A 115,343-nucleotide genomic window follows, 5' to 3' on the forward strand; every position below is an offset into this window, starting at 1 on the left:
AATGATAATGTCTCCGTATTGAAAAAGGACTGGGATATAACAGATAAAGCGTTACTTAAAGATGATAAAGAAGTTGGGGCGTTTTTAACAAAAGTACAGCCATTATATACTCATTTAGCAAAATATGCTTCTAGCGTACAAGCTAGTGAAAAAGGTAATGCAAAAGATATAAGTGCAATCGAAAAAGAGTGGAAAGCGATTGAAAAAGAAGGGAAAAGTATGAAGCAGGAAGAAGCAAAGAAATTGTATATGTACACGTCAGTAGCTGTGCAAACAGTGAAGGATGGAAAAGGTGATAAGGAATCTTTAGCGAAATTAAATCAAGTTATCATTGATGGTATACTTTCATACGAAAAAATTGTTTCACAAAAGGTGAAATAATAGGATAATGAAATGACGAAGGAAGAAGTGTAGATGCTTCTTTCTTTTCTTTTGAATTTAGAGTAAAGTGCTTTCTCTATGACAGGAATATAATCGTGTTTTAGTAAGGAAGTATTATTTTGTTTAGAGAAAATAATATTTCTTTTATTTGTGGACAAACTATTCCTTTGATACGATTGATATAAATGATTCTGCTTCATGTGAGAAAGGAAGGAGAAAATATGAAAAAAATTATTTTAGCTTCAGGATCACCTCGCAGGAAGGAATTACTTGAGTTAGCGGGTGTGCCATTTGAAATTATTGTAAGTGAAGTAGAAGAAACGATTGGTGCGTATTCATCGCCTTCTGATATTGTTATGTCCCTTGCCCTGCAAAAAGCATCTGCGGTAGCAGAAAATAACAGTGATCATATTGTATTAGGTGCAGACACAATTGTTACATATGAGTCGCGTATTCTTGGAAAGCCATCTAATGAGGCTGAGGCGAAAGAAATGTTGCAATTATTATCAGGGAAAACACATGAAGTGTATACTGGTGTTGCAATTATAGCAAAGGACAAAACAGTCACTTTTTACGAGCGTACAGAAGTTACGTTTTGGGAATTAACAGAAGAGGAAATTGACGCATACATTGCATCAAAAGAGCCTTTGGATAAAGCAGGAAGTTATGGGATTCAAGGTAAAGGATCTATTTTTGTTCAACATATTCAAGGGGACTACTATAGTGTAGTTGGGTTACCAATTTCACGTCTTGTTCGGGAATTAAAACAATTTAATATTGATGTAACCCATGCGTAAAACTGCATGGGATTTTCTTTGAGAGAACAAATAAAGGGGTGGAGAAATGAACGGTATTCGTGATGTTGTCAAAGAAGAACAGCCACGGGAGCGTTTATTGTTAGAGGGAGCTGGAAGTTTATCCAATCGGGAGCTTCTTGCAGTGTTACTCAGAACAGGTTCTAAAGAAGAAACAGTTTTGAAGTTATCAGATAAAATTTTACATCACTTTGATGGTTTACGTATGTTGAAAGATGCAACGTTAGAAGAGCTTGTCAGTATACATGGTGTCGGGGTTGCGAAGGCAACGCAGCTTATAGCTGCTTTTGAACTCGGTAGAAGAATGGTGCGTTTAGAATATCAAAATAGATACAGCATTCGAAGCCCGGAAGATTGCGCCAGATATATGATGGAAGAAATGCGCTTCCTGCAGCAGGAGCATTTTGTATGTCTATATTTGAACACAAAGAATCAAGTTATACATAGGCAAACGATTTTCATTGGAAGTTTAAACTCGTCAATTGTACATCCAAGGGAAGTTTTTAAAGAAGCGTTTCGCCGTGCAGCAGCCTCTATCATATGTCTTCATAACCATCCCTCAGGAGACCCCGCGCCGAGCCGAGAAGATATTGAAGTAACAAAACGCTTAGTAGAATGCGGCCGGATTATCGGAATTGAAGTGCTCGATCATATTATAATAGGTGACCATAAATTCGTGAGTTTAAAGGAAAAAGGTCATATTTAAGACTATGCTTTTTACTTATTTTGTTTTATAATGTGATTTATGAGTTTTTTGTAGAAAATTATCTACAAAAAGGATAAAGATATAAAAAACGTACTGTTTTTATAATATAAAGTAAGAAAAAATGAGTCCGTGAAAACAAGAAAGGAAGATAAATAATATGTTTGGATTTGGTGGCTTTACTCGCGATCTTGGAATAGACTTAGGAACTGCGAACACGCTTGTATATGTAAAAGGAAAAGGTGTAGTTTTACGTGAACCTTCAGTAGTAGCGTTACAAACTGATACGAAACAAATCGTTGCTGTAGGTAGCGATGCAAAACAAATGATTGGTCGTACACCAGGAAACGTTGTGGCACTTCGCCCAATGAAAGACGGTGTAATTGCTGATTACGAAACGACAGCAACAATGATGAAATATTACATTCAACAAGCTCAAAAATCAAATGGATTCTTCTCACGTAAGCCTTATGTAATGGTATGTGTGCCATCTGGTATTACAGCTGTAGAAAGACGTGCAGTAATCGATGCGACTCGTCAAGCTGGTGCTCGTGATGCTTATCCTATCGAAGAACCATTTGCAGCAGCAATTGGTGCAAACTTACCTGTTTGGGAACCAACTGGTAGTATGGTTGTTGATATCGGTGGCGGTACAACAGAAGTTGCAATCATTTCTTTAGGCGGTATTGTAACAAGTCAATCAGTTCGTGTTGCTGGTGATGACATGGATGATTCAATCATTCAGTACATTAAGAAAAGCTACAACTTAATGATCGGTGAAAGAACAGCTGAAGCATTAAAATTAGAAATCGGTTCTGCAGGCGAGCCAGAAGGTATTGAGCCTATGGAAATTCGCGGTCGTGATTTAGTAAGTGGTTTACCAAAAACAGTACTAATTCAACCAGAAGAAATTGCAGATGCATTAAAAGATACAGTAGATGCAATTGTAGAATCTGTTAAAAATACGTTGGAGAAAACTCCACCTGAATTAGCGGCAGATATTATGGACCGTGGTATCGTATTAACAGGTGGCGGAGCATTACTACGTAATTTAGATAAAGTAATTAGTGAAGAAACAAATATGCCAGTTCTTGTTGCAGAAGATCCATTAGATTGCGTAGCAATTGGAACGGGTAAAGCATTAGACAATATCGATCTTTTCAAAACTGCTGCTCGATAATATTGCAAAATAAAAATCAATGAAATTAAGAGGGTGTGAACGTGCCACAGTTTTTCTTAAACAAAAGATTAATTGTTTTGTTAGTTAGTATTATTCTTCTCGTGGCATTGATTGGAATCTCATTGAAAGAACGGAACAGTTTAACATGGCCAGAGCAGTTTGTTAAAGACACTGTCGGTGTTGTAGAACGTGTATTCCAAAAGCCAGCGAAATACGTAGCTGGATTCTTCGAAAATGTAGAGGATGTAAAGCGCACGTATGAAGAGAATAAAGAATTAAAAGCAAAATTAGACAATTATGCAGGTCTATCAGGAAAAGTAAAACAATTAGAAGATGATAACAAGAAGTTACAAGAGTTAACGGGTAAAGATAAGTTAAATAGCGGTTATACTGAAATTCCAGCTACTGTCGTTTCTCGTAATCCAGATAAATGGTACGATTTAGTTGGAATTGACAAAGGGGCACAGCAAGGAATTAAAAAAGATATGGCTGTATTAACTCCACAAGGTTTAGTTGGACGAGTGAAAAGTGTATCTCAGTTCACATCATCAGTAGAGCTACTAAGCTCTATGAGCCGAACAAATCGTGTTTCTGCTATCGTACAAGGAAATGAGAAAATCTTTGGATTGATTGAAGGCTACGATAAAGAAAAGCACTTACTTCTTTTCACAAAGATTGGTTCTGATGCTGAGGTAGCTAAAGATCAACTAGTTGTAACATCTGGACTTGGTGATATTTTCCCGAAAGGTCTTGTAATTGGAACAATTGTTGATGTTCAGCCGGATCCATACGGTTTAACAAAAACAGCTTATGTAAAACCTGCCGCTGATTTAAATGACGTAGAGCATATTATGGTTGCGAAGCGTGAAACGCCTTCAGCGCCATTAGAATAGGAGGGGGAGAAGAGATGATGAAGATTTTAAAAAGAGCAGCTCTTCCTCTTTTGCTCCTTTTTGTTTTTTTATTTGAAAATATGTTTGCTACTATTGTTCCAACAGAGGTTTTTTGGAAAGACAGTATAGCAGCACCTCATTTCTTTATCATTGTGTTATGTTTTGTTACTGTGTACTATAGTCCGGTCCAAGGGATTTATTACGGACTATTATTTGGTTTCTTATTTGATACCGTATACACAGAACTTGTCGGTATATATATTTTTGCGTATCCGATTTTAGCTTATTTAGTTTATAGTGTGATGAAGGTACTACAATTAAATTTATTTATTGTTGTCTCTATCGTACTAGCTAGCATTGCAGCATTAGAGTATTATGTGTATGGATTTTTAACTTTGTTAGGACGTACTCATATGTCGGCGTATGTCTTTTTCACAGATCGTCTCCTGTCTACTTTATTGCTAAATGCAATTTTCTTATTGATAGTTTGTTTCCCACTGAGACGATATTTAGTGCGTCTTTCAAAAGCGATGGAAGAAAAAGAAAAAAGGATTTTCTAATTTTATGTCGAATTGAATCGGTGGGGTGAACTTTAGTGGAAGAAAAAAAGCAACAAAATGTAACAATAAAAGGGACAAAAGACGGGATAACGCTTCATTTAGATGATTGTTGTTCATTCTCTGAATTACTGAAGGAATTGGATGAGAAACTTTCTACACATTATTATGATGGTGATGGACGCTCTTTAATTGAAGTGCATGTGAAAGTGGGAAATCGTTATTTAACAGAAGTCCAACAAGAAGAGATTCGTACGTTAATTCGTAATAAAAAGAATCTCGTTGTGGATTCGATTGAAAGTGATGTTATAACGAAAGAGGAAGCAATAGCTTGGAAAGAAGAAACAGAAATTGTCCCTATTTCCAAAATTGTTCGCTCTGGACAAGTTTTACATGTAAAAGGAAATTTATTGTTAATTGGTGATGTTAATCCAGGCGGAACGGTTATCGCTGGGGGGAATATTTTTGTCGTAGGATCATTAAGAGGAATTGCACATGCTGGGTATTATGGGGATTCAGATGCTGTAATCGCTGCATCTGTTATGAACCCGATGCAACTTCGAATTAGTGATGTGGCAATGCGGGCTCCGGAAGAGAAAGAAGACGGAGCGGAGGCGGCAGAATGTGCGTATATTAATGAGAACAATCACATTGTTGTCGATCGACTGCAACTTCTCACTCATCTTAGACCTAATTTAACAAAGTTAGAAAGGGGAATTGTATAGCTGTGGGAGAGGCAATAGTAATTACATCTGGAAAAGGCGGTGTAGGTAAAACTACAACGTCTGCGAACATTGGTACAGCCTTAGCGTTATCTGGAAAGAAAGTGTGCTTAATTGACACAGATATCGGTCTTCGAAACTTAGACGTAGTAATGGGGCTGGAAAATCGTATTGTATTTGATCTTGTTGATGTCGTTGAAGGGCGTTGCCGTTTACCTCAGGCTCTTATTAAAGATAAACGTTTTGACGATCTTTATTTATTACCTGCAGCACAAACGAGTGATAAATCAGCGGTAACACCTGAACAAATGGATGAATTAATACAAGTATTACGTCAAGATTATGATTACATATTAATTGATTGTCCTGCGGGGATTGAGCAGGGATTTAAAAACGCGGTAGCTGGTGCGGATAAAGCAATCGTTGTTACGACGCCAGAAGTATCCTCAATGCGCGATGCGGATCGTATTATCGGGCTTTTAGAAAAAGAGGATATTGAACCACCGAAACTTGTTATTAATCGTGTGCGTAGTCATATGCTTCATGAACAGGATATGTTAGATGTTGATGAAATCGTACGTACATTGTCAATTGAGCTTCTTGGTGTTGTCGAAGATGATGATGAAGTTATTCGTGCTACAAATACAGGTGAGCCTGTAGCGTTGCAACCGAGCGGAAAAGCAGCGTTAGCTTATCGTAATATTGCAAGACGTTTGTTGGGTGAGAATGTCCCATTACAAGCATTTGAACAAGAAAAGGTATCGGTATTTACAAAGGTGAAAAACTTCTTTGGAATCCGTTAAAAGCACTTCGCATATTTGCGGAGTGCTTTCTTTTTTCTTCACACGAATATCTTCCATACCTAGCTCATACATATGTACAAACTGTATACAACTGTTTCTATGTACATTAGCTTAACGAAAGAAAGGAGACAGTATGAAGAATAGACGTGTAGAAGAAATTAAAAAACGGATTGCGAAGAGGAAGGCAGAGCAAGAAAGGATGGAGGAAGAGCAGTATTTTGCTGGAGGGAATTTTGATAGTGAAACAGTATTTATTGAAGATGGAGAAAAGGAAATTCATCCTTTATTTCGAAAAGAAGTGTTTTTCTTCAAAGTATTGTTATCAGCAATATTAGTTCTTTCTGTCGCTATTTTATATAAGAATGCACCAGCTTCTTTCGACGGTGCTAAAGCTGTTACAGAAAAAGTGATGAAAGAAGAGTTTCAGTTTGCTACTGTAGCGAAATGGTACGAAAAACAGTTTGGAAAACCGCTTGTGTTCTATTCGCCTAATGAGAAAAAAGAAGGAACGATTCAGCAAAAAGATTATGCCATTCCTGCTTCCGGAAAGGTGATGCAAGGGTTTCAAAAAAATGGCCAAGGTGTATTTGTCCAAACAGCTACAAATGCAACTGTTGAGTCAGTGAATGAAGGGCTAGTTGTTTTTGCAGGCAAGAAAGAGGAACTTGGTAATACAGTTCAAATTCAGCATGCAGATGGTACGGAGTCATGGTATGCAAATTTAAATGATATGTCAGTGAAGTTATATGATTACGTTTCAAAGAAACAAAAAATTGGAACAGTGAATAATGATGCGAATAATAAAAATGGTAAGTTTTATTTCGCAATAAAAAAGGACGAAAAATTTATTGATCCGATTCAGGTGATTTCATTTGATTAAATATAGAGATGTTTTAACAAAGATTTCAGTGCATCCGTTGTTTTGGGTTATTATTGTCATTGGTATTTTCACGGCACGTTTTAAAGAGTTACTACTGTTATTTTGTATCGTTCTCATCCATGAACTTGGGCATGCTTTTGCAGCGGCACACTATAATTGGCGTATTAAGAAGATTCAACTTTTGCCGTTTGGTGGTGTAGCTGAGCTTGAGGAACATGGGAATAAATCATTGAAAGAGGAACTAGTTGTCGTAATTGCAGGACCTATTCAACATATTTGGATGATGGCGGTAGGCTATATGTTGTTTGAAGCTGGTTGGCTTCATGCGGAATTATATTATTTCTTTATGTGGAATAATATAATTATTTTAGCATTTAATTTACTACCTATTTGGCCTCTTGATGGTGGAAAAGTATTGTTTAACGTACTATCATATCGTTTTCCTTATTTACAAGCACATGAAAAGATGATGAAATTATCATGTGTTTTTTTTAGTGTCATACTAGGATGGCAGTTACTTTGGAATAGTAACAATATTATGATGTGGGTACTACTCATATTTTTAGCAGTGTCGTTATATCAAGAATGGAAGCAAAGACGGTATGCCTTTATGCGTTTTTTATTAGAACGTTATTATGGGAACAAAAGAGGAATTGAAAAGATTGCACCGATTGAGGTGCAATCAGAAGATCATTTATATAAGATATTCACAAAATTTCGTAGAGGCTATAAGCATTCTATTATCGTCCGCGGAAAATATAAAGAACATTACACATTGGATGAAAATGAATTGCTTTATGCGTATTTTACTGAAAAACGAACAACTTCATCTGTTGAAGAATTAATCGGTTAGTGTTGACGTTAGCACTAACCTTTTATTATTGTAAAAGCAAAGAAGATTATAAAGTGAGGAAAGTATTTTGAAAACGTTATATATGAACTACGCTGGATCGGAAAAACGGGTTGCAATTGAAGAGAAGAAGAAAATTGTTGAGTTTTTATGGAAACGAAATGAAGAACAAGAGATTGTTGGGCATATTTATGTTGGACGTATCGTAAGAACGATTGCTGGAATGAATGCAGCTTTTGTAAATATAGGTTTAGAAAAACATGCGTATCTTTCGTACGATGATGTACCATCTTCTTATCATATACATGAAGGACAAGCGGTGCTCGTACAAGTTGTAAAAGAGGCAATTGATACGAAAGGGCCAAAATTGACAGCAAATATAGAATTTACCGGAAAATATGTCGTTTATATGCCATATGATGAAATGCGTGCGGTTTCTCGGAAAATAAAAAACAATAAAAGAAGGCAACAATTACTCCAAATTGAAGTAGGAGGGACAGGAGGTTATATTTTCCGCTCAGCTTCTGAAAAAGGAGAAATTGAAGAAATACAAGCTGAAATGCAAAGGTTACAGCAGTTATATGAAGAGTTAAAAAGAAAAGAGGGCCAAGGAAAGGCACCGTTACTAGTCCATCGACCAGCAACCTTTTTAGATCGTGTATTTCAAGAGAATCCAATTGAAACGATTGAAAAAGTAGTTGTAGATACAAGAAGTATAGTAAAAGAATTAGAAGAAAAAGTCGGTAAAGAAAAAGTCTCTTTTTATAATGAAAAATCTTCAATGTTTAACCATTTTGGCATAGAGCGTGAGATTGAGAAAGCACTTCAAAAAATTGTTTGGCTCCCAAATGGTGCTTATTTAATTGTGGAACAAATGGAGACGATGACTGTAATTGATGTGAATACGGGTAAGTTTACTGGAAAACAGAATTTACAAGATACAGTCCTTCGTACAAATGAAGTAGCAGCTGAAGAGATAGCGCGTCAATTAAGACTCCGTGATATTGGTGGTATGATATTAATTGACTTTATTAATATGAAAAGAAGAGAAGATAAAGAAAAGATAAGAGAATGTCTCATCGCTGCTATGCAAAATGATCGCACATATACAAGAGTGCTCGGGTTCACAGAGTTAGGGATTTTAGAGATGACACGTAAACGTAAAAAACATTCTTTACGCGACGTATTACTTGAAGAGTGTGCACCGTGCAAAGCGACGGGTTATGTCATGTCATATGAAACGATTGCGTATGAGCTAGAGAGAGAGCTAATTACATACGGCAATATAGAAGATGAGGCAGTATTAATCTCTGCATCTAAAGAATTACAAAAACAATTTTTGCAAAAAGAATTACAAAAAAATATTCCATTTGAAATTTATTTCAAAGATGATATGATCGAAAAGTACGCTATTATCCGTTTTGGAAGTAAAAAAGAAATTATAGAACGAAAAAAATAGTTATTAGAACTTTCATTGACAATAGTCTATGATTCATGATAACATCTTTATGTTATAGTTTATAGCACCTAAACGGCTATATGCTACAACCGCACAAGACAGGTTCCTTAAAGGCATTTATGTCTACCTCGTTTTTGGCGAGTCTTAGTAATTAAGAGGAGGTGCAAGTATGTACGCAATTATCGAAACAGGTGGAAAACAAATCAAAGTTGAAGCTGGTCAAGAAATCTACATTGAAAAATTAGATGTTGAAGCTGGTGAAACTGTTACTTTTGACAAAGTTCTTTTCGTTGGTGGCGAAAACGTGAAAGTTGGTAGCCCAGTTGTAGAAGGTGCAACAGTTACTGCGAAAGTTGAAAAACACGGTCGCGCTAAGAAAATCATCGTTTTCAAATACAAAGCGAAAAAGAACAATCGTAAGAAACAAGGTCATCGTCAACCTTACACTAAGCTAGTTGTTGAAGCTATCAACGCTTAATTCTGGTTAACATGATTAAAATTACGATAAGTCGCACGAAATTAGGAAGTATCCAATCATTTAAAATGACTGGACATGCCGATTATGCGCCACATGGACAAGATCTTGTCTGTGCTGGAACTACAGCGGTTGTGTTTGGTTCCATAAATGCTGTGGAAGAACTTTGTAATGTGCAGGCAACTATTGAACTCGGAAGTGATGGTGGATTCTTAACGTATGAATTGCCTAATGATTTAGACGTTCATACAGCAGAAAAAGCACAGATACTTTTAGAAGGATTGGTTGTTTCGCTTAAGACGATCGAACTTGATTACGGAAAGTATATCCGTTTAATAGAAAAAGTGCAGGAGGTGTAACGTATGTTAAGATTAGATCTTCAGTTTTTCGCATCTAAGAAAGGTGTAGGTAGTACAAAGAACGGTCGTGACTCTCAGTCAAAACGTCTTGGTGCTAAACGCGCAGATGGTCAAACGGTTACAGGTGGTTCAATTCTTTACCGTCAACGCGGTACAAAAATTTATCCAGGTGTTAACGTTGGTCGTGGTGGCGATGACACTTTATACGCGAAAGTTGACGGCGTAGTACGCTTCGAGCGTCTTGGCCGTGACCGCAAACAAGTGAGCGTATATCCTGTTGCTCAAGAAGCATAAGAACTCACGGAAAACTCTAACCTGAGTGCAGGTTAGAGTTTTTCTATATTAAGGAGTATCTAAATGAATAAAAAATGGACAATTATAGATGCATTGCGCCATTCAAGACATGATTGGCTCAATCGTATGCAGATGGTGAAAGGAAACCTTTCCCTTGGAAAAGTGGAAGAAATTCATAGTCTCATCGATCGTTTTGTCCAAGAAGCGAGACAAGAATCCAATCTGATGGGGCTATCAATGCCTTTATTTTCAGAGTGGATTTTAACATATAATTGGAAACAGCAGCCGTGCTTATTGGAGTACGAAGTATTAGGGAATTTACATAACTTATCTCACTTAGATGAGACTGTATGTACATGGACGAATCAATTTTTCTCAATGCTTCAGCATAGTTTAGACGTATATGTTGAAAATTATGTTTGTATCACAATTGAATGTGACGCGGAGAATGCTCGTTTCTTTTTTGATTTTCGTGGTAAGCTAACGAGTGTAGAAGAACTACAGAATTGGCTTGCGAACCAAAACAATAAATGGTATTCCATTTCTTATACAGTAAGAGACGAAGAAGTCTCAGTTATATTACAACCAATTGAAAAAAGTGTGGTGAAATAATGTTTGTAGATCAGGTCAAGATATATGTAAAAGGCGGCGACGGTGGTAACGGAATGGTTGCGTATCGTCGTGAGAAGTATGTACCAAAAGGTGGCCCAGCAGGTGGCGACGGTGGTAAAGGTGCAGATGTTGTTTTTGTTGTTGAGGAAGGCTTACGTACATTAATGGACTTCCGCTACCAACGTCATTTCAAAGCTGATCGTGGTCAGCACGGAATGAGTAAAGGGCAGCACGGGCGTAAATCTGAAGATTTACTTGTAAAGGTTCCACCAGGAACAGTAGTAAAAGATGAAAAAACTGGTCAAATTCTTGCCGATTTAGTAACGCATGGGCAAACGGCTGTAATTGCAAAAGGTGGCCGCGGTGGTCGTGGTAACTCACGTTTCGCAACAGCTACGAATCCAGCGCCAGAAATCGCTGAGAACGGGGAGCCAGGTCAAGAGCGTGATGTTATTCTAGAACTGAAAGTACTAGCAGACGTTGGACTTGTTGGATTCCCAAGTGTAGGTAAATCTACATTATTATCTGTCGTATCATCAGCACGTCCGAAAATTGCAGAGTATCACTTCACAACAATCGTTCCAAACCTTGGTGTTGTTGAGACTGGTGATAACCGCAGCTTCGTTATGGCTGACCTTCCTGGACTAATTGAAGGCGCACATGCTGGCGTCGGACTTGGACACCAATTCTTACGTCATATTGAGCGTACACGTGTAATCGTGCATGTAATTGATATGTCTGGTTTAGAAGGCCGTGATCCATATGAAGATTACGTAACGATTAATAATGAATTAAAAGAATACAATCTTCGCTTAACGGAGCGTCCACAAGTTGTTGTTGCAAACAAAATGGATATGCCAGATGCAGAAGAAAACTTACAAGCATTTAAAGAGAAAGTGGGAGACGAAGTAAAAATCTTCCCAATCTCAGCTGTAACAAGACAAGGTGTTCGTGACTTACTGTTTGAAGTAGCGAACTTAATAGAAACAACACCAGAATTCCCAATACATGAAGTTGCGGATGAGTCTGATACAAGTGTAATGTACAAATTTGATACTGAAGGTGTTAAATTTGAAATTACACGTGAAAGTGATGGCACGTTTGTTATCTCTGGTTACGATATCGAGAAAACATTCAAGATGACAGACTTCTCACGTGATGAATCTGTACGTCGTTTCGCTCGCCAAATGCGTGGAATGGGTATTGATGAAGCGCTTCGTGCACGTGGTGCAAAAGACGGAGATATTGTAAAAATTCTTGAATATGAATTTGAATTTATCGACTAAGACTGCCGAAATATGGCAGTCTTTTTTTATCCCACTTTAATGGGCAGTAAGACCCCTACCTCAAAAATTCAGCGAAAGCAAAGAAGTTAGGTGGGGGATGAAGAAAAAACCCCCCACTGATTAAAGTTTCACTTTATATCGTAAAAGTCTGATTTATACAGGAAAAAATCCCCACTAATTAAATTTTCAATTTATAATAGAAAAAGAAGTAGTTTTATAAGAACTTTTTATGGGGAGAAAGTGAACATGTATAAAATATTAATTGTAGAAGATGATGAGAAAATCGCGGGGATATTAGAGGAACATTTAGAAAGGTATGGCTATCAGTCATTTAGAGCGAGTGATTTACGGCATATAAAAGATGAATTTGTAAAAGTAAATCCACATCTCGTGTTACTTGATATTAATTTACCGTATTTTGATGGGTTCTATTGGTGTCGTCAAATCCGCAGTGTATCGAATGCACCCATTATTTTTGTTTCTGCAAGGACGGGGGAAATGGATCAAGTAATGGCAATTGAAAATGGCGGAGATGATTACATTACGAAGCCATTCCATTTAGACATTGTAATGGCTAAGGTGAAAAGTGCACTTCGTCGTGGGTATGGTGAGTATGCTTCTGCGGCAGAAAGCGATTGTTTAGGTGTAAATGGACTGTTGTTATTCCCATCTCAGCACGTTGTTGAGTGGCAAGGACAACAAACAGAACTGACAAAAAATGAATTTTACTTATTAGAGTGTTTAATGAAACAAGCAAATCAATATGTAACGCGCGAAGAATTGTTAGAAGCCCTCTGGGATGAGGTAGCTTTTGTTGATGATAATACATTAACCGTAAATGTAAAACGTGTAAGGAAGAAACTAGAGGAGCTCGGCATTAAAAATGCAATTGTAACGAAACGTGGATATGGTTATGCGCTTCTTACAGAGTGGGGAGAAGCGCATGAAGGTTAAAGATTACCTTATGGACCGCTTTTCTTTAATGCTTTCTTACATTGTTAGCCTCTGTTTATTTGGGCTCGTTTTGCAGTTGCAAAGTCTTTTAGAAAAGCGATCTATTGATTGGAATACATGGTTATACGGACTTTTATTAGGGATAGTTGTGTTTACTGTATACCTTATTTACGATTACCGAAAACGGAGTGTATTTTTCAAGAGGATCGAAAAATATGTTACTAGCGGAAATACATTACATGATTCCTTACTTATTGATACTTCTTATACGGCAGAGCAAGAGATGGTTGTTGAATCGTTTACGCTATTAAGACAGCAATATATGAATGAAGTTCATAAACAACATGCAAAAGAACAACAGCAAATGATATTTATGAACCAATGGATTCATCAAATGAAAACACCGGTATCTGTTATTGAGTTGCTATTACAGAAGTTTGGTAAAGAGCATCGTGAAGCAAGAGCAACAGTTGAAAGTATTCGTGAAGAAAATAATCGCATACTAAATGGTTTAGATTTAGCGTTACATATGGCAAGGTTAGAGCAGTTTGCGAAAGATTATAAAGTAGAAGTAGTAAATGTGATAGATATTATTAGAGGTATTATTAATGAAAATAGAAAGTCCTTCATTCAATCGTCTGTATTTCCGAAAGTGATGTTTGAGGAAGATACTTGTATGGTTGCCTCTGATAGAAAATGGCTCAGTATTGCTATAGGGCAAATTGTTGTAAATGCAATTAAGTATACAAAAATTTCGGAAGCAGAAAAAAAGGAAATTCAATTTCAAATTGAAGAGAAAGATCAAAAGGTGTTATTACATATTAAGGACAATGGAATCGGTATTCCAGAGCAAGATGTAAAGCGTATATTTGATCCATTCTTTACAGGGGTAAATGGCCGTAAAACGAGAGAAGCGACTGGAATGGGTTTATATATTACGAAGGAAATTTGTGATAATTTACATCACGGTATGTATGTGCAATCGGCTGAAGGGGAAGGGACAACATTCACGTTCCAATTTGCAAAAGATGAAGAATATCATACATTAATGAGAAAAATGACAAAACTGTAAGATAACAAAACGTTTTGTAAGGGAAATCACTCGTTTCTTTTTCTTATTTTTCTTATAGTAAATGTAAGAAGAAAACACATAGGGGGATTAGAAATGAGTGTTCTTGAAGTAAAAGGATTAACGAAGGTGTACCAATCAAAAGGTTCAGTAGCAACGACTGCTTTAAATGATATAAATTTTAAAATAGAAGAAGGCGAATTTGTAGGGATTATGGGTCCTTCAGGGAGCGGGAAAACAACGCTTTTAAATTTATTAGCAACAATTGATAAGCAAACTTCAGGTCATGTGCTTGTAAATGGGGAAGAAATTAATCAAATGCGTGCTGCAAAATTAGCGGAGTTTCGCCGTACACATTTAGGATTCATTTTCCAAGATTTTAACTTACTTGATACGTTATCGATTAAAGAAAATATCATTTTACCACTTGTAATGGCGAAGAAATCTGTAAATGAAATCGATGCAAAAGTGCTTGAGATTGCAAAGTTTTTAAATATCGAGGGCATTTTAAATAAAAAGGTATATGAAGTATCAGGTGGCCAACAACAACGTGCAGCAGCTGCGAGAGCGATCATTCATGAACCGACGTTAATTTTAGCAGATGAGCCAACTGGAAACTTAGATTCTAAGTCGGCAAAATCATTAATGAGCGCGTTGCAAGATTTGCATGAACAAAAGAAAGTAACAATTGCAATGGTAACGCATGATCCAGTAGCGGCGAGTTATTGCGAACGTATTCTTTTCATACGTGATGGAGAGATTTTCTCAGAAATACATAAAGGAAGAACGAAACAAGCCTTTTTCCAAGAAATTCTGGACGTACTTGCGATGCTAGGAGGAGAATATCATGAACTTTCGCCAGCTCGCGCTTAATAATGTAAAAGGAAATTGGCGTAACTATAAAGCGTTTCTTATAAGTAGTTGTTTATCGATAGTCGTATTTTTCATGTATGCTTCCTTCATTTATCATCCAGATGTTGTAGGCGGTAATATTAGTATGAGGGAGATGATTTCAAAAGGGTTAGAATCGATGAATTATATTGTAGTCATCTTCTCAGCACTCTTTATTTTATATGCAAATTCAACATTTTTACGAGCAAGGAAAAAAGAGTTTGGTCTATTAACATTAATAGGCGGAACAAAATCTCAGCTTGGCCGAATGATTATATCAGAACAGCTTATGTTAGGTAGTATTGCAATTGTAGTAGGTATTGGACTTGGTATGCTTTGTTCCAAATTATTCTTCCAAGCATTAAGCGTAATATTGAAAATAGATAAAACACTTCCACTCGTATGGAATAGTAAAGCGGTTTTGATTACAGCAGGTGTATACTTTATTTTATTTTTAATCTTATCATTGTTTAGCGTTTGGACAGTAGGACGCTTGCAAATTATTGATTTATTAAGAGAAGCAAGAAAGCAAAAAGTAGAGCCTTTTGCATTTACATGGTTATGCATAGTTGGTATAGGATGTATTATTGTTGCATATGTACTTAGCTTCCAAGTAACATTTATGAATTTTATCATTCTGTTTTTACCGATTGTAGGGCTGACGATAGGCGGAACTTATTTGCTGTTTACACAAGGTAGTACAGTCGTATTAAAGGCGTTACAAAAACGAAAAAAATCTTTTTATACATATCCAAATATGTTCGTACTTAGCAATCTTATTTATAAAATGAAAGATAATGCTCGTTTTCTATTTGTAATTTCTATCATTACGGCGGTTGTATCTTCAGCAGTCGGTACACTGTATGTATTCTTTGAAGATATGAGCTATAAGGCAGTAACTAGTACCCCGCATGCTATTTCGTATGAGGAAAAGGGAATACATACGCATAATGTCATCAAAGAAGGAAAAGCAAAAGAATTAATAAAAAAACACGGATTTGAAGAAGCGCGAGAAGTAACGTACGTAAAACTTCCTGGAACTCAAAAAATCACGATGTTTAACAGTGAACATGAGATGCCAATGGCGATTGTTTCAGAAAAAGAATATAACGCTGAAGTACGTAAACAAAAAAGAGAGCAAGTTAGAGAAGTTCATAATGCACCTGGTAGTGCAACGATGGTCATAACGGATATGGCGAACGATATGATGAAGGTAGATCTTGCGAAACCGTATGAATTTAAAATGAACGGACAAACGCAGTCTGTTCAATTAAATCAGCCAACTTCATTTTCTGTTTTTAATGATAGTGAATATCTCATTGTAAATGATCAAGATTTTGAGGAATACGCAAAGCTCGTACCAGATGAAGAAAAGACGAAATATTACGGTTATTATATAGAAGACTGGAAAAGTACAGAAGATCTTGTGTTAGATTTGAAAAAGGAAATTGCACCAGATAAGCAAGAGGAATTGCATAACTCAGTGCTCGCTTATAAAAATATAAGGGAATCAGGGGCAATTACAATGTTTATTGGTTTCTTCGTAGCTGTACTATTCTTCTTCTTTGCTTGTAGTATGACATACTTTAAATGGTTTAACGATAAAGAACAAGATCGTATTCAATTTAAATCGTTAAAGAGAATCGGTATGACAGATAAAGAAATTCGTAAAATTGCAATTCGACAAATGGGTGTTATCTTCTTTATCCCAATTGTCATCGGCGCTATTCATAGTGGATTTGCTCTTCATACGCTAGGGAAAATGCTTTATCTCGATTTATGGAAATCAGGTGCGATTGTAATTGGAGCATACATTGTAGCTTCTGCGATTTATTTTATAATCGCGCAAAGAGGATATTTGAAACACGTGCAAAGCTAGAGAAACCTCTAGCTTTTTGCCTATGTAGTAAGTTATAGGGGGACGATAGATGAACATTCGGCAACTAGCGCTGCAAAATATAAAAGGAAATTGGCGTAATTATAAAGTGTTTTTCTTAAGTAGTTGTTTTGCAATATTTGCGTCTTTTGCATACATGTCTGTCATTGTACATCCGTATATGCAAGAGACACTGTGGTATCAAAACGTACGCTGGGGGCTTATTATATGTAATGTTATAATTACTTCTTTTTTCGTCATATTTATTTTGTACTCTACTTCTATTTTCATAGAGGCACGTAAGAAAGAATTAGGGTTATATATGTTAATGGGAGCGACGAAGTCTAACGTAATAGGAGTGATTATGACCGAGCAAATATTGATCGGAGTATTTGCTAATATATTTGGTATTGGGCTTGGTATGATTTTTTTAAAGCTCTTCTTTATGGTGTTTAGTATGTTACTGGGACTTCCGAAAGAACTCCCTGTCATATTTGACGTGAGAGCGATTGGGGGAACGTTTATTGCGTATATGTTCGTGTTTGTTTTCTTATCATTTATAAGTGCTTTACGTATATGGAATATAAAAATCATTCGGTTATTGAAAGAATTTCGAGCAGATAAAAAAGAGAAGAAAACATCAATGTGGCTTTGTATATTTGGCTTTATTTGTTTAGGTATAGGATATGCGTTAGCGTTACAAGCGACGATACTAACGATAGCGTTCTATTTTTTCCCTGTGTCTATACTTGTCTTTTTCGGAACGTATTTTTCTTTTACACACGGCACTGCTCAAATATTAGAAATAATAAAACGAAATAAAAAGATTATGTATACATATCCGTACTTATTTATAGTGAATCAATTGTCACATCGAATGAAGGAAAATGGTCGCTTTTTCTTTCTGATGTCTATGGCAACGACGTTTGTAGTTACAGCAACAGGTACGGTGTTCTTATATTTTTCTGGTATGCAAGATATGTGGCGTGGTGGGGGCGTGCACTCATTTTCTTACATAGAAAAAGGTGCTTCTTCTCATGAAGTCTTTGCGGAGGGAACGGTTGAACAATTATTGCACCAATATGGATATGATGATTTTCAATTTATGAGTTTTGTTGGAGTGTATGCATCTTTTCAGACCAATAAGGGGGAAACAGAAGTAGCGCCACTCATTAAACAAAGTGAATACAATCGAGAGGCAAGAAAACAAAAACAGAAAACGTATCATCCTAAAAAAGGTACAGTGACACTCGTTTATTATAATAAATACAATAATTCGAATGTATATAATCAAAAAGAGATTCAATTGCAAGTAATGAATCGACCATATCAATTCGTATTTAACGGTCAGAAAGAAGGGGTTCAATTTAACCATCATCCTTCGTACATTAATGGTCTGTTCTTTGTTATGAATGATGAAGATTTTGACAGAATAGCAAATAAGGTTCCGGATTCTGAAAAAATGATGTATAGAGGATACACATTACCAAATATCGAAAATACGAAAAAATTAAATGAAGCTTTACGGAAACATATAAAACAAGATGATAATAACGCATTTCGAAGTAATATGGAGTTATATGTGAATATGAAAGAGTTCGGCGATATTACTCTATTTGTAGGCTCATTCATTAGTATATTATTCTTTCTTACTTCATGTAGTATCGTATATTTTAAATGGTTTCATAATATTTCATCAGATAGAAAGCAGTACGAAGCGCTATCTAAGCTTGGAATGACGAAAGAAGAAGTGTGGAAGATTTCTCGCTGGCAATTGTGTATGCTATTTTTTGCACCAATTATAGTAGGGAGTATGCATAGTGCAGTTGCGTTATATACGTTTCATAAAACGATTTTTATGGATGGTTCATTAAGAAAAGTAGCTTTGTTTATTCTATTTTATATCGCCGCATGCATCATGTATTTCTTTTTCGCTCAAAGAGAATATAAGAAACATTTAGACTAGTAAATGCTAGTCTTTTTTTAATATTCGAAATTTACATAGAAGAATATAAAAAAGTATGGTATAACAGTAAGAAAACGAAAAAGGGGGGAAAAGACGATGATTCGAGTAGGATATTTAGGACCAGAAGCAACATTTACAAATATGGCGGTGAGTCGTTTTTTTCCGGAAGCAGAGCATGTACCGTATCGAACGATTCCAGACTGTATTGATGCAGCTGCAAATGGAAATGTAGATTATGCAGTGGTACCACTAGAAAATGCCATAGAAGGTTCAGTGAATATAACGGTTGATTATCTTGTACATGAGCAACCACTTTCTATTGTAGGAGAAATTACAGTGCCAATTCAGCAACATTTACTTGTACATCCGCAGTATGCAGAAGTGTGGGAAGAAGTATATGCAGTGCATTCTCATCCGCATGCTATTGCACAATGTCATAAGTTTTTAAATGAAGAATTAAAAGGGGTAACTGCCCGAGATATGACATCAACAAGTGCTGCAGCGCAATATGTGAAAGAACATCCTGAAGAAAAAATTGCGGCTATTGCAAATGAAGCGGCTGCAGAAAAATACGGATTAACGATTGTAAGAAGTGGTATTCATACGCATAAAAACAATCATACACGTTTCCTCGTTCTGCATAAGAAAAAGAAAGCAATACTCTCAAATAACGGAGAAAACCGCGGAGAGAAAACGACGCTTATGATAACGTTACCTGCAGATTATGCAGGGGCACTATATCAAGTGTTATCGGCTTTCGCATGGAGAAAATTAAACTTATCTAAAATCGAATCGCGCCCGATGAAAACAGGACTTGGAAATTACTTTTTCTTAATCGATGTCGATAAAGCATACGATGACGTATTATTGCCAGGCGTAACGATGGAACTTGAAGCACTTGGTTTTTCTGTTACGGTGCTGGGGAGTTATTCTTCTTATTGGTTATAAGGGGGAGTTAGGTTATACCGTGTGATAGATAAATAAAATCCCACCTATAAATGGTGGGATTCTTTATTTTAACTTCGCGAGACGATCTTCTAATTGACCACGCCAAACGTCAGCTAGTTCTGGAACAGCAAGAATTTTTTCGATGCTATCTCTATCTTTTCTATTATGAAAATAAATTTCGTTAGAGAACAAGACAGAAACATTGCTCGGTTGACGCTCTAGTAATGTGATTTTTGAATCTTTACGTACAGTACCTTCCTGAAGAACGCGGCATAGGTAGCCAGTAAATCCAGTTGCTACAATGCGCGGCAGTATGCCAGGAATGCCGAGGCGTTTTGAAATCGTGCTACAAGGTACTCTTGCTTGTGTCACCTGAATGATTGCTTCACCCAATTTGTATGTATCTCCGATGCAAACATCACGCTCTAACATATTTGTTACAGTAATGTTTTCGCCAAATGCAGAAGCTGGGAGTGTTGTTTGAAATTCCTCTTCCCATAGTGCGTAATGCTCGTGTGGATACACGCAAACGGCGCGATCAGGTCCACCATGGTGTTTTAAATCTGCTACATCATCACCAAGGAAGCCATCTTTTGATAGGAAAGCTTCTTCGGTAAGTTCTTTACATATACCGGTAATCATTTCTTTATCTTCGCTATATTTCATTTGTTTCGGTTTGCCAATGCTAAAGTGAACGAGTTCAATTCCCATATGAAATCTCCTTTACAATTGATTACAATATTATATCATTTTAAAAAATAAAATCGCAGAATATGGTGGATTTTTCTGAAAGAAAAGAAAAATGAAGTTGAGGCACTGCCAAAACAATATGGATTTCATGCAATAAGATAAGGGGGGTTAAATGTTAAAAGAACCCAATTCCCATATTAAAATAGGGAAATTGGGTTCTTGTTTATTACTAGATGAAATGGACTTGCTATAAAAAATCTATACACGAAAGGGTGTCGAGCTAATATTTGTTTTTCTTGATATTTTTATTTATATAAATAGGTTTATTTTGTAACTTTATAAATAAATTCTACAATAGCGTCATGCATTTGATCTAATGCAGGTTGTTCCACTGGATAATGCCCCCCATTTTCTAACATGACTATTTTTACATCTACTTTTTTTATTTTGTTTAGGAATGGAGTGCTTAAATGTAATGGTGTCCATTTATCTTGCTCAGGTTGTGTTAAAAGAATAGGACATATATCAAAATCCTCTGGTTCCATTGCAGGCTGGTAATTACCATAACTGTCTAAGAATCTCATGCTTGCTTTATTCGCAGCAGATGTCTTATCACGATTAAATATTTCCATTACTTTTTCATTATTACATAAGGCACTCATTTTAGAAGCTGTACTCATTTTCATCTTAAAGTTTTCAAGTCCTATGTTACATGCAATGCCTGCCATAGGTATTCCAACACGACTCATAACGAGATTTTTAGCTGTTTCGTCACGAACTTGTTGATTTTTTTGATCTAGGAATGTCATACCAATGATTCCTTTAACTTTCTTATTTTTTGCAGCAACGTGGTAAGTTTCCATCCCACCTGCACTTAAGCCGTACAGTACAATAGGTCTATCATCACGTTTTTGTTCATAGTCGATATAATCACATGCTAAATCGACCCAATCATCATACTTTACTACGGATCCTTCTTTTACTTTTGTAACGCCATAAGTAGGCATGTCAATAGCGATTGTTTCAAAGCCATCTTTTGAAAGTGGACCACCTAAAATCATCGACATCTGTCTACCGTTCGTACCTACTCCATGTAATAAAATAACTTTAACAGGAGCCTTTTCATTCCGAAAACAATCTAAATGTACCTCATGTCCTTTCCAATTCCACCATTCTTCTGTTGGATGATAATTATCTGTAAAGTGATATTTTTTAGGTAAATAGGCTTGTATTTCACGCCATTCGTTTTGTTTACTGTATGTCATTTCGTTTCCTCCTTATCATGTTAAAAATAATTTTCGAAAGTCACTAAGTTCGAACGTTCGAACATCCGAACATTTCGTAAGTAAAATATTATTTGACTCTTTTATTTTTGTCAATAAATACTTTCTGATTCACTTTGTAAAAAAAGTAGCATTGTAAAATACTACTTTTATTCTTGTGCATATTATTTTGTTAATTACTTCTTTAATTGGTTATCGGTTTCTAATGATTCAATTAGTTGTTTTAATAATACAATGGAGTTGTCAAGAGAAAGAGCATAATACCTTTCCGTAGCACGTTTTTGAACAGTAACGAGATTTGCGTTTAAAAGATGCTTTAAGTGGTGTGAAATAGCTGGTCTAGATAAAGAAAGTCGGTCTACTATCTGATTTACAGACATTTCTCCTTCATCATACAGTAACACCAATATGTCTTGACGATTTAAATCCTGCAGAATTGAAAAAATAGGGGTACATTCTCTTAATATGCTTATTGTTTTTTTGCTCATGATACCTCTCCCTGTTTAATTGTTCGAACGTTTAGATGTTTATTTAGTATAAAACTTTACTAATGTTTCTGTCAAAGCCCCTTTACTCTCCTATTTAGAGATATTTCCAGCGCGTATGTCTTCATGCAACTTTTGGAATTGTAATTACATATATTCCTTACTTGTCGTTACTATAACCCTCTTTTACAAAACAACTTAACATTGCTTAACAAATGATTATTTCAGTAATGTTTGTTAAAGCATCGTATCACAAATACTTTTAATTTGTATATGTTGAGCCAATGAACCTTATTTCAATGGTCTCCATTTTCTTTCCCAATGATTATTCGTGAAATATTTATGATAAGATTTGAATGGTTTAATTGATTGAACGAAAGGAGATGCAGTGGATGAAGAATGTAGAAAAGTTAATTAAATTAACAGACGATTTTAAGGCATGCCAAACTGTCTTAACAGCAATTGGGGATTCTACACGACAATCAATTATTATTACCCTTATTGCAGCAGGCTGTGAAGATGGAATGAGAGTAGGCGAAATCACACGTAAAACACATTTATCACGTCCTGCAGTTTCCCATCATATAAAAGTGCTGAAAGATGCAAAGGTTGTCAATGTAAGACGTGTTGCGACGATGAATTTCTATTACATTGACCCTGAAAATAATAATTTAAAAATGGTAAAGAATTTACTTCAAAATATGGATGATTACATTGCTGAGCATTGGGAGCCATCAAATAAAGTGAAACTTTAATTAGTGGGGGGGTTCTTCATCCCCACTGATTATCAGCCCTCACCAATCGGACTTTAATGGGCAGCCCGTCCCCTCACCTAACTTCTTTGTTTTCGCTGAATTTTGAGGTGGGGGTCTTACTGCCCATTAAAGCGGGATAAATAAAGAAAGGATACAAAAAATGAAAAAGACTCTTTTAAATACGCCGATGAATAGATCAACTAAATTCACTGTGAAAAACCGTTTTTATAAAGCTGCGATGAGTGAAACAATGGCTACAAAAAACAATAATCCAACGGAAGAGCTAGTAAAGCTATACGGTCGTTGGGCGCAAGGCGGGGCTGGTTTACTTATGACTGGCAATGTCATGATTGATCGTGAGGCACTTGGCGAACCGGGAAATGTCGTTATTGAAGATGAGCGTGATTTAGATATCTTAAAAAGATGGGCAAAATCTGGTACGCAAAATGGTACGCAGCTTTGGATGCAAATAAATCATCCTGGTAAACAATCCCCGAAAACATTATCTAAAAATCCAGTTGCGCCAAGCGCCATTCCACTTACGGGTGATATTAAAGATTTCTTTAATAAACCAAGAGAATTAACATCAGGTGAAATTTGGCAGTTAATTAAACGATTTGGCAATGCCGCTCGTATTGCAAAAAAGGCTGGTTTTACTGGTGTTCAAATCCATGCCGCTCATGGTTATTTAATTAATCAATTTTTATCACCTCACCATAATCAGCGTCAAGATGAATGGGGTGGAGATTTAAATGGGCGTATGAAATTTTTAATTGAAACATATTATGAAATTCGTAAACAAGTCGGTGAGGAATTTCCAATTGGATTAAAACTAAATTCTGCCGACTTTCAGCGCGGCGGTTTCACTGAGGAAGAATCGATGAAAGTACTAAAAAAAATGGACGATTTGGGTATGGATTTAATTGAAATTTCTGGTGGTAACTATGAAAATCCTAAGATGTTTGACGGGGTACGCGAAAGTACGAAAAAACGTGAGGCGTATTTTTTAGATTATGCTCAAAAGGCTCGAACACTCGTACAAGCGGTGTTGATCGTAACAGGTGGTTTCCGTTCCGAAGAAGGCATGAATGAGGCAATTGAAAGTGGAGCTGTAGACATGGTTGGTGTCGGAAAGCTATTTGCATTAAACCCTGATTTTCCGAATCAGATTATTCATGGCAATTATCACACAGTTACGATCAAGCCAATTCGAACAGGTTTGAAAAGACTAGATAAAAAAATATCTTCTATGTTAGAGCTTACTTGGTATGAACATCAATTCAAATTGATGGGAAAAGGAAAAGAACTAAACCCTAATTATAGTGTATGGAAAACGGTATTCCAAATGATAAGCGAAAATGGGTTGAATGCATTCCAAAAGAGACGTGCATAAATAAAATATAGAGAATTTATTATTTTGTTGTTTTAAAATATATCTAAAGATGTTTTTCATAGAAGGAAGAATAACGGATGAAATCAACGTCCTTTGTCTTATTTGAGTTATTAAATTTCAAAAAAATATTGTTGTTTGATATTACGTTATTTTTTAAAAATTAAAGAAACGGCGTTATATTAAAGTAAATTGTTTCTTAGATGCATATGGTGATAAAGGTCATAAAAAATAGGTGTATCAACTAAAGTGTTGATACACCTTAAAACTGTTTTTTTAAACAACATAAGTTGTCGTTTAATATATCTCTAATTGCTATTAATAAACGAGAAATCCTGCTTTATCTAGTGCCTCGCAAGCTGCATCTAACTTTTCTTTTGAATCTGCTTCAATTGTATGTAAGTGAATACCATCCGTTAGTTGCGAAAGATAGGAAGCATTTGTGTTTTCGATTTTTTGTAAATATTGCTCTACATCAAAGCGATTGCTTACCATGATGGATGCTGTTAAGTCACCGTATACAGGATGCTCAACCTTTACATCTTTAATCGTGATGCCGTGGTCAACAAGCATTGTAAGTTCTTGACGTACTTCTGCTGGTTTATGTTGGCATACAATTACGCGTTCGAAAGCTTGTTGTTTCTCTTGTGGTTTTAAATATAAATAGCCTTGAGCAGTCGCAATGATCGGTTCGTTTCGTGCTTTAAGCAAGGAAATATCTTGCACGATAACTTGTCTACTTACATTCGTTTTTTTCGATAGCTCATTCCCGGATAACGGTTCATTTGCAGCGAGAAGCCACTGAAGGATAAGCTGTCGTCTTTCTTCACCTAAAATCTTTTTTTGTTCATTTTGTTTCATTATGATTTAACACCTCTATAAAATTGATTTCCAATTGTGTGTAGTGCATGAATAGTAGTATCAATTTGATCTTTCGTTGTTTGGTGTCCGAAAGAGAAGCGGACATATTGTTTTGCCTCTTCATACGTTTTTCCAATTGCAAGCATTGTTTTCGAAGGTTCTTGTTTACCGACTTGGCAAGCACTTCCGGTAGAAATGGCAATACCGCGGCGATTACATTCTAGCATTGTATATTGACCTTCTATTCCTTTTATTGTAACCCCAATAATATGTGGTAAACAAGAAGTAGAATGACCTTCTACTTTAATTTTTAGCGGAAGTGTTCGTATTTGCTCTAAAAAGTAAGAGCGTAACTCTTTAAAACGTAAACTTTCTTCTTGTTGATTTTTCAATATATTCTCAGCAGCTGTTAAAAAAGCTGCGATGCCAGGAACGTTCACTGTACCTGGACGAAATCCTTTTTCGTGAGAAGTCCCCGGAAATATTTGTGTCCAGCGAACTTGCGGATTTATATAGCAAGCGCCGACACCTTTTGGTCCGTATATTTTATGTGCTGAAACAGAAAGACTATCAATCCCCATCTCAAAAACATGGATAGGAAGTTTACCAAATGTTTGTACACAATCTGAATGAAATAAAACGTTATATTTTTTTAAAAGTGCCCCAATCTCTGCGATATTTTGAACGGTTCCGATTTCAGAGTTTCCGTGCTGTATACTTGCTAGAATGGTATCTTCTGTAATAGCCGCTTCTAAATCTATTAAACGAATGAGTCCATTTTTATCAACAGGAATTTCAGTAATTGTATACCCTTTTGATTGTAAGGATTGAAAATAACTTCGAATGGATGCATGTTCCATAGGTGTCGTAATAATATGCTTCTTATTTTGGGCATTGAGAAGGGACTGAATCGCAAGGTAGTTCGATTCTGACCCACCGCTCGTGAAGAATACCCCTTGTTCCTTTCCACCAATCATTTCAGCAAATATTTTTCTACAAACTTGTAATAAAGAAGAGGCCGTTCCTCCAATATCGTGTAAACTTTGTTCATTTCCGAAGTATTGCGATGCCGCTTTCATATATGTTTGTAATGCTTCCGCGCTCATAGGTGTAGTAGCTGCATAATCAAGATATATCATCATGTAAGTTCCTCTCTCTAGTAAGAGTTACATTTCTTTTATTTTTTTAAATGGTAGTGAAAATAAGAATTATAAAAAAACTCTTGTCATTATTTTAAAACTATGTAAATATAGGTGTCAAGACAGTTGAAAAGTGTAAAGTAGGAGGCAACAATTATGCCAAGTGCAGATGTCTTAATTATTGGAAGTGGCGTTGCGGCACTTCGTGTTGCAAAAGAGATTTGTCACGAAAAGAATGTGATTATTATCACAAAGGAAACGAATCGTAATAATAATACATATTTAGCGCAAGGTGGAATTGCCGCAGCCGTAGCTACATATGACAATCCAAATGATCATTTTGAAGATACGTTAGTAGCAGGATGTCATTATAACAATGAAGATGCGGTTCGTTATTTAGTTGAAGAAGGACCGAAAGAAATGAATCATCTCATTGAAAATGGAATGAAATTTGATGGTGATGAAACGGGCCCTCACCTTGGAAAAGAAGGTGCACATCGGAAGCGTCGTATTTTACATGCAGGTGGCGATGCAACAGGAAAGAATTTATTAGAGCATTTCATTCAAGAAGTAGCACCGCACGTTACGGTAGTGGAACAGGAAATGGTGCTTGATTTTATTATAGAAAATGAAAAATGTGTTGGAGTTTTAACGCGAGATAGTGAAGGGAAGTTGAAGCGTTATGATGCAGATTATACTGTGCTAGCCTCAGGCGGGGTTGGTGGTTTATACGCCTTTACTTCTAATGATAAAACAATTACGGGTGATGGACTTGCGATGGTATACCGCGCAGGCGGAGAGCTCGTAGATTTAGAGTTTGTACAATTTCATCCAACAATGTTATATGCGGGCGGGCGATGCTGTGGCCTCGTCTCTGAAGCTGTCCGCGGTGAAGGAGCTGTCCTTATAAACGGAAAAGGGCAGCGTTTTATGATGGATATACATCCAGATCATGATCTCGCACCGCGTGATGTAGTGGCAAGAGCGATTCATGAACAGCTTTTGGCGGGTGAAAAAGTGTATTTGAATATCGAGTCTATCCAAAATTTTGAAGAACGTTTTCCGACTGTATCATCATTGTGTAAAAAGAATGGTGTTCATATAAATGAAAAACGCATTCCGGTCGTACCGGGTGCTCATTTCCATATGGGCGGCGTGAAAACAAACTGTGATGGAGAGACGTCCATTCCACATTTATATGCGGTTGGTGAAGTAGCTTGTAACGGTGTTCATGGAGCAAATAGATTAGCGAGTAATTCATTATTAGAAGGTCTTGTGTTTGGAAAAAGAATAGGACAGCATCTTTTAACGAAAGCGACAAAAGACAGATTGAACAACTTTGCTGAGAAGGAAAAGAAGTTTATCGTTCTGAATCATTTGCCGGCGAAAGAAGAAATACAAGAATGTATGATGAAATACGTTGGGATTGTGCGAACAGAACAAAGTTTATCTTATGCAAAGAGATGGCTTAGTAAGTACGGTGTTCGAAATATGATATTGCAACATGATGCTCTTACAAATGAAGAGATAACGATTATGAATATGTTAACAGTTTGTGAGCTTATCGTCGTATCAGCTTTGCAAAGAGAAGAAAGCATTGGTGGCCATTATCGAAGTGATTATCCACATAGAAATAGCGTGAAAAAAGAGATCATTCGGGTGAAAAGAAAACTACAACTTGTGTAATGAGAGGAAGAGGGGCTTTATGAATACGATAAAGGTTAAAGAAGCATTGAATCGATTTTTTCTAGAAGATATAGGAGAAAGAGATGTAACATCTCAGCTTATTTTTCCAGACAATTTACTTTCAAAAGGAACGTTTCTTGCAAAGGATACAGGGGTCTTTGCGGGATGTTTAGTCATTGAAGAAGGGTTTAAATTAATTGATGAGAGAATTGAAGTGGAGCTTCATAAAAAAGATGGAGATCTTGTAGAAAAAGGCGAAATAATTGCAACTGTCCAAGGACCAATCGCATCGTTATTAACGGCAGAGCGCGTTATATTAAACGTTATCCAGCGTATGAGCGGGATAGCGACAATGACATACGAGGCTGTTCGTGCCTTAGATAGTAGCCATACACGTATTTGTGATACGCGAAAAACGATGCCAGGGCTACGTATGTTTGATAAGTATGCAGTCGTGTGCGGAGGCGGATTTAATCACCGTTTCGGCCTATATGACGGTGTCATGATCAAAGATAATCATATTGCTTTTGCTGGTTCTATTACGAAAGCTGTTACATCAGTGAAAGAAAGGTTAGGACATATGGTGAAAGTAGAAGTGGAAACAGAAACAGAGGAGCAAGTGAGAGAAGCTGTAGCTGCTGGTGCAGATATTATTATGTTTGATAACCGTACGCCAGATGAGATTCGGGAGTTTTCAAAGATTGTACCAAGTGCCATCGTTACGGAAGCATCAGGAGGCATTACAATTGAAGATTTATCGAAATACGGAAAAACAGGGGTAGATTATATTTCACTTGGAGCATTAACACATTCAGTGAAAGCACTTGATATTAGTTTCAATATTGAGGCGTAAGGAAAGTGGCTTAGAGGGGGAGAAAGGAATATGAGTATTTTAGAAAAAGTACAACCGATTGAAACGATGTTACCAGAGCGTTATTACACGATGTCAACAGCAGAGATGGAAAAGCGGGTTCGTGAAATTAAAGAAAAAATGGGGGAAACACTATTTATTCCAGGCCATCATTACCAAAAAGATGAAGTGGTACAATTTTCTGATGCAGCAGGAGATTCACTTCAGCTTGCGCAAGTTGCAGCGAGCAATAAAGAGGCGAAATATATTGTATTTTGCGGTGTACACTTTATGGCAGAAACAGCAGATATGTTAACGACAGATGATCAAATCGTTATTTTGCCAGATATGCGTGCAGGGTGTTCGATGGCAGATATGGCAGATATCGAACAAACAGAAAGAGCGTGGAAAGAGCTCACAAAATTATTTGGAGATACAATGATTCCGTTAACATATGTAAACTCTACGGCTGCAATTAAAGCGTTTTGCGGTCGTAATGGCGGAGCAACAGTAACTTCTTCTAATGCTAAACAAATGGTATCTTGGGCGTTCACGCAAAAAGAGCGTCTCGTATTTTTACCAGATCAACATTTAGGAAGAAATACAGCGTACGACTTAGGTATCCCGTTAGATAAAATGGCAGTATGGGATCCACATACTGATTCATTAGAGTACGATGGAGATATAGAAGAAATTCAAGTGATTTTATGGAAAGGACATTGTTCTGTTCATCAAAATTTTACAGTGAAAAACATTGAGAACGTACGGAAAAATCAGCCGGACATGAACATTATTGTACATCCAGAATGTTGCTACGAAGTTGTAGCTGCTTCGGATTATGCAGGTTCAACGAAATATATTATTGATATGATTGAAGCGGCTCCATCCGGAAGTAAATGGGCGATTGGTACAGAAATGAATTTAGTGAACCGAATTATTCAACAACATCCAGATAAAGAAATTGTTTCACTTAACCCCTTTATGTGTCCGTGTTTAACGATGAACCGAATTGACCTACCGCACTTATTATGGGCACTTGAAACGATAGAAAAAGGAGAAGAAATTAACGTTATTAGCGTAGATAAACAAGTGACTGAAGAGGCAGTTCTTGCATTAAATCGTATGTTAGAGCGTGTGTAAAGCAGCGGATTCCCGTTGCTTTTTTTCGTACATATAATCATAACGAGAACAAAATGGGCATACATTGTTTTGAAGAAATCATTGCGATTATCTTATACTTATTCCGCTTCTAATGATATTGAAAATCGAAGAAGTGATACAAGTGAAAAGAGGTTAACGTTATTTAGAAAGGGTTACTTCATGAGATTTGTTACTTATAGATAAGTTATACAGGAGGGGGAAAATTTGAAAATTCATATCGTGCAAAAAGGGGATACCCTTTGGAAAATTGCGAAAAAGTACGGAGTGGATTTTGATACGTTGAAAAAAACAAATACACAACTTAGCAATCCAGATTTAATTATGCCAGGTATGAAAATTAAAGTACCATCAAACAGTGTACACGTAAAACAGCATGCTGGAGCAGGTTCAGCACCTCCAAAACAATACGTAAAAGAAGTGCAACAAAAAGAATTTGCAGCAACGCCAACGCCGCTTGGAATAGAAGACGAGGAAGAAGTTACGTATCAATCAGCACCAATTACGCAGCAGCCTGCTATGCAACAAACACAAAAAGAAGTGCAAGTAAAACCACAGAAGGAAATGCAAGTGAAACCACAAAAAGAAGTACAGGTAAAACCACAGAAGGAAATGCAAGTGAAACCACAAAAAGAAGTACAGGTAAAACCACAGAAGGAAATACAAGTGAAACCGCAAAAAGAGGTGCAAAAAGAACAGCCAATTCAAAAAGAAAAACCAGTTGAAAAACCGTCTGTTATTCAAAAACCACCTGTTATAGAAAAACAAAAACCAGCGGAAAAAGAAAATACGAAGTTTTCGGTAAATGTGTTACCGCAGCCGCCGCAACCACCAATAAAAACGAAAAAAGAATATAAAATTTCAGATGTAATTAAAAAAGGAAGCGAGTTAATTGCTCCTCAAATTAATAAAATGAAACCTAATAACATCATTTCTCCGCAAACGAAAAAAGATAATATAATATCACCACAAGTAAAAAAAGAAAATGTAGGAAACATAGTATCACCACAAGTAAAGAAAGAAAATGTAGGAAATATAGTATCACCGCAAGTGAAGAAAGAAAATGTAGGAAATATAGTATCACCACAAGTAAAGAAAGAAAATGTAGGAAATATAGTATCACCACAAGTAAAGAAAGAAAATGTAGGAAATATAGTATCACCGCAAATAAAGAAAGAAAATATAGGAAACATAGTGTCACCGCAAGTGAAGAAAGAAAATGTAGGAAATATAGTATCGCCGCAAGTGAAGAAAGAAAATGTAGGAAATATAGTGTCACCAAATGTATCGAAAGAAAATATAGTTATTCCGCAAGTAATACCGCCAAATATTCAAGTGCCAAACATAATGCCAATGTTGGATAATAATCAACCACCAAACATAATGCCAATCATGGATAACAATCAACCACCAAACATAATGCCAATCATGGATAACAATCAACCACCAAATATAATGCCAATCATGGATAATAACCCAATACCAAACATAATGCCAATCATGGATAATAACCCAATACCAAACATAATGCCGATCATGGATAACAACCAAATGCCGAACATGATGCCGATCATGGATAACAACCAAATGCCGAACATGATGCCGATCATGGATAACAACCAAATGCCGAACATGATGCCGATCATGGATAACAACCAAATGCCAAATATGATGCCAATCATGGATAACAATCAAATGCCAAATATGATGCCGATTATGGATAACAATCAACCACCGAATGTGATGCCGCCGAATCCGTATTATCAACAACAAAATCCATACTATGGTATGCCGTATCAGCAAGGAGTGCCGTTTGGACCACAGTATACGTCTATGCCAAATCCAAATATGATGCCGATGGATAATAATATGCCGCCGCTTGTGCAAGGCGAGGAAGATTGTGGATGCGGTGGAGAGAGTAGGCTATATAGTCCACAACCTGGAGGGCCACAATACGCGAATCCTTTATATTATCAACCAACTCAATCAGCATATGCACCACAGCCAGGAACGATGTATTATCAACCAGATCCACCAAATGTATTTGGGGAGCCAGTTTCAGAAGAAGAGGATGAAGAAGTTTAAAAAAGGTGGGATTATTCCCACCTTTTTTGTATGTAGATTCATTCTGGAAACGAAAGGTTTACACCAAATGTTAGAAAATCCCCAGTGAAATATTAACAGTGTAAAAACCTGCTCTGTTACTCATCATAAGAGGGAGCTTTTCAGAAGAGAAGTTCATTCTAACAGAGGGGGTTTTTCTATTGAATACGAAAGTAAAAGTGATTGCTGCTTCTTTGTTAGTTACTAGTGCATTAGCTGCATGTGGTACACCAAAAAACAATGCAATGGATGGACGTAACTACAATTACGAGCGTACATCTTATAATGATACACACCAGTATCGTGATAATGTGACGCGTAACGATCGATATACAGACTATGTAACATATAGAAATGGTCGTAACGATACAGGATACAACTATTACCGTGATGTAAATTACAACGGTCAAATTGCTAATCCGCATCCAACACGTAATATTACAATGAACAATTCATACATTAACAATGATGGTAAAACTGCAGAAAGAATTACAAATCGTGTGAAACGTATGAATAACGTAGACCGCGTGTCTACAGTTGTATACGGCAACGATGTAGCGATTGCAGTAAAACCACGTAATACAGTGACAAATGAAACGGCGATGGCGAATGAGATTCGTCAAGCAGTTTCAAATGAAGTTGGAAACAGAAACGTATATGTTTCTGTAAGAAATGATATGTTTACTCGTGTCGATGCAATGAGTACACGTCTACGTAACGGTACAGTTACAAACGATTTTAATCGTGACATAGGAAATATGTTCCGAGACATTCGTTACGGTTTAACTGGTACAGTGCGATAGCAAAATAAAAGAGGAAGGGTAGCCCTTCCTCTTTATTCATCGTTATCCTGTAAACGACGCTTTTTTATAAAATAACTAACGGAGTAAGATACTAAAAAGCATATGAAGAGAATACTGCCTGTTAAAATAGCTTCAAAGAGAGGTCTTTCTGGACTGAAAATAATATAAATAATAGCCATAACACTCCCAACGATAAGGGAGCGAAAGACAAGTTTATAATAAGGAGTTAATTGTATGTCCTTTTCGCTTTCTTCTACATCGATTGAAATGCTTAACTGTAAATAACTAAGCACAATACTCGTAAGAATAAATAATAGCCATAATGGAGATTTCGTCATTTGATCTAGTCCTTCAGTGAATCCAATATAGCCTAAAATTCCAATTATACCAAGTGATTGAAAAAGAAAGGCAATACGTATATTTTTTAATGTTTGCAGAATGAGACGTTCATCTTTTATTTTTTTCACAATATCCATCTCCTGTTTATGATGATTTTGCTGTTATATTAATTGTAACATATATGTTGCATTTATCAATTTATAATTTACATATAATTTACATATAATTTGTTTGGATGAAAGAGGAAATAAAATATTTTTATAAACATGTTGCACTTATACTTTATTAATGTTATATTAGCAAAGCGATGAGCTAATTTACGTAAGACGAGAGATATGCTTAAGTGCTAAACACGCGAATGTGGTCGCCTGGTCTCTCGCCGTAAACGCATCAAGACGCCTGCTTTGCAGGCGTCTTTCATTTTATATGAATGTAATGGGAAGAGTGGAGGAATCCAATCTTCCTTTTTTTATCGAAGAAAAGTCTGAAAATAAAGTTATTTACAACTGCGAATGAAAGAGTTACTATTTAATGGTAATATATTACATGTTATATATAAGGTTGGGATGAATAGGATATGGAGAATTTTGAATGTAGAAATACAGAAGTTGTATTAGAGAAATTTCAGGTCGTAACACCTATATTTCAGGCGTTGGGAGATGAGAATCGTCAGCAAATTATTATGCTGTTATTAGAAAATAAACAGATGAATGTCACGCAAATAACAGATAAAATGGGGATTTCTAGACCAGCTGTTTCGCATCATTTGAAAATTTTAAGACAAGCAGAACTAATTGTAGCGAATCGAAATGGAAAAGAAATTTTTTATTCTATAATAGCCGGAGAATTTTTAAAACAGGTGAAAGATTTAATTCAAGCAATAGAATCAAATTATTAATTTTTTTTAACTAACAAGTAAACAAGTTTAAACTTTTAAACTTGTTTACTTGAAAGGGGTAATAAAAATGAAAAAAATAAATCGTATGTATGTCATTATGTTACTTGTTCCTTTATTTTGGGGTGGGTCTTTTGCAACAGCAGAGCATGTTATTACTGAAATTCCACCGATTACTGCGGCAACAATTCGTTTTGGTTTAGCAGGTTTTATTTTAATAGGCATAGTTTTTATGAAATCTGAGTGGAATACAAGTTTGTTATTAAAGAATTGGAAAGGGTTGTTATTTGTATCATTAACAGGTATTTTTGGCTACAATGTTTTTTTCTTTATGGGACTTAACTATACTTCCACTTTGAATGGCTCGCTTATTATTGCTACAATGCCCGTTTTTGTAACATTAGGAGCAATATTATTTTTTAAAGAGTCTTGGAGTATAAAAGTCGGAATAAGTTTAATGTTGTCTCTTATCGGTGTAATAGTTGTTATTACGAGTGGTTCAATGAATACACTTATGTCTTTGTCATTTAATAAGGGCGATCTTTTATTTATAGCAGCTTTAATCTGCGGGGTGTTATATAGCTTAACAGGAAAAAAAGTTATGAGTGGTGTCTCCCCTTTGTTAACTACAATGAGTATGACGGTATTGGGTACTTTGTTTTTAGCAGGCCTTTCTCTATATGAAGATGGATGGGGAAAGGTTGGGACGTTTTCTTTACAGGGATGGATAGAAATGTTGTATATGGTCATATGCGGGACGTTAATTGGATATATCGTGTTTAATAAAGGAGTAGAAGAGCTAGGTGCAAGCAAAGCGAGTATGTATTTAAATCTAACTCCTATTGTAGCTACTTGTATATCAGTTGTCCTATATGGAGCAGCTGTTACGTGGCAACAAATAGTTGGAATGGCAATCGTATTAATTGGAGTCTATATAGCGACAGTACAATCAAATAAAGATATAAAAAAGCTTTCAAGTAATCAATATGTTTCGAAATAGGTAGAAATCATTGGACTCTATAAGTCTTAATGAGAGTAATCTATGAATTAGGGATAAAACCCCCATTTCCGGAAAAACTACTAATGAAAGTTTGATCATGCCTAAAAGAGGTGAACGGAAATGAAATGGATACTGATTACAATGCAAGCGTTCGTTATGATGTTTTGTTTAGTTTATGAAACGAGTGCAAGGGCGGAAGGGCCAGTACCAGAAGTAACAGAAAAAGAACCGGAAGTTACAATTTTATTAGAGCGCATGTATGTTGATGGAGAAGTAAGTGAAGAAATATTTACAGAAAAAGTAGCGGATTTAGAAAAGTTTTTACAGCAATATAAAGAATGGCAACTCGTTGATCGCGATGATGTACAAATTGTATTACAAAAGAAAGTTGATGATATTTCTCCTTTATTAAAAACGAGTGGTTATTTCGGTGTTTCAGAGGAAGGGATATTACAAATCTTTAAAGGTGTGCCGAAAAGTGATAATGCGATTCATTCCTTTTTTCAAATTGATATGAAAAAGCTAGAGAGTTATGAACGGGCGAAGTTGAAGCGTGGTATTCGTATTAAGTCAAAAGAAGGATTCGTGAAGACAATCGAAAAAATGAAGCAATACGCAGTACAAAGTAAGAAAAAAAGCAGCTCATGGTGAGCTGCTTTTTCTTATTTATTTTTATCTAAAATTTGTTTTGCGATTTCATCAATTAGCATATCTTTTCCGATTGGATTGAAGGCTTTCGTATTGAATATTTCGTTTGATACTTCATATACGTGATTGCTTTTTACTGCCTTATTATCTTTCCAAACGGCACTGTTTTTATAGTCTTCGTACACTTTATCAGCTTCTCCGCCGAAGTTTACAACGAACATTTGGTCAGGCTGGAATGCAACAAGACCTTCTAGCGATACTTGCGCCATCGTTTGTTTTAAATCTGTACCTTTTGTTGCTGGAAGTTTTAAGTCGTTAAAGATGATGTCACCGTACCCGAAGCTACCGTATACACGGAAGTTTTGTGGTGTAACTGCGACGAACATAAAGCTCTCATCTTTTGTTTTCTCTTTAATCTTTTTAGATAAAGAGTCGGCTTTTTTATCGTAGTCTGCAATCCATTTGTCGGCTTTCTTTTCTTCGTCAAATAGTTTACCTACTTCTTTAAACTTACCGCGCCAATCTTCTAAGTTTGTTTCTAGAACAACTGTCGGTGCTACTTTTTCTAGTTGATCATAAATTTTTAATTGACGATTGTTCAAAATAATTAAGTCTGGTTTTAAAGCAGTAACAGCTTCTAAATCAACTTTAGGTGCCCAATACCAACCTACTGCTTTTACTCCGTCTAGCTTTTCTGTCAAATGCTTTTGGATTTTATCTTTATATGTATTTGCTGTACCAACAGGTTTGTGTCCAAGAAGTAATAATTCTTCTGTTGAACCAGATAAATCAACAATTCTCTTTGGATTTACTGGAATTGTAGCTTCCCCTTTAGCGTGTTTTACAACTTTTGTTTTCGGTTGCTCTTTTGCTTTGGATTCTTCCTTTTGAGAAGTACAGCCAACGATAGAAAGAACGACTAGCATGATAGTAAATAAAATAAATACCTTCTGTTTCATCCTGATGTAACCCCTTTAATTAGTATTGATAATCATTATCGACTTCTGTATATTAATGTGCTTCAACCTTTCTGTCAATGGAAAATAACAGAAGTTTCAAATAGAGAACATTTGTTGGGGCAGTCTCGCTTTTCTATCATTAAATATGTTAAAATGGAATACATGATTTAAGAGGGAGAGATTGTATTTTGTTTGAATATGTTACAGGTTACGTGGAGTATGTAGGGCCGGAATATGTCGTAATTGATCATAATGGAATTGGTTATCAAATTTTCACACCGAATCCGTATGTATTTCAAAGAAGTAAGCAAGAAATCCGTGTCTATACATATCATTATGTGAGAGAAGATATTATGGCGCTTTACGGGTTTAAAACACGTGAAGAGCGTTTATTATTTACAAAGTTGTTAGGTGTGTCTGGTATTGGACCAAAAGGCGCTCTTGCAATATTAGCTTCTGGTCAAACAGGACAGGTCGTTCAAGCGATTGAACATGAAGACGAGAAGTTTTTAGTGAAGTTCCCGGGCGTAGGAAAGAAAACAGCGCGCCAAATGATTTTAGATTTAAAAGGAAAACTAGCAGACGTTGTACCAGATGCATTTGTTGATTTATTCTCAGACGAAGAACGTTTTGATGAGAAGAAAGGTTCGTCAGCGGAGCTTGATGAGGCGCTGGAAGCTCTGCGCGCACTTGGATACGCGGAACGAGAAGTTTCTCGCGTTGTACCAGAGTTATTAAAAGAATCATTAACGACGGATCAGTATATTAAAAAGGCACTTAGTCTTTTACTAAATGGTAAGAGGTGAGTATAATGGACGAACGTCTCCTTTCAGGGGAATCTGCATATGAAGATGCGGATTTAGAATATTCATTACGGCCACAGACGCTCCGTCAGTATATTGGCCAAGATAAAGCGAAACATAATTTAGAGGTGTTTATTGAAGCGGCGAAAATGCGTGAAGAAACGTTAGATCACGTGCTTTTATATGGACCACCAGGTCTTGGTAAAACGACGCTTGCGAATATTATTGCCAATGAAATGGGCGTAAATGTTAGAACAACTTCAGGACCGGCAATTGAAAGACCAGGTGATTTAGCAGCTGTATTAACAGCACTTCAGCCAGGGGATGTATTATTTATTGATGAAATTCATCGTTTGCATAGATCAATTGAAGAAGTACTATATCCTGCGATGGAAGATTTTTGTCTTGATATTGTAATTGGAAAAGGACCTTCAGCACGGTCTGTACGATTAGATTTACCGCCATTTACATTAGTTGGAGCAACGACGCGTGCAGGTGCGTTATCAGCGCCGCTTCGTGACCGTTTCGGTGTGCTTTCAAGATTAGAGTATTATACAGTAGATCAGCTTTCTGAGATTGTTGAACGTACAGCAGAAGTATTCGAAGTTGAAATTGACTCGTTAGCCGCACTAGAAATTGCAAGACGTGCTCGTGGTACACCTCGTATTGCAAATCGTTTATTACGACGTGTACGAGATTTTGCACAAGTTCGTGGTAATGGAACGGTTACGATGGAAATTACACAAATGGCATTAGAGCTACTGCAAGTAGATAAATTAGGTCTAGATCATATTGACCATAAATTATTGCTTGGTATTATTGAGAAGTTCCGTGGTGGTCCAGTTGGATTAGAAACGGTTTCGGCAACGATTGGAGAAGAATCTCATACGATTGAAGATGTGTATGAGCCGTATTTATTACAAATTGGCTTTTTACAACGAACGCCAAGGGGTCGAATTGTAACGCCACTTGCATACGAGCATTTCGGAATGGAGATGCCAAAAGTATGACGGAGATGCCAAAGTTGCTTATTACAGCAGGTATCTTACTTATTGTTGTTGGCTTAGCTTGGAAGTTCATTGGAAGGCTTCCAGGCGATATTTTTGTGAAAAAAGGAAACGTTACCTTTTATTTTCCTGTCATCACATGTATTGTGTTAAGTATTGTATTATCTTTTATTATGTATATAATAAATCGATTCAAATAAGAAATAGGTGGATATAGTTATGGATATTAATCTGTTTGATTTTCATTTACCAGAAGAACTTATTGCACAAGTCCCATTAGAAGAGCGTGAAACATCAAGATTAATGGTGTTAGACCGTGAAACAGGCGATATTGAGCATAAACATTTTACGGACATTCTTTCTTACTTACATGAGGGGGATTGCTTAGTTTTAAATGAAACGAAAGTAATGCCTGCTCGTCTGCATGGTGTGAAAGAAGATACAGGCGCACACATTGAAGTACTTCTTTTGAAACAAGAAGAAGGCGATAAGTGGGAGACGCTTGTTAAGCCAGCGAAACGTGTAAAAGAAGGAACTGTTATCTCTTTTGGCGAAGGGAAATTAAAAGCAACTTGCACAGGAACTGCAGATCAAGGTGGACGTCAGCTTGAATTTTCATATGACGGCATCTTCTATGAAATTTTAGATGAACTTGGAGAAATGCCACTTCCTCCATATATTAAAGAGACGCTAGAAGATCGCGATCGCTATCAAACAGTATATGCGAAAGAAATCGGTTCAGCAGCAGCGCCGACTGCAGGACTTCACTTTACAGAAGAGTTACTGGAGAAGTTAAAACAAAAAGGCGTTGAGTTAGCATTTATTACACTTCACGTAGGGCTTGGAACATTTAGACCAGTTTCTGCTGATACGATTGAAGAACACCATATGCACGCAGAATATTACCATATGTCTGAAGAGACGGCGGCATTATTAAACCGTGTAAAAGAGAATGGTGGACGTATCATTACGGTAGGTACGACATCAACTCGTACGTTAGAGACAATTGCGACAGATCATGATGGCAAGCTTTGTGCTGCTTCTGGCTGGACAGACATTTTTATGTATCCAGGTTACGAATTTAAAGCAATTGATGGTTTAATTACAAACTTCCATTTACCGAAATCAACATTAATTATGCTTGTAAGTGCATTTGCAAACAGAGATAATGTACTTCATGCTTATAATGAAGCAGTAAAAGAAAAATATCGTTTCTTTAGCTTTGGTGATGCAATGTTCGTTGCCTCTCACGCTAAAATGGGAAACAAATAAAAGGAGTAAATTATGACAGCAATTCGTTATGAATTTATTAAAACTTGTAAACAAACAGGTGCCCGTTTAGGACGTGTACATACGCCGCACGGTTCATTTGATACACCAACATTTATGCCAGTTGGTACACTTGCAACAGTTAAGACAATGTCACCAGAAGAATTAAAAGCAATGGATTCTGGCATTATTTTAAGTAATACGTATCATTTATGGCTACGTCCAGGTCACGAAATCATTCGTGAAGCAGGCGGTTTGCATAAATTTATGAACTGGGATCGTGCAATCTTAACGGACTCTGGTGGTTTCCAAGTATTCAGTTTAAGTGACTTCCGTCGCATTGAAGAGGAAGGCGTTCATTTCCGTAACCACTTAAATGGAGATAAATTATTCTTATCACCAGAAAAAGCGATGGAAATTCAAAATGCATTAGGTTCAGATATTATGATGGCATTTGATGAGTGTCCACCATTCCCAGCTACTTTTGAATATATGAAGAAATCTGTAGAGCGTACAAGCCGCTGGGCAGAGCGTTGCTTAAAAGCACATGAACGTCCACAAGATCAAGGGTTATTTGGTATTGTACAGGGCGGAGAGTTCGAGGAGCTTCGCCGTCAAAGTGCAAAAGACCTTGTTTCAATGGACTTCCCTGGTTACGCGGTAGGTGGTTTATCTGTAGGTGAGCCGAAAGATATTATGAACCGTGTACTTGAGTTTACAACACCACTTCTTCCAGATAATAAGCCACGTTACTTAATGGGAGTAGGTTCTCCTGACTCATTAATCGATGGTGCAATTCGTGGTATCGATATGTTTGACTGCGTACTTCCAACTCGTATCGCTCGAAATGGTACATGTATGACAAGTGAAGGCCGTCTAGTTGTCAAAAATGCGAAATTCGCAAGAGACTTCGGTCCGCTTGATCCAAACTGTGATTGCTACACATGTAAAAATTACTCTCGTGCGTACATTCGTCACTTAATGAAATGTGATGAAACGTTCGGAATTCGTTTAACGTCTTATCACAACCTTCATTTTCTGTTAAACTTAATGGAGCAGGTGAGACAAGCTATTCGTGAAGACCGTCTTGGCGATTTCCGCGAAGAATTCTTTGAACAGTATGGCTTTAATAAACCGAATGCTAAAAACTTCTAATACATAATTTAAAAGGAGGAACAAAAGATGAATCCAGGTATGATGAATATCGTTATGATCGTTGCGATGTTTGCGATTTTCTATTTCTTATTAATTCGCCCGCAACAAAAACGTCAAAAAGCAGTTGCTCAAATGCAAAGTGAGTTAAAAAAAGGTGATGCTATCGTAACAATCGGTGGTTTACACGGTACAATCGAATCAGTAGATGAAACGAAAATTGTTATTAAATCTGGTGGCTCACACTTAACTTTCGATCGTAATGCGATTCGTGAAGTTGTGAAAAACTAATGAGGAAGGCCCTGCATGAAATGTGCAGGGCTTTTTTTAGTTATTTTGTTTGGACATATTTACACCGAAAATGCCACCGAGTGTACTCGCGCCCATTAATGCTAATTGATAAAGTAACTGTGAGTTCGATAAAGTTTGAGAGAAACCTAAATAGTTAACTAGAAAAACAAGTATAGTGAATGTAAGTCCTGTTGTGAAGCCTACTAGCCAACCTTTCCCTTGTGCTTTTTTGCCGGCAGTAAACCCGGATATAAGCATAGATAAAAGTGCTAGTATAAAAATAGTAACAGCTAATGTTCCTTCATTCATATCTGTAAATTTTAATAAAAGAGCCATAATCATGCTAGTAACTGTTGCGAGAATTAATAGGATAACGATACCGAAGCCGATTGCAGTTGATAATTTTTTCGTTCCATCCATTTATACATTCCCCCTTTTTAATACAAGCATATTTTCCTTTTGCCTAAGTTAGACTATTTTCTTTTTTATAGGGGAGTCTATACGTAAAAAGGAGATGTAGAAATGGAATGGGTATCAATCATTGGCCGGACGATGCTGTTGTATATCATCATCTTAATTATTTTTCGTCTTATGGGTAAACGTGAAATTGGAGAGCTAAGTGTATTAGATTTAGTCGTATTCATTATGCTTGGTGAAATGGCAGTAGTCGCAATTGAAAATACCGATAAATCACTTTGGCACCAATTAGTTCCGATGACGTTTCTTATGTGTATACAAATTATTTTGTCAGTTATTTCGTTAAAGTATCAACGCTTTCGGCATTTAATAGAAGGTGAGCCAGCCATTCTTGTAAATGCAGGAAAGATTGATGAAAAGAAGATGAGAAAGCAACGTTATAATATAGATGATTTAATGATGCAATTAAGGGAACAAGGAGTTGGAGATATCCGGGATGTAGAATACGCTATTTTAGAACCATCTGGGAAGTTATCTGTCTTTCAAAAACAAAAAGGTGGGCAGGATGCATTGCAGTTTACGCTTCCCCTTATTATCGATGGAGAAATTCAATCTAATCATTTACAAATGATTGAACATACAGATGAGTGGCTTGTTGAAAAATTAAAAAACTTAGGCTATAACGATGTAACAAAAATTTTATACTGTAGCTTTCAAAATGGACAATTTTTTGTTGATTTGAAAGAAAACTAGAGGCTTACTATACGACATAGTAAGCCCGTTTACTTCAAAAATGAAAGTTTTCGAATGATAGGGAGACGACTTAACTCTTCTTTTCGAATGAGCTTGAAAATGAAGAGGAGCACAATATAAACGAGTGTTGTTAAAGTGATTTCCCATAATGTTTGTATGCCAAGTGAATGAGAGAAAACTATATACTTATGAAGGTAAAAACCGAAGGAGCCTGCGATACCGATGGCAAGTCCGCCAAAAATATAGTCTTTTGCGTAAATGGTAAATGTAATTTTCTTTAAAACAGTAGCGTAATGAAGAAATGTTACCGTTACGATATTTGCTGCAATTGCAAGGGCAACCCCCATCATTTGAAACTCTGGCCTTGAGGCTAGTACGAAAATAACGATTAATTTCACGATTGCACCAATAAACGTATTCATCATGGCCGCACGTGCTAAGTTTAAAGCTTGTAAAACAGAGGTAAGTGGACTTTGAAAATAATGAAATAAAAAGCAAGGTGCAAGAAGCTGGATGAACGCTGTTGCACTATCCGATCCATACATAAGAGTTAAAACAGGAGAAGCAAATACGTATAATATAACGACTGACCACCCGCCAGTAATGAGTGAGATCCGAAGAGCTTGTTGTAAGCGGTGTTCTACTAATTTATGTTGTCTTTTTGCCATTGCCTCGCTAATAGATGGAACAAGTGCTGTCGAAAGAGCGTATGTAATAAAGGCTGGCAGTGAAAGAAGGGGGAATGCATACCCGTTTAATATACCGTATTGCTGAGTTGCGACGGAGGCAGCAACGCCGGCAATCGCTAAGCTTTGCATAACGACGATAGGTTCAAAAAAATAGGAAACGGAACCGATTAAACGACTTCCTGTAGTTGGAAGTGCAATATCCATAAGAGAATAAAATGTCCCTTTGCTTTCTTTTACAGTAGTGAAAAATCCAGAGCGTATAGATAAATGTTTTTCACGCTGGAATAAAGTGAGTAAAAATAATAACGATGCCACTTCACCGAGAACGGCTGATAACATAGCGCCAGCTGCAGCATATTCTACGCCGTAAGGTAAAAATAATTGAATACATATAGCGATAATTGTAATGCGGACAATTTGTTCTATAACTTGGGCGTAAGCGCTAGGTTTCATATTTTGTTTCCCTTGGAAATAGCCGCGTAAAACAGAAGAAACAGCAATAACAGGAACGACAGGCAAAATGGCCATTAATGGATAATACGTTCGTTCATCAGTTAATAATGTTTTTGCTAAAATAGGTGTGAGGAGCATAATTCCAATTGTTAAAATGATACTAATAACGGATGTAACAGCTAATGATACGGTTAATATTTTTTTAACTTTTTGTTTATCATTCACAGCTTCTGCTTCTGCTACAAATTTTGCGATTGCGACAGGAAGACCGATTTGTGTTAATGTAATTGCTAGAATAAATGTAGGGACGGCCATCATATAAAGGCCAACGCCTTCTTCTCCTAAAATACGTGCCATTACAATACGATTAATAAATCCTAGAATTTTGGTAATAAAGCCGGCTATCATTAAAATAAATGCGCCTTTTAAAAAGCTTTGTCTCGTCATGGTCTTCTCCTACCTTCTCAAAATCAGTGGAATGATTTACAATAATTTATATGCACGTACGAGACAAGAATGACAAGCATTTAAGAGAGTGCTCTTGAAAGTAGTTATTGCTGTCCATTAGAGCGGGATTAAAAGCGACTTTTCGTGCTGAAATAAGAAGGAGATGTTATATATGTTAGATAGAGAGGCTTTGGTAGAATCATACCGCGGACAGTTACAAGTCGTTTTAGAAAGTAAAGTAGAAGAGTTCCAAATGTTCGGCTACAACCGAGTAACAGATGATGACATTTGGAAGTTTCTTAAAGTGAAAAAGTGGAAGAAGATAGACAGTGACGTTAGATTGTATGAATTAGTTAATGACGTATTAACAGTAACAGCTAATGAATATATGACGTATTTAACTGTTGAAGCATATCAAGCGCCACTTTGGTCATTTGATGAATATGAAAATAAATAACCGACTGCAATTGGTTTGTTCTTCCTTTTGCAGTATAATGATAGGTATTGATAATGAGGAAATAATTATGTCTAAGATTATATATAAAGGGGGTAGTGAAGAGAGAAAACAAATAATGAAAGTGTAGGTAATGTGAAAACTTACCGGCACAGCTAGTGATGAGCTAGCAAAATTATAGAAAGGAAGTCTACTAACTAGGCGTATGCACACGTGTGAAAGTGAATCGTAAAAGATTTATTTGAAGTGTTAGTAGCGGAAAGAGGGTACATATGGCAAAGCGTGGTACGAGAATTGCCGCCTTTTTCCTCATCGTTTTATTAATCGGTGGAGTAATTGGTGCGGCAGGAAAAGACATAGCAAAAGGAATTAGTCTAGGACTAGACCTTCGCGGTGGTTTTGAAATTCTTTATGAAGTAAAACCAGCCAAAAAAGGTGATAAAATTGACCGAGAGGCACTTGTAAGTACAGTAGGTGCTCTTGAAAATCGTGTCAATGTACTCGGTGTAAGTGAACCGAACATTCAAATTGAAGGGCAGGACCGAATTCGTGTACAGCTTGCTGGTGTACAAGATCAGCAAAAAGCACGTGAAATGTTATCAACGCAAGCGAAATTAACATTCCGTGATGTAGATGACAACCTTCTTATGGATGGAACGGATTTAAAAGGCGGCGGAGCGAAGCAAACATTTGATGACCAAGGCCGTGCGAGCGTAGGTCTTACATTAAAGAGTGCTGAAAAATTCCGCGAAGTAACTGAAAAAATTTCAAAAATGCCACCACCAACGAATTTAATGGTAATTTGGCTTGATTTTGAAGAAGGAAAAGATTCGTACAAAGCAGAATCTGCAAAACCGAATCCGAAGTTCTTATCAGCAGCAACAGTAAACCAAGTGTTTAACCAAGCTGAAGTATCTATCGTAGGTGGAAACTTTACAGTTGAAAGCGCGAAACAACTTTCATCTTTATTAAATGCAGGTGCACTTCCTGTTGATTTAAAAGAAATGTATTCAACATCTGTTGGAGCGAAGTTTGGTCAACAAGCGTTAGAGCAAACAATTTTCGCTAGTGCGATTGGTATCGCTCTTATTTTCTTATTTATGCTTGTATTCTACCGTTTACCAGGACTTGTAGCGGTTATTATGTTAGGTCTATACATTTTCGTTACATTACTTGTCTTTAACTGGATGCATGCAGTTCTTACGTTGCCAGGTATTGCGGCGTTAGTGCTCGGGGTAGGTATCGCGGTTGATGCGAATATTATTACGTACGAGAGACTGAAAGAAGAGTTGAAAATTGGTAAGTCAATGATGTCGGCATTCCGTGCTGGTAACCACCGTTCATTAGCAACCATTTTAGATGCGAACATTACAACACTTGCAGCAGCTGGTGTATTATTCGTTTATGGTAATAGCTCTGTAAAAGGGTTCGCAACAAGTTTAATCGTAAGTATTTTAGTCGGTTTTATTACGAACGTATTCGGTACTCGTTTCTTACTAAGTTTACTTGTAAAGAGCCGTTACTTCGATAAGAAACCAGGATACTTTGGTGTGAAACAAAAGGATATTATTCCATTAACAAAAGGTGTAGTACATCCACCGACAAGATTTGATCGTATTAACTTCGTAAATGTCGGTCATAAATTCCTTATCTTTTCGATGGTAGTTGTAATTGCAGGTGCAATTATTTTACCAATTTTCAAATTGAATCTTGGTATTGACTTTGCGAGTGGTACACGTATCGACTTGCAATCAAAACAAGCAGTTACTGTGTCTGATGTTCATAAAGATTTCAAAGAATTGAACATTGACGTGAAGGAAGAAAATATTGTACCGACTGGAGATGACAATAAAGGATTCGCAGTTCGTACATTAGGTGTTCTATCAAAAGATGAAATTGCGAAAACAAAAACATTCTTCCACGATAAATATGGTACAGATCCAAACGTAAGTACAGTTTCACCAACAATCGGGAAAGAAATTGCACGAAATGCATTTATCGCAGTATTAATTGCTTCTGCGGTTATCATTTTATACGTAAGTATTCGTTTCCGATTTACGTATGCATTATCTGCAGTACTTGCATTATTACATGATGCATTCGTTATGATTGTTATATTTAGTATTTTCCAGTTAGAGGTAGACTTAACGTTTATCGCTGCGGTATTAACAATTATCGGTTATTCTATTAATGACTCGATCGTTACATTTGATAGAAACCGTGAATTATACAAACAGAAAAAACGAGTACGTGATATAAAAGACTTAGAAGAAATCGTAAATGCAAGTATTCGTCAAACGCTTGGTCGTTCGATTAATACCGTATTAACAGTGCTATTCCCAGTAATTGCATTGCTTATTTTCGGCAGTGAGTCACTACGTAACTTCTCGTTTGCGTTACTTGTTGGATTAGTTGTAGGTACGTATTCTTCTGTTTTCGTTGCTTCTCAAATTTGGTTAATGCTTGAAAACCGTCGTTTGAAAAAGGGCAAAAATAAGAAAAAGGTTGAGAAAGTAGAATCTGAACCGCAAGTATAAAAAAGATGATGTCTCTTTATGAGGCATCTCTTTTTTCGTTTGTGGATACAATAAGATAGCAAATTTTAAAAGTGGGAATGGAAAAAAGTGGAGATGTTATCGCTGTTTTTGTTACAATAAAGTGAAACTTTAATCAGTGGCGGTTTTCTTCATCCCTCACTGATTATTAGTTGAACCAATCGGACTTTAATGGGCAGCCCGACCCCCACCTTACTTCTTTGCTTTCGCTGAATTTTGAGGTGGGGGTCTTACTGCCCGTTAAAGTGGGATAAAAAGATAGGTTAAGAAAAGAAGGGATTTTAATGATGGAAAAAGATGAGCGTTTTAAACAGGCCGAGTTCGGTGCTATTGTCGGGATCGTTGGTAATATTATATTAGCAATTATAAAGGCGGTAATTGGTTATATTGGGAACAGTAAAGCGCTATTAGCGGATGCTGTGCATTCTGCATCAGATGTAATTGGTTCGCTAGCTGTACTGTTTGGATTGCGAGCAGCAAAGCAGCCGCCCGATGAAGATCATCCGTATGGTCATGGTAAAGCGGAATCGATTTCAGCGATTATTGTTGCAGTATTATTATTTATTGTGGGAATCGAGATAGCAATTTCGTCCATAAAAGCTTTTTCGCAGGAACTAGAACCGCCGAAGGGAATTACGATTTTTGCTGTTGTTCTTTCGATTATCGTGAAAGAAGGAATGTTTCAATATAAATTTCGATTAGGGAAAAGGGTAAATAGTGATGCAATTATTGCAAATGCATATGAGCACCGTTCAGATGTATTTTCTTCAATTGCAGCTTTAATCGGTATTTGTGCAGCGATTATTGGTGGTAAGTTCGGGTTCGATTGGCTTGTGTATGCTGATCCAATTGCAGGATTATTTGTTTCACTTCTTGTTGCAAAAATGGCATGGAGTATTGGGGCAGAAGCAATTCATGCAACGCTTGATCATGTTCTTCATGAGGAAGATGTTGTTCCGCTTAGAGAAGCAGTACTTCAAATAGATGGTGTGAAAAAAATCGGTTCGTTATATGCGAGGGAGCATGGTCATTACGTTATTGTAGATATTAAAGTTTCTGTAGATCCATATATTACTGTAGAAGAAGGGCATCGCATTGGCAAGCATGTGAAAGAAACGCTTATGCAGCAAGATAACGTACAAAATGTGTTTGTACATATAAATCCGTATTCTCCAAATTAAATATTATTAACATTTTAGTATATAGATATTGCAGCGTAGTTTGCATTATATTGTCACCCCTTAATCTGTCTTGTATAATGAACAGGTTAAGGGGTGATTTCGTGTTACAACCGAAGACGCGTTGGAAAGAAAAAGAATATAATAGCGAGCGAGTGAGTGAATTAGCAAGTAAATTACAATTATCACCACTTGTCGTTTCGTTATTCCTCGGTAGAGGAATAGATACAGAAGATAAGATTTTAGATTTTTTAAATACAGAAAATCAAGAATTTCATGATCCGTTTTTATTAGAAGGAATGGATAGAACGGTAGAACGTGTAAATAAGGCGATTCAAAATGGAGAGCAAATATTAATATTTGGTGACTACGATGCGGACGGAGTAAGTAGTACAACTGTTTTATATGTTGCCTTACAAGAATTAGGTGCAGACGTAGAATTTTATATCCCAAACCGTTTTACAGAAGGTTATGGACCGAACGAAGAAGCATTTCGTTGGGCGCATAGCGCAGGATTTTCACTCATTATTACTGTCGATACTGGTATTGCAGCTGTACATGAAGCGAAGGTAGCAAAGGAACTTGGGATAGATCTAATTATTACAGATCACCATGAGCCACCACCAGAATTGCCAGAAGCACTTGCGATTATTCATCCGAAATTAGATGGCGGTGTGTATCCGTTTCACTATTTAGCTGGTGTAGGTGTTGCGTTTAAAGTTGCACATGCACTACTGGGCCGTGTACCAGAACATTTATTAGAAATTGCAGTGATTGGTACGGTAGCTGATTTAGTATCACTTCACGGTGAGAATAGATTGTTAGTGAAGCGCGGTTTAAAACATATGCGCATGACGAAAAATATCGGACTAAAGGCGCTATTTAAAGTTGCTAACGTTTCGCAAAGTGAAATTACAGAAGAGAGTATTGGCTTCTCAATCGCACCTCGTATTAATGCAGTTGGACGTTTAGAAGATGCTACGCCGGCTGTACATCTTTTATTATCAGAGGATCCCGAAGAAGCGAAAGAGCTGGCTGAAGAAATTGATGAGCTGAACAAACTGCGAAAAGATATTGTAAAGCAAATTACAGAAGAAGCTATTGCTGAAGTGGAAACGAATTTTCCGCCTGAAGACAATAAAGTATTAGTGCTTGCAAAAGAAGGATGGAATCCAGGTGTAATTGGAATTGTCGCTTCTAAATTAGTTGAACGTTTTTATCGTCCAACGATTGTATTATGCATTGATCCTGTAAAAGAAACTGCAAAAGGTTCAGCGCGTAGTATTGCAGGATTTGATTTGTTTGCAAACTTGTCAGATTGTAGAGAGTTATTGCCACACTTCGGAGGACATCCGATGGCAGCGGGAATGACGCTACATATGAATGATGTAGATGAATTACGCCGCCGTTTAAATGAACAGGCAGATACAATTTTAACAGAAGAAGATTTTATTCCAATTACAGCTGTCGATGCCTTTTGCAAAGTGGAGGACGTAACACTTGCAGCGATTGAAGATATGCAAAAGTTAGCGCCATTTGGTGTTGGAAATCCAAAGCCACGTATTGCGGTGAAAGATGCGGAGTTAGAAAGTATTCGTGCAATCGGATCAGATGGTTCTCATTTAAAGATGTCTCTTCGTGATGGACAAGCAACATTGGATACAATTGGATTCGGTTTTGGCGCATATGCGAAAGAAATTTCTCCAGTTGCAAAAGTATCTGTAATAGGAGAAGCGTCTATCAATGAATGGAATAATTTTAAGAAGCCGCAATTAATGGTACAAGATATTGCTGTAGAAGCATGGCAATTATTCGATTGGCGTAGTATGCGTAACGTAGAAGCAAATTTAGCAGAACTTCCGAAAGGGAAAATCACGATGGTGTATTTTTCTGAAGAGGTATTGAATAAATTTTCTTTAGAAGACTATAAAGAGCATATGATGCATGCATCAGAAGTGACCGAGTTAGATGATCAATACATCGTATTCCTTGATTTACCAAAAGGGACAGATGAATTAAGAGAGCTATTTAAAGTAGGATTCCCGTCGCGAATTTATACACTATTTTATCAAGAGAATAATCATTTATTTAGTACTGTTCCAACGAGAGAACATTTTAAATGGTACTATTCGTTCTTGAGCCAAAAATCACCATTTTCTTTAAGACAATATGGAGCGCAACTATGTCAGCATAAAGGTTGGTCAAAAGATACAGTAAATTTCATGACACAGGTGTTTTTTGAGTTAGAATTTGTTACAATAAAAGATGGCGTCATTTTTATGGCAGAAAAAAAACAAAAGCGTGATTTAATTGAATCGAGCACATATCGTGAGAAAATGAACCACTTACAATTAGAAAAAGAATTGGTTTATAGCACATATCAGCAACTATATACATGGTTTGAAACGATTCGTAATCATAAAGAAGTAGAACAGTTAGGGTAAAGGATTTGTATTTACAAACCTTTTAGATCTGAGGAGGATTCAGAAATATGGATTTCAAGCAACATATCGCAATTGTACCGGATTATCCAAAAGAAGGTATTGTGTTTAAAGACATTACACCGTTAATGAACGACGGTAAAGCATACAAAGCAGCAACAGATGCAATCGTTGAGTATGCAAAAGAGAGAGACATCGATCTTGTAGTAGGACCAGAAGCTCGTGGTTTCATTATCGGTTGCCCAGTTTCTTATGCATTAGAAGTAGGATTTGCGCCAGTTCGTAAATTAGGAAAATTACCACGTGAAGTAATTACAGTTGACTACGGTAAAGAATATGGTAAAGATGTTTTAACGATCCATAAAGATGCAATTAAACCAGGTCAACGCGTATTAATTACAGATGACTTATTAGCTACAGGTGGAACAATTGAAGCGACAATTAAGTTAGTTGAAGAGCTAGGCGGAGTTGTAGCAGGAATTGCATTCTTAGTAGAACTTACTTACTTAGATGGTCGTAAAATGTTAGATGGTTACGATGTATTAGTATTAGAAAAATACTAATCACTATATAGGTAAAACTACGGTGATAAAAAGTACCCGTGAATCTCTTGGAGAGGAGCGGGTACTTTTGTATAATTGAACAAAAAATTATAGTGAAATGTCAGTAAAATCTTTTCCTTTTCACAATTCACAATCATTGGGTTATAATGATAGAATATAATTTATTCTATTCAATAAAGATAAAGTCAATTTTCAATAAAAGGTGATTCGATGGCAAATGAGCAGGTACTAACAGCTGAACAGGTACTCGAGAAAGCAAGTCAATATTTAGTGGATGAAGATATTGAGCTAGTAGCACGTGCCTATGAATATGCACGCGATGCGCATAGCGAACAATACAGAAAATCGGGTGAACCATACATTATTCATCCAATTCAAGTTGCAGGTATTTTAGTTGATTTACACATGGATCCAGCTACAGTATCAGCAGGTTTCTTACATGATGTAGTAGAAGATACAGAGATTACATTAGAAGATATTGAACGGGAATTTAATAAAGAAATTGCTATGCTTGTCGATGGTGTGACAAAGCTCGGAAAGATTAAATATAAATCTCATGAGCAACAACAAGCAGAAAACCATCGCAAAATGTTTATTGCAATGGCTCAAGATATTCGAGTTATTTTAATTAAACTAGCCGATCGTCTTCATAACATGCGTACATTGAAACATTTGCCTCAAGAGAAGCAGCGTCGCATTGCGAATGAAACGTTAGAAATCTTTGCACCTTTAGCACATAGACTCGGAATTAGTACTATTAAATGGGAGCTAGAGGATACGTCACTTCGCTACTTAAATCCACAGCAATATTATCGTATTGTAAATTTAATGAAGCGTAAACGTGCAGAACGTGAAGAGTATTTAGAGGAAGTAATGACTGGTATTCGTGAGAAATTAGATGAAGTTGCAATTCAACCTGAAATTTCTGGAAGACCAAAACATATTTACAGCATTTATCGTAAAATGGCACTGCAAAATAAACAGTTCAATGAAATTTATGATTTATTAGCTGTACGTGTCGTTGTAAATAGTATTAAAGATTGTTATGCAGTACTTGGAATTATTCATACGTGCTGGAAGCCGATGCCAGGTCGTTTTAAAGATTATATTGCAATGCCGAAAGCAAATCTATATCAATCTCTTCATACGACTGTAATTGGGCCGAAAGGTGATCCGCTTGAAGTGCAAATTCGTACGAAAGAAATGCATGAGATCGCAGAATTCGGGATCGCGGCACACTGGGCGTATAAAGAAGGAAAAACAGCAGAAACAGCAGGTACATTAGAGAAGAAACTTACATGGTTCCGTCAAATATTAGAATGGCAAAATGAAGCTTCTAATGCAGAAGAGTTTATGGAGTCATTAAAAATTGATTTATTCTCTGACATGGTATTCGTCTTTACACCGAAAGGCGATGTAATGGAATTACCACTTGGATCTGTTCCAATTGACTTTGCATATCGTGTGCATTCAGAAATTGGAAATAAAACAATTGGTGCAAAAGTAAACGGGAAAATGGTGACACTTGATTATAAATTAAAAACAGGTGACATCATTGAGATTTTAACATCGAAACATTCGTATGGACCAAGTCAAGATTGGGTGAAACTTGCTCAAACATCTCATGCAAAAAACAAAATACGTCAGTTCTTTAAGAAACAACGTAGAGATGAAAATATTGAAAAAGGCCGTGAACTTGTTGAGAAAGAAGTGCGTAGCCTAGAGTATGAGATGAAAGAAGTGTTAGCTCCTGATAATTTAAAACGAGTTGCTGAAAAATTCAACTTTGCAAATGAAGAAGATATGTTTGCGGCAGTTGGATATAATGGCATCACTGCATCGCAAATTGTTACGCGACTAACGGACAAGTTCCGTAAGCAACGTGAAGAAGAAGAGATTGTTGAAGTTAAAGAAGTTCGTAAACCGATGAAAATTCGAAAATGGGATTCTGGCGTTAAAGTAAGTGGTGCAGATAATTTATTAATTCGTTTATCAAAATGCTGTAACCCAGTACCTGGTGATGATATCGTTGGGTATATTACGAAAGGCCGAGGCGTATCGATTCACCGCCGTGACTGTGTAAATGTTCATACAGAAGAAGCTATAGAACGTTTATTAGAAGTAGAGTGGGAAGGTAGCCCTGAAAAAGAAATTGAGTATAACGTTGATATTGAAATTTCAGGTTACGATCGCCGTGGTTTATTAAATGAAGTATTACAAGCTGTTACAGAGACGAAAACGTACATTTCGGCAGTTTCTGGTAGAAGTGACCGTAATAAGATGGCGACAATTAATATGTCAATCTCTATTCGTAACTTACAGCACTTGAAAAAAGTAGTAGAACGCATTAAACGTGTTCCAGAAATTTATGCAGTAAGACGCATGATGCATTAATAGGGAGTGTAGAAAAGATGAGAGTTGTTTTACAACGATCAAAGGAAGCGTCTGTCACAGTAGACGGTGAGATCGTAGGACAAATTCCGTTCGGTTTAACATTACTAGTTGGCATTACGCATGAAGATACAGAAAAAGATGCAACTTACATTGCAGAAAAAATTGCGAACTTACGTATTTTTGAAGATGAGAGCGGAAAGATGAACCATTCTGTACTTGATGTAGAAGGACAAGTTCTATCCATTTCGCAATTCACATTATACGGAGATTGCCGCAAAGGAAGACGTCCAAACTTTATGGATGCAGCTAAACCTGACTATGCAGAGCGTTTATATGATTTCTTTAATGAAGAAGTACGTAAGCAAGGATTGCATGTAGAAACAGGGAAGTTCGGAGCAATGATGGATGTTTCTTTAATCAATGATGGTCCGGTGACCTTAATTGTGGAAAGTAAATAGTGTTGCTGAAGAAGAGAGGGGATGAGCCCCTCTCTTCTTTTGTGGTTTTTAATGGTATATTTTTCTAGTTATTGTTATGATAGTTAAGAAAATAAACGATATAATCGGGGGATTATGGGAGGTAAATCTTATGGAAACATTTGTACTCGTTCATGGAGCATGGGATGGCGGTTATGTTTGGAAAAAACTAGCTAAACTTTTAAGGGAACAGGGTCATAGTGTATATACTCCTACATTAACTGGACTTGGGGAACGAACACATCTTATGCAACCTAATATAGGGCTGAAAACATTTATTCAAGACATTGTTAATACTATTAAATATGAGGGTCTAAGAGATGTAATTTTAGTAGGGCATAGTTATTCTGGTATGGTAATTACAGGTGTAGCAGAAGAGATTCCCGAGTTTATTAAAGAGTTAGTATACGTGGATGCAATGCTTCCGGAAAATGGTGATTCTGTTATGGATATTTCTGGGCCGGAAATGGCCGCACATTTTATAGAAGAAGTAAAGGTATACGGGGAAGGATGGCGTGTTCTTCCTAGAAATACAATAGATGAAAAAAAATCAGCGATGTCATTGTTGGCTTTTACACAATCGGTTGAAATAAAAAACTCTAAAGCGCAACTTATACCTCATATATACGTAGAAGTAAAGGATAATCCAGAACATTGGCCAATGACGCCTATCTTTTTAGAATCAGCAAAAAAAGCAAGGGATAGAAAATGGGAAGTTTTTTCTATTGAAGTTGGTGGGCATTGGGTAATGGAAACTAATCCAGAGGCGTTGGTTCGTATATTGAATCAGTGTGTAGAAGTAGTTTAATGTATGCTTTATTTCCTGTGGAAGAAAGGGAAGTGCAAGGTATATTACATGTAATGTTAGAAATGATCGTATTTGGGCTAGGTATTGCAGTGTTGTTATATTCATTTGAAGCATCATATGCTAGCGAGTGGACTGGCTAATTATTATAAATACAATAATACTAATGTTTATTTTGAGTCAATAGCTTTTTCGTTTATGTATAACTCTCTAATCAATATGGAACAATAAAAAGTAAAACATCCATATTGAATGTGAGGGATATACGTATGCGTATGAATGAAAAAGGGCATTCTGTTACAAATGGTGCAAATCAACTGTTTAACGTGAATTTTCATGATTTTATTTCAAAAGAGCAAAACAATACTTCGATGGAGCTTGCTTCTGAGTTTGGCATTTCTCTTCAAGATGTAAAGCGTCTAAAGAAGCAGATTGAACGCTCTTAGAGCACTTGACAATCCTACTGAACAAACGTATAGTAATTTTATATTTACATATGAATATAACCGTTGATAGAGAAGAGTAAATGAGACACACATGGAAAGAGAAGAAATGTCTTAGGCTGAAAACATTTCTACATGATGACTGATTGAATGACACTCTAGAGGTTTCAACTTGAACGGCATATACGCTTAGTAGGGATGAACGCACATTTAAGCGTTATTAAAAAAGTGGAAGCATACGTGCTTCAATTAGGGTGGCACCACGGGTATAATACTCTCGTCCCTACTGTTCAAACAGTAGAGGCGGGAGTTTTTTTATTTTTATTAAGATTAAAACAATTTGAGGAGGAACTGAATATGTCTATTCAAATCCCACGCGGAACGCAAGATATTCTTCCAGGCACTGTTGAGTTATGGCAGTATATCGAAGGGCAAGCACGCGAAATTTGCCGTCGTTACAATTATAAAGAAATTCGTACACCAATTTTTGAACACACGGAGCTATTTTTACGTGGTGTTGGTGATACGACAGATATCGTACAAAAAGAAATGTACTCATTCCAAGATCGTGGAGAGCGTAGTTTAACATTACGTCCAGAAGGTACTGCACCTGTTGTACGTTCTTACGTTGAAAATAAAATGTTCGGTGACGCAACACAACCAACGAAATTATATTATATCGGTCAAATGTTCCGTTACGAAAGACCGCAAGCAGGTCGCTATCGTCAATTCGTACAATTTGGTATTGAAGCAATCGGTAGTAACGACCCTGCAATTGATGCAGAAGTAATTGCACTTGCTGTAGAGTTTTACCGCGGCATGGGCTTAAAAAATATTAAAGTTGTATTAAACAGCTTAGGTGATGCGGCGAGCCGTCAAGCGCACCGTGATGCGTTAATCGCACACTTTGAGCCACGTATCGGTGAGTTCTGTTCTGACTGTCAATCTCGTTTAGAAAAGAACCCTCTTCGAATTTTAGATTGTAAGAAGGACCGTAACCATGAATTAATGGGAACAGCACCATCTATTACAGAATACTTAAATGAAGATTCAGCAGTATACTACGAAAAAGTTCAAGAACTATTAACGATGATGGATGTTCCATTTGAAAAAGATCCGAACTTAGTACGTGGTTTAGACTACTACCAGCACACTGTTTTTGAAATTATGAGTGAAGCAGAAGGTTTCGGTGCTATTACTACATTAAGCGGTGGTGGACGTTACAACGGACTTGTACAAGAAATCGGTGGACCAGAAATGCCAGGTATCGGTTTTGCGATGAGTATTGAACGTTTAATTATGGCGCTAAAAGCTGAAAACATTGAATTACCAATTGAACATAGCATTGATTGTTACGTTGTAGCGCTTGGTGAAAAAGCGAAAGACCATGCTGCAAAAGTTGCGTTTGATCTTCGTAAAGCTGGATTATCAGTTGAAAAAGATTATTTAGACCGCAAAATGAAAGCACAATTTAAATCAGCAGATCGTCTAAAAGCGAAATTTGTAGCTGTATTAGGGGAAGATGAGCTAGATAAAGGCATCATTAACTTAAAAGATATGGCAACAGGCGAACAAGAAGAAGTGGCGTTAGATGTATTTGCTTCATACGTAGCAGAGAAATTAATATAGGGGGAACTTACAGTGGCTGAAAGAACACATGCATGTGGAAAAGTAACAGTAGAAGCAGTTGGACAAACAGTTCAATTAAAAGGTTGGGTACAAAAACGCCGTGATTTAGGTGGATTAATCTTTATCGACTTACGTGACCGTACAGGTATCGTACAAGTTGTATTTAACCCAGAAACATCAAAAGAAGCGCTAGAAGTAGCAGAAACAATTCGTAGCGAATACGTATTACACGTAGAAGGTACAGTTGTTGAGCGTGGTGAAGGCGCAATTAATGACAATATGGCAACTGGTCGTATTGAAGTACAAGCAACAAAGGTAAACGTATTAAACGCAGCGAAAACAACGCCAATCATTATTGCTGATGATACAGATGCATCAGAAGATGTGCGTTTAAAATATCGTTATTTAGACTTACGTCGTCCTGTAATGTTCAATACATTCAAAATGCGTCATGACGTAACAAAAACAATTCGTAATTTCTTAGATACAGAAGAGTTTTTAGAAGTAGAAACACCAATTTTAACGAAGAGCACGCCAGAAGGAGCTCGTGATTATTTAGTACCAAGTCGTGTACATGATGGTGAGTTTTATGCGTTACCACAGTCTCCACAGCTATTTAAACAGCTTCTTATGGTCGGCGGATTTGAGCGTTACTATCAAGTAGCACGCTGTTTCCGTGACGAAGATTTACGTGCGGACCGTCAGCCAGAATTTACGCAAATCGATATTGAAGCTTCATTCTTAACACAAGAAGAAATTTTAGATATGATGGAGCGCATGATGACGAAAGTTATGAAGGATGCGAAAGGTGTAGAGATTAGTGCACCATTCCCTCGTATGACTTACGCTGATGCAATGGCTCGTTACGGTTCTGATAAGCCAGATACACGCTTTGAAATGGAACTAACAGACTTATCTGAGTTTGCAGCGGGTTGTGGATTTAAAGTGTTTACAAGTGCTGTAGAAAGCGGCGGACAAGTAAAAGCAATTAATGCAAAAGGTGCTGCGAGCAAGTACTCTCGTAAAGACATCGATGCATTAACTGAATTTGTAAAAGTATACGGTGCAAAAGGTTTAGCTTGGCTTAAAGTGGAAGAAGACGGCTTAAAAGGACCGATCGCGAAATTCTTCGGTGAAGAAGATGCAAACGTGTTAATGACTACATTAGAAGCTACTGCTGGTGATTTATTACTATTCGTAGCAGATAAGAAGAGCGTTGTTGCAGATAGCTTAGGTGCACTTCGTTTACGTCTAGGTAAAGAGCTTGAGTTAATTGACGAAAGTAAATATAACTTCCTATGGGTAACGGATTGGCCGCTTCTTGAGTATGATGAAGATGCAGATCGTTACTTCGCAGCTCACCACCCATTCACAATGCCATTCCGTGAAGATGTTGAGCTATTAGAAACAGCACCAGAAAAAGCACGTGCACAAGCATATGACCTTGTATTAAACGGTTACGAGCTTGGTGGTGGATCACTTCGTATTTACGAGCGTGACGTACAAGAAAAAATGTTCAAAGCACTTGGATTCTCACAAGAAGAAGCGCAAGAGCAATTCGGATTCTTATTAGAAGCATTCGAATACGGTACTCCACCACACGGTGGTATTGCATTAGGTTTAGACCGTCTTGTTATGTTACTTGCAGGTCGTACAAACCTTCGTGATACAATTGCATTCCCAAAAACAGCAAGCGCAAGCTGCTTATTAACAGAAGCTCCAAGCCCAGTTGCAGAAGCACAGCTTGAAGAACTGAACTTAAAGTTGAACGTGAAAGAAGAGAAGTAAGAAAAAAGTCTAGATGGTTATACTATAGCCGTCTAGACTTTTTTTGAGAGGTTGTTTAAAAAGTCCGGTTTACACTATGTTTTTATTTTCGAAATATGTATTTTTAGGAATTCTATAACTTTTTCTATACAAATAGTCGGAAAAACGCTAGAATACATGGTAGACCATTTTTGTAATAGGAGTGTAGAGCTGAATGTTACATCAATTTTCACGTAATGAATTAGCCTTCGGTAAAGAAGGGCTTGAAATATTAAAAAATAGTACAGTCGGTATTTTAGGAATTGGCGGCGTAGGTTCTTTTGCAGCTGAAGCGTTAGCGCGTTCTGGCGTTGGGCGTCTCGTATTAGTAGATAAAGATGTTGTAGATATTACAAACGTAAACCGTCAAATTCACGCTTTAGTATCTACTGTAGGACGTTCAAAAGTAGAATTAATGAAAGAGCGTATTGCAGACATTAACCCAGAGTGTGAAGTAATTGGACTAGAAATGTTTTATACAGATGAAACATATGAAGAGTTCTTTAAACACGGTTTAGACTTTGTAGTGGATGCATCTGATACGATTACGTTCAAAATTCATTTAATTAAACAATGTTTACGTCGTAAAATTAAAATTATCTCAAGTATGGGTGCAGCAAATAAAATGGACCCAACTCGTTTCCGTATTGCGGACATCTCTAAAACACATACAGATCCAATTGCGAAAGTCATTCGTACGAAGCTTCGTAAAGAGGGTATTAAAAAAGGTGTAAAAGTTGTCTTCTCTGACGAAAACCCAATCGTAATTCGTGAAGAAGTACGTAAAGAAATTGTACCAGACGAAAATGCAAAAATTCGTAAAGCGAAATTACCACCTTCATCAAATGCATTCGTCCCATCTGTGGCAGGCTTAATTATGGCAAGTCACGTTGTACGTGAACGCATTAAAAATGTAGAAGTGAAACGTGTAGGACAAGAATAAAATGAAAGCATATATCCATTTCGGATATATGCTTTTTTATATGTGCTAAAAAAATAGGGGTATTTGCATTGCTACTAGTTCAAATGTAAGCAAGGCCAGTAAGTAATAATCATATTTGTCTGATTTATAACCTGAGGTCTTTTTTAAACTATGAATGGTAAAAAGGCCTAACGTTAGAACGAGAATACCGAGTGTTATTTTGAAGGCTACTAATGAAATGGCAATCAGCTCCTTTCAATCGTATATGTTTATAGTAACATTTAAGTAAAAAATATCCAGTTAATTCAGGGAGTTCTTTGTATAGCAGGTCTACTTATTTTGTAAATATTTGTCGGTAAATTGATATTCCTTGTCGAATAGTCGATATAATTAAAAAATCGTTGATATGTTGTAAGTTACGATAGATATATTCGAAAAATCGCCGATATAATTTCATTTACCAATACGCTATCCATCGAAGAAACAAAAAAAGGATGTCACTTAGCCGGAAAATAGGGCTAGGTGACATCTTTTTTAATTCTCTGCAGAATAAATAATATCTAAATTTCCATTTTGATCTGTCTTGAAAATGGGAGCGATCTGCTCTTCTTGTTCTTCAACTGAAACGAGTTTTCGAGCACGATCCATAATTCTAACGAGCATTGCATAATCTTCTTCGATTGCTTGTTGTTTTTTTGTGAGTACAGCTAATTTAGTTTCGAGCTCATCATTCGTTTTTTGCAAGGAAGTGAGCTGAGTTTGTAATACTTCATTTTCAGTTTGTAACTTTGCGAGTGAAGGATTATTGTGCTCCAAGTTTTGCAAAAACGAGATGACATTTTGCATTGTAAGTTCTTGTTTACTTGGTACAATATCTTCTGAAAACTCAGCATCGATTACGAGTTGTTTCGTTTTTGTGAACTGATCTTTTTCTATTTTAGCTTCAGAGCGCTTTAATTCTTTACGTTGTTTTTTCGCAAGCTGTACCGCATCTTCATAATTCGGTCTTACTTCAGCGTTCCATCTAAAACCGCAAGCTGCGGAAGTGCGGTTTAAAGCATCGCCGACTTCATCGAATGCTTTTATTTGTGTACTGCCGCTGCGAATATGTCGTAAAACAGTTTCTGCTAAAAGGAGATCGTCTTCTTTTGTCCATGCATCTTGACGTGTTTTCATAAGCGAAGCCTCCATAATGGTGACGTTTTCGCTTATGTTACCCTTTATTTTTCGTTTTATTCGAACTTTGTAATCTTTCATATACAGTAGAAAGTGCTTGTTCAAATTTCCCTGTCATTTTCGGTTTATAATATTGTTTGTTTTTTATTTTATCAGGTAAGTATTGTTGCTGTACCCAACCATTTGGATGGTCGTGTGGATATAAGTATCCAATGCCTCTTCCAAGTGCCTCTGCGCCTTTGTAATGACTATCTTTTAAATGACTTGGGATGTCGCCTGTTTGACCGTTCCTTAAATCGTGTAAGGCAGCATCAAGTGCTTTATAAGCTGAGTTTGATTTTGGTGATAGGCAAAGCTCAATAACGGCATTTGTAAGTGGTATGCGTGCCTCTGGGAATCCAACTCGTTCAGCTGATTCTATTGCGGCTAGTGTACGCGGTCCAGCTTGCGGGCTGGCAAGTCCAATATCTTCATATGCCATAATAAGAAGACGTCTACCAATGCTTTGCAGGTCACCGGCTTCAATAAGACGTGCTAAATAGTGAAGTGCTGCGTTTACATCACTTCCGCGCACTGATTTTTGAAATGCTGATAATACGTCATAATGAGCATCTCCGCCTTTATCGTGAACGAAGCTCTTTTTTTGTAAGCATTCTTCGGCGATTTCCAGCGTAATTTCCGCAGCTTTGTCATCAGTTGTAAAGCTAGATAAAACAGCGAGTTCCAGTGCATTATAAGCGGAACGCATATCTCCGCCTGATGCATTTGCGAAGTGATGTAATGCTTCAGGCGTAACAGTTACATCATATTCCCCAAGACCTTTTTCTTTATCTTCAAGTGCTCGTTTTAAGCCAATTAAAAGATCATTTTCTGTTAATGCGTGTAATTCGAAGATTTGACACCGACTTCGAATAGCAGAATTAATAGCATGGAACGGATTACTCGTCGTCGCACCAATTAAGGTAAGGAGTCCACTTTCTAAATGAGGTAATAGAAAATCCTGTTTTGCTTTATCTAGACGGTGTACTTCATCTAAAATTAAAACGAGGTGTCGATGCATCTTTGCCTCTTGTACGACAACTTCCATATCTTTTTTATTGTGAGTAACAGCGTTTAATAGGCGAAAAGGGGTTCCGGTACTTCCTGCAATTGCGCTCGCGATGGATGTTTTTCCAGTGCCTGGAGGGCCATATAAAATCATAGATTGAAAATGATTTGCTTGGACCATTCGCCATAAAATTTTTCCTTCACCAACTAAATGTTGTTGTCCGATAATTTCTTGAATATTTGTAGGGCGCATTCGATGTGCGAGTGGTTGTTTCATTTTTACCGTCTCCCTTAATGTGTAATCTCTTTCTATCGTATCATTTTTTTTAGTGGAATTTGAAATAGGATGCTGTTTTGTGGGAAAAATGAATATGAATATTTTCATTTTTCTTTCAATTGTAATAATTTCCGAGTTTTTCAATGTGATTTTATGTTATCATTTTGATACACAAGTTGAAATTTCTTATAATACTATATTATGCTATAATTTCATAGGATTTTAAATTGTGTTCTTTTATAAATAAGATATAACCAATAGAAGTGAAAATTTGAAAAGAGGTGCAAAATAGATGAAGATTTCAACGAAAGGCCGTTACGGCTTAACAATTATGATCGATCTTGCAAAAAAGTTTGGTGAAGGTCCAATTTCCTTAAAATCAATTGCGCAGGCACATGATTTATCGGAACATTACTTAGAGCAATTAATCTCACCACTTCGTAACGCGCGTCTAGTAAAGAGTACACGCGGAGCATATGGCGGGTATGTATTATCAGATCAGCCAGCTAACATTACAGCTGGGGATGTAATCCGTGTATTAGAGGGTCCGATTAGTGTTGTAGAAATGATAGAAGAAGAAGAACCAGCACAACGCCAATTATGGATGCGTGTTCGTGATGCGGTGCAAGAAGTGTTAGATAGTACAACGTTAGAAGATTTAGTACGTTATGAGGAAGAAAATCACGGGGGCTATATGTTTTACATTTAATTCCTTGTGAAACGATTTGGAAAGAAGGAGATTTAATGGAACGCATTTATTTAGATCATGCTGCGACATCTCCGACTCACCCGGAAGTGGTCGAAAAGATGATTCCATATATGACAGAAACATTCGGAAATCCGTCTAGTATTCACTTTTATGGACGTCAAACGCGCCATGCAGTAGATGAGGCGAGACGCGCATGTGCACGTAGCATTCATGCGAATCCGAATGAAATTATATTTACGAGTGGTGGTACGGAAGCGGATAATTTAGCGCTTATCGGTGTAGCACGTGCGAATCGTCATAAAGGTAACCATATTATAACGACGCAAATTGAACATCATGCAATTTTGCATACGTGTGAATTGTTAGAACGTGAAGGATTTGAAGTGACATATTTACCTGTTGATGAAACAGGACGCGTTCAAGTTTCTGACATACAAAAAGCATTAACAGAAGAGACAATTCTTGTATCTATTATGTTTGGGAATAATGAAGTTGGGACGATGCAACCAATTGCGGAAATAGGTAAGTTGCTAAAAGATCATCAAGCTTATTTCCATACAGATGCGGTACAAGCTTACGGTTTAGTAGAAATTGATGTGAAAGAGTTTCGTGTTGATTTATTATCAATTTCGGCTCATAAAATTAACGGACCAAAAGGTGTCGGGTTCCTATATGCTGGTGCAAACGTGAAATTTGAACCGTTATTAATAGGTGGGGAGCAAGAAAGAAAACGCCGTGCTGGTACTGAAAATGTACCGAGTATCGTTGGGTTGCAACATGCAATTTTGCTAGCTGAAAAAACTCGTGAGCAAAAAAATGCCCAATATGAAGAGTTTAAAGATATAATGGTATCTGTCTTCAAAAATGAAGACATTACTTTCGAGGTAAACGGAAACTTAGAATATCGCTTACCGCATGTGCTTAATATTAGTTTTACAGGAACGAACATCGAACCGTTTCTTGTGAACTTAGACTTAGCTGGCATTGCAGTATCAAGTGGTTCGGCTTGTACAGCTGGTTCGATTGATCCATCACATGTATTAGTAGCGATGTTCGGAAAAGACTCCGATCAAATACGTTCATCCGTACGCTTTAGTTTCGGACTTGGAAATACGAAAGAGCAAATTGAGAAAGCGGCGTACGAAACAGTGAAAATCGTGAAGCGATTAACACAAAATTAGCATGGGAGGTGACAAGATGAACAAACTACCTCACGAAACACGCGTTGTCATTGGGATGTCCGGTGGCGTCGATTCATCTGTAGCGGCTCTTTTATTAAAAGAGCAAGGTTATGATGTAATCGGAATTTTTATGAAAAACTGGGATGATACAGATGAGAATGGTGTCTGCACAGCAACAGAAGATTACAATGATGTAATTGAAGTGTGTAACCAAATTGGTATTCCGTATTATGCAGTAAACTTTGAAAAACAATACTGGGATAAAGTATTTACGTACTTCTTAGATGAGTACCGAGCTGGTCGTACACCAAACCCAGATGTAATGTGTAACAAAGAAATTAAATTTAAAGCATTTTTAGAGCATGCCATTGCGCTTGGTGCTGATTATGTAGCAACAGGCCATTATGCACGCGTTGCTTATATGGACGGCGAATATAAAATGCTTCGCGGCGTTGATGACAATAAAGACCAAACGTATTTCTTAAATCAATTAAGCCAAGAGCAATTATCAAAAACAATGTTCCCGCTTGGTGAACTGAAGAAACCACAAATTCGTGAAATGGCGAAAGAAGCTGGTTTAGCAACAGCGGCGAAGAAAGATAGTACAGGTATTTGCTTCATTGGTGAGCGTAACTTTAAAGATTTCTTAAGTAACTATTTACCAGCGCAACCAGGTGTGATGCAAACATTATCTGGCGAAGTGAAAGGAAAGCATGACGGTTTAATGTACTACACAATTGGACAACGTCATGGCCTTGGTATTGGTGGTAACGGTGATCCGTGGTTTGCTGTTGGGAAAAACTTGAAAGAAAACATTTTATATGTTGATCAAGGATTCCATAATGAACTTCTATATGGCGATGAAGTTATTGCTACGAATGTTGGCTGGGTAAGTAATGAAGCGAAAGAAAAAGAATTTAAGTGCACAGCGAAATTCCGTTATCGTCAAGAAGACAATAAAGTAACGGTTCAAATCGTTGATGAAAATACAGTTCGTATTCTTTGTGACGAGCCAATTCGTGCAATTACACCAGGACAAGCAGTTGTTTTCTATGATGGAGATGAGTGTTTAGGCGGTGCCACAATTGATGAAGTGTACCGTAGCGGTAAGAAATTGGATTATTTAGGATAAAACGAGAAGCCTCTGCCGATTCGCGGTTAGAGGTTTCTTTTACATAAGGAGAATTTTCGTTCGCTTGGAAAATACATTCTTTGTTATAATTTGTTGTAGAGGTGAAGGACATGTCAAATAAACTTGAAACAGGTATTCAATATATGCAAGAAGGAAACTGGGAAGAAGCTGCTAAAAATTTCACAGAAGCAATCGAAGAAAATCCGAAAGATGCGCTTGGATATATTAATTTTGCAAATTTATTAGATGTACTAGGTGACAGTGAGAGAGCAATTTTATTTTATAAACGTGCATTAGAGTTGGATGATAAATCAGCGGCTGCATATTATGGATTAGGAAATGTATATTACGGTCAAGAGCAATTTGCAGAGGCTAAAGCTGTATTTGAGCAAGCGATGCAAGCTGGATTACAATCAGCTGATGTAACATTTATGCTAGGTATTACACATGTGCAACTTGGAAATGATCGTCTTGCACTGCCGTTTTTACAAAGAGCAACAGAATTAGATGAAAACGATGTAGAAGCTGTGTTCCAGTGCGGACTTTGTCTTGCGCGACTAGAACATATTCAAGAGGCGAAACCTTACTTTGAAAAGGTATTAGAAATGGATGAAGAGCATGCAGATGCGTATTATAATTTAGGCGTTGCCTACGTATTTGAAGAAAATAACGAGAAAGCTCTTGCTTTATTTAAGAAAGCAACTGAAATTCAACCAGATCACTTTTTAGCTGGTAATGGTGTTCGTTTATTAGAGCAAGAAGCTGAATAAGAAAAATGTAGTTTAATGGGTAGTTATCCCTCATCTAAATAGGTGGGGGATGTACTGCTCATTAAAGTGAAACGAAACCGGAAAGGAGAGGAAAGATGGGAAATCAACATGCAATGGATTTGTTTGAGGAAGAGAAAAAGTTTATAAAAGCGCAAGTTCTTCATACCATTTTCCACAACGAAGAAAACCTCTATTCCGTTGTCAGTATGAAAGTCATTGAAACGAATGAAACGTACGACGAAAAAAAAGTGATGATAAACGGTCATTTTCCCCGCATGCACGAAGATGAAGTGTTTACATTGACAGGTCATTTTAAAGACCATCCGAAGTATGGAAAACAATATATGGTTGAAACATTTAAGAAAGAATTGCCACAAACAAAAGCCGGTATGGTGCAATATTTAGCGAGTGATTTATTTAAAGGAATAGGAAAGCGTACAGCTGAAAAAATTGTAGATCATCTCGGAGAACATGCTATTTCTAAAATTATGGATGACCCTGAGGCATTAAATGGTGTTGTTAATAAACAAAAGGCTCAGGAAATATATGAGACAATTGTTGAACATCAAGGATTAGAGAAAGTAATGAGCTTTTTAAATGGCTACGGTTTTGGAACGAAACTTTCTATTAAAATTTACCAGCAATATAAAGAGATGACATTAGAAGTGATTCGTAATAACCCGTACCAACTTATCGAAGAAGTGGACGGGATTGGTTTTGGAAGAGCGGATGATATAGGGCGTGCGTTAGGGATATCGGGTAATCACGACGACCGTGTACGCGCAGGATGTTTTTACACGTTAGAGAATGTTTCACTGCAACTTGGTCACGTTTATATGAGGAAAGATCAACTTGTAAGAGAAACGATGTCACTTTTAAACAATCAAGAAGGAAGAGTGGCTGAGGAAGACGTTGTAGGCTGTATTGAAATGATGCAAAGTGAAGGGAAAGTCATCATAGAAGAAGAGCGAGTGTATTTAGCGACGCTGTTCTACTCTGAAAAAGGTGTTGTAAAGTCTATTCGCAGGCTTATGAATCAAGAAGAAACACCTTCATTTCCAGAAGCAGAAGTGTTAAAAACATTAGGTGAAATTGAAGAACAACTGAACGTACAATATGCACCGTTTCAGCAAGAAGCGATTCAAACGGCACTTCATAAACCGATGATGTTATTAACAGGTGGACCAGGAACAGGGAAAACAACAGTTATTAAAGGAATTGTTGAGATGTATGCTTCACTTCACGGGTTATCGTTAAATCCGAATGAATACAGTGATGATAATCCATTTCCGATATTATTAACGGCCCCAACAGGAAGAGCAGCGAAGCGAATGAGTGAATCAACAGGTCTTCCAGCTTGTACAATTCACCGTTTACTTGGCTGGACGCCAGAAGGGTCTTTCCAGCGTAATGAAACGGATCCGGTACAAGGGAAATTGCTCATTATTGATGAATTCTCAATGGTTGATATTTGGCTTGCAAATCAGCTATTTAAGTCATTGCCCACGAACATTCAAGTTATCGTTGTAGGAGATGAAGATCAATTGCCATCTGTAGGACCTGGACAAGTGCTGAAAGATTTATTGAATGCAGGTGCAGTTCCAACAGTAAAGCTTACTGAAATTTATCGTCAGGCGGAAGGCTCATCAGTTATTCAACTTGCCCATGCGATAAAAAATGGAACACTCCCTCCAGATTTAGCGCAAAATCAAAAAGATCGTTCATTTATCGGCTGTACAGGAGCTCAAATTGTTGAGGTTGTTAAAAAGGTTTGTGAAAATGCTAAGACAAAAGGGTTTAGCGCAAGAGATGTACAAGTATTGGCCCCGATGTATCGTGGCCCGGCCGGTATTAATGTACTAAACGAAGCGTTGCAAGAAGTGTTTAATCCGAAAAGGGAAAAAAGTAAAGAAATTGCTTACGGTGATGTTGTATATCGAAGAGGCGATAAAGTCTTGCAACTCGTGAATCAGCCTGAGAGCCAAGTGTTTAATGGTGATATCGGAGAAATTGTTTCGGTGTTTTATGCGAAAGAAAACGTTGAGCAACAAGATATGATCATCGTTTCATTTGATGGAATTGAGGTAACATATACAAAACCAGATTTAAATCAAATTACACATGCCTATTGCTGTTCGATTCATAAATCACAAGGCAGTGAGTTTCCGATTGTGATTATGCCGATAGTAAAAAGTTATAATCGTATGTTACGTCGTAATTTAATTTATACTGGTATTACAAGAAGTAAGAAGTTCCTTATTATTTGCGGGGAGGAAGCCGCTTTCCAGTCTGGTGTAAATCGCCTTGATGATGCAATGCGTCAAACGACTTTAGCTAATCGCTTGCAGGAATCACAAGGAGAAGTACAGATGGTAACAGTTAATGGCGAAGAAATGGACGTGGAAAACATTTCACCGTATGATTTCATGTAACAAGGTGAAATTATATAGTGAAACTTTCAAACGTATAACGTTGAAAGGCTCTAGCAATGTATAAATGAATGTAGTTTGGACATAATGGCGAATAGAATCCGGGAGACTGTAAGGAGATGAACGCCATATGTTTATTTGTCCAAATTGCAAAGGGAAAGACATTGGAAAAATAGGTGTCAACCAATTTTATTGCTGGAATTGTTATATCGAATTATCGGTTTCAAAGGGGAAAATCCATACGCATCAAGTAGAAGAAGATGGTTCGTTAAGCTCTCTTGATGATTTATTTGATGAGAATGAAAGAACAATCGGATAAGGAAAAGGGGGATTTACTTTGAATCTACGCAATTCATTAATCGCATTAGGTGTTGGAGCGGCAGCATATCAATATGCTCGCAAACAAGATGTATTTTCAAAACGCAATATGAAAAAAGCACGTAAGATGATTAAATCTTATTTATAAGCGTAAAAAACTCCCTTCATCAACAAGGGAGTTTTTTTATGCATTTGTATGCAAATATAAAAGTCCAATTTCAGAGAAGAGATAAGATAGGCCGTAACATCCAACGCCAAGCATTCCGTAATGAAATAAATGCTTCGCTCTTTCTTTTCGTGAGGAACGAATAAAGAAACCTTTCCAAATACCAAACCCGATACAAATCCATTCAAGAATCATAAAAAGTGCTGATAATACGAGCATAAATAAAACCATTATGAGCCCTCCTGATTAAATTGTTTCAAGTTGCGTTCTCAGGGGTGGTTGTCCTTGTTATGTATGTATATGTGCGTCTTTATAAAACAGTATGGTCTGCACGAAAAGATTTTAAAACTTTTGCACATAACCTACCCTATTTATTTTCACAATAAAGGTGGAGGAGGTTTTTCGTGTGAAGAATCTTAAAATCATTTGGATATACCGTTTAGGATTATTGTTACTTGTCTTTCTTTGTTTGCTCGTCTTTTTAAAAATTAAGCCGCTATGGGCACCGATTATTTTTGTGTTTAAAGTGGCCATTACACCGTTTCTTATTGCATGTTTTATTGCGTATTTATTGCATCCTTTAATCGAAAAAATTCATAAGGAAGGGATGCCGCGCACACTCGCTATTTTGCTCATTTACATCCTTTTCTTTGGTGGAATTGGTTATGGGATTTATAAAGGAACGCCGGTTGTGATTAAGCAATTACAAGAAATCAATGAACAATTCCCACAGTTTACAAAAATGTATGATTCTTGGATGGATGGTGTTACAGAACAAACAGCGAACTTCCCGTCATTTATTCATGAAAAGGTGAAACAAATTTTTGTTGGAGTAGAGACGAAGATACAAGCACTTTTAAATAAAGTGATGAGCACAGCTCGCGGTGTACTGGATTCGTTACTCATTATTTTCTTAATTCCGTTCATTGTATTTTACATATTAAAAGATTACGGCGAGTTTTATCATATCTTTTGGAAACTAGTTCCGAGTAAGTGGCGTAGTACGGGGCAAATGTTGGCGAAAGAAATTGATAAATCACTTGGAAGTTATATTCGAGGACAATTATTTGTTTGCTTAGTATTAGGGGGCGTATCTGCACTTTCCTTTTGGTTTATCGGTATGAAATATCCATTGTTACTCGGGATTATTATTGGGGTGACGGATATAATACCGTACTTTGGCCCTATTTTAGGGGCGATTCCGACATTAATGATTGCGGCAACGGTATCAACAAGTTTACTCATTAAAGCGGGGATTACGATTGCTATTTTGCAATTCGTAGAAAGTAACATTTTATCCCCTTATATAGTTGGTAAGTCGCTTCGCATGCATCCTGTCATTATTATGCTTGCACTACTAGTTGGGGGAGAAGTGGCAGGAATTATAGGATTATTAATATCAGTTCCTGTTTTAGCGGTCATTCGTACAGTGATCGTTCATGTAAGGCCTCTTTGGAAAAAAGAAGATATGTAATAGGAAGGCCCTCTACTTATAAAAGTAGAGGGCTATCATTATTTAGAGAGTTGCTCGTTTATTTTTTGAATGAGAGAGCTTACATCATTTGTTTGAATATGTTTTATTTTTTTCCATTCATTATCGTACATAAATACAATTTGATTGCTGAAAAGCCGCTTTTGCTCTTTTAAATTTGAAATTTTCGCGAAAGCGTACTCTTCAAATAATGGGTTCTTACTTACATCTGGTCCATAGAAGAAGAGCCGTTTGTCCGTTAAAATTAACAGGCCTGGCCTTGCGACGGAACGATAAATAAATATATCTAGTGAACAGGCTACGTAAAACAATATTGTTTCATCAGTCTTTAACATATTTTTAGCTTTGTTCAATAAGGTTGTCACTATAATCGCTCCTTTATTATTGATAATTTAATTATAACAAAAATGAAATATTCGGAAAAGTGCGCGGGAGTAGTACAATTTAGTAATACATGCATAATATATGAAAAGGCTGTTAAGAATGAATAGTAGAATAGCTATGATTAATAAGTAATTGATATAATATAAATGATTATCTACATTGACAAACTTAAGAGAATTCTATTATATTTAGTCATATAATACATTAAATCAATGACGGAACAAGTACGTTACAGTCCATTTATAGAGAGAAGCTTCCATATGGCTGAAAGAAGCTTTAAATGAAGGGTAACAGAAAGCTAATCCTGAGAGCAGCTAATCACTGCCGTTTTGCCACGTTACGGCACCATGAGGTGATGAATTGATTCATATAGTAATCAATTCATAATTAGGGTGGTATCGCGAGTTAACTCTCGTCCCTTTTATAGGGGCGGGAGTTTTTTATATTTAAGGAGGAAAATACAATGAAACAACTAACAGGCGCACAAATTCGTCAAATGTTTTTAGACTTTTTCCAAGAAAAAGGACATGCAGTAGAACCTAGTGCATCACTAGTTCCACATGAGGATCCATCTCTTTTATGGATTAATAGTGGTGTAGCAACATTAAAAAAATATTTTGATGGACGTGTAATCCCGCAAAATCCACGTATTACAAATGCTCAAAAATCAATTCGTACAAACGATATTGAAAACGTAGGGAAAACAGCTCGTCACCATACATTCTTTGAAATGTTAGGAAACTTCTCAATCGGTGATTACTTCAAAGAAGAAGCAATTACTTGGGCTTGGGAATTCTTAACGAGCGACAAATGGATCGGATTCGATAAAGAATTACTATCCGTTACAATCCATCCAGAAGATGAAGAAGCATTCACAATTTGGAATGAGAAAATGGGTGTTCCAAAAGAGCGTATCATCCGCTTAGAAGAAAACTTCTGGGACATCGGTGAAGGACCAAGTGGACCGAATACAGAGATTTTCTATGACCGCGGAGAAGCTTACGGTAATGACTTTAGTGACCCAGAATTATACCCAGGCGGAGAAAACGAGCGTTACTTAGAAGTATGGAACCTTGTATTCTCTCAATTTAACCATAATCCAGATGGTTCATATACACCACTTCCTAAGAAAAACATCGATACAGGGATGGGTCTAGAGCGTATGACATCTATCGTTCAAGATGTGCCTACAAACTTTGACACAGACTTATTCATGCCAATGATTGGTGCAACAGAAACAATCTCTGGCGAGAAATATCGTAATGGTGATTTAGAAAAAGATATGGCGTTTAAAGTAATCGCTGACCATATCCGTACAGTAACATTCGCTGTTGGTGACGGTGCTCTTCCATCTAACGAAGGCCGTGGTTATGTGTTACGTCGTTTATTACGCCGTGCTGTTCGTTACTCTAAGAAATTAAACATTAACCGTCCGTTCATGTTTGAATTAGTACCGGTTGTTGGAGAAGTAATGAAAGACTTCTATCCAGAAGTACTTGAAAAGAAAGATTTCATCGCAAAAGTTGTGAAAAATGAAGAAGAGCGTTTCCACGAAACACTTCATGATGGTGAAGCAATTTTAGCTGAAGTTATTGCAAAAGCGAAAGAAGAAAAAACAACTGTTATTTCTGGAGTAGATGCGTTCCGTCTATATGACACATACGGTTTCCCAATTGAATTAACAGAAGAATATGCAGAAGAAGCTGGTATGACAGTTGATCATGAAGGCTTTGAAAATGAAATGGAAAAACAACGTGAGCGCGCACGTGCTGCTCGTCAAGACGTTGATTCTATGCAAGTTCAAGGCGGTGTCCTTGGAGAAGTGAAAGTAGCGAGCGAGTTCGTTGGTTACGGTACGGTTGCAACAGAAAGTAACGTTGTTGCACTTGTGAAAAACGGTGAATACGCAGACAGCTTGCAAGCAGGTGAAGAAGGACAATTAATGCTTGATGTAACACCATTCTATGCTGAGAGCGGCGGACAAATTGCAGACCGTGGTTACCTTCTTGCTGACGGCGTGAAAGTTCTTGTAAAAGACGTACAAAAAGCACCAAACGGCCAAAACTTGCACAAAGTTGTAGTTGAAGAAGGTACATTAACGAAAGATGCGGCTGTAAAAGCTATTATCGATACGAAAAACCGTAGTAGCGTTGTGAAGAACCATACAGCAACTCACTTACTACACCAAGCGTTAAAAGACGTACTTGGAACGCACGTTAACCAAGCAGGTTCTCTTGTAACTTCTGAACGTTTACGCTTTGACTTCTCTCACTTTGGTCAAGTACAAGCTGACGAATTAGAAAAAATTGAGCGTATCGTAAACGAGAAAATTTGGGAAAGTATTGATGTTGAGATTTCTCAAAAAGCAATCGAAGAAGCAAAAGAAATGGGCGCAATGGCATTATTCGGTGAAAAATACGGTGATGTTGTACGCGTTGTACAAGTTGGCGACTATAGCTTAGAGCTTTGCGGTGGTTGTCACGTTGATAACACAGCTTCTATCGGTATTTTCAAAATCGTTGCTGAGTCTGGTATCGGTGCAGGAACTCGTCGTATTGAAGCAGTAACTGGTAAGTCTGCTTATGAATTAATGAACGATCAAGTAGGTTTATTAAAAGAAGCAGCTGGAAAAATGAAAACAAATCCAAAAGACATTTTAACAAGAGTAGATGGTTTATTTGCTGAAGTAAAACAACTTCAAAAAGAAAACGAATCTCTTGCAGCAAAATTAAGTAATATTGAAGCTGGAAACTTAACTGATTCAGTAATGACAGTTGATGGCGTAAACGTATTAGCGGCAAAAGTAAATGTTGCAGATATGAACAACTTACGTACGATGATGGATGACCTGAAAAATAAATTAGAATCTGCAGTTGTCGTATTAGCGTCTGTAAATGATGACAAAGTAAACATCTTAGCTGGCGTAACGAAAGATTTAATTAGCCAAGGGTACCATGCTGGTAAACTTGTGAAAGAAGTAGCTTCTCGTTGTGGCGGTGGCGGTGGTGGCCGTCCTGATATGGCACAAGCGGGCGGTAAAAACCCAGCGCAAGTTGAGGAAGCTTTAGCATTTGTACAAGAGTACGTTAAATCTGTTTCAAAATAAAGAGATAGTAGTGTACAATGGTAGGGAGAGGAGAAGTTCTTCTCCCTATACTTACTATATAAGTGAGGTGCTTGAAATGGACGGTTTTGATAAAACAATGAAGTTTAGCATTCAAGATGAAAAACAGAGTGTCCATGTAAATGATGTACTTTTAACTGTGTATGATGCACTTCAAGAAAAAGGCTATAATCCGATTAACCAAATCGTCGGTTACTTATTAAGTGGAGACCCAGCATACATACCTCGCCATAAAGATGCGCGAAGCATCATTCGCAAGCTTGAACGTGATGAATTAATTGAAGAGCTTGTGAAGTCTTACTTGAAACATCATCGTGAGGAGTAATTTATGCGGATATTAGGTTTAGATGTAGGTACAAAAACAGTCGGAGTTGCAATTAGTGACGAAATGGGCTGGACAGCACAAGGGCTTGAAACCATCAAGATTAATGAAGAACGAGGTCAATTTGGTTTTGACCGCATTTCTGAGTTAGTAAAACAGTATGATGTGGACAAGATAGTAGTAGGTTTACCTAAAAATATGAATGGTACAATTGGCCCGCGTGGTGAAGCATGCCAACAATTTGCAGAAAACCTACGAGAGCTGTTACAATTAGACGTTGTAATGTGGGACGAGCGTTTGTCAACGATGGCAGCGGAACGTCTACTCATTTCAGCCGATGTAAGCCGTAAGAAGCGAAAGCAAGTAATTGATAAGATGGCTGCAGTCGTAATCTTACAAGGATTTTTAGATAGTAAATAAGAGGTGACCAAAATGGAAGAAAATCAAATTACAATTGTAGACGAAAAAGGTAACGAACATTTATGTGAAATTATTTTCACTTTTGACGCTGAAAAATTTGGCAAAAAATCATACGTAGTCTTCTCTCCAATCGGTGAAGTAGACGAAGATGGAGACCAAATTTATGATGCAATGGCTTATGAGCAAAATGAAGAAGAGGGCGGAACTTTACTTCCAATCGAATCTGAAGAAGAGTGGGAAATGGTACAAGAAATGTTTAACACTCTAGCTGATGAGCAAGAAGCTGAATAATAAGTACTGAAAAGGTGGACGGTATATCGTCCGCCTTTTTTATATGTAAAATGAAAGATTTTTTGTCGAAACGGCGCAATCCTTTGTAGTATAATGAGACGGATTGTAGAAAATAAAGTATCTGTCAAAAATGATAGGTAAATGTATTGTGATTTTTCATCGTGTTGTATAGAAAGATGTACATATGGCCTACAATTGAATAAGGAGGAAGAGTTTTGGTAGAGAATCAAGTGAAAAAGAAGCGTAGACGCATTTTTTTATTCTCGATAATTGCACTGCTTTTAGTTTGTGGTTCAGTGTATGCGTATATTTCATCCGCATTAGGACCGGTTGATAGCGGGAATAAAAAAGAGATTGAAGTAGAAATTCCAAAGGGATCATCTACTAGTAAAATTGGTGAGATTTTAGAAGGAAAAGGTGCTGTGAAAAACGGTACAGTTTTTAGTTTTTATACAAAGGCTAAATCTAAAAATTTACAAGCGGGTACATATTTATTAAATCCTTCAATGAGTGCAAAAGATGTTATTGAGCAAATGTCATCTGGTAATGTACATCGTCCAGCTCTTTATAAAGTGACGGTAAAAGAAGGGGCACAAGTAACTGAAATTGCAGAAACGGTTGCAAACGAATTAAAGTGGAATAAAGATGATGTTGTACGTCAATTAAACGATAAAGCATTTATTCAAAAAATGCAGCAAAAGTATCCAAAGTTGTTAACGGATAAAATCTTTGATAGCAATATTAAATATCCATTAGAAGGTTATTTATATCCTGCGACGTACTCTTTCTATAAAAAAGATACGACGTTAGAAGAAATTGTCATTCCAATGCTTGAGAAAACGAATGCAATCATTGTTCAAAACGAAGCAAAAATGAAAGCGAAAAACTGGGATGTTCATCAGCTTTTAACATTGTCTTCACTTATTGAAGAAGAGGCAACAGGCTTTACAGATCGTCAAAAGATCTCTAGTGTCTTTTATAATCGTTTAGCAAAAGGTATGCCGCTGCAAACGGATCCAACGGTATTGTACGCACTTGGAAAGCATAAACAACGTGTATTATACGAAGATTTAAAGATAAACTCACCGTACAATACGTACGTTGTGAAAGGATTGCCGGTGGGCCCGATTGCAAACTCTGGTAAACATTCAGTGGAAGCAGCGCTAGAGCCTGCGCAAACAGATTATTATTATTTCTTAGCTGCACCAACTGGTGAAGTGTACTATGCGAAAACATTGGAAGAGCATAATGCACTAAAGCAAAAATATATTACGAAAAAACAGTGAAATGGGGAGGGATAGCGAAAAAGGTCGCACATCCCTCTTTTTTGTGGTAAAATATATCGGGTTAAAAACTGGCAGAAGAATCGTTTTTAATATCAAAACGGGACGTACAAGCTAAGGGTAAAGCTGGCTTGTATTTTTATTGCATTCTATGTGTGAAAAGACGTCATAGAGGCACTTCTCCATGTAAATAAGGAGGACCATTATGGAGGATGCAGTTAACGAGTACCTATTATCATTTATTGATCCGAAAGATAAATTAATTCTTGAAATGGAAGACTATGCGAAAGAAAATCATGTGCCAATTATGGATCGACTTGGAATGGAATTTATGTTGCAATTTTTACGTTTAATTGGACCGAAGAGCATTTTAGAGCTAGGTACAGCAATTGGCTATTCTAGTATTCGTATGATGCAAGCTATTCCAAATTCTCGCATTGTGACAGTTGAGCGCAATCGCGATCGATATGAAAAAGCACTTGAATATATAGAACGTTCACCAGTTAAAGAGCGTATTTCCGTTATTTACGGTGATGCGTTAGAAACAGGCGAGCAAGTAGAAGAACATGGAACATTTGATGTTATTTTTATTGACGCAGCAAAAGGACAATATCGTCGCTTTTTTGACTTATATGAACCGTTATTAAATCCTGGTGGCGTAATTATTTCAGATAATGTTATGTACCATGGCCTTGTAACGACGAAAGAGAAAATTGAAAACAGACGTACACGTGGTTTAATCCGTCGCATTAAGACGTACAATGAATGGCTTATGAACCATGAAGGATATGATACAACGATTTTCCCAATTGGTGATGGAGTAGCTGTTAGTAAAAAGAGAGGGTGACCAAGGTATGAAGAAACCTGAATTGTTAGTAACGCCAAAAGCAGTGGCGGATATCGAATCTCTTGCGAAAGCAGGAGCAGATGCGGTAATGATCGGTGAGCAAAAGTTTGGTTTACGTTTAGCAGGGGAATTTTCACGTGAAGATGTGAAACAAGCTGTGAAGATTGCACATGAAAATGGTGTAAAAGTATACGTAGCAATGAACGCTATGTTCCACAACGATAAAGTAGAAGAATTAACAGATTATGTTGCATTTTTAAATGAAGTACATGTAGATGCAATTGTTTTCGGAGATCCAGCAGTATTAATGGCGGTTCGCGAAGTAGCGCCAAATATGCAATTGCACTGGAATACAGAAACAACAGCAACAAACTGGTTTACTTGTAACTACTGGGGACAAAGAGGGGCAAAACGTGCTGTATTAGCTCGCGAGCTTAGCTTAGATGAAATTGTTGAATTAAAAGAAAATGCTGAAGTGGAACTTGAAGTGCAAATTCACGGTATGACTTGTATGTTCCAATCGAAGCGTTCGTTAGTAGGAAACTACTTTGAGTATCAAGGACGTCATCTTGACATCGAAAAGAAAAAATATGAAGAGAATATGTTCTTATATGACCCAGAGCGTAACAATAAATACCCAATTTATGAAGATGAAAATGGTACTCACATTATGAGTCCAAATGATATTTGTTTCATCGATGAGTTAGAGGAGCTAATTGATGCTGAAGTCGATAGCTTAAAAATTGATGGTGTACTAAAAAGCTCTGCATACATTATTGAGGTAACGAAGAAATATCGTAAAGCAATTGATTTATGTGTAGAAGATCGTGATGCGTATTATGACGTGAAAGACGATTTATATAAAGAGATAGAAGAAATGCAACCAGTAAATCGTCCGTTAGATACAGGATTCTTCTTTAAAGAGACGGTTTACTAAACGAGGAGGGTGTAGGAAATGACTGTACAAGAAATTTCACGAGTGATCGATGGCAAACGCGTTATTGTGAAGAAACCTGAACTGTTAATCCCTGCGGGTAACTTAGAAAAATTAAAAGTAGCTATCCATTATGGGGCAGATGCTGTATATTTAGGTGGACAAGAATTTGGTCTTCGTTCGAATGCAGGTAACTTTACACTGGAAGAAATGGCAGAAGGTGTGGAATTTGCAAAGAAATATGGAGCAAAAATATATGTAACAACAAATATCTTTGCGCATAATGAAAATATGGACGGGCTAGAGGAATATTTAAAAGGGATCGAAAAAGCTGGCGTAACGGGAATTATCGTTGCTGATCCGCTTATTATTGAGACTTGTAAACGTGTAGCGCCTTCTGTTGAGGTGCATTTAAGCACACAGCAATCACTATCCAACTGGAAAGCAGCACAGTATTGGAAAGAAGAAGGTTTACATCGTCTTGTATTAGCTCGTGAAGCAAGCTATGAAGAAATGAAAGAGATTAAAGAAAAAGTGGATATTGAAATTGAAGCATTCGTCCATGGTGCAATGTGTATCGCATATTCAGGAAGATGTACGCTAAGTAACCATATGACAGCGCGTGACTCTAACCGTGGTGGTTGTTGTCAATCTTGTCGCTGGGACTATGATTTAGTTCAAACAGTATCACAACATAAAGATGCAAAAGAGCTTCCTCTATTCCAAGAAGAAGATGCTCACTTTGCAATGAGTCCAAAAGACTTAAATTTAATTTTATCAATTCCGAAAATGATTGAAATTGGAATTGATAGCTTAAAAGTTGAAGGACGTATGAAATCAATCCATTACGTAGCGACTGTAGCGACAGTATACCGTAAAGTAATTGATGCATATTGTGCGGATCCTGATAACTTTGAGTTTAAACAAGAATGGTTAGATGAGCTTGATAAATGTGCAAATCGTGATACAGCTCCTGCATTCTTTGAAGGGGTTCCAGGACATCAAGAGCAAATGTTTGGAAATCATAGTAAGAAAACAACGTATGATTTCGCTGGTTTAGTGTTAGATTATAATGAAGAAACGGGCATCGTAACGATTGAGCAACGTAATCATTTCAAACCAGGACATGAAGTGGAGTTCTTTGGGCCAGAAATAGAAAACTTTACGCAAACGGTGGAGAAAATTTGGGATGAGGATGGAAACGAATTAGATGCAGCGAGACATCCGTTGCAAATCGTGAAATTCAAAGTGGATCAGCCAGTGTATGTGAATAATATGATGCGCAAAAGCATACTTCAATAAGAAAGAGTGATAGTCGAATGGGGACGAATAAGCCTGTTGTAATTGGAATTGCTGGTGGTTCAGGGTCAGGTAAGACAAGTGTAACGAAAGCGATTTTTGACCATTTTAAAGGTCATTCCATTTTAATCTTAGAGCAAGATTATTATTACAAAGATCAAAGCCATTTACCAATGGAAGAGCGTTTAAAAACAAATTATGATCATCCATTAGCGTTTGATAATGATTTGTTAATTGAACATTTGCAGCAGTTGCTTGCATATAAACAAGTAGATAAACCTGTATATGACTATACATTGCATACGCGTTCAGATGAAATTATTCCAGTTGAGCCGAAAGATGTAATCATTTTAGAAGGAATTCTTATTTTAGAAGACCCGCGTCTTTGTGAGTTAATGGACATTAAGTTATTCGTTGATACAGATGCTGACCTTCGTATTTTACGCCGCATGCAGCGTGATATTAAAGAACGTGGTCGTACGATGGATTCAGTTATTGATCAATACGTAAATGTTGTACGTCCAATGCACAATCAATTTATTGAGCCTTCTAAGAAATTTGCGGATATTATTATCCCTGAAGGTGGACAAAACCACGTTGCAATTGATATTATGGTTACAAAAATTGCAACAATTCTTGAACAAAAAGTAAATTTGTAATAGCATAGTAAAAGATATACGATAGGAAGGGATTTTTTCCCTTCCTATCGAATACAATGAAACATGCAACCTCATCTATATATAGGTGAGGGCATATTTATATCAACTTTCCATACATATCTTCTTTATATAAAGAAGAATTGGGAATACGGGGTTGTATGTGACAACTCCGCTAGTACAGGCGTGCTAGAAACCTCCGCTATACATATAAGCGGGGGAGTTTTCATATGGAACTCCTCTTTTTTTCGGGGGATTGGTATATAAAAGGAGTGGAAAATATGGCAACAGAAAAAACATACCCTATGACGCAAGAGGGTAAGCAAAAGTTAGAGAACGAACTTGAGGATTTAAAAACGGTAAAACGTAAAGAAGTTGTAGAGCGCATTAAGATTGCACGTAGCTTCGGAGATCTTTCTGAGAACTCTGAGTATGATGCAGCGAAAGATGAGCAAGCGTTCGTAGAAGGACGTATTACACAATTAGAAAACATGATTCGTAACGCAGTTATCATCACAGATAACGGTGAAGAATCTACAGTTGTTACATTAGGTAAAACAGTAACATTTAAAGAACTACCAGATGGAGATGAAGAAGCTTACACAATCGTAGGTAGCGCAGAAGCAGATCCATTTGAAGGAAGAATTTCTAACGATTCTCCAATCGCAAAAAGCTTATTAGGTAAGCAAATTGGCGAAAAGGTAGCAATCCAAACTCCAGGTGGAGAAATGCAAGTAGAGATTATCTCTGTAAAATAATTAAAAATCACTCGTGTAAAAGCGAGTGATTTTTTTATCCCGCATTAACGGGCAGTAAGACCCCCACCTCAAAAATCAGCGAAAGCAAAGAAGTTAGGTGGGGGTCGGGCTGCTCGTAAAAGCCCGATTGGTGAGGGCTGATTAAAGTTTCACTTTATTTGTATAAAAGATGAAACACTCCGTCCAAACTATAGTAGACGAGGTGTTTTTTTTTATGAAAATAAAACAGAGAATTACAATTGTTTTAATTTGTTTTATATGTGTCATGTTTATGTTACTTTGTCGTTTAATTCAAATACAAATTATAGATACGGAATCATTTACGGATCGTAAGATTAATTTAATTGAAAAAAGTGTTACACAACGGACGCAATCCATTACGGTAGATGATGGACGAGGCCATTTTATAGATCGTAATGGTAAGGAAATAGGTGAGAAAAAGTATCCTGTTTTAATTGTTTTTCCATTTCTACAATTAAAAAATGACATGTTGGAGAAAATTGCGCATATCATTGGTATGTCGAGACAAGAGATTGAAAGTCAAATGAAACATAAGAAAAGTGCATTTATCCTGCAAAGAGGAAATGAACCACTTCGCTTGGAACGAGAGCAGATGGAGAAGGTGAATCAATTAAATGTATTAGGCATTGTAGCAGCTGAAGTTCGTTTGCGGCAAACTAGCGTGATGAATCATTTAATTGGCAATGTGGGTGAAAATGAACGAGAATTTCAAAAACGATACGGAGAAGTAAGAAAAATTTCAAAACAAACGCCGATTGGCATTTCAGGATTGCAGCAATCATTTGATGAATTTCTTTTGACCGATGGAGAGGCAAAAGTATTGTATCAAGTGGACCGGCAAGGAGAACCGATTTTTGGAAAACAAGCGAAATATACATCGCCTGGAAATCCGTTTTATCCAGTGACGATTCAAACTACTTTACATAACGAGTTACAGAAAAAAGCAGAAGAAGTAGTTGAAGCAAGTGAGATTAAGAAGGGAGGAGTAGTGCTACTTGATGTAAAGAAAAATGAAATTTTAGCAATGGTTAGCAAACCATCTGTACAGGTGAAAGATGAGAGTTTATATAAAACTACACTTGAAAATCAAATGTTAACACCACATTTTCCCGGTTCTGTTTTTAAAACAATAATTGCGGCGGCAGCGATTGATCAAAATGAAAATGTTTTTAATCGCGTATTTAATTGTAATAAAGATTTATATGGTGAAGATCACCCACAAGTTAAGATGGGGACACTTAGTTTTAAAGAGAGCTTTGCTAGAAGCTGTAACAGGACATTTTCAGAGTTAGGCAATGAGTTAATACAAAAGGATAAGACGGTATTAGAAACTTATGTAGCGGCTTTAGGAGGCGCTGAGAGGGTTGGATGGAGAGGTTCTGTATTTCATACAACTCATTTTGAGCAAATGCCAGAGGAGAAGAGTGTTACGATTTGGGGGAGTGAAGGAAATAAGAATAGTAAAAAAGCAGTAGCGCAAACAGCAATTGGACAGAAAGATGTACGTATGTCACCTCTAGCGATTGCAAATATGATGGCGACGATTGCTAGAGGGGGAGAAAAGATGGAAGTGAAAGCTGTTGAAAAAATAATGTATAAAAATGGAACGGAGTTTTATACATTTGAAGACCATACATTAGGTGGAAAACAGCTTTCATATGAAACAGTGAAAACATTACAACAGTTATTAAGGAGCGTTGTAACAACGGAGAAAGGCACAGGAGCAGCATTCAGGTCGTTACCATTAAGTGTCGCTGGAAAATCTGGGACAGCACAAACAGGAAAAGGAACGAAAGAGAATCGATGGTTTGCAGGTTATTTTCCATATGAAAATCCAAGGTATGCTTTAGTTGTCGTGGATATAGAAACGAATAGCGATGTAAATAAAGTTACACCTATTTTCAAATCTATCGTAGAATCAATCTATCGATTAGAGAATGAAAAGTAATCTTGCAATTCATAGTAAAATGTTTTCATTTCATGAAAATATTATTGTAAATGTTCAACCTTTCTAGATTTAATGTTACAATAGCAAGTATGAAAAACTGCATGGAGGTTTGAAGAATGGCAGGAGGATCTAGATTCCAACAGAAACAACAAAAACGTCGTCAAAACGGTGTTTTAAATATTGCAATCGCTATTGTACTAGTAGCAGTAGCTATTGTAGCATACCAATTGTTTGTTCCTGACACGAAAGAGCAAGCGTCTTCTAGCGATAAAAAAGTAGCTCAGCAAACAACGAAAGAGAATAAGTCTGAGAAAGCTAAAGGCAAAGAAGAGACGAAGAAGAATGAACAAGAGAAAACAGAGGCTAAGAAGAAAGAAGAAGAGAAGCTAAAGGCTGAAGAAGAACAGAAAAAAGCTGAAGAAGAAGCGAAAGCTAACGAGAAAGTACCAGCTGAAAAAACACAGTCAAAGGCAACTGACGCTTATACGAAACCTTCTTGGAAGCCAGTAGGCACAGAGCAAGGTGCAACACCTGCGATGACGTTTAAAAAAGGTACAGCAGATTGGAATGAGATGAATCAAGCGATTTCAGCTGCAATTGACGTTCCAGTAGAGCAATTAATTATTCATCGAATCGGAAATAACGGTAAGAATAAAGCTTACGGTAACGTACAAGATAAACAAACAGGTAAAAGATATTATGTAAATATTGATTGGGTAGACAATGAGGGCTGGAAACCAGTACTTGTTCAAACTCTAAACTAAAAAAAGAGAAGCTCCTTAGGAGCTTCTCTTTTTTAGTTAGCGTAATTTCTTTAATTTAAAATGAACAACCGCGCTATAATATGGTCTTTTACTTTCAGGATCCATAACCATTTGATGCGAGATGTGATGAACTTCAAGCATAAGTGCTTTATTATTATCGATTTGTTCACTGATTTTTCGTTCTAAAGAAGCTAAGTCTCCCGCTTCAAAAAATTCTACTTTATCTTCTAACATTTCAAAGGTAAATGACATGAAGACGGCCCCTCTCCTATGTAATCAACTATAGTGTAACAAAGAAAAGAAGGAAATACCATGTACATTTCAATTGACATTTTTAGAAAGAGGGAATATCATACTGATAAAACCGATAAGAAAAAGGGGAATTTTTATGGGTACAGAATTTAATGGTTTATTTGATGAGTGGGCTCATACGTACGACTCATTTGTACAAGGTGAAGATATACAATATAAAGAAGTTTTCGCCCATTATGAGGACATTCTAGAGGATGTAGTTAACAAGTCATTTGGTAACGTATTAGAATTTGGTGTCGGTACAGGTAATTTAACAAATAAATTATTACTTGCTGGCCGTACAGTTTACGGTATAGAACCGTCACGTGAAATGCGCATGATTGCAAAAGAAAAATTGCCAAAAGAGTTTTCCATTACAGAAGGTGATTTTCTTTCGTTTGAAGTCCCGAATTCCATTGATACCATAGTAAGCACCTATGCATTTCATCATTTAACAGATGATGAAAAAAATGTAGCGATTGCGAAGTATAGTCAATTGCTAAACAAAGGTGGTAAAATAGTGTTTGCTGATACGATATTTGCAGATCAAGATGCATATGATAAAACTGTTGAAACAGCAAAACAAAGAGGTTTTCATGAGTTAGCAAACGATTTGCAAACGGAATACTATACACGTATTCCAGTTATGCAGACTATTTTTGAAAACAATGGCTTCCATGTAACGTTTACGAGATTAAATCATTTCGTTTGGGTAATGGAGGCAACTAAGCAATAGAAAGAGGGATTAGATTGAGAATTGCTGTAATTGGAGCAATGGAAGAAGAAGTACGTATTTTACGTGATAAATTAGAACAAGCAGAAACAGAAACGGTTGCGGGTTGTGAATTTACGAAAGGACAATTAGCAGGACATGAAGTAATCTTGTTAAAGTCTGGTATTGGTAAAGTAAATGCAGCGATGTCAACGACAATTTTATTAGAAAGATATAAGCCTGAAAAAGTCATTAATACTGGTTCAGCTGGTGGATTCCATCATTCTCTAAATGTTGGGGATGTCGTTATTTCAACAGAAGTTCGTCACCATGACGTAGATGTAACAGCATTTAACTATGAGTATGGGCAAGTACCAGGAATGCCTCCTGGATTTAAAGCTGATGAAGCATTAGTTGCATTAGCTGAAAAATGTATGCAGGCAGAAGAAAATATTCAAGTTGTAAAAGGTATGATTGCAACAGGCGATTCATTTATGAGTGATCCGAACCGCGTTGCAGCTATTCGTGATAAATTTGAAAACCTTTATGCAGTAGAAATGGAAGCAGCAGCTGTTGCACAAGTATGCCATCAATATGAAGTTCCGTTTGTTATCATTCGTGCACTTTCTGATATTGCTGGTAAAGAATCAAATGTTTCATTTGATCAATTTTTAGATCAAGCAGCTCTTCATTCTACAAACTTTATCGTAAAAGTATTAGAAGAGTTAAAGTAATGTAACAAAAAGGCAACTGTCTCATATAAAGAAAATACATACAGTTGCCTTTTCTTTATTGGCAAATAAGGGGGAGAACACGATGAATGTATATCGTGGAGTTCATGAGTTAATTGGTCATACACCAATTGTAGAGATTACTCATTTTTCACTTCCAGAAGGGGTCCGTTTATTTGCAAAGCTTGAATTTTATAACCCAGGCGGAAGCGTTAAGGACCGATTAGGAAGAGAATTAATCGAAGATGCGCTAGAAAAAGGGCTTGTTACAGAGGGCGGAACAATTATTGAACCGACTGCTGGAAATACTGGTATTGGACTGGCACTTGCAGCGTTACAACATGATTTACACGTTATCGTTTGTGTACCAGAGAAATTTAGCATTGAAAAACAAGAATTAATGAAAGCACTAGGTGCAACGGTTGTGCATACGCCGACTGAGCAAGGAATGACCGGTGCAATTGCAAAAGCAAAAGAGTTAGTAAATGAAATACCGAATTCATACTCTCCAAGTCAGTTCGCAAATGAGGCAAATCCTCGTGCATATTTTAAAACATTAGGACCTGAACTGTGGGACGCATTGAATGGAGAGATTAACATATTTGTTGCTGGAGCAGGAACTGGCGGTACGTTTATGGGGACTGCATCTTACTTGAAAGAAAAAAATATAGATATTAAAACAGTTATCGTAGAGCCAGAAGGATCTATTTTAAATGGTGGTAAGGCTGGTTCACATGAGACCGAAGGAATTGGACTGGAATTTATCCCGCCATTTTTGAAGACATCTTATTTTGATGAAATTCATACGATTTCTGATCGAAATGCATTTTTACGAGTGAAAGAATTAGCGCAAAAAGAAGGACTTCTCGTTGGGAGCTCTTCAGGAGCAGCATTTCATGCAAGTTTACTTGAAGCAGAGAAAGCGGCGCCAGGTACAAATATTGTAACGATTTTTCCTGATAGTAGTGAGCGCTATTTAAGTAAAGACATATACAAAGGATGGGAATAAAAAATGAGAGCAAAGACAAAGTTAATTCATGGTATTCGCATAGGAGAACCTTCAACTGGATCTGTAAATGTACCGATTTATCAAACGAGTACGTACAAACAAGAAGCAGTTGGTAAACATCAAGGATATGAATATTCACGTACAGGCAACCCAACACGTGCAGCTTTAGAAGAAATGATTGCGGTATTAGAAAACGGCCATGCTGGTTTCGCATTTGGTTCAGGAATGGCGGCTATTACAGCTACGATTATGTTGTTCTCAAAAGGTGACCACGTTATTTTAACAGATGATGTGTATGGTGGAACGTACCGCGTGATTACGAAAGTATTAAACCGCTTCGGTATTGAGCATACATTTGTAGATACAACAAACTTAGAGGAAGTTGAAGAAGCGATTCGTCCAAATACGAAAGCGATTTATGTAGAAACACCAACGAATCCGTTACTAAAAATTACTGATATTAAAAAAATATCTACTCTTGCTAAAGAGAAAGATTTATTAACAATTATTGATAACACATTCATGACGCCATATTGGCAGTCGCCGATTTCTTTAGGAGCAGACATTGTACTTCATAGTGCAACGAAATATTTAGGAGGTCATAGTGACGTAGTTGCAGGTCTAGTAGTTGTAAATAGCCCGCAATTAGCAGAAGATCTTCACTTTGTACAAAACTCAACAGGCGGCATTCTTGGCCCGCAAGATAGTTTCTTACTACTTCGTGGTTTAAAAACATTAGGAATTCGAATGGAAGAGCATGAAACGAATTCACGTGCAATTGCTGAGTTTTTAAATAATCATCCAAAAGTAAATAAAGTATATTATCCAGGCCTTGAGTCACATCAAAACCATGAATTAGCAACAGAACAAGCAAATGGATTTGGTGCTATTATCTCATTTGATGTAGATAGCGAAGAAACATTAAATAAAGTACTTGAGAAATTACAATACTTTACACTGGCTGAAAGTTTAGGAGCAGTAGAAAGTTTAATTTCTATCCCCTCTCAAATGACACATGCATCAATCCCAGCAGATCGTCGCAAAGAATTAGGAATTACAGATACATTAATTCGAATTTCTGTCGGTATTGAAGACGGAGAAGATTTAATTGAAGATTTAGCACAAGCGTTATCGTAGTAAAAATGCACTGCTAGTATAGGCAGTGCATTTTTACTACGTTATTTTGTGAAATATTTCACAAAATAGACATACACAAATGAAATGATTTCATGTATATTGAATTCATGAAGTGTTACTCACGAACAAACTTGTGAAATATTTCACAAACAATGAAGTTCATGTAGGAAAGCAATTCTATTTTTTTTGCGCTAATCGGGACTAATTATGACCGATAGGGCCTTGTTTAGTCCAAGATAGCAGAATAGGAGGAATTTACATGGTAGTCAAAGAGAAGGTTGTAAATGAAATGCAGGAAGTAAAAGAGATGATTGATACGTTAGTGAATAACGGTCGAAAGGCTTTACAAGCATTAGAAAGTTTTACACAAGAGCAAATTGACAACATTGTTCATGAAATGGCATTAGCAGGGGTTGATCAACATATGCCACTTGCGAAGTTGGCTGTTGAAGAAACAGGTCGTGGTGTATACGAAGATAAATGTATTAAAAATATTTTTGCTACTGAATATATTTGGCATAGCATAAAGAAAGATAAAACAGTAGGGATTATTCACGAAGATCCTCATGAAGAAATAATAGAAATTGCGGAGCCCGTCGGTGTAGTAGCTGGGGTAACACCAGTAACGAATCCAACATCGACAACAATGTTTAAAGCATTAATCGCGATAAAAACGAGAAATCCAATTATTTTCGCATTTCATCCTTCCGCACAAAACTGTTCTATTGCAGCTGCGAAAACAGTATACGATGCAGCGGTGAAGGCGGGGGCACCAAAACATTGTATTCAGTGGATTGAAAAACCTTCTGTCGAAGCAACGAAACAATTAATGAACCATGAAGGTGTTGCGCTTGTTTTGGCAACTGGAGGTGCTGGTATGGTGAAATCAGCTTATTCTACTGGAAAACCAGCGCTAGGTGTAGGTCCTGGTAATGTACCATGTTATATAGAGAAATCAGCGCATATAAAACGAGCGGTTAATGATTTAATTTTATCTAAAACATTTGATAATGGTATGATTTGTGCATCAGAACAAGCAATTATTGTAGACAAGGAAATTTATGATGATGTGAAAACAGAAATGATTGCAAATGATTGTTATTTTGTAACCGAGGAAGAGAGAAGTAAATTAGAAAAGCTTGTTATTAATGAAAATACATGTGCAGTAAATAGTGATATTGTAGGGAAATCCGCACAGTATATTGCCGAATTAGTTGGAATTACTGTACCTAAAAATACAAAAATGCTTGTAGCTGAAATACAAGGCATCGGAGCCGCATATCCACTATCTCGTGAGAAGTTAAGTCCAGTATTAGCTTGTGTAAAAGCAAATTCATTAGAAGAAGGATTTACATATTGTGAAGAAATGTTAAACCTCGGTGGTTTAGGACATTCAGCAGTTATCCATTCTGTAAATAAAGAAGTGCAAAAGCAATTTGGATTACGTATGAAAGCTTGCCGCCTTATTGTAAATGCCCCTTCATCACAAGGTGGAATCGGTGACATATATAATGGATTTATTCCATCACTTACGCTTGGCTGCGGTTCTTACGGGAAAAACTCGATTTCTCAAAACGTAACAGCGACGCATTTATTAAATATAAAAAGGTTGGCAAATAGAAAAAAGAATATGCAATGGTTCAAATTACCACCAAAAATTTATTTTGAAAAACATGCGACAGCATATTTAGCAAATATGCCTAACATTTCACGTGCATTTATTGTAACGGATCCAGGAATGGTTGAGCACGGATATGTAGATACGGTCACGCATTATTTACGTAAACATGTAAATGATGTGAAAGTTGAAGTTTTCTTTGAGGTTGAGCCGGATCCATCAGATGAAACTGTGTTTAAAGGTGCAGAAATGATGAGAAGTTTTCAGCCAGATGTAATTATCGCACTTGGTGGTGGTTCAGCGATGGATGCCGCGAAAGGGATGTGGCTTTTCTATGAGCATCCAGAAACAACATTCTATGGAATTAAACAGAAGTTTTTAGATATAAGAAAACGAACATGTAAATATCCGGAATTAGGAAGTAAGGCGCAGTTTGTTGCCATTCCAACAACATCTGGAACAGGATCAGAAGTGACACCATTTGCGGTTATTACAGATAAGAAAAATAATATAAAGTATCCACTCGCGGATTATGAATTAACGCCAGATGTAGCAATTGTTGATCCACAATTTGTAATGACAGTACCACCACATGTAACAGCAGACACTGGCATGGACGTATTAACGCATGCAATCGAGGCGTATGTGTCTGTTTTAGCGAATGACTATACAGATGGATTAGCATTAAAGGCCATTGATCTCGTATTTAAATATTTACCAAGAGCATTTAAAGATGGAAATGATGAAGAAGCACGAGAAAAAATGCACAATGCTTCTGCAATCGCAGGAATGGCATTTGCAAATGCCTTTCTAGGTATTAATCACAGCTTAGCACATAAAATTGGACCAGAATTTCATATTCCACATGGGCGTGCGAATGCAATTCTTATGCCGCACGTAGTTCGCTATAATGCTATTAAGCCAAGAAAACACGCATTGTTCCCAAAATATGAGCACTTTGTAGCCGATGAACGCTATGCACATATTGCGAGAATGCTCGGGCTTCCAGCAAGTTCGACTGCAGAAGGTGTGGAATCACTTGTCAAAGTAATTATTGAGCTCGGAAAAAGTTTAAATATAAATATGAGTATTGCAGGACAAGGAGTTGCTAAAGACCAATTTGAAGAGGTTGTTGGATTATTAGCAGAAAGAGCTTTTGAAGATCAATGTACAACAGCTAATCCAAAATTACCTCTCATTTCAGAGCTGAAAGAAATTTATATGAAAGCATATAAAGGTGAGTAATGGTTATGAAAGAGTCGCCATAAAGCGGCTCTTTTTCTTTTGGAAAACATCTCCCAGAATGGCTGTATTTACTTGTCTTTCAGTTTAATAGAATATGATACAGTGAAATGGAGGAGTGAGAATATAATGAAGGAATTACAAGAAAAGATAGAAGATTATACTCGGTTCGGACAAATTCTTCTCGCTGTAAGTACATTGTTAATGGTTGGCTTATTGATTCCGACTGGAGCAAAAGAAACGATACAATTTTTTGTTATGATGGGGAGCATCGTTATATTTTTAAGTTTATCTTTCTTTTTCTTTCAGCGTGTGAAAGTGATGCGAGACGAGTTAGAGGGAAACGAATGCGAATAATATTGATAAATAGTGCGTTACAAAAAGAAGGAATCTTTTTTGTAACGCTTTTTGTTTTTTTTCTAGAAAATGTATGCGTTTTATATTGACAATGATAATCCTTATCAATTAAAGTAGAATAGTAGTTAATGATTATCATTATCAATTAGAGGTGAAAGAATGAAAAAATCTATTACGCTATTTACAGCGATTTTATCTATTTTTTTCTTATTAATAGGTTGCAGTGCAAAGGGAGACGAAAAAGCAGCGGCAACAAAAACAGAAAAAGGAAAAGAGAAAATAGAAGTTACCGACCTGTCAGGAAGAAAGGTAATATTCGATAAAGTGCCAGAGAGTTTTGCAACATTAAGTATGGGAGACATGAATATTATTCATGCTTTAGGTGGAAAAATAGTGGGTCGTCCGGATGCAAAAATAACTCTTCCAGAGGATATAAAGAAAGTACAAGTAATCGGAAATGCACATCAGCCGAATTTTGAGCAAATTGCTAGCTTAAAGCCCGATGTACTTATTGCTAATAATGGGTTCCAAAAGAATGTTCCAACGGTTGAAGGGCAAGGAACGAAAGTAATGATTTCTTCTGCGAATTCTGTACAAGATATTCTAAAGAATATTGAACTATACGGAACGATAATGAAGAAAGAAGATAAAGCAAAAGAACTTAACCAAAAAATTACGAATCAAATGAAGACATATGAGAAAAAGAGTGATGTGAAAGCATTGCTAGTGTATGGAGCACCTGGTACTTATTTAGCAGCATTACCAACCTCTTTATCAGGTGATATTTTAGAAAAAACAGGTGGGAAAAATATTGCAGCTGATTTTCCAGAAATGAAGGAATATCCGCAATATGCACAGCTAAGTGTAGAACGCATTATTGAGGCGAATCCTGATGTGATTTACTTAATTACACATGGAGATCCAAATAGCGTTAAAAAAGCATTTGAAGGCGAAATGATGAAAAATGAAGCGTGGAAAAATTTAGATGCAGTAAAACAAAATCGCGTAGTTATTTTGCCACCAGACTTATTTGGATCAAATCCTGGAACAAAAGTTACAGAAGCGATGGACTTTATGTATAAAAGTATACAAGATGTAAGGAAATGATAAGTATGGAAAGTAGTGAAGTAGTAAGGGAAAAGGAACATCCTTTTGCGAAAAAAAGATGGATCATAGCAGTTACTTTAGTTGTATTAACGGTTTCATGTCTTTTTTACGGTCTTTTCGCAGGAAGCCTATCCTTTTCTTTACGAGATATTGTAACAGGGATACAAGATGAAGGTTCGACAGTTCATCGAATTGTATGGGATCTTCGTATACCAAGAGTGCTCGTTGGATTTATAGTAGGAACATGTTTAGCTGCATCTGGCGCACTGCTACAAGGGGTGATGAGAAATCCTCTTGCAGACCCTGGTATTATCGGGGTGTCATCTGGAGCAGGTCTTGTCGCAATTGTAATTATGATTTTATTCCCTCAGCATATGGCGTTTTTACCACTCGGTGCGTTTTTAGGAGCTTTCATAACGGCGATGATCATTTATGCTTTATCATGGCAAAAGGGGGCACCACCTTCAAGAATTGTCTTAGTAGGTGTGTCAATTAATGCATTAATAGGTGCAGCGACGTCAGCATTAATGTTATTACATAGTGACAAAGTACAATCTGTGTTACCTTGGTTAGCGGGTGGCATTGGTGGGGTAAGTTGGGCACATTTAAACATGATTATTTATTATGCAATATTCGCTATTATATTGGCCTTCTTCGGTATCAAGCATATTCGAGTATTAATGCTTGGAGATGAAATGGCGAAATTATTAGGTCATAACGTGGAGAGAAGCCGGTTTTATTTAATAGTAGTAAGTACGTTATTAGCTGGAATTGCAGTTAGTGTTTCTGGTCTTATTGGATTTGTCGGTCTTGTCGTACCACATATGTTACGTTTATTAGTTGGAAATGACTATAAATATTTACTGCCATTATCATGCCTTGGCGGAGGAATATTACTTGTTTTCGCGGATGCGATAGCTCGAAGTTGGTTTGATCCAATTGAATTGCCTGTTGGTATTTTATTATCCTTCTTAGGCGGTCCGTTCTTCTTATATTTAATTCATAGAGGAGGAAAACGAAGTGATTTCCGTTAATAAAGTGTTTTACGCACATTCTGAAAGATTTCAAATGCAAAATATGAATGTACATATTAAAGTTGGAGAGGTCGTTAGTTTAATTGGACCGAATGGATCGGGGAAATCTACTTTGCTTCGTTTAATGGCAAGACTACTTAAACAAAGCGAAGGGGATATCGTTTTAGATGGAAAAAGTATTCATACGATGAAAAGTGCCGATGTAGCGAAGCAATTAGCGATGTTACCACAAATGCATGATCATCAATTGGATTTAACAGTGAAAGAATTAATCGAATTTGGAAGAGGACCTCATAAATCATGGAGAGGTCGCTTAAATAAAGAAGATGAAGAAATTGTTGATTGGGCATTGTCTGTTACAAATCTTGAAGGGTATGAATATCGTCTTTTACAATCTTTATCAGGAGGAGAAAGACAACGTGCTTGGATTGCAATGACGCTAGCACAACGTACGAACGTCTTATTATTGGATGAGCCAACAACTTTTTTAGATATCGTTCATCAGTTGGAAGTAATGGAACTTGTGAAACGATTAAACGAGGAATTTGGCATGACAATTATAATGGTTTTACATGATATTAACCAAGCGGCTCAATATAGTGATCGTTTACTCGTATTAAAGCGGGGGAAGCTTCAGTATGACGGTATACCAGAAGAAGTGTTATGTCATGAAATGTTTCAACATGTATTTGGCATAGATGTAGATATTTTTCAAGGAAGCGACAAGCCATTTTTTACACCGAAGCGAATTTCTAAAAAAGGAGGAGCAAGATGCGAACAGAAGAACGTATTACCACTGAGTTAGTAAGGGAATTTGTTATGGCAGCTCACGGAGATTTAGAAAAAGTACAAGAACTGTTAGCTGAATCGCCAAGTTTACTTCATGCCTCGTACAATTGGGGCGGATCAGATTGGGAAAGTGCGTTAGGAGCAGCGGCACATGTAGGTCGTAAAGATATTGCTCTCTATTTACTAGAAAAGGGTGCTCGAATGGATATTTTCGCGGCCGCTATGCTTGGAGAATTAGAAGTTGTACAAGCTATTTTAGTAGCACAACCAGAAGCATTATGTGCATCTGGCCCCCATGGTATTTCTCTTCTTCAACATGCACGAATGGGCGGAGAACAAGCACAGCGTGTATTTGACTACTTAACGGTGCTTTCTTAATGACCGCCAAAGTTCTTATGTGCGGTAAACTTTTCACTTTTATATAATTGGAAAGTTTACCGCCCGTTAGAACGGGATAAGTATCTAGTGTATTTGAAAATCCTACACCCCCCTCAATTGTAGTTTTCTTTATGCTAGTTATGATATGGATGCAGTAGACAATATTTGTCTACTGCCTTTTTTAAATCCTTTCTAGATTGAATATTCTGTATTTCGTCTTTAGTTCCTTTATAATAGATAGTAACATTTAGTATATATCCAAAACATGATCGTGTAGGTAAGTACAAATTCGTGGGAAGGAGTGCAGAAATGTTTCATACAAATCGTTTACAAATTCGCAAATATACAATGGATGATTTACAGTTCTACGCTTCATTATGGGGAAATGAGAAGGTAATGCGCTATATTGGAAATGGGACGTTAAAAACATATATGCAGTGTAAAAAAAGTTTGGAAGAGTGGGTGATTCCTAGCTATAAAAACGGTCTCGGTTTATTTATATTGATTGAAAAGGAAACGGGAATACGAATTGGTCATGCAGGATTAGTAAAGCAGCAAATAGATGGAAAAGAGGAAATTGAAATTGGCTATTGGCTATTACCTCAGTATTGGGGAAAAGGATATGCGAAAGAAGCAGCAGCAGCATTTCGAGATTATGGCTTCCAAGCGTTACGAATGAATAAATTAATTTCTCTTATTAATCCGGACCACCCCGCCTCAATCTTTGTTGCTAGAAAAACGGGGCTTAGTTACGAGAAAACAACTTCATTTCATGGGATGGATGTTCTCGTTTATTCCATTAGGCGCATTGGATGAAAAAAGGTTAATTGCATCTTTTGAAGAATGATATATAAAAATAAAGGGGGGATTACATGTACATTTATCATAATGGACTTATTATTCGTGAGGGAACGAATGGTGTACCTGCATATGCAATTAAAACTTTATTCGAAGATGCCGGTTGGAGCAATGATAATATCCCTTCTTGGCAAATTGAAAAATTCACGATAGCATTTGAAAATTCAACATGGGCATTCACAATTTGGGATGAAGAAGAGATGGTTGCGATGGTTCGAGTCATTTCTGATGGAATCATGGTCGCGAACATAGTAAATTTAGTTGTGAAATGTGAATATAGAGGGAAGGGATTAGGTAAGAAACTTGTTGCTCTTTGTTTGCAAAAATTGCCACATGGTGACTGGTTTGCGCATACTTCTGCGAGTAATTTTGATTTTTATAGAAGTTGTGGTTTTGAGGTGAGAGAGTTATCGAGAAATGGAACATGTGCGTACTATGGATACCAAGCTGCAAAAAGAGATGGGCATCGGTAAAGGAGCGAAAAGTAAGGAAATAGTACAGCTATAAGTATTTTTTGTTCTTTTTATAATAGAAAATGAATTGAGACTCATTTTATGGTAAAATGAAAGAAAATTCTGTTTATTATTAGGGGGATAAAAATGAGTATAAAAGTTGGGGATGTATTTAAATATGAAAGAAGATTTACTGAGGAAGAGGTTTTTGAATTTGCAAATATTACAGGGGATAAAGGCAGGCATCATATGGAATATGATGAAAATGGACGTTTAATGGTTCATGGTTTATTGACTGCTAGTATTGGAACGAAAGTAGGCGAAGAATTACATTACATAGCAAGAGAATTAGTAAGTGAGTTTATTAGACCAGTTTTTACAGGAGATACGATCACTTGTGAATTAACTTTAACAAATATTGAACAAATGGAAGGATACAAAAAGGTTTCAATCGAGTCAGTTTATCGTAATCAACACGAAAAGACTGTACTAGTTGGGACAAGCTATGGAGTTATAAGAGGATAAAAAAGAAGCCTGATTTACAGGCTTCTTTTTTTAATAAACACGTTTTCGATTTTCTGCATGACTAGAGATGAGTAATAATGCAGTTTCTTCTCCTATATTACGAACGATATGAGGAACACATGCATTCCAGGAGAAAGAATCCCCTTCTTCTACAATTGCAACATCTTCTCCATGTTGAACTTCTAGTGTGCCGCGTAATACAAGGTGACATTCTTCCCCTTCATGGGCATTTGGTGTGTTTTCTTTCGGAAACCCAGCAGGAATTTCTACGAGATTTAGGCGAAGGCCACCTTGCTCTGCAACATGTTCGATTCTTTGTTCATCTTTTCCGTATACACTATATTTACGCTCTACCTTTTTGACAACTTTCAATCGATCTTTTTGTTCTAACAATAAATAGGGAAGAGGAACGTTTAAAAAATTGGAGATCGTTTCTAAAGTTGAGATAGATGGTGATGTTTTATTATTTTCAACCTGACTCATAAACCCTTTAGAAAGACCTGTTCCCTCACAAATTTGTGCGATTGTTATGCCTCTACGCTGACGAATTTCACGTATTGCAGAACCAATATTCATAAAATCAAGCTCCTTTTTATAAACAACTATTTGTATCATAGCAAAAAAAATATATATTTTCCCAGTGAAAATGAATTGACGAATAAAAAAAATTAGTGTATGTTTTGTAATGCAAATAAAAGTTTTGTATAAGGAAACTATAAAGGAGAGAAAGAAATGAATCAACATATTGGTAACTTAATTATTCGTATCGTGTTAGGGGTAACGTTCTTTATGCACGGTTTAACAAAATTCCAATCGGGGATTGACAATATTGCAGGGTGGTTCACAAGCATTGGTTTACCAGGAGGACTTGCATACGGTGTAGCAACAGTTGAATTAGTTGGCGGTCTATTATTAATTCTAGGTTTAGGTGTAAGATATATTGGATTATTATTTGCACTAGTTATGGTTGGAGCAATTGTAAAAGTAAAATGGTCAGCTGGTTTATTAGGAGATGGAAAAAATCCTGGCTTCGAATTAGAGCTTGCATTGTTAGCAATGGGTGCGTACTTATTTGTTGCGAAAGCGGATGGTTTTGTAGATAATTTCTTAAAAGAGAAAATGTCAAAGAAGAACTAATTTACATGGGAGGCTAACAAGATGAGTTTTCAACTTCATCCCGATACAACACTTGATGTTGTTCATTTATATGTATCAAATATAAAGAAATCACTAGAGTTTTATACAGAAGTATTAAGTATGAAAGTACTAAAAGAAGATGAAATGGTCGTTACATTTGGGAATGAAAATAACGAACCACTCCTTATCATTGAAGAAAAGAAGGAAGCCTTACCAAAGCAAAGAGGGAGAACGGGTTTATATCATTACGCAATTTTATTACCGAGCAGACAGGATTTAGCGAATATCCTTCGTCATCTTGTAGAAATGGTTTATCCACTGCACGGCGGAGCTGACCATTACTTTAGTGAGGCCCTTTATTTAGCTGATCCAGATGGAAACGGGATTGAAATTTATCATGATCGTCAAAAAGAAGTTTGGCGTGATGAGAATGGAGAGCTACCATTTGTTAGTAACCCGTTAGCTGGTGAAGAATTATTGCAGCAAGGAAGTACATGGAGTGGGTTTCCAGCTGGTACTGTGATGGGACATATTCATTTCCATGTAGCTGATTTGGAAGAAGCGAAACGTTTCTATGTGGATGGTCTTGGTTTTGAAGTAACGATCCCAGCCCGTAATGGGGCGCTCTTTGTATCGGCAGGTGGCTACCATCACCATATCGGTTTAAATACGTGGCAAGGTGAAGGAATACTACCGCAAATGCCAAATTCTGTTGGCTTGAAATATTTCACAATTGTATTAGCAGATGAAAAACAAAAAGAGCAAGTATGTGAAAGCTTAAAAAATATTGGCAAGATTGCTACGTACAAAGATGGAATATTACAAGTAGAGGATCCATTTGGACATTGTATCCATTTCAAAATAAAAGGAGAAGCCTAATAAAGGCTTCTCTTTTTTACTTTCTTATAATGGCTTTTTCATTTTGGACAAATAGTTCATCAAATTGCTTCGCAAGCTCAAAATCGAGTTTCGTTAAACCTTTTGCATTCCAAGATGACAAAGTAATAATGACTGCTTTATACTGGATAAGGATAAATGGGTGGTGATTATGTTCTTCTGATAGTTTGGCGGCTTCAGAGACAAATTCGACTCCTTTTAAGTAGTCGGAAAACATATATTTTCTTTCAATCCATTTTTCATCTTTTACTACCCATTTATCTAACCTCAATAATTCTTCTTGAACTTCCTCTTCAGTTAATCGTAGCATCATTTTTCACATCCTTTACTGGAAGTAGCGTAAGACCATTGTTAATAAGACGTGTCACAGCTTCATCAGTTGTGAAAGTAGAAAGTTGTTGTAATAATGCTGCTGATGTTTCATGCCCTTTGTTATGCTCTAAAAGCAATTCTAATATTTCAAGGCGAAGTAACCATTCTTTCGGATACAATTTATTTAATACCTCTTGAATTGCTACTAATTGCTCGATATGCGCGTCGTGTAAAATACCTTCATTTCGAATGTCACGAACGGTTTGATACATACGTTCAAGTTCATTCAGTACAAGTGGAGCAGGTATTTTTTGAACTTCTTCATCTGTTTGGAAAAATGCTGCAGCATCTGCGGCACCTGGGAATACCGAAGTAATTGTTGAACCAACAGCCATATCAAATGCACCCCATGAAGCATCAAATAAAACACGATCGTTATAAGTAACTGTGCAATTGATAAAGGAAATAAGCGCAATTTTTTTATCGTTTTTTACAATATCTGTTACTGTTCCTTTTACATGAATACCACTTGCAAAAGTAAACTCAGCAACATTTCCAATTGTAATTCCTAATGATTGTAATTGTTCATCTGTACAATTTTCTAATGCAATATTTTCAGTGAGTAATCCAATTGGTGTTCCAAAACCGTCACTGTGTACAGACGTAGAATGATTCGCTAGTTGTTTATTGTGAATTGCTAATGCTGTTGGCGAACTCGTTCGCATGTAAATCAATTCACCTGCATCATTTTCAATCGTCTCGGTAAATGTACCTGTAATTTGTAATCCGCTATTTAATTCAGCAGTTGCATGATTTTCAGAACGAATTGCTTTTTCTAAGCCTTCTTTACCACCTGTTTTAAAGGCCATCGTTTCAGAGAATTTCTCAAGTGCTTCTGTTAATTCTTCAAATGACTCACAAACAAATAGTTGTGGTTGCATTTTTGTTACGTCATAAGTTGTACCTGTGCATGCCTCGATAGAGAATGGAACTTTTTCAACAGCGTCTGTTAAGCAATGTTTACTTTCGCCAACAGAAGAAAGAAGACCAGCACCATATATTTTTGGAGCGTCTATATTTCCGATTAATCCATATTCTACTGTCCACCAGAAAAGACGTGAAATTTGTTCCGCTTCTGATAAACCAGAAACTAAGTTTTGTTTTGCAATTACATTATTTTCAGCAGCTGTAACTTCATCAGGGGTAGAAGTAGGGCTTTCTTTTACAATTGTTAATGTACGAACTGCTTCAAACGCATCATGTTCTTCTTTTGTAGAGAAAGCTTTTGCACCAATTTGCCCAAAGCGTTTCACATATTTTGCATATGTAGGATCAAGTAAAATAGGTGCGTGTCCTGCTGCCTCGTGTACAATATCTGGAGCAGGTGTATACTCGATGTTTTCTACTTTGCGAATATCTGTTGCGATTGGTAATAATCCGTGTCCTTGAAAATCGAAGAAGGCTACGCCAGGAATAAGCCCGTCAATCGTTACAGCACCCCAGCCGCTTGGTGCTAAACATTCATTCATTTCTTCTACCTTTGGAATTGCATCTATATTAATACCAGATGATTGTAATCCGTTCACATAGGCTGGATGAGCAACGTCTTTTAAGAAACTATGATTTTGTCTCATAATGTAACGCCACACAGCGTGATTCACCGGTGTGTATTGATCATAATGCTGTGTGGATACGAATGGTTTTAAATGCGATGGAATTTCTGTTTTCTTTGTCATTTAGACATCCTCCTTTTTTTAATAAAATTAAGTATCGGTTTCGTATAGCTTGTATCACCCCCTTTCAAAATTGTAAGCGCTTATAAGATTTTATCATAAGATTCGGAATTATTTAACATTTGTTTCTGTGAGAAATAGAAAAAGCCCCTATCGGAAAATCCGATAGGGGCGAAAGAATCGCGGTACCACCCTATTTGTAAGTGAAAATATACTTACATCTCAATTAATGATAACGGAAAAACTCCGTCTTTTCCTTCATGCCTATAAGCACTACGAAAAAGAAGCTCCAGAATTGTAATTCATACTTATATATGTGCTAATTTTCACCGACCATTAGCTCTCTGTAACAGGGATATAAGATACTACTGCGATTCTTTCAACGCGTATATGATGAAATTATGTAAAAGGACGGACGCAAAAAAGTCCCTATCGGAAAATCCGATAGGGACGATAAAAATCGCGGTACCACCCTATTTGTAAACAAGTAATTGTTTACCACTCACTTTAAGATAACGGAAAGATCCGTCTTTCTCTTCATGCATAAAAAGCATTACGGGAAAGAAGCTCCAGAATTGTAATTCACGCTTGTATATGTACTGATTTGCACCAACCATCAGTTCTCTGAGACAGGGATATAAGTCGCTACTGGTATTCCTTCAAAGCCGATATATAATTCGTTCAACTAAACTATGTTTTGTATTATAAAACTATATTAAAAAAATTGTCAACAAAAATTTTTTATCCCGCTTTAATGGGCAGTAAGACCCCCACCTCAAAATTCAGCGAAAGCAAAGAAGTTAGGTGGGGGTCGGGCTGCCCATTAAAGTCCGATTGGTGAGGGCTAATAATCAGTGGGGGATGAAGAAAACCCCCACTGATTAAAGTTTCACTTTATTTCACTTCTAAATCAACATTTAAATTAGATGTATTTCCAGCTGCATCAGTTGCTACAATGTGAATTGTATTTTTACCTTCTTGTAATTGAGTACGATCTAAATAAATGTCATAGCTTTTCTCCCAAGGGTTCAGGAATGCCGGTTCCCATACACCATTTCCGTTGATTTCATACTGTAGTCTCACTGGAATTCCAGGTGCTACCCAACCAGATTCTGTCATCCAATCTAGTAGAATATCGTCAACTTTCCCTCTAATTACGAGATTTTCCTGATCAACTTCATGTGTCAATTTCGGTGCGGTACGATCAATAAATACAGCCGCTGTTTGTTTCGTTTCTCCACCTGAATTAGAAGCAACAGCTTCAATTTGATATAAACCATCCGCTAGTGGTGATCCATCTATTTTGGTACCATTCCACTTGAACGGTTTATAACCTGCTGTTTCATTTTTCCCTTGATAAATCATACCTTGGTATGTCACACGTTCTTTTGTAACTAAGTTAGCGTGTAATGTTACATCTTCGACTGGAGCAACTAAATAGTAGTTGATGAGATTATCATCTAATATGTTATCGCCGTTTGGACTAAACGTAGAATTAATAATTTCGAGACCGTCGATACGCTTATAATCTTTAGGGTCAATACTAAATGTAAATGGAATTCGAATTTCTTCTTTTGATCCTTGTTCTTTTACATACACATTCCCAGTATATACACCTTGTGGTAGTGAGCTATCAACAGTAATAGTAAATGGTTTTTCCGTATTACTATTTGGCTGTACGCTAATTGATGAAGGAACAGAAGTTTTTACTTTTGTTTTTGTATTTGCATCTAGTAATTCCACACGAGTTGAAAAACTTTTCTTTTTATTAGAAAGATTTTGTAGCGTAATATTTTGTGTCAGTTTTACTTTGCCACTATTTGGCTTAATCAGACCAAAGCTGACATTGTTAGGTTTTACTAATACATCTGTTTGAGCTGCTTTCGGAATGTTAATTAAGCCAGATCCTTGTGTCATAACAGGATATGTATTTTCATTAACATCTTTTAAAGTTTTTGCCGTATTGGCAAGAGATGCTTTTAATTGTTCTGTTGTCCAATCAGGGTGCATTTGACGCAAGAGGGCAACAGCTCCAGCTACTTGCGGCGCAGCCATACTTGTTCCGTTATGAGATTCATAGCCGCCTCGTGGTACTGTACTAGTAATTTGTACTCCAGGTGCAACGATATCTGGTTTTATAAGCCAACTTCCTTGTGATGGGCCTCTTGAACTAAAGTTACCAATTAATTCAGTCGGAACGGGTTGTCCAATTTTTATATTTTTTTTGCGTTTTGTAATTAAGCTTTTCAACTCTTCACCGTTTACATTTGATAATTGCATAACTGGAATGGATAGATTTTCACGTGCAAAATATTCCGGCATAATATTAATTTCTTTTTCGTTAGAGATTAATAACACACCAAGTGCACCAGCTTGCTTCGCTTGTTCAGCTTTTACTAACGTACTAGAAGTACCTTGTAAAACAAGTGCAAATTTTCCTTTTACATCTTGTTTAGCATAATCGCTTGGATTACCATAGCCAACATATACAAGTGGAGAATCATTTCCTATTGGGAAATCAGATTTTGATAACGGTAACCCCTGATACGTTTTACTGGAACCAGCTACTTGGAATGTTGGAAACGGGATAGAAACTGTAGATGCGCCAACTGATATAACACTGCTTGCATTACCAGGTGCATCAACAGACCAAGGTTTTGGGCCATCATTTCCATTGGAAACAACTGCAGTAACCCCAAGTTTTGCTGCACGTTCTAACGTTAAAGTTACAGGCTGATCAGGTACATTTAAATCTTGTCCAAGAGACAGATTTAACACATCAGCACCATCTTGAATTGCTCGTTCAATACCTTGAATAATATCGTCTGTTGTACCAGTTCCACCGTCATTCATGACACGATAGGCTAAAATAGAAGCATTTGGAGCAACGCCTTTAATTTTTCCGTTACCAGCAATAATTCCTGCTACATGAGTACCATGTACGTTACCATCCATAGGATCATTATCTTCATCGACTGTGTCATATCCACCAATATAATTTGCTTTTAAGTCAGGATGTGTATAGTCTACACCAGAATCGATAATCGCTACTTTCATCCCTTTTCCATCAAGAGGTTTGCCAGATGGGTCTTTTAAATTCCACGCTTCAGTTGCACCAATTGTCGGTCCGCCGATGTTTGGTGCTTCTTCATTAGTAGTACTTTTTGATGTTTCATGTAGTTTATATGTTAAGTTCGGATAGACTGCTTTTACTTCTGGTAAAGAAGCAAGAGCAGTAATTTGATCTCCAGGAACTGAAATAGAAAATCCGGAAAATAACGTATTATACACTTCTTTAATTTTTGCACCGGGTGCTTTTTCTTTTATTTTCTTAGTCGTATCTTCTTGTGCTTTTTTAAGCTCGGCATGATAAGACTGTGCATGATTACTTTGTAAATCTGGAGCATGCTGAATATTACCTTGTGCTGCGAGAGGTGCATGTTGCAATTCTACAATGACTGAAATTTCTTTTGCAGTTTTTGTTTCAACAATTTGAGCAATTTTATTTTCTCCCCACTGTTCAATCGTTGTTTTTAGTTGTGGACTAAATTGCTTCTCCTTTTGCAGTGATTCAGCATGTGCGCTTAAAGCTCCAAAACTGGAAAAGACGAGCGCCATACTTAATAGTGTAGATGTAGTTTTTTTCATTGAAACTCCCCCTAATAAAAAAGTGCTAATATTCCGAAAAGTTATCTTACAAATTCATCTCGAATTACATAACCGAATGTTAGCTAAACTATATTTTCGACACAATTCATACCAATCCTCTATGAATTTAAAATTTCTTGGGAAATTTTTTCTGATTATGTCGAATGGGTATTTTTCACATATTGTAGGTGGACATTGAGGAATGCTATGAGGGAAATGGAGGGGTGTTATGAAACGGTTCATAGTAAGCGTTGGTACAATGTTAGTCGTATTTTTATGTTCAACCATTAATAGTAGCGCAGAAAATAATGAAGCGAAAATTGCTTTTATTCGTCATCATGACCTCTGGGTTAAAGTTGATGGAAAAGAAAAACAACTTACAAAAGGAGAGTATATAACAGGGCCAAAGTGGTCTCATGATGGAGAGTGGCTGGCATATGTAAAAGGAAAGAAACAAGATAGTCTTGAGTTATATCGGCTGAAAGATGGAAAGAAAGTTACGCCGTTTCACTCAGAAGCATCGAATTATCAATGGTCACCAACAGAAAATATAATTGCATTTATATTTACAGGTGCATTACATACATTTGATGTAGAAAAAAAGAATACAGATTTTGAAAATGTATCGGCAGGTGTAGGAGATTATGCATGGTATCCTGATGGAAAGAAGTTTTTTGTATCCTCTGAAGCACACTTACTTCCAACAGGATGGACAGGAGCACAGCTATATGAAGTGCAAAAAGATGCCCATATGAACCCTCATAAAATGAAACATTTGTATGCATTGCCAAATGAACATGATGATTTCCTAGCGCTAGTTGCAAGTGGCTTTAAGTGGTCACCAGATCAAAAGTGGATTTCATTTTTAGCGGTACCGACAGCTTCATGGTCAGCTGATAGTAATACGCTTTGCCTAGTTCGTGCAGATGGCAGTCGGTTTGAAAAAGTAGATCAAATGTTATTAAACGCACAATGGTTTCAATGGGCACCATCAAAAAATATATTAGCTTATATTGAAGGGAGCGGAAGAGTTGCGTTAGAGAATAAACATTTAAAAGTAAAAGAACTGCCAGCACTTCAGCAGAACACATTTACGCCGCAAGGATATGTTGATTGGGATTTTGCATGGAAGAACGATAACGTAATTATCGTCTCTCGAGCAAAAGAGGGAGGATTTGAAACATTGCCAGAAAAAAGGCCACTACCATCTTTATATGAGGTTGATAGTACAAGCAATGTACAGCAACGAATCACAAAGCCACCTCATAAGCAGGGTGATTATCATCCAATCTTTATGAAGAAGAGCAATCAATTAATATGGATACGTTCAGACCGTAAGAAAGCAGATGTATGGCTTGCTCATAGAGATGGAAAGCATGAAATGAAGTGGATTGAAAATATAGATGTACCAGAGTGGTATTATGAGAAATGGAATTGGGGAAATGTTATCTCGGTAAAAGAAGAATAAAAAATGTGCCTAAAAGATAATTTTAGGCACATTTTTTTATTGGTTATTTATGCGTTTTATTTGGTTTCTTTTTCGCTGGGTTTCCGTTCCCCTGACGTTTTCTATTTTGTTCATCTTTTGCTTGTTTTTCATGCAGTGTATCTAAAAAATCATTCGAGTTACTCATTTTTCTATCGCTCCTTTCATTTCGTCCTAATTACTATAACCATTTAGGAGGATAATCATGAGATGAAAGTTAAGCACTTAGTTTTCTTCGATAGTATACGTAAAATATGCCATACGTAATAAATAGCATAAATAAAATTTGTAACTCTACATTTTCTTTTAAAATAGTTGCGATAGAAGATGGTAAGTAAGGGGATGTATCGCTCGTTCCTACACCTAACCATTTGTTTAAGAGGTTAATGGTACAAAACATAAAAACACCGGACCAGCTTGCAATAATTGCTTTCTGTTTAATTTTTGTTTCCCGTTCATCATCTGTAATCCAAGGATTAGCAGTTTTATCACTGCTAAAAAATCCGTTTATATATCCCCATATAATCATGCCAATTAAGGTGGTTATCCATTTCATATGTATGAATCCCCTCTCCTTTGTAAAAAGTATTTTACACATACAATTGTAAGGTTTTCCAATTTATTGTGTCGAATCTTTTTTACATAATAGCTTTTCATATAGCAGGAATAATGGGTGAGATAGGGAAGAAATTATGTTGAAGGATTTTATGGAGAGAGGAGGGTGGGTATGAAACTCGTCTTTGTTCGGCACGGGGAAGGAGAACATACAAAGGATTTGCCGTCAAGTTTAAAAGTGCTGGATCCGCCATTAACGGATAAGGGAAGGAATCAGGCTAAATTACTTCAATGCGATGTACCATTGCAAGAAACGGATATATTAATCGCTAGCCCTACACTTAGAACTTTGCAAACGGCGGCGATATGGAGTGAGAAGGTAGCTTGTCAAAAAATCGTCCATCCATATGTATCCCCGCGTATTTTTCCTTATCGAGAAGGAGCGAAAACATTACCATGTGATCACATAGTAGATCAGGGGATAATAAAAAATTTATTTCCACATTTTTCGATAGAGAAAAACACAAATCAGCAGCTATGGAAGGAAGGTATAAATACTATTTCAGAACATAGCTTTCAGCAAATAGTAGATGGATTCCTGTTTTTATGTTATGAGCTAGGTGCGGAAAGAGTTTGCATTGTATCTCACGACGGGACAATTACAGCATATAGGCAATATTTACAGAAGGTCGTTTTAACTAGATTTGATTTTTTGCAAGAAACGGGTATATATGAAATGGATGTATCCCTTAAAAGTTTGATTGAGGAGATCTAATGGTAGGATGGAGGGTGTATGTTGAATGTTGCACTAGTAGTTGGCTTTAATTCGGATTTAGAGGCGCAATCAATCCGGGCATCACTTGAATATTTTGGGGCGAAAGTTATAACGTACTGGATTGGTAGACCGAAAGAGTTCATCGATATTCTTTCTGGAAAGGGTTTATATAATGATATCGATTATGTTGTCTTTTGCTTTCATGGTGAGGAAGGAAAGTTTGTCATGGAAGAGTTAGGTGAAGATATATATGAACAAGATGAACCGAGAGGATACTTTGGTGCAGAAGAAATTTATAAATATGCAAAATTGCATAATACACATATTGTAAATAGCGGGTGCACGTTAGGGGATCAAAATTTAGCAAAATCTTTTTTACATAGTGGTGCGAAATCATATATTGGATCGATTGATTATGTAGATGGAAATGCAGCACTTATGTTTACTATACGCTTATTTTATGGGGTTATTAACCATGGGAAAACGTTAGAAGAAGCGTTTCAAGAAGCGAGTTTAATTGATGAGGAGACACATACATTTCGATTCTATAAGTAGTGTGAAACACGTTTATTCTATATTCGAATAAACGTGTTTCACATTTAACTCACATTTTTTTTGCAATTTTTTCAATGAAAATGATTATCACCTGTGGTATGATATGTTCAAGTTTTTACAGGTAATAAAAGTTACTATATAAACGTTAGTTTTTAATGTTTTATACACATGTCACGGATTATTCATAATTAACGTTTGAAAAATAAGTAACTAATGTTATTATATTATCTGTAACTAACTTAATTACAACTTTAGGAGGAAGATATGGTTATTCAATTTTTAAGAGAAAACAAAGCAGTTTCTTTTGTATTAGCAGTAATTCGAGTATATCTTGGTTACACATGGTTAATGGCTGGAATCGGTAAACTACAAGGAAAAGGATTCGATGCAACTGGTTATTTACAAGGTGCAATTGAAAAATCTAAAGGTGCACAACCGGCTGTTCAATCTTGGTGGGCATCATTTTTACAAGATTTCGCAATTCCAAACGTTGATCTATTTAATACACTTGTAACATGGGGAGAAATTTTAGTCGGGATTGGTTTAATTGTAGGCTGTTTAACAAAAACAGCGGTCTTTTTTGGTCTTGTAATGAACTTTTCCTATATGTTTAGTGGGTCAATTGGTGTGAACCCTGAAATGGTTATCTTATCTATGTTTGTTCTTGTGTCCGGTATGAACGCTGGGAAATTTGGAATGGATGGCTTCGTTATCCCGAAAGTATTAGGATCAAAAACTCAAAAACGCCAAAAGCAAGCTGCTTAATATATGAAAACGGGTATCTCAAAATGAGATACCCGTTTATTTTTCAGTTATTATAGGGTTTTTGCCAAAGAAATCTTTCACATACCCTACAAACTCCTGTGGTTCCTGACGAAATGGTGCGTGATAGCCTTTCTCGATAATATGGAAAGTACTATTTTTTAAGAATTGATGATACGTTTCTCCTTCTTTCCACGAAACGCTACTATCATTTCTTCCCCATATAATTAAGGTCGGTTGTTTTATTTCATTTGCGTTGATTTGAAGACGTCTAGGCCATAATTTCATTTTATTGTAATGCTCTTCATCATTACGTTTAAATTTCACTTTGCTCTCATCATAATCTGCAATGGCAGAAACGGTATTTAAATCAGTCGACAACTGTGGTCTTGGTGATCCTTGTTTATTAACGAGTGTATGAGGACCGCCCGTAGCATCAGTTAAAATAAGGTGGGTAACGGATTCTGGATATAAATATGTTAAATTAAGAGAAATTTCTCCGCCCATTGAGTGGCCCAATATTGCAAACGAATCGTAACCTAGTTTTTTCATTAATTTATAATACAAATTTGCATGAGTCGGGAAAGAATAATAAAAATCCATTGGCTTAGATGAGCGCCCGAATCCTAAAGCATCTACAGAAATAATTGTATGATCTTTTGCTAAGTCTGAGTAAATCTTTTGAAAACCATCTGACGATCCTCCAAATCCATGGATCATAAGTAAAGGTGGTTTTTCATTACCAATCTTTTTGAAGTAAATGGTTTGACCATCTATTTCTACCATTTTTTCCTCGGTAGCTAGTTTTGCTGTAAGTGTATTTTTAACTTGTTTTACTTGTTCTACTGGCTTTTCTGCTGCACTACATCCTACTAATAGTGTAAGAGTAAGACAACCTACCATAAAATAGCTAAATCGCTTCAATTAGGTGTCCCCTTTCTAACATAACGCTGTATCTATCATAGCAAATAGCATATTACGATTTCCAGGAAGTTCGCTACCATTTTTTATCATAAGAGGTGAAAGGAGCGTTTCTTGGAAATTTTCTATTTGAAGAAATTTGCGAAATGAAAATTGTGAATGTGGGACATCAATTCTTACTGTGCCATTCCAACATTCACATATGTTTTGTAGTAATTGAATAGCATCTTCTTCTCTTTTGGCGATAAGTGGATTGATACATAATATACTATCTTTTTGTATGCATAAGGAAAAAGCTTCTATACAGTTATGTCTCTCAATTTTAAAAGAGTGGCTCGTTCTTGGTAATAGTAATGAATAAAGTAAAGAACGATCGGCACCAGTTGTAATTTGATCGAGGGAAATAAGCGATATAAGATCTTTTTCTTCTATTTGTTTTGTATGAGTGATATGTGTCTTAGTAGTTTGTTTTTCAAAACGATGAATCGTCGTTATTGTTTGAAATCCGCATGATGTATAAAGAGGCTCGCCAGCTTTTGTTGCAATAAGTGCAATTGGTTGTTTTGTAAGAGTGTGTTCTAAGCAGTGATTAAGCAAAATACGCCCGATGCCTCGGCCTTGAAAATGAGGATGGACGATTAACATACCAATAGTAGAAAACCTATCTTTAAAAGGAAATACGCCTCCAGCTGCAATCAGTTTATTTTCATGCATATAACCGACAAGTGTACCGAGAGAAAGGTACATTTCGAATTGTTTTTTCATAAATGCTTTATTTTGTAACCATCCAATAGATTTGCAAAGGTCGAGTAAATCAAAAATAAAAGTTTCATCTAGCTTTATTATTTTCATACATGTTCACCACGTTTCTATTAATTTTCATAAAAGTAGATTGAAAATGTTAAATAAGAGATTTACGTTAAATGAAATCCAACTTGTTTATATTTTGATTGTAAAGGAGAAGATGGTTGATATGAAAAGACAAAGTTATACAAATTATAACTGATATTTACATAAGTTAACAAAAAATTTACATATAACTAATTTTCTCTTAACAGTCTTCTATTAAATTTGATAGTGGGAAATGAATAACCTAATTAGGGGGACAAGACAGTGAAAAAGTTTGTGAAAAAAGCATGGCCATTTGCAGTTGTGGCGTCGTTAGCGGTTACTTCGGTGGCAACATGGAATTTTACACGTTCTAGTGAAGTGAGTGCAGATGAGAGCGGAAGCAATGCAAAGATTAAAAATGTCATTGTATTAATTGGGGATGGTATGGGCCCTTCATATATGACGGCTCATCGTTATATGAAAGATAATCCAAAAACTTTTGAGATGGAATCTACAGAGTTTGATAAACATCTTGTAGGAACACAAAAAACATATCCGGAAGATGAACATGAAAATATCACAGACTCTGCATCTGCAGCAACAGCTATGTCAGCAGGAATTAAAACATATAATGCGGCAATTGCAGTTGATAACGATAAAGCAGAAGTGAAAACTGTTCTTGAACAAGCGAAGGAAAAAGGGAAATCGACAGGATTAGTTGCTACTTCTGAAATTACACATGCAACACCAGCTGCTTTCGGTGCGCATGACATTAGTCGTAAAAATATGGACGCAATTGCAAATGATTATTTTGATGAGAAAATTAAAGGGAAGCATAAAGTAGATGTTATGCTTGGCGGCGGCGTAAAAAACTTTGTTAGAAAAGATCGCAATCTTACAGAAGAGTTTAAGAAATCTGGTTATAGCTACGTAACAGATCGAGATCAATTGTTAAATGATAAAAATGATCAAATCCTTGGTTTATTTGCACCAGGCGGTTTAGATAAAATGATTGACCGCAATGAGAAGACACCTTCATTAGAAGAAATGACAAATGCAGCAATTGAGCGTTTGAACAAAAATAAAAATGGTTTCTTCTTAATGGTTGAAGGAAGTCAAATTGACTGGGCTGGACACGATAATGATATCGTTGGCGCAATGAGTGAAATGGAAGACTTTGAAAAAGCATTTAAAGCAGCGATTGAGTTTGCGAAAAAAGATAAAAATACGTTAGTTGTTGCAACGGCAGACCACGCTACTGGCGGATTATCTTTAGGTGCAAATGGTGAGTATAACTTTAAAGTAGATCCAATTAAAGCTGCAAAACGCACACCAGACTTCATGGCAAATGAGATTGCAAAAGGTGCAAATGTAGAAGAAACATTGAAAAAATATATTGATTTACAATTAACACCTGAAGAAATTAAAGCGGTAAATGATATTGCTCCTTCAAAAGATGTAACAAAGATTGATAATGCGATTGAAGATATTTTCAATAAGCGTTCGGTTACAGGCTGGACAACAGGTGGACATACAGGAGAAGATGTAAACGTATATGCATTTGGCCCTGGTAAATACTTATTCTCTGGTGTTCAAGAGAATACAAATATCGCGAAACGTGTCTTTGATATTGTTGGTGGTGGCGATCCGAATAAAGGAAGACGCTAATTTTAAATGAAAGTGAGGCGAAATGCCTCACTTTTCTTTTTAGGAGATGGGAAGATGAGAGCTTTTTTCATAGGGATATTATCCTTTCTAATAGGTGTATTATTGCTAGTTGGATGTCAATCCAAAGAGAATCAGATAGAACAAAAAGCTACTACTACAAAAGCTGAAGGAAAGGTACAAATAACGAAAGAAGAAGAGAGAACGATTCAAGGTGTGATAGAGAAATTTGTACGGACGACAAATGAAAAAAATCTTACTGAACATATGGAGTTATTTTCAAAGAACATGCCTAGTGCTGAAGACTTAAAAACGCAAAAAGAAGCAGCTTTTCAAAAGGGAAATAAAAAAATTGAATTGGAACATATAGACATAAAAGCTAGTAAAGCAGGATATGTTGTTGTTGAAACAAAAGAAAAGGAAATAGAAGGAGAGGTCACTATTCAGAAGAAAGTACAGTATGCACTTGGAAAAGAAGAGGATGGCTGGAAAATTGAAGAGGTTCGCACGATAGAGAAGAAATAAAGTGAAATTTTCCGTAAATAGCGCAAAAAAGGTTCTCATTGGCGAGAACCTTTTTTTATCCCGCGTTAACAGGCAGTAAAACTCCCACCTCAAAATTCAGTTGGAGCAAAGAAGTTAGGTGGGAGATCAACTGTCCGTAAACGTCCGATTGGTTCAACTAATAATCAGTGGGGGATTCCCCCCACTGATTAAAGTTTCACTTTATAGTGGTAACATAATCTGATTTGAGCATGCCTCGATATCATCAATATCTTGGCGAATGGTTGCCATTTTATTATCAAGATCTTCAGCTTTCATTGCGGCATCATGTAGTTCATCTTTTAAATACTCAGGTATTTTCCCTTCATATTTATAATAAAGTTTATGTTCTAAACTTGCCCAAAAGTCCATTGCGAGCGTACGTAACTGAATTTCTGCAAAGACTTCTTTTGTACCAGAATTCAGTGATAAAGGATATTTAATAATCATGTGTAAACTTTTATATCCATTTTGTTTTGGATTAGCGATATAATCTTTTACCTCTATGATTTCCATATCTTCACGCTTTTGAATAACTTCTTTCAAATGATAGATATCTTCTACGAAGCAACATGTAATACGAATGCCGATGATGTCTTGTAAATGCGTTTGCGCATTTTCAACTGTCGGTAATAAATTTTTACGTTCAAGCTTTTTAATAATACTTTCAGGTTGTTTTAATCTTGTTTTTATATGTTCAAACGGGTTGTAATCCTCTAAAAATTGGGCTTCCCGGTTCATAATTTCAAATTTAGTTTTTAACTCTTCTAAAGCAAATGTATATGGTAGTACAAAAGCTTTCCAGTAGTTAACTGTTGATTGATTATATTCCATTTATATACACACCTTTTCCTATTTACAAGTGAGGTTGTTATTATACTAAACACCAAATCATGTAGGCGCAAGCAGCAAATGATGAGATCATAAAACGATATTTAGTTTTCATACTTTCAACTCCTTTCAAGTGAAATTCTATATAAATAAACGTGATTGTTAATAAGTTCACTATGTACAATTCCTATAGTAATAGATTCGTGTGAATTTCGTATGAACTAATTGTTTCAGCTTTTTGTCTTTTTTTGCAAATCATCATTATTCTCCATAATTTAAAGTGTTTTTATTTGATTTATTCATTTGTATAAATTAATGTATATTTGAATTTATAGTTATTAAGGAGGCTATACGGTGAACTTTGAAGAATTAGCAATTGCTAGACGTTCTGCAATGAAATTTGTACAAGGAATAGAAATCCCAGATGAGGACTTTAAAAAAATATTTGAGCTCACAAAGCTTTCTCCATCTTGTTACAATTTGCAACATACACATTATGTTGTAATTCGTGATCAAGAGCGCAAAGAAAGATTAAAAGAGTTAGCCTTCGGACAATATAAAATATCGAGTGCATCTGCGGTAATACTTGTTTGTGGTGACAAGAGAGCATACCAAAATGTCGAAAATATTTATTTCGGTATGAAGGTTTTAAAGATGATTGATGAATGTGAGTATGAAGATACAATTAGGCAAACGAAAGGGCTATATGAAGGAAAAGGAGAACGCTTCATGGAAGAGGAAGCGATAAGAAATGCTTCGTTAAGTGCGATGACTTTTATGTACGCAGCTAAGTATTATGGATATGATACGTGTCCAATGATCGGTTTTGATGAAAAAGCAGTACAAAGTGAATTGAATATGCCAGAGCATGTAGTACCTGTTTTAATGATTACGATAGGAAAAAGTGATACTACTAAAACGCGCCCACGAGGATATCGAAAACCGATTAGTGAGTTTGTTACATATGAGACATTTTAATAAAAAGTATAAAGTACTAAAAATAAAAGGGTTCTATTTAGAACCTTTTTATTTTGCAATTGACAAATAGAATGAAGTTATATAATATTTAAATCGTAATCATTACGTTTTATTTTGCGATCTTTAAAAGAAAGGAGAATTACATATGCGTGTAAATATTACATTAGCTTGTACAGAGTGCGGTGATCGTAATTATATTTCTAAAAAAAATAAACGAAACAATCCAGAGCGTATCGAACTAAAAAAATATTGTCCACGATTAAAGCGAGTAACGTTACATCGTGAAACGAAATAGAAGACTAGAGATATCTCTAGTCTTTTTTGTTTATATATATATGTTTTTTTGTTGGAATTACCTTAAATTGTAATAAAAGGAGCGGTATGATGAATCAAAAAGATAAAGAAAGAAAAGAGCAAGTGGCTCATATTATTGACATTCCAGATGATTATAGGCTTGTTGTAGATGATCAAGAAGGTGTGGATGACCCATATCATCTATTATGGTGGGAACATAAAGGGGATGGGGAGAGAACAATACAGATTACGTTGAATAGATATACTGGTAATTTAATTGACTTTAGGATAGAGGATGAAAAAGCTTTTTCGAGCGGTAAGGAAGCGATAGAAGAGAATAAAGCAAGAGAGGTTGCAAATACATTCTTAAAAAAATATACAAAAGAAGGATATGAATTTTATACATATGTAACTGTTAAGGATGATTGGCGCGGTTGGAAAGAAGTAAATTATATGCAAGAAGTGAATAGCTATCCATTGCCGAATACGGGGTGTGTTGTGCGAGTTCATCCTTCAGGAAATGTTGTGAATTTCCATTATAATGGACAAAAAGCGATAGAGAAACAGCCATCATGGCCAAGTGAAATTGTTGAGGAGAACGTCGTTTTAGAAAATTTGAAAGCTAGACAAGATATGAGACTTGTATTTGTAGATTTAACATACTCTTCATGTGAGTATGAAAACGGGGAAGAAGTAAAAGGGTACCATCTTGTATATGAACCAGAGCCTAGTCATGCATTTATTGATGCAAGTACAGGTAAAGATTTATATGGGCCAGAACATTATAAATTACCGCCAACAATAGTTGTTGAAAAAATAGAAAAAGGTAGCCGGCAAGATGACATATTCGAATTATTTGACTGGGATAAAGAAAGTTTTGCAAAAGTAGATGAGACGGAAAATGATAATGAAATAAGGATGAAATTTGTTCCGAAAGAGGAATTACAAAAACAGAAAGAAGAAAAGAATCCATATTTAATGAATGAATTCTTTAAAAAGCATTTACCGATGTTAAAATATAATAATTTGATTGGTATTACGGTTGACAAATTAACCAATGAATTAATTGGCTTTATAAAACTGACAGAAGATAAAGAAGGAAAACAAATACTGTCTAGAGAGGAATGTTTACAAAAAGCAATTCAATTTTTAGAGTGTGTTATTCCGGATATCACACAATATCTTCGTCTTTGGGAGGAACGTGAAGAAGCAGAAGATGGGATTGAAAGATTTAACTTTTCCTTATATGTGAATGGTATTCCGGCAGAGTATAAGCACTTTATGATCAATATCAACACGAAAAATGGTGCAGTGATGCATTACTCTGGAGAGTCTAGCAAATTTATAAAAGAATTACTTACATACGAAACAACACCAAAAGTAACGAAAGAAGAAGCGTTAGAAATATACAGAGGTGCTATTAGAGTTAAATTAGAATGGTCTATAGATCATGATGTAGAGGAAACGG

Annotated in this window: 117 protein-coding genes, 2 pseudogenes and 5 other annotated features (2 of these 124 only partly in view); of the genes and pseudogenes, 96 read left to right on the top strand and 23 right to left on the bottom strand. The window is 36.6% G+C overall.

The window, feature by feature from the left end:
* From ACTFRS_RS13185 to pheA, 22 genes are all read left to right on the top strand, one after another.
* Positions 1–381, top strand: partial view of a stage II sporulation protein B gene (locus ACTFRS_RS13185; protein WP_139866517.1) — the 3' end only. It extends 582 nt beyond the left edge of the window; 381 of the gene's 963 nt are visible here — the last part of the coding sequence; the start codon falls outside the window, past its left edge; it ends in the stop codon at positions 379–381.
* Positions 382–602: 221 nt separating this feature from the next.
* Positions 603–1,178 carry a Maf family protein gene (locus ACTFRS_RS13190; RefSeq protein ID WP_087995343.1) on the top strand — a complete coding sequence of 192 codons (576 nt, stop codon included), beginning with the start codon at positions 603–605 and terminating at the stop codon, positions 1,176–1,178.
* 46 nt (positions 1,179–1,224) lie between these two features.
* A complete protein-coding gene (radC, locus tag ACTFRS_RS13195) occupies positions 1,225–1,902 on the top strand; it encodes a DNA repair protein RadC (protein ID WP_139866518.1) in 678 nt (225 codons plus the stop codon).
* 157 nt (positions 1,903–2,059) lie between these two features.
* Positions 2,060–3,079, top strand: a complete 1,020-nt coding sequence (gene mreB / locus ACTFRS_RS13200) for a cell shape-determining protein MreB (RefSeq protein WP_000466737.1) — start codon at positions 2,060–2,062, stop codon at positions 3,077–3,079.
* Positions 3,080–3,120: 41 nt separating this feature from the next.
* Entirely contained in the window at positions 3,121–3,972 is an 852-nt protein-coding gene (gene mreC / locus ACTFRS_RS13205; protein ID WP_139866519.1) for a rod shape-determining protein MreC, read from the top strand.
* 14 nt (positions 3,973–3,986) lie between these two features.
* Positions 3,987–4,532 carry a rod shape-determining protein MreD gene (gene mreD, locus ACTFRS_RS13210; RefSeq protein WP_139866520.1) on the top strand — a complete coding sequence of 182 codons (546 nt, stop codon included), beginning with the start codon at positions 3,987–3,989 and terminating at the stop codon, positions 4,530–4,532.
* A 35-nt stretch (positions 4,533–4,567) separates the two neighbouring features.
* Positions 4,568–5,254: a septum site-determining protein MinC gene (gene minC / locus ACTFRS_RS13215; protein WP_000391517.1), complete on the top strand. Its 687-nt coding sequence runs from the start codon at positions 4,568–4,570 to the stop codon at positions 5,252–5,254.
* Between the two features lie 2 nt (positions 5,255–5,256).
* Positions 5,257–6,054 (top strand): septum site-determining protein MinD, encoded by a 798-nt coding sequence (minD, locus tag ACTFRS_RS13220; RefSeq protein WP_000503311.1) that lies wholly within the window; start codon positions 5,257–5,259, stop codon positions 6,052–6,054.
* 133 nt (positions 6,055–6,187) lie between these two features.
* Entirely contained in the window at positions 6,188–6,934 is a 747-nt protein-coding gene (spoIVFA, locus tag ACTFRS_RS13225; protein ID WP_061185542.1) for a stage IV sporulation protein SpoIVFA, read from the top strand.
* Positions 6,927–7,787, top strand: coding sequence for a stage IV sporulation intramembrane metalloprotease SpoIVFB (gene spoIVFB, locus ACTFRS_RS13230; RefSeq protein WP_000599049.1), 861 nt, complete (start codon positions 6,927–6,929; stop codon positions 7,785–7,787). The genes spoIVFA and spoIVFB overlap by 8 nt, the downstream gene beginning before the upstream one ends.
* Before the next feature lie 67 nt (positions 7,788–7,854).
* Positions 7,855–9,243: an Rne/Rng family ribonuclease gene (locus ACTFRS_RS13235; RefSeq protein WP_139866522.1), complete on the top strand. Its 1,389-nt coding sequence runs from the start codon at positions 7,855–7,857 to the stop codon at positions 9,241–9,243.
* Positions 9,244–9,320: 77 nt separating this feature from the next.
* Positions 9,321–9,398 (top strand) — a sequence feature (ribosomal protein L21 leader region).
* A gap of 14 nt (positions 9,399–9,412) precedes the next feature.
* Positions 9,413–9,721, top strand: coding sequence for a 50S ribosomal protein L21 (gene rplU / locus ACTFRS_RS13240; RefSeq protein ID WP_000270908.1), 309 nt, complete (start codon positions 9,413–9,415; stop codon positions 9,719–9,721).
* Positions 9,722–9,732: 11 nt separating this feature from the next.
* Entirely contained in the window at positions 9,733–10,077 is a 345-nt protein-coding gene (locus ACTFRS_RS13245; protein WP_001993153.1) for a ribosomal-processing cysteine protease Prp, read from the top strand.
* A gap of 3 nt (positions 10,078–10,080) precedes the next feature.
* Positions 10,081–10,371 (top strand): 50S ribosomal protein L27, encoded by a 291-nt coding sequence (rpmA, locus tag ACTFRS_RS13250; protein ID WP_000944958.1) that lies wholly within the window; start codon positions 10,081–10,083, stop codon positions 10,369–10,371.
* Between the two features lie 63 nt (positions 10,372–10,434).
* A complete protein-coding gene (locus ACTFRS_RS13255; RefSeq protein WP_001037006.1) occupies positions 10,435–10,983 on the top strand; it encodes a sporulation initiation phosphotransferase B in 549 nt (182 codons plus the stop codon).
* The gene (gene obgE, locus ACTFRS_RS13260; protein WP_000497128.1) at positions 10,983–12,269 is read left to right on the top strand and encodes a GTPase ObgE; all 1,287 of its coding nucleotides are present in this window, start codon (positions 10,983–10,985) and stop codon (positions 12,267–12,269) included. The genes ACTFRS_RS13255 and obgE overlap by 1 nt, the downstream gene beginning before the upstream one ends.
* Positions 12,270–12,515: 246 nt before the next feature.
* Positions 12,516–13,223 (top strand): response regulator transcription factor, encoded by a 708-nt coding sequence (locus ACTFRS_RS13265; protein ID WP_139866523.1) that lies wholly within the window; start codon positions 12,516–12,518, stop codon positions 13,221–13,223.
* Entirely contained in the window at positions 13,213–14,295 is a 1,083-nt protein-coding gene (locus ACTFRS_RS13270) for a HAMP domain-containing histidine kinase (RefSeq protein WP_440024854.1), read from the top strand. The genes ACTFRS_RS13265 and ACTFRS_RS13270 overlap by 11 nt, the downstream gene beginning before the upstream one ends.
* A gap of 93 nt (positions 14,296–14,388) precedes the next feature.
* Positions 14,389–15,165 carry an ABC transporter ATP-binding protein gene (locus tag ACTFRS_RS13275; RefSeq protein ID WP_000114533.1) on the top strand — a complete coding sequence of 259 codons (777 nt, stop codon included), beginning with the start codon at positions 14,389–14,391 and terminating at the stop codon, positions 15,163–15,165.
* Positions 15,140–17,062, top strand: a complete 1,923-nt coding sequence (locus tag ACTFRS_RS13280) for an ABC transporter permease (protein WP_440024853.1) — start codon at positions 15,140–15,142, stop codon at positions 17,060–17,062. The genes ACTFRS_RS13275 and ACTFRS_RS13280 overlap by 26 nt, the downstream gene beginning before the upstream one ends.
* A gap of 49 nt (positions 17,063–17,111) precedes the next feature.
* Complete coding sequence (locus ACTFRS_RS13285) at positions 17,112–19,025, top strand: ABC transporter permease (protein WP_242269673.1); 1,914 nt, start codon at positions 17,112–17,114, stop codon at positions 19,023–19,025.
* Positions 19,026–19,121: 96 nt separating this feature from the next.
* The gene (gene pheA, locus ACTFRS_RS13290; RefSeq protein ID WP_242269674.1) at positions 19,122–19,973 is read left to right on the top strand and encodes a prephenate dehydratase; all 852 of its coding nucleotides are present in this window, start codon (positions 19,122–19,124) and stop codon (positions 19,971–19,973) included.
* A 63-nt stretch (positions 19,974–20,036) separates the two neighbouring features.
* On the opposite strand, the gene ACTFRS_RS13295 is transcribed toward pheA, so the two are convergent.
* From ACTFRS_RS13295 to ACTFRS_RS13305, 3 genes are all read right to left on the bottom strand, one after another.
* Complete coding sequence (locus ACTFRS_RS13295; RefSeq protein ID WP_440024850.1) at positions 20,037–20,684, bottom strand: MOSC domain-containing protein; 648 nt, start codon at positions 20,682–20,684, stop codon at positions 20,037–20,039.
* 302 nt (positions 20,685–20,986) lie between these two features.
* Positions 20,987–21,928 carry an alpha/beta hydrolase gene (locus ACTFRS_RS13300; RefSeq protein ID WP_139866528.1) on the bottom strand — a complete coding sequence of 314 codons (942 nt, stop codon included), beginning with the start codon at positions 21,926–21,928 and terminating at the stop codon, positions 20,987–20,989.
* A 194-nt stretch (positions 21,929–22,122) separates the two neighbouring features.
* Positions 22,123–22,434, bottom strand: coding sequence for an ArsR/SmtB family transcription factor (locus ACTFRS_RS13305; RefSeq protein ID WP_000039471.1), 312 nt, complete (start codon positions 22,432–22,434; stop codon positions 22,123–22,125).
* Between the two features lie 389 nt (positions 22,435–22,823).
* On the opposite strand from ACTFRS_RS13305, the gene ACTFRS_RS13310 reads away from it, so the two are divergent.
* Together ACTFRS_RS13310 and ACTFRS_RS13315 are read left to right on the top strand one after the other, a co-directional pair.
* Positions 22,824–23,186 carry an ArsR/SmtB family transcription factor gene (locus ACTFRS_RS13310; RefSeq protein WP_139866529.1) on the top strand — a complete coding sequence of 121 codons (363 nt, stop codon included), beginning with the start codon at positions 22,824–22,826 and terminating at the stop codon, positions 23,184–23,186.
* A gap of 160 nt (positions 23,187–23,346) precedes the next feature.
* Positions 23,347–24,579, top strand: a complete 1,233-nt coding sequence (locus ACTFRS_RS13315; protein WP_440024848.1) for an NADH:flavin oxidoreductase/NADH oxidase family protein — start codon at positions 23,347–23,349, stop codon at positions 24,577–24,579.
* A 315-nt stretch (positions 24,580–24,894) separates the two neighbouring features.
* Here the strand turns inward: ACTFRS_RS13315 and ACTFRS_RS13320 are convergent, their stop codons facing one another.
* Both ACTFRS_RS13320 and ACTFRS_RS13325 read right to left on the bottom strand, forming a co-directional pair.
* Complete coding sequence (locus ACTFRS_RS13320) at positions 24,895–25,437, bottom strand: transcription repressor NadR (protein WP_000812271.1); 543 nt, start codon at positions 25,435–25,437, stop codon at positions 24,895–24,897.
* Entirely contained in the window at positions 25,437–26,579 is a 1,143-nt protein-coding gene (locus ACTFRS_RS13325) for an IscS subfamily cysteine desulfurase (protein ID WP_440024846.1), read from the bottom strand. Before ACTFRS_RS13325 ends, ACTFRS_RS13320 begins: the two co-directional genes overlap by 1 nt.
* A 153-nt stretch (positions 26,580–26,732) precedes the next feature.
* Between ACTFRS_RS13325 and nadB the strand changes: the two genes are divergently transcribed.
* The 5 genes and pseudogenes from nadB to ACTFRS_RS13350 all read left to right on the top strand — a co-directional run bounded on the left by nadB (position 26,733) and on the right by ACTFRS_RS13350 (position 33,176).
* Complete coding sequence (nadB, locus tag ACTFRS_RS13330; protein WP_440024845.1) at positions 26,733–28,262, top strand: L-aspartate oxidase; 1,530 nt, start codon at positions 26,733–26,735, stop codon at positions 28,260–28,262.
* 19 nt (positions 28,263–28,281) lie between these two features.
* Positions 28,282–29,115, top strand: a complete 834-nt coding sequence (gene nadC / locus ACTFRS_RS13335; RefSeq protein ID WP_139866533.1) for a carboxylating nicotinate-nucleotide diphosphorylase — start codon at positions 28,282–28,284, stop codon at positions 29,113–29,115.
* A gap of 30 nt (positions 29,116–29,145) precedes the next feature.
* A complete protein-coding gene (gene nadA, locus ACTFRS_RS13340) occupies positions 29,146–30,252 on the top strand; it encodes a quinolinate synthase NadA (protein WP_139866534.1) in 1,107 nt (368 codons plus the stop codon).
* Positions 30,253–30,477: 225 nt separating this feature from the next.
* A pseudogene (gene safA / locus ACTFRS_RS13345) lies at positions 30,478–30,634 on the top strand (SafA/ExsA family spore coat assembly protein); the annotation flags it as partial.
* 1,900 nt (positions 30,635–32,534) lie between these two features.
* The gene (locus ACTFRS_RS13350; RefSeq protein WP_139866536.1) at positions 32,535–33,176 is read left to right on the top strand and encodes a YhcN/YlaJ family sporulation lipoprotein; all 642 of its coding nucleotides are present in this window, start codon (positions 32,535–32,537) and stop codon (positions 33,174–33,176) included.
* Between the two features lie 32 nt (positions 33,177–33,208).
* Here ACTFRS_RS13350 and ACTFRS_RS13355 read toward each other — a convergent pair whose 3' ends face one another.
* Positions 33,209–33,643 carry a branched-chain amino acid ABC transporter substrate-binding protein gene (locus ACTFRS_RS13355; RefSeq protein WP_242294140.1) on the bottom strand — a complete coding sequence of 145 codons (435 nt, stop codon included), beginning with the start codon at positions 33,641–33,643 and terminating at the stop codon, positions 33,209–33,211.
* 449 nt (positions 33,644–34,092) lie between these two features.
* Here ACTFRS_RS13355 and ACTFRS_RS13360 point away from each other — a divergent pair, with 449 nt between their 5' ends.
* The 3 genes from ACTFRS_RS13360 to ACTFRS_RS13370 all read left to right on the top strand — a co-directional run bounded on the left by ACTFRS_RS13360 (position 34,093) and on the right by ACTFRS_RS13370 (position 36,061).
* Positions 34,093–34,413, top strand: a complete 321-nt coding sequence (locus ACTFRS_RS13360; RefSeq protein ID WP_139866538.1) for an ArsR/SmtB family transcription factor — start codon at positions 34,093–34,095, stop codon at positions 34,411–34,413.
* A gap of 67 nt (positions 34,414–34,480) precedes the next feature.
* Positions 34,481–35,410, top strand: coding sequence for a DMT family transporter (locus ACTFRS_RS13365; RefSeq protein WP_139866540.1), 930 nt, complete (start codon positions 34,481–34,483; stop codon positions 35,408–35,410).
* 120 nt (positions 35,411–35,530) lie between these two features.
* Positions 35,531–36,061 (top strand): BofC C-terminal domain-containing protein, encoded by a 531-nt coding sequence (locus ACTFRS_RS13370; protein WP_139866541.1) that lies wholly within the window; start codon positions 35,531–35,533, stop codon positions 36,059–36,061.
* 11 nt (positions 36,062–36,072) lie between these two features.
* Here the strand turns inward: ACTFRS_RS13370 and ACTFRS_RS13375 are convergent, their stop codons facing one another.
* Positions 36,073–37,017, bottom strand: a complete 945-nt coding sequence (locus ACTFRS_RS13375; RefSeq protein ID WP_440024841.1) for an iron-hydroxamate ABC transporter substrate-binding protein — start codon at positions 37,015–37,017, stop codon at positions 36,073–36,075.
* A 188-nt stretch (positions 37,018–37,205) separates the two neighbouring features.
* Between ACTFRS_RS13375 and ruvA the strand changes: the two genes are divergently transcribed.
* From ruvA to yajC, 6 genes are read left to right on the top strand one after another with little or no spacing between them, the layout of a single operon-like run.
* Complete coding sequence (gene ruvA, locus ACTFRS_RS13380) at positions 37,206–37,823, top strand: Holliday junction DNA helicase RuvA (RefSeq protein WP_000464508.1); 618 nt, start codon at positions 37,206–37,208, stop codon at positions 37,821–37,823.
* A gap of 5 nt (positions 37,824–37,828) precedes the next feature.
* Complete coding sequence (gene ruvB, locus ACTFRS_RS13385) at positions 37,829–38,830, top strand: Holliday junction branch migration DNA helicase RuvB (RefSeq protein ID WP_046197784.1); 1,002 nt, start codon at positions 37,829–37,831, stop codon at positions 38,828–38,830.
* Positions 38,827–39,027, top strand: a complete 201-nt coding sequence (locus ACTFRS_RS13390; RefSeq protein WP_000138163.1) for a DUF2905 domain-containing protein — start codon at positions 38,827–38,829, stop codon at positions 39,025–39,027. Before ruvB ends, ACTFRS_RS13390 begins: the two co-directional genes overlap by 4 nt.
* A 19-nt stretch (positions 39,028–39,046) precedes the next feature.
* Positions 39,047–40,099, top strand: coding sequence for a tRNA preQ1(34) S-adenosylmethionine ribosyltransferase-isomerase QueA (queA, locus tag ACTFRS_RS13395; protein WP_000354028.1), 1,053 nt, complete (start codon positions 39,047–39,049; stop codon positions 40,097–40,099).
* A gap of 12 nt (positions 40,100–40,111) precedes the next feature.
* Positions 40,112–41,251, top strand: a complete 1,140-nt coding sequence (gene tgt / locus ACTFRS_RS13400; protein ID WP_000125362.1) for a tRNA guanosine(34) transglycosylase Tgt — start codon at positions 40,112–40,114, stop codon at positions 41,249–41,251.
* A 27-nt stretch (positions 41,252–41,278) separates the two neighbouring features.
* Positions 41,279–41,539: a preprotein translocase subunit YajC gene (gene yajC / locus ACTFRS_RS13405; RefSeq protein ID WP_001068066.1), complete on the top strand. Its 261-nt coding sequence runs from the start codon at positions 41,279–41,281 to the stop codon at positions 41,537–41,539.
* 36 nt (positions 41,540–41,575) lie between these two features.
* Here yajC and ACTFRS_RS13410 read toward each other — a convergent pair whose 3' ends face one another.
* Entirely contained in the window at positions 41,576–41,959 is a 384-nt protein-coding gene (locus tag ACTFRS_RS13410) for a TIGR04086 family membrane protein (protein WP_014893502.1), read from the bottom strand.
* A gap of 102 nt (positions 41,960–42,061) precedes the next feature.
* Between ACTFRS_RS13410 and ACTFRS_RS13415 the strand changes: the two genes are divergently transcribed.
* Positions 42,062–42,709, top strand: coding sequence for a DUF421 domain-containing protein (locus tag ACTFRS_RS13415; protein ID WP_000455381.1), 648 nt, complete (start codon positions 42,062–42,064; stop codon positions 42,707–42,709).
* Positions 42,710–42,738: 29 nt separating this feature from the next.
* Here the strand turns inward: ACTFRS_RS13415 and spoVB are convergent, their stop codons facing one another.
* A complete protein-coding gene (spoVB, locus tag ACTFRS_RS13420) occupies positions 42,739–44,298 on the bottom strand; it encodes a stage V sporulation protein B (protein ID WP_000198281.1) in 1,560 nt (519 codons plus the stop codon).
* A 172-nt stretch (positions 44,299–44,470) separates the two neighbouring features.
* Between spoVB and ACTFRS_RS13425 the strand changes: the two genes are divergently transcribed.
* The 13 genes and pseudogenes from ACTFRS_RS13425 to ACTFRS_RS13485 all read left to right on the top strand — a co-directional run bounded on the left by ACTFRS_RS13425 (position 44,471) and on the right by ACTFRS_RS13485 (position 59,985).
* Positions 44,471–44,755 (top strand): post-transcriptional regulator, encoded by a 285-nt coding sequence (locus ACTFRS_RS13425; protein ID WP_440024837.1) that lies wholly within the window; start codon positions 44,471–44,473, stop codon positions 44,753–44,755.
* A 269-nt stretch (positions 44,756–45,024) separates the two neighbouring features.
* Positions 45,025–47,289 carry a protein translocase subunit SecDF gene (secDF, locus tag ACTFRS_RS13430; RefSeq protein ID WP_242294136.1) on the top strand — a complete coding sequence of 755 codons (2,265 nt, stop codon included), beginning with the start codon at positions 45,025–45,027 and terminating at the stop codon, positions 47,287–47,289.
* Positions 47,290–47,594: 305 nt separating this feature from the next.
* Complete coding sequence (locus ACTFRS_RS13435) at positions 47,595–48,488, top strand: cation diffusion facilitator family transporter (protein ID WP_139867098.1); 894 nt, start codon at positions 47,595–47,597, stop codon at positions 48,486–48,488.
* Between the two features lie 101 nt (positions 48,489–48,589).
* Positions 48,590–50,929 carry a single-stranded-DNA-specific exonuclease RecJ gene (gene recJ / locus ACTFRS_RS13440; RefSeq protein WP_139866548.1) on the top strand — a complete coding sequence of 780 codons (2,340 nt, stop codon included), beginning with the start codon at positions 48,590–48,592 and terminating at the stop codon, positions 50,927–50,929.
* A gap of 47 nt (positions 50,930–50,976) precedes the next feature.
* A complete protein-coding gene (locus ACTFRS_RS13445; RefSeq protein WP_000346214.1) occupies positions 50,977–51,489 on the top strand; it encodes an adenine phosphoribosyltransferase in 513 nt (170 codons plus the stop codon).
* 210 nt (positions 51,490–51,699) lie between these two features.
* Positions 51,700–53,883 (top strand): GTP diphosphokinase, encoded by a 2,184-nt coding sequence (gene relA / locus ACTFRS_RS13450; protein ID WP_001262814.1) that lies wholly within the window; start codon positions 51,700–51,702, stop codon positions 53,881–53,883.
* A 17-nt stretch (positions 53,884–53,900) separates the two neighbouring features.
* On the top strand, positions 53,901–54,341 hold the full coding sequence (locus ACTFRS_RS13455) for a D-tyrosyl-tRNA(Tyr) deacylase (RefSeq protein ID WP_001266956.1): 441 nt from the start codon (positions 53,901–53,903) through the stop codon (positions 54,339–54,341).
* Between the two features lie 130 nt (positions 54,342–54,471).
* Positions 54,472–55,167: an alpha/beta fold hydrolase gene (locus ACTFRS_RS13460; protein WP_431084492.1), complete on the top strand. Its 696-nt coding sequence runs from the start codon at positions 54,472–54,474 to the stop codon at positions 55,165–55,167.
* 14 nt (positions 55,168–55,181) lie between these two features.
* Positions 55,182–55,351: pseudogene (locus tag ACTFRS_RS13465) on the top strand (YrdB family protein); the annotation flags it as partial.
* Between the two features lie 82 nt (positions 55,352–55,433).
* Positions 55,434–55,610 (top strand): hypothetical protein, encoded by a 177-nt coding sequence (locus ACTFRS_RS13470; protein ID WP_001242605.1) that lies wholly within the window; start codon positions 55,434–55,436, stop codon positions 55,608–55,610.
* Positions 55,611–55,664: 54 nt separating this feature from the next.
* Positions 55,665–55,895: a binding site (T-box leader), on the top strand.
* 69 nt (positions 55,896–55,964) lie between these two features.
* Entirely contained in the window at positions 55,965–57,236 is a 1,272-nt protein-coding gene (gene hisS / locus ACTFRS_RS13475; protein WP_000027087.1) for a histidine--tRNA ligase, read from the top strand.
* A 12-nt stretch (positions 57,237–57,248) separates the two neighbouring features.
* Positions 57,249–59,024: an aspartate--tRNA ligase gene (aspS, locus tag ACTFRS_RS13480; protein ID WP_016718525.1), complete on the top strand. Its 1,776-nt coding sequence runs from the start codon at positions 57,249–57,251 to the stop codon at positions 59,022–59,024.
* Between the two features lie 193 nt (positions 59,025–59,217).
* Entirely contained in the window at positions 59,218–59,985 is a 768-nt protein-coding gene (locus ACTFRS_RS13485; RefSeq protein WP_000903177.1) for a tRNA threonylcarbamoyladenosine dehydratase, read from the top strand.
* A 513-nt stretch (positions 59,986–60,498) separates the two neighbouring features.
* On the opposite strand, the gene ACTFRS_RS13490 is transcribed toward ACTFRS_RS13485, so the two are convergent.
* Both ACTFRS_RS13490 and ACTFRS_RS13495 read right to left on the bottom strand, forming a co-directional pair.
* The gene (locus ACTFRS_RS13490; protein WP_000857700.1) at positions 60,499–61,140 is read right to left on the bottom strand and encodes an RsfA family transcriptional regulator; all 642 of its coding nucleotides are present in this window, start codon (positions 61,138–61,140) and stop codon (positions 60,499–60,501) included.
* A 37-nt stretch (positions 61,141–61,177) separates the two neighbouring features.
* Entirely contained in the window at positions 61,178–62,464 is a 1,287-nt protein-coding gene (locus tag ACTFRS_RS13495) for a replication-associated recombination protein A (protein ID WP_440024834.1), read from the bottom strand.
* Between the two features lie 292 nt (positions 62,465–62,756).
* Between ACTFRS_RS13495 and cymR the strand changes: the two genes are divergently transcribed.
* From cymR to ACTFRS_RS13530, 7 genes are all read left to right on the top strand, one after another.
* Positions 62,757–63,173, top strand: a complete 417-nt coding sequence (gene cymR / locus ACTFRS_RS13500; RefSeq protein WP_000704116.1) for a cysteine metabolism transcriptional regulator CymR — start codon at positions 62,757–62,759, stop codon at positions 63,171–63,173.
* Positions 63,174–63,208: 35 nt separating this feature from the next.
* On the top strand, positions 63,209–64,354 hold the full coding sequence (locus ACTFRS_RS13505; protein ID WP_139866556.1) for a cysteine desulfurase family protein: 1,146 nt from the start codon (positions 63,209–63,211) through the stop codon (positions 64,352–64,354).
* A gap of 16 nt (positions 64,355–64,370) precedes the next feature.
* Positions 64,371–65,486 carry a tRNA 2-thiouridine(34) synthase MnmA gene (gene mnmA, locus ACTFRS_RS13510; protein ID WP_001038006.1) on the top strand — a complete coding sequence of 372 codons (1,116 nt, stop codon included), beginning with the start codon at positions 64,371–64,373 and terminating at the stop codon, positions 65,484–65,486.
* Between the two features lie 110 nt (positions 65,487–65,596).
* The gene (locus ACTFRS_RS13515; RefSeq protein WP_440024832.1) at positions 65,597–66,256 is read left to right on the top strand and encodes a tetratricopeptide repeat protein; all 660 of its coding nucleotides are present in this window, start codon (positions 65,597–65,599) and stop codon (positions 66,254–66,256) included.
* A 95-nt stretch (positions 66,257–66,351) separates the two neighbouring features.
* Entirely contained in the window at positions 66,352–68,688 is a 2,337-nt protein-coding gene (gene recD2 / locus ACTFRS_RS13520) for an SF1B family DNA helicase RecD2 (protein WP_087954231.1), read from the top strand.
* A 127-nt stretch (positions 68,689–68,815) separates the two neighbouring features.
* Positions 68,816–69,004 (top strand): hypothetical protein, encoded by a 189-nt coding sequence (locus tag ACTFRS_RS13525; RefSeq protein WP_000469281.1) that lies wholly within the window; start codon positions 68,816–68,818, stop codon positions 69,002–69,004.
* A gap of 18 nt (positions 69,005–69,022) precedes the next feature.
* Positions 69,023–69,151, top strand: a complete 129-nt coding sequence (locus ACTFRS_RS13530) for a YrzQ family protein (RefSeq protein ID WP_001053553.1) — start codon at positions 69,023–69,025, stop codon at positions 69,149–69,151.
* Positions 69,152–69,187: 36 nt separating this feature from the next.
* On the opposite strand, the gene ACTFRS_RS13535 is transcribed toward ACTFRS_RS13530, so the two are convergent.
* Positions 69,188–69,400, bottom strand: a complete 213-nt coding sequence (locus tag ACTFRS_RS13535; protein WP_000242550.1) for a hypothetical protein — start codon at positions 69,398–69,400, stop codon at positions 69,188–69,190.
* Positions 69,401–69,575: 175 nt separating this feature from the next.
* Between ACTFRS_RS13535 and ACTFRS_RS13540 the strand changes: the two genes are divergently transcribed.
* The gene (locus ACTFRS_RS13540; protein WP_440024831.1) at positions 69,576–70,643 is read left to right on the top strand and encodes an AI-2E family transporter; all 1,068 of its coding nucleotides are present in this window, start codon (positions 69,576–69,578) and stop codon (positions 70,641–70,643) included.
* A 38-nt stretch (positions 70,644–70,681) separates the two neighbouring features.
* Here the strand turns inward: ACTFRS_RS13540 and ACTFRS_RS13545 are convergent, their stop codons facing one another.
* Positions 70,682–71,026, bottom strand: coding sequence for a PH domain-containing protein (locus tag ACTFRS_RS13545; RefSeq protein ID WP_139866562.1), 345 nt, complete (start codon positions 71,024–71,026; stop codon positions 70,682–70,684).
* A 222-nt stretch (positions 71,027–71,248) separates the two neighbouring features.
* Positions 71,249–71,468, top strand: a binding site (T-box leader).
* A gap of 40 nt (positions 71,469–71,508) precedes the next feature.
* Here ACTFRS_RS13545 and alaS point away from each other — a divergent pair.
* The 12 genes from alaS (at position 71,509) to ACTFRS_RS13605 (ending at position 83,712) form a co-directional block, all read left to right on the top strand.
* The gene (gene alaS / locus ACTFRS_RS13550; RefSeq protein ID WP_139866564.1) at positions 71,509–74,151 is read left to right on the top strand and encodes an alanine--tRNA ligase; all 2,643 of its coding nucleotides are present in this window, start codon (positions 71,509–71,511) and stop codon (positions 74,149–74,151) included.
* Between the two features lie 76 nt (positions 74,152–74,227).
* The gene (locus ACTFRS_RS13555) at positions 74,228–74,494 is read left to right on the top strand and encodes an IreB family regulatory phosphoprotein (protein ID WP_000348590.1); all 267 of its coding nucleotides are present in this window, start codon (positions 74,228–74,230) and stop codon (positions 74,492–74,494) included.
* 3 nt (positions 74,495–74,497) lie between these two features.
* Positions 74,498–74,911: a Holliday junction resolvase RuvX gene (gene ruvX / locus ACTFRS_RS13560; protein WP_001221197.1), complete on the top strand. Its 414-nt coding sequence runs from the start codon at positions 74,498–74,500 to the stop codon at positions 74,909–74,911.
* Positions 74,912–74,923: 12 nt separating this feature from the next.
* Positions 74,924–75,202 carry a DUF1292 domain-containing protein gene (locus tag ACTFRS_RS13565; protein ID WP_000392247.1) on the top strand — a complete coding sequence of 93 codons (279 nt, stop codon included), beginning with the start codon at positions 74,924–74,926 and terminating at the stop codon, positions 75,200–75,202.
* Between the two features lie 215 nt (positions 75,203–75,417).
* A complete protein-coding gene (mltG, locus tag ACTFRS_RS13570; protein ID WP_000230089.1) occupies positions 75,418–76,488 on the top strand; it encodes an endolytic transglycosylase MltG in 1,071 nt (356 codons plus the stop codon).
* A gap of 202 nt (positions 76,489–76,690) precedes the next feature.
* Complete coding sequence (locus ACTFRS_RS13575; protein ID WP_000389090.1) at positions 76,691–77,332, top strand: O-methyltransferase; 642 nt, start codon at positions 76,691–76,693, stop codon at positions 77,330–77,332.
* A 7-nt stretch (positions 77,333–77,339) separates the two neighbouring features.
* Positions 77,340–78,269, top strand: coding sequence for a peptidase U32 family protein (locus ACTFRS_RS13580; RefSeq protein ID WP_029439987.1), 930 nt, complete (start codon positions 77,340–77,342; stop codon positions 78,267–78,269).
* An 18-nt stretch (positions 78,270–78,287) separates the two neighbouring features.
* On the top strand, positions 78,288–79,568 hold the full coding sequence (locus tag ACTFRS_RS13585) for a peptidase U32 family protein (protein ID WP_000217969.1): 1,281 nt from the start codon (positions 78,288–78,290) through the stop codon (positions 79,566–79,568).
* 17 nt (positions 79,569–79,585) lie between these two features.
* The gene (gene udk, locus ACTFRS_RS13590) at positions 79,586–80,224 is read left to right on the top strand and encodes a uridine kinase (RefSeq protein WP_074601505.1); all 639 of its coding nucleotides are present in this window, start codon (positions 79,586–79,588) and stop codon (positions 80,222–80,224) included.
* Between the two features lie 278 nt (positions 80,225–80,502).
* Positions 80,503–80,979 carry a transcription elongation factor GreA gene (gene greA, locus ACTFRS_RS13595; RefSeq protein WP_000179963.1) on the top strand — a complete coding sequence of 159 codons (477 nt, stop codon included), beginning with the start codon at positions 80,503–80,505 and terminating at the stop codon, positions 80,977–80,979.
* A gap of 214 nt (positions 80,980–81,193) precedes the next feature.
* Positions 81,194–82,948 carry a peptidoglycan D,D-transpeptidase FtsI family protein gene (locus ACTFRS_RS13600; protein WP_139866568.1) on the top strand — a complete coding sequence of 585 codons (1,755 nt, stop codon included), beginning with the start codon at positions 81,194–81,196 and terminating at the stop codon, positions 82,946–82,948.
* Between the two features lie 116 nt (positions 82,949–83,064).
* Positions 83,065–83,712 (top strand): YrrS family protein, encoded by a 648-nt coding sequence (locus ACTFRS_RS13605; protein WP_074601508.1) that lies wholly within the window; start codon positions 83,065–83,067, stop codon positions 83,710–83,712.
* A gap of 36 nt (positions 83,713–83,748) precedes the next feature.
* Here the strand turns inward: ACTFRS_RS13605 and ACTFRS_RS13610 are convergent, their stop codons facing one another.
* Positions 83,749–83,964 (bottom strand): YrzA family protein, encoded by a 216-nt coding sequence (locus tag ACTFRS_RS13610; RefSeq protein WP_000010984.1) that lies wholly within the window; start codon positions 83,962–83,964, stop codon positions 83,749–83,751.
* Between the two features lie 136 nt (positions 83,965–84,100).
* Between ACTFRS_RS13610 and ACTFRS_RS13615 the strand changes: the two genes are divergently transcribed.
* The 13 genes from ACTFRS_RS13615 (at position 84,101) to ACTFRS_RS13675 (ending at position 95,952) form a co-directional block, all read left to right on the top strand.
* Positions 84,101–84,739 (top strand): class I SAM-dependent DNA methyltransferase, encoded by a 639-nt coding sequence (locus ACTFRS_RS13615; protein ID WP_139866570.1) that lies wholly within the window; start codon positions 84,101–84,103, stop codon positions 84,737–84,739.
* A 14-nt stretch (positions 84,740–84,753) separates the two neighbouring features.
* The gene (gene mtnN / locus ACTFRS_RS13620) at positions 84,754–85,449 is read left to right on the top strand and encodes a 5'-methylthioadenosine/S-adenosylhomocysteine nucleosidase (protein WP_001217039.1); all 696 of its coding nucleotides are present in this window, start codon (positions 84,754–84,756) and stop codon (positions 85,447–85,449) included.
* Between the two features lie 82 nt (positions 85,450–85,531).
* Entirely contained in the window at positions 85,532–86,455 is a 924-nt protein-coding gene (locus ACTFRS_RS13625) for an O-acetylserine dependent cystathionine beta-synthase (protein ID WP_139866572.1), read from the top strand.
* A gap of 3 nt (positions 86,456–86,458) precedes the next feature.
* Complete coding sequence (locus ACTFRS_RS13630) at positions 86,459–87,592, top strand: bifunctional cystathionine gamma-lyase/homocysteine desulfhydrase (protein WP_139866574.1); 1,134 nt, start codon at positions 86,459–86,461, stop codon at positions 87,590–87,592.
* A 259-nt stretch (positions 87,593–87,851) separates the two neighbouring features.
* A complete protein-coding gene (gene adhE / locus ACTFRS_RS13635; protein ID WP_440024827.1) occupies positions 87,852–90,455 on the top strand; it encodes a bifunctional acetaldehyde-CoA/alcohol dehydrogenase in 2,604 nt (867 codons plus the stop codon).
* Positions 90,456–90,581: 126 nt separating this feature from the next.
* Positions 90,582–90,809 (top strand): YrhC family protein, encoded by a 228-nt coding sequence (locus ACTFRS_RS13640; protein ID WP_000661449.1) that lies wholly within the window; start codon positions 90,582–90,584, stop codon positions 90,807–90,809.
* 159 nt (positions 90,810–90,968) lie between these two features.
* On the top strand, positions 90,969–91,916 hold the full coding sequence (locus tag ACTFRS_RS13645; protein ID WP_139866577.1) for a helical backbone metal receptor: 948 nt from the start codon (positions 90,969–90,971) through the stop codon (positions 91,914–91,916).
* Between the two features lie 5 nt (positions 91,917–91,921).
* The gene (locus tag ACTFRS_RS13650) at positions 91,922–92,950 is read left to right on the top strand and encodes a FecCD family ABC transporter permease (RefSeq protein WP_139866579.1); all 1,029 of its coding nucleotides are present in this window, start codon (positions 91,922–91,924) and stop codon (positions 92,948–92,950) included.
* Positions 92,937–93,755 carry an ABC transporter ATP-binding protein gene (locus tag ACTFRS_RS13655; RefSeq protein ID WP_440024825.1) on the top strand — a complete coding sequence of 273 codons (819 nt, stop codon included), beginning with the start codon at positions 92,937–92,939 and terminating at the stop codon, positions 93,753–93,755. The genes ACTFRS_RS13650 and ACTFRS_RS13655 overlap by 14 nt, the downstream gene beginning before the upstream one ends.
* Positions 93,722–94,117, top strand: coding sequence for an ankyrin repeat domain-containing protein (locus ACTFRS_RS13660; RefSeq protein WP_139866582.1), 396 nt, complete (start codon positions 93,722–93,724; stop codon positions 94,115–94,117). Before ACTFRS_RS13655 ends, ACTFRS_RS13660 begins: the two co-directional genes overlap by 34 nt.
* 309 nt (positions 94,118–94,426) lie before the next feature.
* The gene (locus ACTFRS_RS13665) at positions 94,427–94,933 is read left to right on the top strand and encodes a GNAT family N-acetyltransferase (RefSeq protein WP_277933166.1); all 507 of its coding nucleotides are present in this window, start codon (positions 94,427–94,429) and stop codon (positions 94,931–94,933) included.
* A gap of 56 nt (positions 94,934–94,989) precedes the next feature.
* Complete coding sequence (locus ACTFRS_RS13670; RefSeq protein ID WP_242294814.1) at positions 94,990–95,448, top strand: GNAT family N-acetyltransferase; 459 nt, start codon at positions 94,990–94,992, stop codon at positions 95,446–95,448.
* Positions 95,449–95,574: 126 nt separating this feature from the next.
* The gene (locus ACTFRS_RS13675; RefSeq protein WP_000025009.1) at positions 95,575–95,952 is read left to right on the top strand and encodes a MaoC/PaaZ C-terminal domain-containing protein; all 378 of its coding nucleotides are present in this window, start codon (positions 95,575–95,577) and stop codon (positions 95,950–95,952) included.
* 30 nt (positions 95,953–95,982) lie between these two features.
* On the opposite strand, the gene ACTFRS_RS13680 is transcribed toward ACTFRS_RS13675, so the two are convergent.
* The gene (locus ACTFRS_RS13680) at positions 95,983–96,528 is read right to left on the bottom strand and encodes a helix-turn-helix domain-containing protein (RefSeq protein WP_014893504.1); all 546 of its coding nucleotides are present in this window, start codon (positions 96,526–96,528) and stop codon (positions 95,983–95,985) included.
* A gap of 156 nt (positions 96,529–96,684) precedes the next feature.
* On the opposite strand from ACTFRS_RS13680, the gene ACTFRS_RS13685 reads away from it, so the two are divergent.
* Together ACTFRS_RS13685 and ACTFRS_RS13690 are read left to right on the top strand one after the other, a co-directional pair.
* A complete protein-coding gene (locus ACTFRS_RS13685) occupies positions 96,685–97,089 on the top strand; it encodes a DoxX family protein (protein WP_001071557.1) in 405 nt (134 codons plus the stop codon).
* Between the two features lie 21 nt (positions 97,090–97,110).
* The gene (locus ACTFRS_RS13690) at positions 97,111–97,968 is read left to right on the top strand and encodes a VOC family protein (RefSeq protein WP_074601514.1); all 858 of its coding nucleotides are present in this window, start codon (positions 97,111–97,113) and stop codon (positions 97,966–97,968) included.
* 16 nt (positions 97,969–97,984) lie between these two features.
* Here ACTFRS_RS13690 and ACTFRS_RS13695 read toward each other — a convergent pair whose 3' ends face one another.
* The 3 genes from ACTFRS_RS13695 to ACTFRS_RS13705 all read right to left on the bottom strand — a co-directional run bounded on the left by ACTFRS_RS13695 (position 97,985) and on the right by ACTFRS_RS13705 (position 103,679).
* On the bottom strand, positions 97,985–98,299 hold the full coding sequence (locus ACTFRS_RS13695) for a 4a-hydroxytetrahydrobiopterin dehydratase (RefSeq protein WP_000979545.1): 315 nt from the start codon (positions 98,297–98,299) through the stop codon (positions 97,985–97,987).
* Positions 98,280–100,034, bottom strand: coding sequence for an aromatic amino acid hydroxylase (locus tag ACTFRS_RS13700; RefSeq protein ID WP_439195075.1), 1,755 nt, complete (start codon positions 100,032–100,034; stop codon positions 98,280–98,282). Before ACTFRS_RS13700 ends, ACTFRS_RS13695 begins: the two co-directional genes overlap by 20 nt.
* 161 nt (positions 100,035–100,195) lie before the next feature.
* Positions 100,196–100,423: a binding site (T-box leader), on the bottom strand.
* Between the two features lie 51 nt (positions 100,424–100,474).
* Positions 100,475–100,703: a binding site (T-box leader), on the bottom strand.
* Positions 100,704–100,925: 222 nt separating this feature from the next.
* Positions 100,926–103,679: a S8 family serine peptidase gene (locus ACTFRS_RS13705; RefSeq protein WP_440024823.1), complete on the bottom strand. Its 2,754-nt coding sequence runs from the start codon at positions 103,677–103,679 to the stop codon at positions 100,926–100,928.
* Positions 103,680–103,908: 229 nt separating this feature from the next.
* Here ACTFRS_RS13705 and ACTFRS_RS13710 point away from each other — a divergent pair, with 229 nt between their 5' ends.
* Positions 103,909–105,147, top strand: a complete 1,239-nt coding sequence (locus ACTFRS_RS13710; RefSeq protein ID WP_440024821.1) for a TolB family protein — start codon at positions 103,909–103,911, stop codon at positions 105,145–105,147.
* A gap of 43 nt (positions 105,148–105,190) precedes the next feature.
* Here ACTFRS_RS13710 and ACTFRS_RS13715 read toward each other — a convergent pair whose 3' ends face one another.
* Positions 105,191–105,313 (bottom strand): DUF4023 domain-containing protein, encoded by a 123-nt coding sequence (locus ACTFRS_RS13715; RefSeq protein WP_000071861.1) that lies wholly within the window; start codon positions 105,311–105,313, stop codon positions 105,191–105,193.
* A 69-nt stretch (positions 105,314–105,382) separates the two neighbouring features.
* Positions 105,383–105,721, bottom strand: a complete 339-nt coding sequence (locus ACTFRS_RS13720) for a phosphoglycerate mutase (RefSeq protein WP_139866596.1) — start codon at positions 105,719–105,721, stop codon at positions 105,383–105,385.
* A gap of 171 nt (positions 105,722–105,892) precedes the next feature.
* On the opposite strand from ACTFRS_RS13720, the gene ACTFRS_RS13725 reads away from it, so the two are divergent.
* From ACTFRS_RS13725 to ACTFRS_RS13735, 3 genes are all read left to right on the top strand, one after another.
* On the top strand, positions 105,893–106,495 hold the full coding sequence (locus ACTFRS_RS13725) for a histidine phosphatase family protein (RefSeq protein ID WP_440024819.1): 603 nt from the start codon (positions 105,893–105,895) through the stop codon (positions 106,493–106,495).
* Positions 106,496–106,513: 18 nt separating this feature from the next.
* Positions 106,514–107,050 (top strand): delta-aminolevulinic acid dehydratase, encoded by a 537-nt coding sequence (locus tag ACTFRS_RS13730; RefSeq protein WP_139866600.1) that lies wholly within the window; start codon positions 106,514–106,516, stop codon positions 107,048–107,050.
* Between the two features lie 264 nt (positions 107,051–107,314).
* On the top strand, positions 107,315–107,815 hold the full coding sequence (locus tag ACTFRS_RS13735) for a DoxX family protein (RefSeq protein WP_000236601.1): 501 nt from the start codon (positions 107,315–107,317) through the stop codon (positions 107,813–107,815).
* Positions 107,816–107,851: 36 nt separating this feature from the next.
* Here ACTFRS_RS13735 and ACTFRS_RS13740 read toward each other — a convergent pair whose 3' ends face one another.
* Entirely contained in the window at positions 107,852–108,736 is an 885-nt protein-coding gene (locus ACTFRS_RS13740; protein WP_000819828.1) for an alpha/beta fold hydrolase, read from the bottom strand.
* A gap of 15 nt (positions 108,737–108,751) precedes the next feature.
* Positions 108,752–109,585, bottom strand: coding sequence for a GNAT family N-acetyltransferase (locus ACTFRS_RS13745; protein WP_139866602.1), 834 nt, complete (start codon positions 109,583–109,585; stop codon positions 108,752–108,754).
* A gap of 261 nt (positions 109,586–109,846) precedes the next feature.
* Between ACTFRS_RS13745 and ACTFRS_RS13750 the strand changes: the two genes are divergently transcribed.
* The gene (locus tag ACTFRS_RS13750; protein WP_000714933.1) at positions 109,847–111,232 is read left to right on the top strand and encodes an alkaline phosphatase; all 1,386 of its coding nucleotides are present in this window, start codon (positions 109,847–109,849) and stop codon (positions 111,230–111,232) included.
* Positions 111,233–111,286: 54 nt separating this feature from the next.
* On the top strand, positions 111,287–111,754 hold the full coding sequence (locus ACTFRS_RS13755) for a hypothetical protein (protein ID WP_440024817.1): 468 nt from the start codon (positions 111,287–111,289) through the stop codon (positions 111,752–111,754).
* Between the two features lie 201 nt (positions 111,755–111,955).
* Here ACTFRS_RS13755 and ACTFRS_RS13760 read toward each other — a convergent pair whose 3' ends face one another.
* Entirely contained in the window at positions 111,956–112,606 is a 651-nt protein-coding gene (locus tag ACTFRS_RS13760) for a GTP pyrophosphokinase (protein WP_139866606.1), read from the bottom strand.
* A gap of 351 nt (positions 112,607–112,957) precedes the next feature.
* On the opposite strand from ACTFRS_RS13760, the gene ACTFRS_RS13765 reads away from it, so the two are divergent.
* From ACTFRS_RS13765 to ACTFRS_RS13775, 3 genes are all read left to right on the top strand, one after another.
* Complete coding sequence (locus ACTFRS_RS13765) at positions 112,958–113,581, top strand: nitroreductase family protein (RefSeq protein ID WP_242293987.1); 624 nt, start codon at positions 112,958–112,960, stop codon at positions 113,579–113,581.
* Positions 113,582–113,726: 145 nt separating this feature from the next.
* Complete coding sequence (gene rpmG, locus ACTFRS_RS13770; protein WP_001265617.1) at positions 113,727–113,876, top strand: 50S ribosomal protein L33; 150 nt, start codon at positions 113,727–113,729, stop codon at positions 113,874–113,876.
* Between the two features lie 89 nt (positions 113,877–113,965).
* Positions 113,966–115,343 carry the 5' portion of a YcdB/YcdC domain-containing protein gene (locus ACTFRS_RS13775; RefSeq protein ID WP_139866608.1) on the top strand. It continues 116 nt past the right edge of the window, so 1,378 of the gene's 1,494 nt are visible here — the first part of the coding sequence; the start codon lies at positions 113,966–113,968; its stop codon lies beyond the right edge, outside the window.

The sequence above is a fragment of the Bacillus cereus group sp. MYBK139-1 genome, assembly GCF_051916915.1.
Taxonomy (GTDB): Bacteria; Bacillota; Bacilli; order Bacillales; family Bacillaceae_G; genus Bacillus_A; species Bacillus_A pacificus.

Excerpts from the sequence above, each read along its gene's own strand:
- rpmG (WP_001265617.1), top strand. The coding sequence starts at position 113,727 with ATGCGTGTAAATATTACATTAGCTTGTACAGAGTGCGGTGATCGTAAT.
- hisS (WP_000027087.1), top strand. The coding sequence starts at position 55,965 with ATGTCTATTCAAATCCCACGCGGAACGCAAGATATTCTTCCAGGCACT.
- ACTFRS_RS13685 (WP_001071557.1), top strand. The coding sequence starts at position 96,685 with ATGAATCAACATATTGGTAACTTAATTATTCGTATCGTGTTAGGGGTA.
- rplU (WP_000270908.1), top strand. The coding sequence starts at position 9,413 with ATGTACGCAATTATCGAAACAGGTGGAAAACAAATCAAAGTTGAAGCT.
- ACTFRS_RS13565 (WP_000392247.1), top strand. The coding sequence starts at position 74,924 with ATGGAAGAAAATCAAATTACAATTGTAGACGAAAAAGGTAACGAACAT.
- mreB (WP_000466737.1), top strand. The coding sequence starts at position 2,060 with ATGTTTGGATTTGGTGGCTTTACTCGCGATCTTGGAATAGACTTAGGA.
- rpmA (WP_000944958.1), top strand. The coding sequence starts at position 10,081 with ATGTTAAGATTAGATCTTCAGTTTTTCGCATCTAAGAAAGGTGTAGGT.
- ACTFRS_RS13525 (WP_000469281.1), top strand. The coding sequence starts at position 68,816 with ATGTTTATTTGTCCAAATTGCAAAGGGAAAGACATTGGAAAAATAGGT.
- ACTFRS_RS13415 (WP_000455381.1), top strand. The coding sequence starts at position 42,062 with ATGGAATGGGTATCAATCATTGGCCGGACGATGCTGTTGTATATCATC.
- ACTFRS_RS13555 (WP_000348590.1), top strand. The coding sequence starts at position 74,228 with ATGGACGGTTTTGATAAAACAATGAAGTTTAGCATTCAAGATGAAAAA.
- spoVB (WP_000198281.1), bottom strand. The coding sequence starts at position 44,298 with ATGACGAGACAAAGCTTTTTAAAAGGCGCATTTATTTTAATGATAGCC.
- ACTFRS_RS13495 (WP_440024834.1), bottom strand. The coding sequence starts at position 62,464 with ATGAAACAACCACTCGCACATCGAATGCGCCCTACAAATATTCAAGAA.
- ACTFRS_RS13435 (WP_139867098.1), top strand. The coding sequence starts at position 47,595 with ATGGAAAAAGATGAGCGTTTTAAACAGGCCGAGTTCGGTGCTATTGTC.
- ACTFRS_RS13585 (WP_000217969.1), top strand. The coding sequence starts at position 78,288 with ATGACTGTACAAGAAATTTCACGAGTGATCGATGGCAAACGCGTTATT.
- recD2 (WP_087954231.1), top strand. The coding sequence starts at position 66,352 with ATGGGAAATCAACATGCAATGGATTTGTTTGAGGAAGAGAAAAAGTTT.
- ruvX (WP_001221197.1), top strand. The coding sequence starts at position 74,498 with ATGCGGATATTAGGTTTAGATGTAGGTACAAAAACAGTCGGAGTTGCA.
- ACTFRS_RS13575 (WP_000389090.1), top strand. The coding sequence starts at position 76,691 with ATGGAGGATGCAGTTAACGAGTACCTATTATCATTTATTGATCCGAAA.
- ACTFRS_RS13390 (WP_000138163.1), top strand. The coding sequence starts at position 38,827 with ATGACGGAGATGCCAAAGTTGCTTATTACAGCAGGTATCTTACTTATT.
- nadB (WP_440024845.1), top strand. The coding sequence starts at position 26,733 with ATGCCAAGTGCAGATGTCTTAATTATTGGAAGTGGCGTTGCGGCACTT.
- pheA (WP_242269674.1), top strand. The coding sequence starts at position 19,122 with ATGATTCGAGTAGGATATTTAGGACCAGAAGCAACATTTACAAATATG.
- ACTFRS_RS13665 (WP_277933166.1), top strand. The coding sequence starts at position 94,427 with ATGTTTCATACAAATCGTTTACAAATTCGCAAATATACAATGGATGAT.
- ACTFRS_RS13625 (WP_139866572.1), top strand. The coding sequence starts at position 85,532 with ATGAATGTATATCGTGGAGTTCATGAGTTAATTGGTCATACACCAATT.
- ACTFRS_RS13445 (WP_000346214.1), top strand. The coding sequence starts at position 50,977 with ATGGATTTCAAGCAACATATCGCAATTGTACCGGATTATCCAAAAGAA.
- ACTFRS_RS13515 (WP_440024832.1), top strand. The coding sequence starts at position 65,597 with ATGTCAAATAAACTTGAAACAGGTATTCAATATATGCAAGAAGGAAAC.
- ACTFRS_RS13745 (WP_139866602.1), bottom strand. The coding sequence starts at position 109,585 with ATGAAAATAATAAAGCTAGATGAAACTTTTATTTTTGATTTACTCGAC.
- ACTFRS_RS13315 (WP_440024848.1), top strand. The coding sequence starts at position 23,347 with ATGAAAAAGACTCTTTTAAATACGCCGATGAATAGATCAACTAAATTC.
- ACTFRS_RS13690 (WP_074601514.1), top strand. The coding sequence starts at position 97,111 with ATGAGTTTTCAACTTCATCCCGATACAACACTTGATGTTGTTCATTTA.
- ACTFRS_RS13640 (WP_000661449.1), top strand. The coding sequence starts at position 90,582 with ATGAAGGAATTACAAGAAAAGATAGAAGATTATACTCGGTTCGGACAA.
- ACTFRS_RS13610 (WP_000010984.1), bottom strand. The coding sequence starts at position 83,964 with ATGTCATTTACCTTTGAAATGTTAGAAGATAAAGTAGAATTTTTTGAA.
- ACTFRS_RS13760 (WP_139866606.1), bottom strand. The coding sequence starts at position 112,606 with ATGGAATATAATCAATCAACAGTTAACTACTGGAAAGCTTTTGTACTA.
- udk (WP_074601505.1), top strand. The coding sequence starts at position 79,586 with ATGGGGACGAATAAGCCTGTTGTAATTGGAATTGCTGGTGGTTCAGGG.
- ACTFRS_RS13375 (WP_440024841.1), bottom strand. The coding sequence starts at position 37,017 with ATGAAACAGAAGGTATTTATTTTATTTACTATCATGCTAGTCGTTCTT.
- ACTFRS_RS13320 (WP_000812271.1), bottom strand. The coding sequence starts at position 25,437 with ATGAAACAAAATGAACAAAAAAAGATTTTAGGTGAAGAAAGACGACAG.
- ACTFRS_RS13410 (WP_014893502.1), bottom strand. The coding sequence starts at position 41,959 with ATGGATGGAACGAAAAAATTATCAACTGCAATCGGCTTCGGTATCGTT.
- relA (WP_001262814.1), top strand. The coding sequence starts at position 51,700 with ATGGCAAATGAGCAGGTACTAACAGCTGAACAGGTACTCGAGAAAGCA.
- ACTFRS_RS13600 (WP_139866568.1), top strand. The coding sequence starts at position 81,194 with ATGAAAATAAAACAGAGAATTACAATTGTTTTAATTTGTTTTATATGT.
- ACTFRS_RS13325 (WP_440024846.1), bottom strand. The coding sequence starts at position 26,579 with ATGATGATATATCTTGATTATGCAGCTACTACACCTATGAGCGCGGAA.
- secDF (WP_242294136.1), top strand. The coding sequence starts at position 45,025 with ATGGCAAAGCGTGGTACGAGAATTGCCGCCTTTTTCCTCATCGTTTTA.
- ACTFRS_RS13680 (WP_014893504.1), bottom strand. The coding sequence starts at position 96,528 with ATGAATATTGGTTCTGCAATACGTGAAATTCGTCAGCGTAGAGGCATA.
- ACTFRS_RS13295 (WP_440024850.1), bottom strand. The coding sequence starts at position 20,684 with ATGGGAATTGAACTCGTTCACTTTAGCATTGGCAAACCGAAACAAATG.
- ACTFRS_RS13660 (WP_139866582.1), top strand. The coding sequence starts at position 93,722 with ATGCGAACAGAAGAACGTATTACCACTGAGTTAGTAAGGGAATTTGTT.
- ACTFRS_RS13730 (WP_139866600.1), top strand. The coding sequence starts at position 106,514 with ATGTTGAATGTTGCACTAGTAGTTGGCTTTAATTCGGATTTAGAGGCG.
- ACTFRS_RS13470 (WP_001242605.1), top strand. The coding sequence starts at position 55,434 with ATGCGTATGAATGAAAAAGGGCATTCTGTTACAAATGGTGCAAATCAA.
- ACTFRS_RS13755 (WP_440024817.1), top strand. The coding sequence starts at position 111,287 with ATGAGAGCTTTTTTCATAGGGATATTATCCTTTCTAATAGGTGTATTA.
- ACTFRS_RS13710 (WP_440024821.1), top strand. The coding sequence starts at position 103,909 with ATGAAACGGTTCATAGTAAGCGTTGGTACAATGTTAGTCGTATTTTTA.
- ACTFRS_RS13245 (WP_001993153.1), top strand. The coding sequence starts at position 9,733 with ATGATTAAAATTACGATAAGTCGCACGAAATTAGGAAGTATCCAATCA.
- ACTFRS_RS13675 (WP_000025009.1), top strand. The coding sequence starts at position 95,575 with ATGAGTATAAAAGTTGGGGATGTATTTAAATATGAAAGAAGATTTACT.
- nadC (WP_139866533.1), top strand. The coding sequence starts at position 28,282 with ATGAATACGATAAAGGTTAAAGAAGCATTGAATCGATTTTTTCTAGAA.
- ACTFRS_RS13280 (WP_440024853.1), top strand. The coding sequence starts at position 15,140 with ATGAACTTTCGCCAGCTCGCGCTTAATAATGTAAAAGGAAATTGGCGT.
- ACTFRS_RS13580 (WP_029439987.1), top strand. The coding sequence starts at position 77,340 with ATGAAGAAACCTGAATTGTTAGTAACGCCAAAAGCAGTGGCGGATATC.
- ACTFRS_RS13310 (WP_139866529.1), top strand. The coding sequence starts at position 22,824 with ATGAAGAATGTAGAAAAGTTAATTAAATTAACAGACGATTTTAAGGCA.
- adhE (WP_440024827.1), top strand. The coding sequence starts at position 87,852 with ATGGTAGTCAAAGAGAAGGTTGTAAATGAAATGCAGGAAGTAAAAGAG.
- ACTFRS_RS13645 (WP_139866577.1), top strand. The coding sequence starts at position 90,969 with ATGAAAAAATCTATTACGCTATTTACAGCGATTTTATCTATTTTTTTC.
- ACTFRS_RS13605 (WP_074601508.1), top strand. The coding sequence starts at position 83,065 with ATGGCAGGAGGATCTAGATTCCAACAGAAACAACAAAAACGTCGTCAA.
- ACTFRS_RS13485 (WP_000903177.1), top strand. The coding sequence starts at position 59,218 with ATGTTACATCAATTTTCACGTAATGAATTAGCCTTCGGTAAAGAAGGG.
- ACTFRS_RS13650 (WP_139866579.1), top strand. The coding sequence starts at position 91,922 with ATGGAAAGTAGTGAAGTAGTAAGGGAAAAGGAACATCCTTTTGCGAAA.
- ACTFRS_RS13670 (WP_242294814.1), top strand. The coding sequence starts at position 94,990 with ATGTACATTTATCATAATGGACTTATTATTCGTGAGGGAACGAATGGT.
- ACTFRS_RS13360 (WP_139866538.1), top strand. The coding sequence starts at position 34,093 with ATGGAGAATTTTGAATGTAGAAATACAGAAGTTGTATTAGAGAAATTT.
- ACTFRS_RS13270 (WP_440024854.1), top strand. The coding sequence starts at position 13,213 with ATGAAGGTTAAAGATTACCTTATGGACCGCTTTTCTTTAATGCTTTCT.
- ACTFRS_RS13490 (WP_000857700.1), bottom strand. The coding sequence starts at position 61,140 with ATGAAAACACGTCAAGATGCATGGACAAAAGAAGACGATCTCCTTTTA.
- ACTFRS_RS13190 (WP_087995343.1), top strand. The coding sequence starts at position 603 with ATGAAAAAAATTATTTTAGCTTCAGGATCACCTCGCAGGAAGGAATTA.
- ACTFRS_RS13700 (WP_439195075.1), bottom strand. The coding sequence starts at position 100,034 with ATGACAAAGAAAACAGAAATTCCATCGCATTTAAAACCATTCGTATCC.
- ACTFRS_RS13535 (WP_000242550.1), bottom strand. The coding sequence starts at position 69,400 with ATGGTTTTATTTATGCTCGTATTATCAGCACTTTTTATGATTCTTGAA.
- ACTFRS_RS13735 (WP_000236601.1), top strand. The coding sequence starts at position 107,315 with ATGGTTATTCAATTTTTAAGAGAAAACAAAGCAGTTTCTTTTGTATTA.
- ACTFRS_RS13715 (WP_000071861.1), bottom strand. The coding sequence starts at position 105,313 with ATGAGTAACTCGAATGATTTTTTAGATACACTGCATGAAAAACAAGCA.
- ACTFRS_RS13305 (WP_000039471.1), bottom strand. The coding sequence starts at position 22,434 with ATGAGCAAAAAAACAATAAGCATATTAAGAGAATGTACCCCTATTTTT.
- ACTFRS_RS13265 (WP_139866523.1), top strand. The coding sequence starts at position 12,516 with ATGTATAAAATATTAATTGTAGAAGATGATGAGAAAATCGCGGGGATA.
- ACTFRS_RS13255 (WP_001037006.1), top strand. The coding sequence starts at position 10,435 with ATGAATAAAAAATGGACAATTATAGATGCATTGCGCCATTCAAGACAT.
- ACTFRS_RS13505 (WP_139866556.1), top strand. The coding sequence starts at position 63,209 with ATGGAACGCATTTATTTAGATCATGCTGCGACATCTCCGACTCACCCG.
- tgt (WP_000125362.1), top strand. The coding sequence starts at position 40,112 with ATGACAGCAATTCGTTATGAATTTATTAAAACTTGTAAACAAACAGGT.
- ACTFRS_RS13455 (WP_001266956.1), top strand. The coding sequence starts at position 53,901 with ATGAGAGTTGTTTTACAACGATCAAAGGAAGCGTCTGTCACAGTAGAC.
- ACTFRS_RS13370 (WP_139866541.1), top strand. The coding sequence starts at position 35,531 with ATGAAATGGATACTGATTACAATGCAAGCGTTCGTTATGATGTTTTGT.
- alaS (WP_139866564.1), top strand. The coding sequence starts at position 71,509 with ATGAAACAACTAACAGGCGCACAAATTCGTCAAATGTTTTTAGACTTT.
- ACTFRS_RS13365 (WP_139866540.1), top strand. The coding sequence starts at position 34,481 with ATGAAAAAAATAAATCGTATGTATGTCATTATGTTACTTGTTCCTTTA.
- greA (WP_000179963.1), top strand. The coding sequence starts at position 80,503 with ATGGCAACAGAAAAAACATACCCTATGACGCAAGAGGGTAAGCAAAAG.
- ACTFRS_RS13300 (WP_139866528.1), bottom strand. The coding sequence starts at position 21,928 with ATGACATACAGTAAACAAAACGAATGGCGTGAAATACAAGCCTATTTA.
- ACTFRS_RS13275 (WP_000114533.1), top strand. The coding sequence starts at position 14,389 with ATGAGTGTTCTTGAAGTAAAAGGATTAACGAAGGTGTACCAATCAAAA.
- ACTFRS_RS13705 (WP_440024823.1), bottom strand. The coding sequence starts at position 103,679 with ATGAAAAAAACTACATCTACACTATTAAGTATGGCGCTCGTCTTTTCC.
- ACTFRS_RS13720 (WP_139866596.1), bottom strand. The coding sequence starts at position 105,721 with ATGAAATGGATAACCACCTTAATTGGCATGATTATATGGGGATATATA.
- cymR (WP_000704116.1), top strand. The coding sequence starts at position 62,757 with ATGAAGATTTCAACGAAAGGCCGTTACGGCTTAACAATTATGATCGAT.
- ruvB (WP_046197784.1), top strand. The coding sequence starts at position 37,829 with ATGGACGAACGTCTCCTTTCAGGGGAATCTGCATATGAAGATGCGGAT.
- mreD (WP_139866520.1), top strand. The coding sequence starts at position 3,987 with ATGATGAAGATTTTAAAAAGAGCAGCTCTTCCTCTTTTGCTCCTTTTT.
- ACTFRS_RS13695 (WP_000979545.1), bottom strand. The coding sequence starts at position 98,299 with ATGATGCTACGATTAACTGAAGAGGAAGTTCAAGAAGAATTATTGAGG.
- obgE (WP_000497128.1), top strand. The coding sequence starts at position 10,983 with ATGTTTGTAGATCAGGTCAAGATATATGTAAAAGGCGGCGACGGTGGT.
- ACTFRS_RS13285 (WP_242269673.1), top strand. The coding sequence starts at position 17,112 with ATGAACATTCGGCAACTAGCGCTGCAAAATATAAAAGGAAATTGGCGT.
- ACTFRS_RS13425 (WP_440024837.1), top strand. The coding sequence starts at position 44,471 with ATGTTAGATAGAGAGGCTTTGGTAGAATCATACCGCGGACAGTTACAA.
- yajC (WP_001068066.1), top strand. The coding sequence starts at position 41,279 with ATGAATCCAGGTATGATGAATATCGTTATGATCGTTGCGATGTTTGCG.
- queA (WP_000354028.1), top strand. The coding sequence starts at position 39,047 with ATGGATATTAATCTGTTTGATTTTCATTTACCAGAAGAACTTATTGCA.
- nadA (WP_139866534.1), top strand. The coding sequence starts at position 29,146 with ATGAGTATTTTAGAAAAAGTACAACCGATTGAAACGATGTTACCAGAG.
- ACTFRS_RS13615 (WP_139866570.1), top strand. The coding sequence starts at position 84,101 with ATGGGTACAGAATTTAATGGTTTATTTGATGAGTGGGCTCATACGTAC.
- ACTFRS_RS13725 (WP_440024819.1), top strand. The coding sequence starts at position 105,893 with ATGAAACTCGTCTTTGTTCGGCACGGGGAAGGAGAACATACAAAGGAT.
- spoIVFA (WP_061185542.1), top strand. The coding sequence starts at position 6,188 with ATGAAGAATAGACGTGTAGAAGAAATTAAAAAACGGATTGCGAAGAGG.
- ACTFRS_RS13460 (WP_431084492.1), top strand. The coding sequence starts at position 54,472 with ATGGAAACATTTGTACTCGTTCATGGAGCATGGGATGGCGGTTATGTT.
- radC (WP_139866518.1), top strand. The coding sequence starts at position 1,225 with ATGAACGGTATTCGTGATGTTGTCAAAGAAGAACAGCCACGGGAGCGT.
- mnmA (WP_001038006.1), top strand. The coding sequence starts at position 64,371 with ATGAACAAACTACCTCACGAAACACGCGTTGTCATTGGGATGTCCGGT.
- ACTFRS_RS13630 (WP_139866574.1), top strand. The coding sequence starts at position 86,459 with ATGAGAGCAAAGACAAAGTTAATTCATGGTATTCGCATAGGAGAACCT.